Genomic DNA, 111,431 nt, shown 5'->3' with positions numbered 1-111,431 from the left:
TAAAAGAGAGGTTTAAGAATAATCATACCATTCTGCGGGGAGGACCCATAAAAGGATGGAGAGATCCTGCTTTAGACATCTTATATTGGTGTTTAAAACTTCATCAGAATGAGGCAATCATTGCGCCTGGTTCAGGACTCGATCACTTGCAGTTCATTGACGTCAAGGATATAGGTAGGTTTGCGATTATGGCGGCAGAACATAATATGACAGGAGTTTATAATTGTACAGGCCCTAAAGAAAATGACTTGATTTGGAAAGACTTTTTGGAAGGAGCTAAAAAACAATTCAATTCTCAATCTGAACTAATCTGGGCCAGCGAAGAATTTTTAGCTGCCAATCATGTTGCAGCATTTAGTGATCTGCCCTTATGGACACCTTTGTCTGAAGACGCATTTATGCAAATTAGTAATGAGAAGCTGGTGACAACAGGCTTTAAATTTACACCTATTGAATCTACGTTGAACGATTGCATGGATTGGTATCGATCTGATATCAATAAAGAAATAGCCTATGGAACCGAGGCTGTTGGTATGGGTTTGAACAGAGCCAAAGAATTGGAGTTGATTGATAAGTTGAAATAATACTCGCTGAAATTGAATCTAATAAACCTCGTATTTTTCTCAAAAACCAAAAAGTATACAAGATTCGAAAATCTGTGCAAGGCAGAATGATAGCCTGCATCTTACCTTTGTCCTATGATTTTAAATAAGAGAAAATAAGCGATCATGAAGACAAATCAATTCGGAAAAAAAGGATGGACACCTGAGTTAATGAAATCTCAGAAAGGAAAAACGTATGTGATTACCGGGACCACTAGCGGGACAGGATTTGAAGCAGCAAAGATATTTTTGTCTAAGGGAGCAAAAGTTGTGATGTTAAATAGGAATCCTAAAAAATCTACAGACGTCATCGCGACTTTAAAACAAGAACTTGGAAACGATATAGATGCGATGGCTATAAAAATGGATCTGGCAGAACAAGCCTCTGTAAAGAAAGCTGCCGAAGAGGTTGTTAAAACAGTTGCTAAAATAGATGCCTTGATCTGCAATGCAGCCATTGCCCAGGTGCCTAAACAAACCTTAACAGTAAACGGCTGGGAAAGTCAAATGGGAACGAATTACTTCGGAAATTTTAAGCTTCAAGCCTTGCTCTTCCCGCTTATTGAGAAATCAAAAGGACGAATTGTAACCGTTGGCAGTATGGGCTATGATATGGGGATAAAAACCATCAATTTTGATGATATGAATTGGGATAAGGGTTATAATGCCAACACGGCCTATAGCCAGAGTAAATTAGCTCAAATTATGAGCATTTATGAATTACAGCATAGATTGGAACAAGCGGGTAATACAGCTGTCAAAGCCTATGCCTGTCATCCGGGAGCTTCAAGAACGAACTTGATCAATACCAGTGGTGGTTTTATGGTGAAAATCATCTATAAGCTCATGATGCTTTCACCATTAGTACAATCGGCTGAAAAAGGAGCATATCCACAATTAATGTGTGCGACAGAATCAAATTTAGACCAAAGTGGTTTTTATGGCCCAACAGGAAGAAGCAATTGGGTTGGCCCGGTTGGCGCACATAAAATAGAGCCTCATGCCAAAGACAAGGCAGTGTCAGAAAGATTATGGGATCTTTCGGAAAAAGAAACCGGAATTACGTGGAATTTGTAAATTAGCTCATATGCAACATTTTAAAACCTTATCAGCCTATATAGATTATTTGGAGCTTCCGGGTCCGGAGCATCCTATGCTCAGCGTATTTTCTGCCACCGGTGATGGTTTCTTACCCTGTCCCAAAGAGAGTTCACCTCCGATTACCAACGATTGCTATTCTATTAGCTTAAAGAAGGTAGTGAAAGGTGATTTAAACTATGGTCGTACCCAGTATGATTTTACCAATGGCGCCTTGATATTTATTGCGCCAAGGCAAGTCTTGCAATGGGATAGCAGCGTGGTGTTTGAACAAAAAGGCTTTTCGATTAACTTTCATGAAGATTTTATCAAAGGGACCGAACTGGCCCACGAGATCAAGAAGTATGGCTTCTTTTCTTATTCAGTTAATGAAGCGCTCCACCTTTCGCCTAAAGAGGAAAGGCAGATTGAATCTATCGTGCAAGGTATTGACATAGAATACCAAAACAATCAAGATGAATTTAGTAAAGACATCATTATTTCGCAACTAAGTACCCTTTTTAAATATGCCAATCGATTTTACGAAAGGCAATTTTTAAACCGAAAGGAATTGTCGATTGATCTGTTGGAGCAGTTTAACCAAAAGTTAAGGGCAAATTTTGATTCTGGGCAATTAGCCGAAAAAGGGATTCCAAGCATTGAACAGCTTGCAGATCAGTTGTCGGTTTCTCAGCGCTACTTAAGTGATACCCTGAAAAAAGAAACAGGAAAAACTTCTACCGAGCATTTACAATTGTACCTGATCGATGAAGCGAAGAATATTTTACTGAATCCGAATAAATCGATCGCTGAAGTTGCCTATGAATTGGGCTTTGAATACCCGCCTTATTTTTCCAGGTTATTTAAAAAGAAAGAAGGTATCAGCCCAACAGCATATAGAGAAAAATATAAAATGAACTAAACCATGGAAGTATTAAAATTAGCCACAGAATGGGCGAAAGCTGAAGTTTTTTCTACAAGGTTCTTCATCTTATTTGCCATCTTGTTTTTGATAGCAAGTATAGGATTTTGGCAGCTGGGAAAAACCGAAATGGCCAGGGCCTACATCATTCCTTCCCTGGTAGCTGGGGTTTTATTGTTGACCATAGGGCTTGGATTGTTTTATACGAATAAGTCAAGAATAAATCAATTTGAAACTGCCTATCATAAAGATGCCTCTGCATTTGTGGCATCAGAATTTAACCGTATTGAAGGAACTTTAAACGAATATCGAACCATTGTTTTTACAGCCATTCCACTTATTATTACTGCTTGTGCTTTGGTCATTATATTCGTTAAATCACCTGTTTGGCGCGCAAGTATGATTACTACCATTGCGATGATGATTGTTATTTTATTGGTAGACGGCACTGCACATGCACGAATTGAAACCTATAAAAAGCAATTAGAACAGGTAGATAAGGGTCAGATAAAATGAGTAAATTCATAGCATCGAACTTTCAGGTTTATTAAAACAATACTGTCAGATGGTATATAGAAACTATTTTGCTAAAAAGGCAATTATCCTAAAACAGGTTCAGAAGAATGAGCTCCCGGAAAAAAATGCTGCAGAAGTTAGGGCATACAAGGAGCTAGACCAACAAGGGATGCTCACTTTGGTGATGGAGATGAAATTTAACTAACTTTAAATTCTGGCTTTCGGTAGGTGCGAAGCGTGTGAAATACCTGGACTAAACTTAATTAAAAAAGATGAAAAAAACTGACGAGCAATTGGGAATGAGTAAGGCAATTGCTCGAAGGGATTTTATACAGGCAACAGGCCTGGCTTCATTGGCTTTTATGCTCCCGTCAGGATGTGTTTCTAAAGATAAAGATTCTGTGCCTCCTCTACAGGAGTATCCACCTATAAAGACCGGAATGCGCGGTTCGCATGACGGCTCTTTTGAAACTGCACATGCCTTGGCTCGAGAAGGGAAACAATTTGACAATCCGGTTGATTTAAATGAATATTATGATCTTGTTGTGGTGGGAGCAGGTATCCGTGGCCTAACAGCTGCCTATGAGTATCGCAAAAAATTTGGTTCGGCCTCAAAGATTCTCATTCTGGATAATCATGATGATTTTGGCGGTCATGCCAAACGAAATGAGTTCAATCAATCTTCTCATACGCGCTTATCATGGGGAGGCACTATGAATTTGGAGTATACAGGTTTTAGTACTTCAGTGCTGGACTTGATTGCTGACTTAGGAATTGATGTAAATAGCTTGCACAAAAAGCTTGATTTTCATTACGGAAATGACAAACCAGCTATTTGGTTTGATGAAGAGACCTTTGGTAAAAATATACTGATTCCAGGGTTTTCGGTTTTTAGCAGAAATGAAGATGCACTCGATAAAATAGATCAGTTCCCTTTGAGTGATGCGGGAATTAAAGCCTTGAAGGATTTTTATGCGAATGACAGCAATGTACTTGAAGGACTGACGGAGGCAGAGATTGATGAAGTACTCTATAAAACGAGCTATACTGATTTTTTAGATACATATTGTAAACTGCCCCAAGAAGTAATCGAATTATTTATTAAATCTACAGACGGTTATTGGGGGGTTCAGACGCATAGTTTGTCGGTTGCCGAAACTTTAAGTGCATGGCTTCCGGGAGCTCATAGGCTGGGTGATTCGGCTGAAAAAGTTATTGGCAATGAAGAATCGGAAGATGTTGCCATGTTTCCGGACGGAAATGCAACCATTGCACGCCTTTTAGTGTGCTCGTTAATACCAGAGGTCTGCCCTGAAGCTACTGCGAAAACCATTGCCATGGACAAGCTTGATTATTCGAAGCTTGATGCATCTGGTAAGGCCATCAATATTCGTTTGTCATCCACGGTGGTTCGGGTGAAAAATAAAGATGACAAGGTCGAGGTAAGTTATGTTCAGGAAGGAAAAACATGGCGCATAAAATCTAAACACAGCGTTTTAGCTTGTTATCATTCCATTATTCCTCATATCTGCCCTGAGCTTCCTTCTCATCAGAAAAAAGCGCAGCAGTACCAGGTAAAACATCCGATGCTTCTTACAAATGTACTGATCAAAAATAGCAAAGCACTTGACCAACTCGGGATTTCCGGAGCCTATTGTCCGGGACGTATGCATGCCAAGATGTTTATGACAAAAGGTGTGGAAACTGCTGGTTATGCACCTGATTTCGAAAAGGATGAAGCGGTGGCTTTGATGTTTTGGGGTATGATGGAACCTCCTGAACGTGATGTTCATATTCACGATCAGCTTCGGAAAGCAAGAATGTCACTTTTTGAAAAGAAGTTTGAAGACTTTGAAAGAGAAGTGCGAGAGGTGCTGGACGGTTTGCTGGGACCTGCAGGATTTGATGTGAACAGCGATATTTTGGCCATTACTGTAAACAGATGGTCCCACGGCTATTCCTATGGATACCTCGATCTTTGGGATGAAGAATATAAAGCTGGTGAAGCTCCTCATGAGATCGCCCGTCAACCGATAGGAAATATAAGTATTGCGAACTGCGATGCGGCTGCTTCAGCGTATACGCAATCCGCCATCGAAGAGGCTTTTCGAGCTGTCGATGAACTGGGATAAACACCTTATTTCCCTGGGTCGAAAAACAATAGTTCAATAGCTTCATTCAACATGTTTGAAGAAGAAATCGGAATGCATATTCTTTAACAGTCAAAAATCGGTTGTCTTATCATTAAACTATTTCAATTAGATGAATTAAAATTGTAACAAATAACTGATTCGACAGACTTATCCCTCATCAATCAAAGAATTATAAAATGAGTATATCATTTAGAGGAATCATATGTGCTTTCTTAATTTTTACAACTGCAGGCTCTTTTGCTCAAAATGCAGGAAAAGAGTTCAGCAGTGATTCTGTATTAATTGAAAAAATTGACCAGTATCTGTATGCGAGTGAGGTCAATGGTTTTTCGGGAGCTGTTTTGGTTTCTAAAAAAGGCGAAATACTGTTATCTAAAGGTTACGGGTGGGCTGATCGAAAAAACAAAATACCTGCTCATCCATCTACCGTGTTTAATATTGGTTCTGTAACCAAACAATTCACTGCGTCGGCGATTTTAAAATTGGTGGAACAAGGAAAAATTAAAACATCGGATAAAATAAGCACGTATTTTGATCAGACTCCCATAGATAAAAAGGACATTACTATTCATCAATTATTAACGCATACATCTGGAATTTCCAAAAGAACGGGTGGTTTTAGATATGATGAAGCAAGTAAGGAAAAGTTTTTAACTGAGTTTTTTGAATCAGAATTACAGTCAAAACCCGGAACAATGCATCAATACGCCAATGCAAACTACATCATGCTCACTGCGCTGTTGGAATCGGTTTCAGGTCAAAGCTATGGTACTTTTCTACAGGACTATTTTTTTGAACCTTCCCAAATGAAAAGTACAGGATATAAGAGTATCAGTTTTAGTACGGAAAGACTGGCACATGGATACTACTATCATGTAAATGATGAGAAATGGGCGGACTGGGGAACCACCCAGCAGCATTTGCCATACAACGAAAATCATTGGTATAGCATTGGGAAGGGAGATATTCATTCAAGCGTGGAAGATTTATATAAATGGCATGTTGCTTTACAAAATAATGTGGTGCTAACACCCCATTCCAGAATGATTCAGGAAACTTCACATGTAGCCGAAAATGATAATTCAACATCATATTATGGCTATGGCTGGGCCATATCTACAAGCAACAGGGGAACTAAAGTAGTTGCTCATAATGGTAGTAACGGATTGTATTTTGCGGATTTCGTGAGATATATGGATGAGGATGTAGTGGTTATTTATATTACAAATTCTTTTTTGGGACATGAATCGGAAAACGTCGCCAGAGAAATAGGCAGAATGATGTTTGATGTCAGCTATAAGGCTGCGCCACTTGCTAAAAACAGTTATCAATTAATTCATGAATTTATGCACGTAAATTCTTTTGAAAATGCTGAAGAATTACCTGGTTTTTTAGAGAAACAACTGAATGCCGAATTTAACGACCACGCAGTACTTAATCGTATCGCTTATGGTCGGTTAAAGAAAGAAGAGGCACCTGGCTGGGCCTTAGAACTGTTTAAACTTAATGTGACATTATTTCCTGAAGATGGTAATTTATGGGATTCATTGGGTGAAGCATACCTCAAGTATGATCAAAAAGAAGCAGCCATAGAATGTTATACCAAGGCAGTAGCACTTGGGAGTGAAGGTTCAAAGAAAACGTTGAAGGAATTATTAGAAAAGAACGATTGAAAGGTCAGTTGCCTGAAGGATTGCCTTATCTTGAATCCACATAAAAAAATGAAGTATCTTGTAGCTTGAAAAGCAGTTGTTAAAATATGCTATGGCATTTAATAAGGACTGCACAGAACAAATGTAACTCATATGGGCAAAATTATTCGAACACCTGAAAACAGCTTTGAAAACTTAGAAAATTATGATTTCCAAAGTCATTATATAGACATAGCAGAGGGTCTAAGAATGCACTATCTTGACGAAGGAAACAAGAACAGCCCTGTTGTGTTATTGCTGCATGGAGAACCAAGCTGGTCCTATTTGTATCGCAACATGATTCCAGTTCTCGCAGATAAATTTCGAGTGATCGCTCCTGATTTGATCGGATTTGGAAAGTCTGATAAATTTGTGGATAAAAAGGATTATTCGTATCAAAAGCATCTGGACTGGATTTCTGCATTTATAACGAAGATAGATCTGAAGAATATTCTTCTTTTTTGTCAGGATTGGGGAGGTTTGATTGGATTGAGAATTATTACGGAATTGAGTGATAGATTTGATATGGTTGTTGCCTCCAATACCACCTTGCCGACGGGCATGGTTGCGATGCCGGAAAGTTTTTTAAAATGGCGGGAATATTCGCAGTATTCACCTGGGTTTGATATTGGAAAAGTAATTGATATGGGCACTGTACAGGCGCTTTCTGAAGAGGTCTATAAAGCATATAATGCTCCTTTCCCTTCTGAAGAATTTAAAGCAGGAGCAAGAATTTTTCCAACTTTGGTGCCTGTAGAAGCGGATGACCCGGAATCTATTAAAAACAGGAAGGCCTGGGACAAATTGAAATCATGGCAGAAACCATTTCTGACTATTTTTGGAGAAAAGGACACGATTATGATCGGCGCTGAAAAAGCTTTTCAGAAATTAATACCTGGAGCAAGTGGGCAGCAACATGAAATTCTACATGCGGGACATTTTATACAAGAAGAGAAGGGGGAGGAACTGGCAGCCTTGATCATCCAATTCTATGATAAAAATACCAATAATAGCACAAGCTAACCAGAAAATAAATTCAGGGTATTACATGATCTTTCAGTACCTTTCAATCGGAATCTTAGAGCTATGAGGATTAAAAATCTATTTACGTTTGCTGTCATTACTTTAGTGTCAATTCATTTAATGGCACAGAAAGATCCTGTAAAAATAGGTGTCATCGGTCTAACTCATACGCATGTGCATTGGATTCTTGGTAGAGAAGATCGTGGCGATATTGAAATAGTTGGAATTGTTGAACCGAATCGTGAGCTGGCAGCGCGTTATTCTAAACAACATGGTTATGCCATGAGCCTTGTCTATGAATCCATGGAGGAAATGCTCGCAGCTGTTTCTCCGGATGCAGTAACTGCTTTTGGAACTATTTATGAACATCTTGAAGTGGTCGAAACTTGTGCTCCTCGAGGAATTCATGTGATGGTAGAAAAGCCACTGGCAGTGAGTATGGAACATGCCAAAAAAATGGAATTACTGGCCAAAAAACACAACATCCATTTGCTTACTAATTATGAGACAACCTGGTATCCTACAAATCATAGAGCTTATGAGCTGATCGAATCAGGAGCTGTCGGAGATGTGCGAAAAATTGTAATTCGAGACGGACATAGGGGGCCAAAAAAAATAGGAGTTAATACAGAATTTTTAGAATGGTTGACGGACCCTGTTCAAAACGGTGGTGGCGCCCTCATGGATTTTGGATGTTATGGTGCAAATTTAATGACCTGGCTGCAGCATGGACAAAGGCCAATTACGGTAACTGCGGTCACACAACAGCTACAAAACGAGAACAATCCCAAAGTTGATGACGAAGCAACTATTATTTTAACCTATGAGGCTTCAAATGCACTCATTCAGGCATCATGGAATTGGCCTATAGGAAGAAAAGACATGGAGGTATATGGGCTGAAAGGTGCAATTTATGCCGATAATCGCAACAGTCTTCGAGTAAGAATAGCGGAGGGCTACGATGAATATGAGGAGAAATCTTATATTCTTGAGGAACGCCAAAAACCAATGGACGATCCTTTTTCTCTCTTTGCGGCGGTGATCAACAAAGAAATTGAATTAAGGGACTATGATCTTTCTTCTTTGGAAAATAATATGATTGTGATGGAAATACTAGAAGCTGCTCGGGAAAGTGCTAAGCTGAAAAAGACCATAACACTTAAAAAGAAATAAAACGTCATCTATGAGAATCTTCTTGTTTTTCTATTTATGCTGTTTTGTGAGTTACATCAGTACAGCACAAGTTAATGGTTCGCAGATTATTGTTGGTACCCAGCATACAATTCAATCTTCAGTTTTAGATCAGGAAAGAACCATTCAAATCTATATCCCTGATGGATACACCGAGTCAGAGAAAGAATATCCGGTGCTTTATATATTGGATGGGCAGTGGTATTTTCTGAGTGGTGTCGCTGTTCAAAAGGCCTTACGAACTCCAGGAGCTATTCCTGAAATGATTGTTGTAGGTATTCACAATAGTAATCCCTTAAGAAGAACCTTGTTTGATGAAGAAAATGAAAAGTTCACAGATTTTCTAGAGAATGAGGTCATTGCATATATTGATTCAAATTACAGAACCAACAAAGAGCGTGTTATTTTTGGTTGGGAAGCAGCTGCTTATTATCTAAGTGAATTGATTTTTAAACGGAGTGACCTGCTTAATGGGATCCTTATTTCCGATGGAGGGTATGCCACAGAAGACGTAGTTAAATCCTTTGATTCGAAGCAAGATAAATACCTGTTTATGGCCAATTCAAAAAAGGATATCTACTATATTGGTTCAACGGAGGCATTTAATGAAATATTGCAAAAGAACGAGCCCGAGAATCTCATTTGGAAATATGAGTTGTTTAATGATGAAGTGCATGAAACTTTGGCACATCTGGCCATTTATAAAGGTTTGAAATACTATTATTACAATTATGATTCCCCTGTTTTTGAAAGTATTCAGCAGTATATTGATTTAGGAGGCATGGATTATCTGAATGCTTATTTTGAAAACCGGGCGCAGCGATTTGGAGGTGATGGAAATATTGATGAAAGCACCAAGAACGGGTTAATCTGGTTGGCCTGGAATCGAAATGATTTTGAATATTTTTCTATTTTTATGAATGAGTTTAAAGATGTTTTGAGCACTAAAAGATACGCCTCGGCCTATTGGCAAAATCGTTTCGGGCAATTTTATTTGAAACATAAAGACTTCAAAAATGCCCTTCTTTATTTTGATAAGGGCCTTAAAAATTACCCGGATTCAAATTTTGAGCAAGACATGAGACAGGGATTGGAAGAGGCAAAAAAGGGAATGAACTAGGCATCGTAAAATACCAGTTTTAATTGAGCATGAACATCAATAAATACCTCGAAAGAATTAAGTATAAAGGAGACTTAGAACCTGGATTTAATGTTTTAAAAAGTTTGCAGAGAACCCATCTGTTACATATTCCATTTGAGAATTTGGACATTCATTATGATGTGACCATAGAACTATCAATTGACAGGATTTTTGAAAAAATAGTGAACCAAGGCCGTGGTGGGTTTTGTTATGAATTAAATGGCCTGTTCTTTGAGTTACTGATATCCTTAGGTTTTGATGCAAAAAGAGTGGCAGCTCGTGTTTACAGCCAAGAAAAGGGGTTTGGTAAACAATATGATCATTTGGCAATAGTTGTTAAGATTAATGAAGTTGAATATCTAACGGATGTAGGATTTGGTGATTTTACATTTGAACCATTAGAGATCAATGAGGGACTGGTTCAATATGATCAAAAAGGAACTTTTAAAATTGATAATTTCGAAAACGATTATCTGCAGGTCAGTAAAATTGAAGAAGGAAGTGCAACGCCAGCTTATATTTTTAAAAATATAGCCCGGGCGTTTAAAGAATTTCAGGCGATGTGTACTTATCATCAAACAAGTTCTGAATCCCATTTTACGCATAAAAAAATGATCAGCATACCAACTGAGGATGGACGAATCACTCTTTCAGGCAATTCTCTGAAAATAACGACCAATGGAGCCGAGAAAAGTATTGAATTTCCTCAGGAAATGTTTGGAGAGAAATTACTTGATTTTTTTCAGATAGATGAATCCAGGATAAAGAAATAAATGACCTTTTACTCATTTTAAATGACTTCACCAGGACATATTTTCTTGGACTTTGAAAAAGGTTATTCTAGTTGCGTACACATACTTTGTAGTTTTATCTCCCGCATAATTGAAAATTGATACGTTCGCTTTTAGCAATAAATTAAAGTTGGAATCGGTATATAAGGGAGAATATTGATAAATTAGTGCTTACATCAGGAACAGAACTAGATTTTAAATGAAAAAAATATCAATTTTAGCCCTCCTTATTTGTTTGCTTCCGATTACTCAAGGATGTGAAGATACTAAAAGAGACCTTAGTGCATCGGAAAGAAAAGTTGTCATAGAAGACGCTAAAAAGACAGTACAAAAAGTGTTTGAATCTTCTAATAACCATCAGTTTTTAGAGGGATTACATTATTATTCCGGAGATTCAGATGCCTATTATACCAGTAATGGAGAAGTGTTTACCTTGGAAGAATTGAAAAAATCATATCGAGAGATCGCTCCATCTGTTGAAGTTTTAGAAAATTCAATTGATACATGGAATGCAACATTTTTATCTGCAAATACGATTGCTTTTACGCTTCCGCTACACTTAAAAATGAAACTGGTAGGAGTGCCGGAATATAACGGGCAACTTGTCTGGACTGGCATTGTTCAAAAAAGAGATAAACAATGGAAGATTGTGCAAAGTCATGAATCCTGGTTAAATTGTGTAGAGGTTGCTGCCGCTTTTACTCCAATACCTTCAGAGAATGAATAGAATTAGCACAGGACGAATTAACAAATCAAACGAGTCATGAAAACAAAGTTACTTTTAGTACTGGTAATTATTATTTGCTATTCAGTGTCGGGGCAATCCGCCGACCATACTTATGCTGAGGATGTTAAAACCATAGATGCAATTATTGAAGCCTATTATGAAGTGGTTTCGGGCTCAAGTCAGGATCCCTGGCAATTTGAAAGAGATAAGTATATTCATTCAAGTACTGCAGTTATCAATAGGTTAGATAATAGCGGCGCAATAGAATCGCACTCGCTGGAAGCGGAATATATTCCGATGGGATTAGCCCCAAAAAAAGATTTCTATGAGAAGGAATTAAAAAGGAGTGTTAGTCATTTTGGGCATATGGCGCAGGTATGGAGCGCCTTTGAAATAAGAAATGAACCAACAAAAGGAAGCAATGTAAGGGGACTGAACAGTATTCAACTTCATTACGAGAATGGAAGGTGGTGGATAGACAGTTGGACCTGCGAAATGGAAACTGAAAAGAATCCTATTGTAACTGAATTTTTAAATGAAGAGTAGTACTTACAAGAGAAATATGTTGACAGCGATACATCCTAAATTACCCATGCGTGATAAGCAAGTCACCAGAGATTTTTATTATAATAAGTTGGGGTTCAAGGAGTTTGGTGATGTTGATTACGATTCTTATTTAATGTTGGAAAAAGGTCATATTCAAATTCATTTCTTTGAATTTAAAGGGCTGAACCCCGCAGAAAACTATGGGCAGGTTTATATCAGAACTGATGATATTGAGGTGTTTTATGAGTCATTGGTAAATCGGAAAACCGTTATTCATCCAAATGGACACTTAGAAACTAAACCCTGGGGTCAAAAGGAATTTTCAATATTAGATCCAGACAATAACCTTTTAACATTTGGACAAGGTATTGCTGATTAATTCATTATATAATTTTTGTTTGCAGGGCCATGGAAGCTAGGATTGAATATGCATTTATAGGTGTCATTTGGAGACATGATGCTCCAGGAGGCTGGTATTTTGTATCGCTGCCAAAAGATATCTCGAGAGAGATTAAAGAGAATCTTGGCTGGCAGGAAGAGGGTTGGGGAAGAATGAAGGCACGAGCAAGAATTGGAATACTTTCCTGGGAAACTGCCATATGGTTTGACAGTAAAAAGAAGACCTATATTATTCCCATGAAGGCCGAAATAAGAAAAAAGGCCAGTCTCGAGGTCGATATGAAAATTGACATTAGTATTATGATATGAATTGCCTGGGCCTGGATTTTTCAGGGGGATGGTATTATTGACAAACCAGTTTATGATGTTTAATTTAAAGAAAATAAAACCATGAAATTTAGCGGATCTGTTGAAATCAATAAACCACAGCATATAGTAGCTCAACTATTTGCAGATCCGAAATACCTAAAGGAATATCAAGATGGCTTTCAGAAAAAAGAACTGATTAGTGGAGAAAAAGGGCAGGTTGGGGCAATTTCGAAAATGTATTACAAGGATGCCAAAAGGGAAATGGAATTGACCGAAACCATCACCTCTAATATTCTTCCTGATTCTTTTGCTGCAACATATCATCACAAGTTTATGGACAATACCATGAAGTGCCGTTTTGTGCCACTTGCTGAAAATAAAACACGGTATGAATATGAATTTGAATATACGCGTATTGACTGGGTGCTGCCAAAATTGATGGCGATCCTGTTTCCAAGTGTTTATAGAAAACAAGGCGAAAAGTGGATGAGGCAATTTAAGGAGTTCGTAGAAAAACAAAACATTGTCATTGACTAAAAGAATAATTATCTTTAAAAGATTAAAAAAAATAAAATTTACTATAGAATGAAGACTATATTTTACACCTTGCTTCTAGCCATTTTCTTGATTAGTTGTGGGCAATCAAAAGAAAAAGAAGCCAATAAAAAACAGCACACATCAAAGCCGAAAATGAATGTATTGCTTTTGGTAGGAGATGATATCGCGTTTGGAGACCTGGGTGTTTATGGCTCAGAAATTGAAACACCCAACTTTCAAAGACTGGCCGATGCAGGAGTTCGATTCTCAAATTTCCATGCTTCACCGGTATGCTCTGTAACACGATCCATGTTGCTTACAGGTTGCAATAATATAGAAGTGGGCTTAGGATCTTTTGATTACTCTTTTTATCCACCTTCAAAAGGGAAGCCAGGTTACGAAGGTTATTTAACGGAGAATGCCGTTGCCTTGAGCCAGTTATTTAACGACGCTGGGTACGAAGTTTATAAAGTAGGTAAATGGCATTTAGGTGGAGAAGCCGCTGGAGGTCATGGACCCTTGCATTGGGGCTTCACCAAAGAATTTGGTATTCTTTCAGGTGGATCCAATCATTGGAATAATTTAAGAATGACGCCGGATTTTTCAGCGCCGGATTGGATGAATAGAAAGTTTGAAGAAGAATGGACTTTAAACGGAGAAAAATACGAACGACCAGAAGGTGTTTATTCTGGAGAATTGTATACCAATCAAATGTTGGATTTTATAAAGGAAGGAAGGGCAAACGGGAAGCCTTGGTTTGCCTATATGGCTTTTACAACGGCTCATTTCCCGATTCAGGCTCCACCGGAATTAGTTGACAAGCATTATGAATTTTATCTTGAAAAAGGATACGAAGGATTAAAACAATTTCGTTATGAGCGACTAAAAGCCAATGGATTAATCAGTGAAGTTTCGGATCCTGCAAAGGAGAATGATTTGGTCAAAAAATGGGATGAACTAAGCCAGAAAGAAAAGGAATATCAGGCAAAAGTATTTGCTACCTATGCGGCTGAAATTGAGGACCAGGATAATAGAATTGGACAGGTTCTGGACTACCTGAAAGAATCAGGTCAAATGGACAACACACTTATTGTGTATCTATCCGACAATGGGCCTGAAGGCATGGAAGCTGAAAATCCTAAAACCGGTAACAAAGAGTTTGGTGAGTGGATTGCTACAAATTATGACACGAGTTTTGAGGCTATCGGAACCGCCAATTCAAGCAATTATATTGGTACCTCATGGGCCAATGCTGCGACAGGGGGGCTTTCTTGGTGGAAGTGGTTTATTGGAGAAGGAGGTACACGTGTTCCAATGATTATTGTACCACCGGGTGCTGCCAATGAAAATTACAAAAGAGCCGGTGAAATTTCTAATGTGGTGATGTCTGTTAAGGACCTGCCGATGACAATTTTGGATTATGCAGGCATTGAGCATCCAGGGGCTTCCTATAAAGGAAAAGAAATTGTGCAGCCAACTGGAATAAGTGCACGATCATTTTTAGAAAGCAAATCAGATCAGGTACGTACTGAAAAAGACTGGTATGCTTTTGAACTATTTGGGAATGCATATCTAATGCAGGGCAATTATAAGTTGATGAAAGTGCGTCCCGGTATGTTTGGTGATGGAGAATGGCACTTATATGATGTGGTGTTAGATCCTTCAGAAAGTAAAGCGCTGGAGAACGAAATGCCGGAAAAATTTGAAACAATGCTGGCGCTGTATAAAGGCTACGAGAAAGAACATAATTTAGTTCAAGTGGATAGCGAATGGAATGCTTTTCAGGCGGCGAGTGAGGGGAATTAAGGATCGTAGAATTTATGAGAAATCTCAGAATACTTTTCCACCAAATGTTTGGCTGAACTCTATTCCTTATGTATTAAATTACTAATCCGAATTTGTTAATCCCTTAATTTAACTGTGATTCGCCATATATCTAATTTATAACCCCCGATTATGAACTCAACAATTAAGAATATTTCAGCCCTGGAAATTTTAGATTCCAGAGGGAATCCTACAGTCAGAACCTATGTAATATTAGAGGACGGAACCAAATCTTTCGCATCAGTTCCTTCAGGAGCTTCAACTGGTCAGAATGAAGCCGTTGAACTTCGTGATGGCGAAAAACGTTATAATGGTACAGGCGTTCAAAATGCTGTTAATAATGTAAATACAGAAATTGCCAGTGCCTTGGTTGGGAAGGATGCTTCAAACCAAAAGGATATTGATTATACAATGATAGAATTGGATGGCACCAATAACAAGTCTCGACTTGGTGCAAATGCGATATTGGGCGTTTCTATGGCTGTAGCGAAGGCTGCTGCGAGTTCTTCGAAATTACCATTATATGCCTATTTAGGCGGTGCAAATGCCGTGCGCATTCCGGTTCCATGTATGAATATATTGAACGGAGGGGAACATGCTGACAACAGTGTGGATTTTCAAGAATTTATGTTGGTGCCCCATGGAGCACCCTCGTTTAAAGAAGGTTTGAGATATGTTGCTGAAACATTTCATATTCTCAAAGGAATTTTAAAAAGCAAAGGAATGGCTACCAGTGTGGGTGACGAAGGAGGTTTTGCGCCAAACTGCGCCAGTAATGAGGAGGCAATTGAATTAATAATAGAAGCAATAAAAAAAGCCAATTACAAACCTGGAATTGATATGTCCATAGCCATTGATAGTGCAGCTAATTCATTTTCGCCAAATCTTGACGGTAACTATGACTTAATATGGTCGGGACTGGGTAAAATGAAGACTGCAGATCTAATTGAAAAAAGTGCAGAATGGTTGGAGAAGTATCCAATAATTCTCTGGGAAGATCCTGTTTCAGAAGGAGACTGGGAAGGATATATCACGTTTACCAAACGGTTTGGCGATAAGATTGAAGTGGTAGGAGATGATAATTTTGTTACAAATACAAAGTATATTAAAAAAGGAATCGAGATGGGTGCATGCAATTCGGCGTTGATTAAGTTAAATCAAATAGGTTCAGTTACAGAGACCATTGAGGCTGTAAGAATGTGTAGAGAAGCAGGTTGGAGATATTTTCTGTCACATCGCTCAGGAGAGACTGAAGATACCTTCTTGGCTGATTTTGCTGTGGCCATGGATGGGGGGCATTTAAAAACGGGATCTGCCTGTCGTGGTGAAAGAATTGCAAAATACAATCGATTGTTGGAAATTGAACATGAATTAAAAGGACGATCTGAATACCGCTGGAAGTAATTGTAGCAATGAACATATCTAATAATTCAAATTAATAAATGCATAGCTTTAATTTTAATCATATAGCGCTTTCTGTAAAAGATGTCACTGAATCTATCGCTTTTTACCAAAAAGTATTTCAATTGAAAGAAATTGAGAATACGGCCTCTGACTCAAAAACTCGATGGCTAATTTTTAATGATGGCAGACAACTTCATCTGATTCCTCGACCGGATGCAGTAATTAAAATCAATAAGGCCGTACACTTTGCTTTGGCTACCAGTGATATAGATGCATTTATGCAGGAGCTTGAAGCACTTGATATTACTTATTCAGATTGGAAAGACAGCCCCAAAAAAGATTATATTCGAATGGATGGCATCAAGCAGGTTTATTTTCAAGATCCCAATGGATATTGGATTGAAGTCAATAATGATGTTTAGAAAAGGACCTTCTTGTTAGATACGAATTGACATGCTGTAAAAAATTTCCTGCTTTTATTTTTAGTAAATTAGTCACAACCAAATAAAGAACCATCAAGTTTTTATGGAAAAGAAAAAATCAAAACGAATTGTTAGAATTTTATTACTGGTCGGAACCATTGTTTCCTTGTATTTCGTGCCCTGGCTCCTTGTGAAGGCCTGGATATTGCCGCTGCCTGACACAGTACAGGAACAGGCAGATCAGGCTATTGATCATGGTTTTGAAGGCCTCATAGTCTATATTGATCAAGGAGGTTATGAACCTCAGTTTATTGCTTCAGGATGGCATGACCGGGAGTTAAAAATACCAGCAGATCCGCATGCCTTATTTAAGATTGCCAGTGTGAGTAAGCTTTATGATGCGGTGGCTGTTACAAAATTGGTAGGTGACGGAAGGCTTTCTCTTGATAAAACAGTGGCAGATTATTTACCAGAATTGGAAAACAGGATCGAAAACGCTGATAAAATTACCTTACGGTTAATGATTCAGCATAGAAGTGGTATGCCTAATTTTACCGATGCGCCAAGGTTTTGGGAAGCTCCAACAGAGACCTATGAAGAGAGTCTTGCCTTGATTGACGGGTTGCCGGCCAACTTTGAACCGGGTGAAGATTACGAATATTGCAACACGAATTATCTACTAATTAATAAGATCATGGATGATGTTCTGGGTTATGATAACTTTCAGTTTATTCGGGAAGAAATTCTGACGCCTTTGAACCTTAGCAACACCTATAATTCACTCAAAGAGGTGGATATAGATCGGGTGATGGGCGGATATCATGTGGGTTATCCATTAAATCTGAAGGAAGGTGGTGAACGCGGAATGCTAGCGACCGCTCAGGATGTAGGGACTTTTTTAAGAGCCTTAAACGACGGTACTGTTTTCAAACCTGGAGAAAAGGAAATTTACGCTTCCATTTATGAATATGAGCATGGAGGTTGGATACCCGGATATCAGAGTTTTACAGAATACCACAAAGACCTGGATGCTGTTATTATAGAATTTTACAGTACAACAGACGCTAAATTATTGTATTGGAATTTGTCAGAGATCATCAATAACAGAATTGTTAAAATTCTGAAAAAGCAACAGTCTAAATAAATAGTTATCGATTATCAAAGAATATAACCATGAGACTACACTTTCTTATTCTCTTTTCTATGATGATATGTATCCTTTTAGGATTCAATAACTATCGAACAAAGAACTCATATTTTCTTCTCAAATCGAAGGAAATTAGTTTTTATACTCAAGACAGCGTTGAAATTTTTGGTGATTTATATGAAATAGATAAAAAAGGGAAAACCATTCTACTGTTTCATCAGGGAGGGTCAAATGCCAGGGGAGAATACTCACCCATCATTCCAAGGTTAATTGAGCAGGGTTATAATGTTTTAGCGATTGATCAACGATCAGGAGGACAATATTATGGAAGTTATAATCGGACGCTGGCTAAAATTCCTACGAATATATATGGTGATGGTTATGAGTATTGTGATGCCTATAACAACTTAGAAGGTGCCTTGGATTTTATGATTGATAATGGATTCTCTGGGGTTAAAATTGTTTGGGGAAGCAGCTATAGCGCCTCACTGGCCATACAACTGGCTAATCATAGACAGGGAGATGTTGATGGGGTCTTGGCATTTTCACCTGCATCTGGAGGCTCCATGAAAGAATGCCTTCCAGATCCGTATTTCGAAACTTTAAAGCAGCCTTTGCTATTGCTGAGACCTCCGGGTGAAATGCAGAATGAAAAATCTAAATTGCAATTTGAATTGGCGGAAAAATTCAAGCACCAAACCTATGTGCCAAAAAGCGGGGTCCATGGTTCATCCATGCTGGTTGAAAACAGGGTAGGAGATGATGTTCAAGATACCTGGAAAGTGGTTATTTCTTTTTTAGAAAACGTAAAATAAAAAGAAGATTGATTCTTACATTTTAATCAAACAACTGTGATATCATATGAATAACATACAATTACTCATCTGCTTCCTCCTGTCAGTTATGATCATGGGATGTGATTCAAAAAGCAATGGAAAAGTGCCATCAGAATTATCGCCCCAAACGATGAATCATGCCTTGATTTTAGGAGTATACCATTTTAATAATCCTGGTAAGGATACATATAATCTGAAAATTGATGACTATTTTTCTGAGATCAGGCAAGAGGAGATCCAAGAACTTGTTGATTTACTGGCAGTCTATGAACCCACTAAAATATTTGTTGAATTCTTACCGGAACAACAGCATAAACTGGATAGCTTGTTCGGGCTTTATATCAATGATCAGCTGTCTTTAAAGGATATCAATGGCGGGCGGAATGAAGTATATCAAATTGGATTTCGATTGGCAAAACAATTAGGTATTAAAGAGGTCATTGCCGCAGATCATCAGGGAGCATATTTGGCACCCTATGTTGATTTCATTGCAGACACTTTATCACTTAGTAGTTATCAAGCATATAATGCAACTTATAAGAATCAAATGGAAGAAAGGCAGGAACGCTTCAATAGAAGTACTGTCAGAGAAAATTTAGTCTTCCTGAACAACTGGCAGCAAATTTTAGATAACCATAATTATTACAATAATATCGCGATCAAGGTAAAGGATACGGCTGATATTATGTTTACCTATCAGGAGAAAGCAATGGATTTTGACGGATTGCCTTATCAAATGCGTTCTTTTGATTTTAATAATATAGGTGTGGACATGGCGGCTGAATGGTATAAACGAAATTTATTTATTTACCGCAACATCTTGGAACACACAGGTGAAAATGACAAGGCTTTGATCATTTTTGGCAGCGGTCATGTAAGGCATCTGGTTGGTTTTTTTTCAGATCACCCTAATTTTATTACTGTGGATCCAAATTCCTTTTTGAAAGTTAAACAATAACAAGCGGACTGAATTAGTTATATATATAAGCTCAAAATAGAAAAAATGGAAAAGAACTCATTAAAATCAGGTATCATTAGTAATTTTAAAAAAGCCATGCTGATCGGCTTGCTATGCTCAGTATTTTTGATTGGGAATCTCGGACATGCTCAGAGTAAGAGTAAAGAAGCACTCGGGAATACCCTGGTGGAGAGTATTGTAAACAATGATGGAATCCGGTTTAAATCGACCCTATTGCCAAAGGCAGAGGCGCTGAAATTGCATGAAGCAAATAACCTGCAGGATATAGATAGTAAGGATAAAGATTCTTTAATGGCTCAATACGAAACTGTATATGATCAAAAGACCATTCCTCGATTTGAAAAGAACTTACAGGAAATGGTGCATCTGAGCGAAACCAATAACATAGACTGGTCGAAGGTAGCGTTTATGATTTTATATAAATATGCTTCAAATGATGATGCATACCTTCCTTTTTTGATTCATACAGAATTGAAGAATTCCGCCTATAAGCATTTTTATTTCGAAGCTGTTAGGTATAAGGGAGTGTGGTATCTGGAAGGAAAAATGGAACTGACCAAAGGAGAGAAATATGCTCCTAAGTGATGCTCTGAGCTTGTTGGTTTTCTAATTTGCAGGAGGCAGCGTAATTATTTTGTAACTTCATCATATAAAAATAATCGCAACCTTAGAAACCAATTATGAAATTAGGAGCCTTTTCAATTAGTCTGACAGTGAAAGATATCAGCGTATCAAAAGAGTTTTATGAATATCTTGGATTTACGGTATTTGCCGGTGATATAGAAAAGAAGTACCTGATCATGAAAAATGGAAATTCATTAATCGGCTTATTTCAGGGAATGTTTGAGAAAAACATTATGACTTTTAATCCGGGTTGGGACGAGAATGCTAATGCCATCGAATCATATGACGATATTAGAAAAATACAGTCTCACTTAAAATCAAAAAATATGACCCTGGATTCTGAGGTAGATGAGACATCAAAGGGACCTGCAAGTATAATGTTTACGGATCCGGATGGAAATACCATTTTGATTGATCAGCACGTGTAATTTTATTTTAGCTGTTCACGTTACCATTTTCAACGGAGATGGTCATAGTTTCTTTCGATGGACATCTTTATGATGGGTCCATTCAACTACTTCTGAGAATTATAGATTTTGAGATTTAATACAATGGTTTATTGGTTTTTCGAGCCTAATTCAAGTGAATTAATTATTTTAGTACGGTGGTTAAAAAAATCATCGTTTATTTCTCCTTGATCGTCTTCCATTTTGCTGATAGAAACTGCATATTTTAGATTGCATTGAAGAATATAAGGTGTTTTACCACTGCTATTTATACATTTTTTTGACATTAGAACAACATGAAAAATAACAAGCTACACGGAAAAAACGTGTTGATTACGGCCGGGGCTCAAGGCATTGGAGAGTCTATAACTAAACATTTTATTGATAATGGTGCAAACGTTGCCATTCACTATTTTTCCAGTGCTGAAACTGCAAATAAATTGACAGCATACGCCCTTGGAAAAGGACAAAATGCGATTGCTGTGAGTGCTGACTTAACAAAAGAAGCTGAGGCCAATGCCATGGTCGAAAAAACAGTAACAACCTTTGGTGGTTTAGACATTTTGATCAATAATGCAGGCTCTTTGGTTGCGCGTAAATTATTGAACGATATGGAAGCCGATTTTTGGCATAAGGTAATGGATATTAACCTGACGTCTATGATGTTTGTGACCAGAGCAGCGGCTCCTTACCTGGCAAAAAATGAGAACAGCAGTATTGTGAACCTGGCATCTCTTGCCGGAAGAAAAGGGGGGCATCCGGGTTCATTGGTCTATTCCACGAGCAAAGGAGCCATCCTGACCTTCACCAGAGCACTTGCTTCTGAATTAGGACCTGAAGGAATCAGGGTCAATGCGGTGGCACCAGGCCTGATCCTTGGTACGTCATTTCATAACACGCATACAACAAAAGAGTCGGCCGCTGAGACAACGGCTGGTATTCCTATTCAGCGGGCAGGAAATGCAGATGATGTTGCGAGAGCAGTCTTGTATCTAGCATCTGAATACGATGGTTTTATCACTGGTGCTACTCTCGATATAAATGGAGGCGTTTTTAATATGTAGCTTCTGTTGGATGATTTGTTGCTAAAGGAAGATTATTTACAATATCATATTATACAGAAAGAAACATACACTTATGGCAGACAATTATTATAAAACAGAAGCGTCAGTTAAGGAGTATATCGAATTAGCAAAAGATGTTAATGGAAGAAATTTAATTGAGAAGCTCAGGAAAGTGCTCCATCAGCACTCAAGCTTGCTGGAAATTGGCTCCGGTCCCGGTACCGATTGGAAAATTCTAAACGAGACATACAAGGTTACAGGTTCTGATAATTCTCAAGAGTTTCTAAAATACCTTAAAGCTGACAATCCTCAAGGTGACTTTCTTGAATTGGATGCCCTAAGTCTGGCCACAGATAAAAAATTTGATGGAATTTATTCCAACAAGGTACTACATCATTTAAAAGATCATGAATTGGTCGAATCTATCGGAAATCAGCAGCGTGTTTTAAATCCGGGTGGGATCATTTGTCATTCTTTCTGGAGCGGTGAAGGTTCGGAAATATTTAAAGGTCTTTTTGTAAATTATCACAACGAAATGACGCTCAGAAAAGTCTATGAAAACTTTTTTGAAGTTCTGTCCGTCGAGACGTATAAAGAATTTGATGCCCATGATTCTCTTTATATTATCGGAAAGAAAAAGTAATTTATTCTCCTGGGATCTTTAAGAACCAAAGATTTTTACCATCTTGTTTTTTCAATTATGTGTATCTTGTAGGGTATGTCATAGGTCTGTTAAAGGCAGACCTCACATACATCTACTTTAAACCAATTTGAACTGATATGAGTGCATCGCAACAATACGTTAAAAATGGAGGAGGTGAAAATTATAACTACTCTCAGGATCATTGCTTTATAAAATTGTCATCAAAAGATACGAATGGCGAATTATGTATCATTGAAGACACCTTAAAGCCTGGATTTCGTCTAAAGCGGCATCATCATAAATTAATGACGGAGATTTTCTATATGCTGGAAGGGGTGATGGAATTGGTTTTTGATGATGAAACCATTATGCTTGAACCAGGTGATACGATTACTGTTCCACCAAATGTTTGGCATGAAGCCCTCTGCAAGGAGGGAGGGAAAATGCTTACCGTATTTAAGGATGGAGAATTTGATATTTTCTTAGAAACCCTTTCGCAATTGACTGACAAAGATTTTTCTGATCCTGAATTGATGACATCTATCTCTGAAAAATTTGATATCTACGAAGCTTGATATGATTGTTAAAAAGAATTTTGGTAAATAAAAAATTAGCAGCATTCATAATTACAGGCAAGAATCCATGCAGGTTGCCGAAAAAGAAATTATCTATAGTGCTGTTTAGAATGATAGTAAATGTTTTAGAATTCTAAAAAAAATAATTATGAAGAAATGTATCTTTTTGCTGATTTGTTTTTCAATGGTTGTATCATATGGTCAACAGTCATCTGCGGATGTTGTAATTAGAAACGGAACCATTATTGACGGTCTTGGGAATCCAGCATTGAAAGCTGATTTATTGATTCGAAACGGATTGATGGAATTGCTAAAACCCGGAGAGCAAGTACAAACACAAGAGACTATTGACGCAACGGGTCTTATCATCGCTCCTGGTTTTATTGATGTGCACAATCATTCGGATTGGTCTTTGCAAGGAGAGGAGAAAAAACTAAATGAAGGCTTTATACGTCAGGGAGTTACTACCATCGTCGGAGGACCTGATGGATATTGGGCACCGTCAATTATTAAGGAGTTAATTGAAGTCTATGATGATGAGGGAATTGGAACCAATGTAGCCTTCTATGTTGGGCATAACGGGATTCGGAAAGCAGTGATGAAAAAGGATCAAAACAGAACACCGACAGCTGATGAATTAAAGAAAATGAAAATGTTAGTGAGAGAGGGCATGGAACTGGGAGCTGTAGGTCTTTCAACAGGTTTGATGTACGAACCCGGCATTTACAGCAACACGGATGAACTGATTGCTTTGTCTGAAGAAGTGGCTTTGTACAATGGGATTTATGATTCTCATGTCCGTAATCCGGTGCACGCTTTTGTTAAATCACATCGTGAAGTAATTGAGATATCAACCAGTGCAAAAATACCCGGAAAATTAGGACATCTGAAGGCAGTTGGTTTGCATAATGAAGGAGCTATCGATGAAATTATTTTGATGGTAGATAAATACAGAAACGATGGCTTTACCATTGTATCTGATCAGTACCCTTATGATGGTGCTCAAACTGAAAAGTTGGAACAAATTATTCGTTTTCCTTCTGATATGGAGGAGGGCAGAGCCATTAATAAACAATGGAATAGTGGAAATGATGCTGAAGCCTTAGGTCTTTTAAAATTAGTATTAACTGATGAAGTTAAAAAGGCAGAAATTAAGAAGGTAAGTGAAGAAGGTGAAAACGGAGGATTTGCCTGGTTAAAAGCGACGGGATATAGTAGTATGAGAATTACCAGTAGCAAGGATTACCCTGAACTTGTAGGAAAGTACCTTTCTGAAGTAGCTGAAGAGAAGCATATGGATCCCTTTGATGCTCTCTGTGATCTGATCTTGCAAGCAACTGAAAGTAGTTTTATAACCTTAGGAGGCATTAACGAGAAAGATGTGCAAAAACTTCTGCTGCAACCCTGGAATATGATTGCCAGTGACGGTTCCTATATAAAACAATCAAATAAATCTTCAGGACATCCACGAAGTACCGGAACATTTCCCAGAGTATTAGGCCATTATTCCCGTGATCTAAAACTGCTCACCTTAGAGGAAGCGGTGCGCAAAATGACTTCCTTACCGGCGGATGTTATAGGATTCAAAAACAGGGGAAGAATTCAAAATGGATTGCCGGCAGATATCGTGATATTCAACCCCGAAACGATTATAGATAATTCCACGTTCGAACAACCAAATTTATATGCCAGTGGTGTTATCCATGTATTTGTCAATGGTGTTGCCATATTGCAAAATGAAGAAATGACAGGCAATGCTTCAGGAAGGTATTTAAGCCTGATCGAAGAGTCTAAAACTAATTAGAATTATTATCTTGCTCCTACAAAAGCGGGTCTTTTTTAAATATTTTTTAAATTTTTACTATCAGGCCTTAGCCAAAGAACCATCTATACGATTTTTATGAAAAAATATATGTTAGTGCTCCTTGCAATAGTACTTTTTTCCTGTCAGGAAGGAAAGGTATTGAGTGATGAGGATGTTAAAGAAGCGCTTATAGCGGTAGTGGAAGGTGAAACTCTTGCTTATATGGAAAAGGATTATCAGAAATGGGCCTCTTATTGGGATCATAGTGAAGAAGTTTTACGGTTGGATGTATCTGCAGCTGGGTTTGCTCAGATTAGAGGTTGGGAAAAAAGCGGCGGAAGTTTGGAGACGTTTTTTAAAGAAAACCCTGAGCCGATCAAATCAACTTTCGAAAATTCCAACTATCTTATTTTTCACGATATGAATTTGGCCTGGGTTGCTTTCGATCAAAGCTGGACCAGTGAGTCTGGTGAAGAAACTGTAGCAAAAGCGACCATCACCTTGGTCAAAAAAGAAAATACCTGGAAGATTATTTCATATACTGCCATTCAGTATGAAGAGGAAGGTCTGGATATAGATACCTTGGCTAGGGATTAAATTTGTTTCGGATGTTTAATTATGTGATTCTTCCAATACTGATCAGTGCATTGGCCATTGCGACGTTACTGCGAAATAGGAAAAAAATACCCAGAAGCTCCTTCTTATTTAGTTTTTGGGTAAGTGGATTGGTTTTTTTTAGCACGTATATACTTTTAATCCTAATTGCGCGTGGGTTGGATGCTTATTATTGGTCCGAATATATGTCCTTTGATATGAATAATGACGGTTATATTGAGGAATCTGAAAGAACAGCAGGTTACAGTACGGCACATGAAAATGCAGTGAATGACACAGCCAGAAATATGGTATTTATGACCGGAGCTATTATTTCTTTGCTTGTATCAACGACTGTGTTGTTCGTAGGTGTGATTGGAAACTTCTTGATACAGAGAAGAAATACCTTGAAAAAAAATTAAGTAATTAATTGACCCTACATGATGCTGTGGTCATTGTTTTGAATATCGAAGGAAATACACTTCAAAATAGTATTTAAAGGTCGGGTTTCTATAAACTTAATGCATAACTTCGTACAGCAGTCATTATCAACCAGCAATTCTATGATGTATTTATTCTTTCAGGCCGCCGCCATCATTTTAGTACTCCTAACTCTCCTATGGGTATGGAGTGTGTTGATTCAAAACGTTAGTATTGTTGATATTTTTTGGGGTTTTGGTTTTGTGGTACTAAATACCTTTTATGTATTTATGTCCGGGGAGCTGACCGATAGAAAAATAGTTATTCTGGCCTTGGTGACTATCTGGGGCTTGAGACTTACGCTGTATTTGGCATTTAGAAATATTGGGAAAGGAGAGGATTTCAGATACCAGGAATTCCGCAGAAAATATGGTCCGGAACGCTATTGGTGGTTCAGCTTTTTTCAAACCTTTTTATTGCAGGGCGTATTGATGATGATTATTTCTGTAACTCTTTTAGGAGTAAGTAGTGGTGACAGTTCCGGAGATCTGACGTTGTTAGATGTGATAGCCATAGGAGTTTGGCTCATTGGATTTGCATTTGAAGCGGGAGGAGATTATCAGTTATCACGTTTTAAAAGTAACCCGGAAAACAAAGGAAAAGTGTTGGATACCGGATTCTGGAAATTTACGCGTCATCCGAATTATTTTGGCGATGCCGCTGTATGGTGGGCTTTTGCTCTATTCAGTATCGCGGCGGGAAGTTACTGGCAGGTTGTTGGTGCGGTCGTGATGACGCTACTTATTATAAAAGTGTCTGGGGTGAGCCTGCTGGAAAAATCCTTAAAAGATTCTAAGCCATTGTACAAAGACTATATTCAGAGAACGAACGCCTTTTTTCCATGGTTTCCCAAAAATAAATGAAGATGGATTTTATCTCTAAAAACATATGGTTTATTCTTTTTCTGGTATGGGGCCTGCCTTTGGGATATTACAGAAGTAAATTCCGTAAAATCGTCTATCAAACAGATAGTTGGCTGATAAATATAAAACCTGTGTTTTGGAAAGAGATCCAAGGCCTTTTTGGAAATATTTATCCTGAAAACGCAGCCTATAAAAAATTCAGAAATTTTTACCTGTTCTATCTCATCATCTATTTATTGTTGTTTATCGTGTACGTTTATTTTGATAAGCGTGTTTGAGATTTGTCATTAAATAAAAATTGAATAAACAGCCATCAATAGACAAGTTTACGTTTTTAAATACCTACATTTAATCTATAAAAGAGTTTTCCGGTACTTTCATTTGCATACGTAGTGTTGGGAAGTAAGTATACAGGGGTCAGCATCGGAATGAAAGAATTAAAATGAAACACCTAAGGATTCACGATATTTCAAACAACTATTTTGCGGAAGCCTGGACCTTATATGAAAATGCCTTTCCAGAAGAAGAGCGCAGATCTATTGATTCTCAAGTGAAGCTATTCACAAATACAAATTTCCATGTAGATGTTATTGTTGAAAAAGATTTATTTATTGGATTGTTTTTTTGGTGGGAATTTGATGATGTGAGATTTGTCGAGCATTTTGCTATTGCTGAAGGCGCTAGAAATAAGGGGTTTGGAAAACTAATTTTAGAACAGTTTATAGATAAAAGCCAAAAACCAATCATTTTAGAAGTAGAGTTGCCTAACTCGGATTTAGAACAGCGCAGAATAAGGTTTTACCAAAAAACAGGGTTTCATTTGAACTCTCATGAGTACAAGATTCCACCTATGGAAGAAGGAGGGGAATCATTGCAATTACTGATCATGTCTTATCCCGATCCCATTTCTAAAAGTGATGTTGACGATTTTACGAAACAGTATCACCCCATACTATTTGAAGCATGAAAAAATGGATCTTTTTTACTTCTGTGCTTGGATTTTCGGCATATTGGGCATCGAATCTGCTGTTGTGGTTTCCATGGAGTTATAGCCCCAGTTTGGGCATTACACTCATGCTGACATTAACACCTGTCTTGTGGGCCTATGTGACCTATTTGGCTTTAGTCACCTATCCTAAAATGAAAATAATGAGGGGTGCTGTGCTCATAGGGCTCATATTTCTTATCCTGGCGGCCGGCATGGATTATGTTTTCTTTGGTCTGATCAGAAATGCCATGGAGGATCTGTACCATCCTACTACATTTTACGGATATGGTTTTTTAGTGTTCTGGCCATTTATTTTAGCCCTTATGTTTAAGCATAGAATTGCAGCTGAGAAAAAAGAAACAAGCAATAAGGTCATCTTCAATGCCGGGATAAGTGGTTTGATTTGTTTTGGGATATTGACCTTAATTATTTTATTTGGAATTGAAATATAGAGTGAATTGAAATGGGACCAAACCGTAAGGGTGAAGTTTATTTGATTATTATATTGGATTATGAAGAGTTTATTTAGAGTTATACAGAATAACATACAAGGCAAGAAGGTATTCGGTCTTTTTATGTTGACCAATGCGGTTTATTTATTAATGCTAGGCCTTACAATCCCTCAAACAATGAGTTTTTCAAATGGTATGAACTTGTTGGATATGATGCCTACGGGATATGATTTGAATTATGTTAATGAATTATTCAGTTCCCTAGGAGAAAAGGGGCGTCAGGTGTATCTTACCCAACAGATACCTGTGGATATGGTATATCCGTTACTTTTCGGTATTTCCTACTGTTTGATTCTAGGATTTTTCTTAGAAAAATTAAATAAGTTGCAGCGACCTTATGTGTATGCCTGTCTGCTTCCTTTGTTGGCCGGTTTTTTTGATTATTTAGAAAATATAAGTATTATCAACATGTTGGGTCAATACCCGGAACTGACTGAGAGCATGGTTAATACTTCAAACACATTTACAATTGCCAAAAGCGTATTGACAAGTGTTTATTTTGTTATCTTACTATTGGTCTTGATTATGTGGGGCATTGTTTATATGAAAAATAGCAAATTTAAGGTCTAAGCTATTGCCACAGAGATTGTTCGATTCATGCAGTTAGGCAGACCTCACCTTCGAGGATCTTCTATGTGACTAAACTCAAAGATAATTTTAAAGTATGAAACTCTTTCTTAAAACATATAACAAGCGTATTACCATTGTATTATTTGTTGCAGTTGTTTTGAATATTGCCGTCATGCGAATTTTTGATACTCCGCTGCATAATGACATCTGCACAAATGGAATTGTTTCATACGAACTGGCGAGAGATGTAACAGCCTCTGAGGCCATTTTGAATTCCTGGGATTCCAATGCAAGAGCCAGTGCAGGTTTAAGCTTGGGTTTTGATTTTCTCTTTTTGTTGATTTACTCAAGTTTTATCGCCATATTGCTGTATAAAGCTAATAATCATATTGGCCATGGAAGATGGTATAACAGGGTGCATACCCTATTTATATGGATGATTTTTGTAGCAGCATTTTTTGATGTTATTGAAAACATTGCCTTGATTCGGCTTTTATTAGGAGATTTAAAACAGATCTGGTCATTGATGGCCTTCTATTTTGCGACATTAAAATTTGTTATTATTTTTATGTGCATTAGTTATCTGTTGATAAATTGGCTGATTCTATTAATAGCCAGAGGTAAAAAAGTGTAATCAGACTTTAAGGAATTATTGAACGGTTTGTATTGCTGTGACGGAATTAGAAGTTGGTATCAATAAGAACTACGACCTTGATTAAACAGTTAAAAAAAAATGAAACGAATTAATTCAATCTGTATGAAAGTAAAAATGATCCTATTTATTGTTGCCATATTTTTAGTATCGGCTATAGAGGCACAGGAAAAACCGAATGTTGTGATTGTATTTATGGATAATTTTGGCTGGGGTGAACCTGGCTTTAATGGAGGCGGAATTATACGCGGTGCTGCCACCCCCAGAATGGACAGACTTGCCGATGAAGGTCTACGGTTTACAAACTTTAATGTTGAGGTACAATGTACTCCCTCGCGATCGGCTCTGATGACAGGTCGGTATGCGATTAGAAGCGGAAATGGAAAAGTTCCTTTGGGAGAGGGAGTATATGGTCTTGTGGATTGGGAAGTAACCCTGGCTGAAATGCTTTCTGATAATGGATATGTCACGGGAATGTTTGGTAAATGGCATTTGGGCAGAACCAAAGGCAGGTATCCAACTGACCAGGGTTTTGATGAATGGTATGGGATTCCCAACTCTACAGATGAATCGGCCTATTCTTCCCTGGCAGGGTTTGAAAAAAGTGGTGTTCCTGAATCCTATGTGATGCGTTCTAAAAAAGGTGCAGAACCTGAAAAAGTGAGGCCTTATCAATTGGATTACAGACCCTTGATAGATCGTGATCTTACAGACAAAGCAAAAGATTTTATGGAAAGAAGTGTGGAAAATAAGCAACCGTTTTTCCTGTATCTTCCCTATACGGCTACTCACTTTCCACCCATGCCTCATCCTAATTTTAAAGGGAAATCCGGCAATGGAAACTGGGCTGATATTCTTTTACAGATCGATAGTTATCTAGGTGAATTACAAGATAAAATTGATGACCTGGGAGTTGCAGATAACACCTTGTTTATTTTCACAGCAGATAACGGTCCGGAAGCAGGAAGTTACAATGGTACGAACATTACTGTAGAAACATCCGTGCATGGCTCTTCGGGCCCATGGAGAGGCACTTTGTTTACGGGATTCGAAGGCGCTTTAAGGGTGCCATTTGTGGTGAAATGGCCACGTAAAATTAAAGCGGGAGTATCTAGTGATGAGATTGTTCATGCTATGGATCTTTTCCCGACTCTTGCTGCCATTACGGGGAGTAAGTTGCCTCAAGACAGGATTATAGATGGTATTGATATGAGTAATTTTTTCTTGGGAAAATCGAAAGAATCCGGCCGTGACGGTTTTATTGTTTATATGGGTGATGAAATTTTTGGCGTTAAATGGAAAAACTGGAAACTGCATTTTGAAGAACAAGAAGGGTGGAACACAATAAAAAACACATATACCATGCCACGTGTGTATAACCTTTATGATGATCCCCAGGAAAGAGACAATGTGCTATTTCCTCATACATGGGTCCCCAAGGCAGCACTGAAACAATTGGAAGAACACATTGTATCACTAAAACAACATCCCCCAATTCCAATGGGTCAGAAGGATCCTTATCAACCTTAATGAATAGCTGCATATGCAGTATGAGCTTATGAAATACGCGCTTGTAACCGGTGCCTCCTCTGGAATTGGATGGTATATTTCCAAAGAACTGGCTGAGAAGGGGTATTCCCTTGTTGCGGTAAGTAATCAGGAAGCGTTGTTGAAAAAATTAAAAGCTGAATTCGAAGAGAATTATAAGGTCAAGGTGCAGACTTTGGAGTGTGACCTTTCAAGCAATGATGCCGCAAATTTGGTTTTTGATTATTGTCAAAGAGAAAATATTCACGTTGAAGTCCTTGTTAATAATGCAGGTATTTTGATCTATGGTGAAGTCATTGACATAGAAACGAAACAAACAGAAAAAATTCTAAACCTTCATATGAATACACCTGTGCTCTTATGCAGATTGTTTGGAAAGATCATGGTTGATCATAAGTGCGGATACATTCTCAATGTTTCTTCCATTTCGGCAGTTATGGCCTATCCTATGATTTCATTGTATGGCCCGACCAAAACATTTCTTCGTTATTTTTCAAAGGCTTTACATATAGAACTGAAAAGGAATCATGTGAATGTTACTTGTCTGCTTCCGGGAGCAACCAGCACTCCATTGTATGATATTGATGAAGACAAGCATTCTCTGGCATTAAATCTTGGCGTAATGAAACAACCAGCTGAGGTGGCTAAAGCAGGTGTTAAAGCCCTTTTTAAAAATAAAAAAGAGAGCCTGCCGGGCTTCGTCAATAAGCTGACTGTGCTGCTCCTTCCTTTCATTCCAACAACTGTGATTCAGTTCCTTTTCAAAAGATACAATCATAATAAAGCTTCTAAATGAGTATGTTTTTCTAAATTCGTCATGGAAGAAAGCCTGATTTAATTCGAATAGATACTTTATTTTAAAAACCATGAAAGCTTATACAATTGAACGATATGGAAAGCCTGGTGAGGTGCTTCAACTTATGGATGTTGAAAAACCAAAACCGCACGGATCTGAAGTGTTGGTAAAAGTTTGTGCTACTGCTATTAATGATTATGACTGGTGTATTAGTACTGGTAAACCGCGGTCATACCGTTTAATATTTGGTTTGTTCAATCCCAAAAAGAAGATGAGAATACCAGGGATGGAGCTGGCCGGGATCGTGGAAAAGGTAGGAGAAACTGCTACAAAGTTTAATATTGGTGATGCCGTATATGGTGATATTTCAAATTATGGATTTGGGAGTTTTTCAGAGTTTGTCTGTATTCATGAAAAGGCACTAACCCTAAAACCTAAAGAAATGAGTTTTGAAGAGGCTACCTGCATTCCACATGCGGCCATGCTTGCACTTCAAGGATTGAGAGATGTTGGAGCGCTTAAAGAAAAACAACATATCCTGATCAATGGCGGAGGAGGAGGCGTTGGCGCTTTCGGACTTCAACTGGCAAAATTGCAAGGTGTACATGTAACAGGTGTTGATACCGGTGAGAAGTTAAGCACGATGAAAATGCAAGGCTTTGATCGGGTTATTGATTATAAAACGGAGGATTTTACGAAAAGTAAACGAAAATATGATTTGATTCTGGATTGTAAAACGAATCGCTCTTTGTGGAAATTTTTGAAAGTACTTACTCCGCAAGGGAAGTATATTTCAATAGGTGGTAAATCGGGAAAACTATTGCAAATGATTTATATGGGACCTTTGGTTAAACTTGTTAGCCAGAAGCGTCTGCATATGGTGATGTTAAAAGCCAACGATGATTTGGAATTTATCAATAAACTGTATGCCGAGAAAAAGATAGATTGTGTAGTGGATGGACCATATTCTTTTGATCAGCTACCATGGGCTGTTCAGCGCTTTGGGGATGGTCTGCACCATGGGAAAATTGTCATATCCGTAAATGAACCATAAACAACCGGATCAGGGATCTTGAATGAAAATCTATTTTAAAAGTGGTGTTAGAAGAAAAAAACATTTTTAATTATTTTCCTTTTCGTACAGTAAATTGTAGGTTTACGAATTGCAATTCTGAGCGAGAGAAGTTATAAAATTGCATGGATTAAACTAAATTGAACCTATTAAAACAAGTCTGTTTATGAAACGATTACCCTTATTAGTTGTTGGTCTTTTACTGCTTATTTCCTGGAGTCAGAGTGCTTCAGATTTTTATATTATTGAAGGTCAGTATGACGGATATGAAGGAGATATTTTTTTAATAAGAGCACTGCATTCAGATTATTATCTGGACGCTTTTGAAGAAGAACAGGCAATCGTATCCAATGGAAAATTTCAATTTAGCCTAAGTAAAGAAAATAAATATCCGTTGCCATTTTTTATAAGGTCAGGAAACTCTATGAGCTCAGGATTTATTATGGAATCCAGAGATCAGGAATTATTTTTAAAGGAGGTGAATAGAATGTCTAAACCAAGAATTGAATGTGTGAATTCTACTGTTCATAAAGAAGACTTGTTGTTATATGAAAGAAGGAAGGCTTCTATAGACAGTATTACTTCTTCCATAGATCGAATTCATAGTTCAGGTTTTTCAAATGATTCAATACAGAAATTAATTGAAATTGAAAGAGCTATTTACAACGAAAGGACGGAATTGATCATAAAATCTTTTGCCGAAGATTATCCTGCTTCTTATGTGTCATTCTGGTATCTTGTATTTAGTATTGAACATCAAGGATATAGCCCTGGCATTGATGAAGCCTATCAAAACCTTTCACCCGAGATACGGGCGTCGGAAGTGGCAGCCGTTTTTGAGCAGCGAATGCTGGTAGCTAAAATGTCCCAAACTGGAAATTATTTCCCTGAATTTGAAACAAAATAATTTCCAGATACTGAACTAATAAAGATCCATCAATAAGAACAAATGATGGAACCACAGAGGCCTAAAAGAACACTTATTCCGTCTCTGCCAATACCTGATCCAGTATTTTAATTAATGCTTCCCTGTCGTATTTATAGGCTTGATTTTCATTTAACTGAGCCATTTCACGCATGATTTGTGTGATGGTCCATTGTCCTTCCTCTTCTCTTGGGACAACCATATAACGTCGTTTAGGATTTTCTGAGAACAAGGCTTTTTCTACAGCAGCAGCAACTTCATCCGGATTTTTGTACCGGCTTCTGTCGGGTGTAAAACCAGCCATTAGTCCTTCCCATTCTTTTTTATATAGCGAGTTGTCATACTTGAAACCTTGTGCTTTCAACCTATTATAGAATGTTTCAGAAATCTTAGAATTATAATTTCCTGGCTCAATGGCGCTGACTGAAACGCCGAACTTTTTCATTTCATCCGCAAGGGCATCCGTAAAAGCTTCCATGGCATGCTTACTCATACTATAGGGACCAAAAAAGCTGCCAGATAATATACCTGAAATTGAGCTTATGGTAGCTATCCTACCTTTGGATTCTATAATAAGCGGAGCAAAAGCTTTTGTAATCCTGTAAGGGCCATAAATGTTTACGTTAAAGATATAGTCCAGTTCGTCTTCCTCTACTTCAATAAGCGGAGCAAGAATCGCAACACCGGCGTTGTTTACAAGTCCGTACAAACCTCGATTACCAGTTTTTACTGTTTCAACTGCGGCGTTGATTTCATCCCAATTGTTTACATCCAGTTGTATGGATTGTACATTTTTCATGGCATTGAGCCTGTCTAAATCTTCCTGCTTTCTGGCTCCTGCATAGACGAAGTATCCTTTGGAAGAGAGAACTTCAGTAATTTTCAATCCGATACCACTGCTAGCACCAGTCACTAATATTGCTTTCTGATTTGTGGATGTCTGAGCATAAAACTCAAATATGATGGCCATAGAAAATAGGACAAAAACGTACATGTTGCGGGTGTGGGTTTTCATAATTAATTGATATTTAAGGTTTTTAATTAGTTGAAAATTGACAATCGTCTTAGTAAAAATAAAGAATGATTTTCAGAAACGGGAAATTTATTTACTTGTTTGATGTTTCACTGGTAATTTTTTTCACTGTTTTTAGCACTTCTTTTAGTGGAATGATTTCTACTTTGATTGGCTTTGTTCCGCCTTTAGCAGTTTCGTGGATATTTAAAAATCACAACTATATTCGAAGTTTAAAATTGAAATAATAGTTTTACCTTTAAAAATAAACCATTTATAAAAATGAGAAAAGAATACTCAAACGGAGAGTTGACCATTGTTTGGCAACCTAAAAAATGTATACATGCGGGAGTTTGTGTAAAGACCTTACCTGAGGTATACGACCCAAAAGAGACACCTTGGATTCAGCAGGGAAATGCAAAGACGGAGGAGTTGGTTCGTCAAATCGATGATTGTCCCTCAAAGGCATTGTCTTATTTCTTTAATGCCTCAGAATCATCGGGGATTTTTAGTGATAACAGGGAGAAAAAAAGATATGAACTGAAGTATAAAGGACATATAGCATTTATTGATTATATCCTTGCGAAAGGGAACATCTATTTGACACATACGGATGTTCCTACGGAGCTTGAAGGGCAGGGGGTTGGCTCAAGAATGGTACTTCAGGCCCTGGTTGATATTAAGAAAAAGGAATTGATTCTAATCCCCTTATGTCCATTTGTTGCGGGCTATCTTAAAAAGCATCCATACTGGAAAGAATTGGTGTTAAAAGGAATTAATATCGCTTAGCGTCTATATCGAAATCTGGAATGCAGGTTTTATTTATCCGGATCTTGTGAATCAGACTGGTCGAAAAAACCTTAAAAATTAGCCGTATCTTTAGAATGATAGCTGGCGCTCGTTACAAGTATCTTTTGATCATCCTGTTCTTTGTTCAGTTTAGCTGCACCTATGCGTTTTAATACTTCTTTATATGAATAATTCAAATCTTCCGTATCTCGCCTATAATTCATGGACGAATTCCAGAACGTATGTTCACCTGTTGCTGCAAATCATTGGCAAGACGCGTTTGGGCCTTACCGTAAGAAAGAATCATTGGTGGTATATTACGATTTATATTTCTTCAAAAGGGTTTAGTACCTTTACTATACCTGTAGATAATGGGCTTTCTAGTCTTGAAATAGAATTGGATGTGTTACAGCAAGCAGTTGTACTAACTCATAGCAGTAAAGGTAGCATTCAAATTGATCTCAGTCAGGGCCCTTCCATATCTGAATTTTACAAAAAATTTATGAGTGAATTAGATAGACTTGAACTATCACCCAGGTTTATCCAAAGACCTTTTGATATGGGGATTGATAAACCATTTGATCAGCTGGACAATTATAACTCAGTGAACTGGACAGCTATTGAGAAATTCTGGCAAATGATGCAATGGAACAATTCCATCTTTAAGGAGTTTAGCGGGCGCTTTTATGGAAAAACCTGCCCTGTGCAGATTTATTGGCATCATATGGATTTGGCAGTGACCAGATTCTCTGGTAAAAAACTGGCTCCTATGGATACGTCTGTACGTATTTCAGACCGTGATTCTTATTCTCATGAACAGATAAGTTTTGGTTTCTGGGTGGGAGATGAAAATGTACAAGAACCGGCCTATTATTCCTATGCATACCCTTCTCCTGATGGAATTGATAAAAAACCACTTATGCCTTCAACGGCAAATTGGGTTGATAGCAACGGCAGCCCTATGGCTTTTTTGCGCTATGAGGATGTCATAAAAACGGCCGATCCCAGGCAATCTGTTCTTGACTTTTTAGAAAGTGCGTATCAGTCAGGGGCTGAACTCGCAGGTTGGAATATAGAGGAGCTTACAACCCCTCCTTTAGAGCAATTATGATTGTTCCATCGTGCACAGATAAAGGGCTTAGAAGTCAATTAGAATCGATATAGAAATAATAATCAATGCTGTGACATCGCTAGATACACCTAGCAAGATGATGAGGCATCAAATGGACGTATTTGTTTGCAAGCGCAGGCTGTGAGTTCTTGTAAATTTATTTTAGTTGTCATTAAACTTTTACCAAAACTCAAAGTCTAAAAGCATAGAATATATATGTACGAAATAATTGAAAAAGTCCAATGAAAAAGAAAACATCCAAATTGAGGGTATTCGTTGATTTATTCTTTTTTGCATTGATGATCTTAGTGCTCATCCCCCAAACTACAGGAATCGCAATTCATGAATGGGCGAGTTTTATTATTCTTGCCCCCTTCGTTTTGCATGTTTTGATCAATTGGAAATGGATTGCCAGTAATTCCAGAAAAATTTTCAAAAAACAATCGGAAAAATCGCGTTTCGATTATGCTTTTAACTGGCTTCTGTATCTTTTAATGATCCTTGTAACTGTATCCGGAATTGTTATTTCAGAATCCGTTCTGCCCATCTTTGGAATTCATGTTGAACCTGACAGTTTTTGGTCAAAAATTCATGATGTGAGCGCAACACTATTTATGGCTTTTTTAGGAGTTCATTTGGCCTTGCATTGGAAATGGATCATAAATTCCCTGCGAAAATTACGATGGAAGACGGATCTGCATCATTTGACAAAAATTCGAGGCATCATTTTAGATCGATCGGCTCAACTTTTTATTTTTATTGGAATTAGTGTCCTGTTATCAATGGCTTTTTGGATGTTTGAATACAGTGATTGGGCACAAGAAATGAGATTAGGAGCGGGAAATAATGAAGTTGAAAGATCCAAGGAAATGCCAAAAAAATGGATGCTGTTCGTTTTACCCTTGCTAAAAGTTACTATATTGATGACTATTCCGGCCCTCCTTGCGGGCGGAGTAATCAGACTCAAAGATTATTTGAAAGTGCTGAAATCCAAGTCACGATAAGAATTGAACGTACTATGAAAAAAGCTTCTCAATCAAAAAATGCTGCTGGCGGTATCATTCTTTTAACAGCATTTGCTTCGATTGGTTATGCCATATTGCGTTATCATCTTCTTGGTCCGGTTCCCTGGAAGGACCTGGCTTTTTTCACCTTAAATAAAGGCGTTGCACTGTGTGCCTTTATATTGCTGACATTTAATTTCAGTTTTGGGCCTTTATATAATCTTGGAATGAAGATTCCTGATAGCTATCTAAATGCTCGAAAAGCTTTGGGTATGAGTGGATTTTTACTAGCATTGATCCATGTTCTGATGAGTTTTCTTTTGTTTAAACCTGAAGTGTATACCCAGTTTTTTGGCGGGGATGAAACGTTGAGCCTGGTGGGAGGATTAAGTATGCTGGGAGGCGTAATTGCCTTTGTCGTCTTATGGGGCTATAATTTAAGTTTTCAAACCCATCTCCGTGATGATGAAAAATTTATTCAATTTATTACCTCGAGAAACTTCCTTTTAACGGCAATGCTTTTTAGTTTGATACATGTTTTCTTTATGGGCTATAGCGGTTGGTTAAGACCCAATGACTGGCATGGCGGATTGCCACCCATTAGTTTGATTAGTTTTGTATTCTTTTTATGTATGTATGTGATTAATCTATTTGGTAGAAAGTAAAGCGAGGTCTTATGGTGCAAACAATGCCGGTGAAAATAGAAAGATTTGTTTTTGATTGCCTTGTGGCAGGCAAAGAACATGATCCATTGGTACTGTTTTTACATGGCTGGCCAGAATCATCATATATGTGGAAACGGCTGCTGTTGGAGTTTTCCGAAATGGGCTTTTATTGTGTGGCTCCTGATTTAAGGGGTTTTAGTAAAAATGCCTGCCCGAAAGGTAGAAAACATTATGCCTTAAATTACTTGGTTCAGGATGTCTTGGATATTGCAGATTCTTTTGGAAAGCCTAAATTCCATTTGGTAGGTCATGACTGGGGAGCAGCAATAGGCTGGAAACTTGTGCATGATTATAAGGATCGGATCCAGAGTTGGACAGGGATTTCCGTACCGCATCTTCAGGCCTTTGGAAAAGCCATCGTTCTTGATCCGGAGCAACAAAAAATGAGCCAGTATATAAGAAATTTTCAATGGCCCTTTTTACCAGAACGCCGCCTTCGAAAAGACGATTTTAAAATCTTAAGGAAGCTTTGGAAACATGCTGATTCGGAGGAGTTTCATTATAATTTATCGATTTTTAAAAATCCAAAACAACTTTCTGCCTCAATCAATTATTACCGAGGAAATTATAAGGATTTAAAGGTAGCTGCGGAAAGGCCAGTATTGGGTAATATTGATGTACCCACTTTATTTATTTGGGGAAACAAAGACCTTGCCATTGGGCGATACGCGGTTGATGAAAGTCATGTGTATATGAAAAATGACTATGATTTCATTGAACTTGATGCAGGTCATTGGTTAATTCAAACAGAATACGATCATTTAAAGAAAGCAATTACTGAGCATATCTTGAAGTACAAAAGTACCTGACCTGATTTTATCTCATCCATATTCATACATTTTTTTTTGGATAGAATAAGTATATTGCTTAGGTAAAAAGAGGTATAAGTTCATTGAGTACTTGTAACGCTGAACCATCATGCCTGCTTTAGAAAAGGAGCCTGAATAAAGTATCAAACAATTCTAAAAGAGTGAGCCAGGAAATTCACAGAACTACAAAAGGATTTTTTAATAAAGTCAATTCAGACAAGTATTTTTCCATACTTCTGGGTCTTATTTCGGGTTTTGCTGTTTTTTATATTTTATATTTTTTTGAAGCATATGGCATTCAAAAGGGCCTGTCTTATTCCGGGCATACCCATCTATTTAGAAGCGTCAGTTTTGGTATCTTGACAGGTGTTTATCTTATGTTTTTTGAATCAATACTTAAACCAAAATTGAATATAAATAAAATTAAGCAATTGATATTGTGGTATTTGTTTTTAATTTTTTTAGGAGTTAATTTAATTTTTTTACTCTTTAATTATTTTTGGAACTGGCAGGAATGGAATGTTGAAGCCTATGTACTTATCCTAAAGGAGTTTCCTTTGATTATGCTGTTGCCTTTGACTTTTTATCTTATTTTAAAAAAGATTCCCAAACAAAAAGAGGTGCAAGATGCACTGTTGGTTTTTCAATCTTCAAATGGGAAAGACCAGCTGCAGATTCCTTTGCAGGACTTTCTATTCGCAAATTCTTCGGAAAACTATATTACGATTTATTATACCCGTTATGATGCATCCAGGCAACATCTTATTCGAAAGCCTTTAAAAGTGTTGGAACAAGAATTAAAGAATCATACGTCTATTATGAGAAGCCATCGAAGTTTCCTTGTAAATAAAATTAATATTCAATCTGTCCAACAGGTTAAAGGCAAGGTTTTTATTGAAATGCAGCAAAAGAACATTCCAGTTTCCAAGGCGTATCAGGACAAATTTCTAAACTAAGTAATTATTCGTCACTTATATATGTTTTTAGTCCCAAAACCTCGAGTTTGTTGGGGATTTCAATTTTCGATTTTCATATTTGTCTAAAATATAAAGCAATGTTTGCCACAATATTGAGACTTTTAATATTCCTTATGCTCATTCAGATTAGTGGATGTCAGACAAAAGGCAGGAATGAATATTCAAGAGATACTTCTGATTCTATTGGGAAAATTGATTCACTCATTCAGAAACATTATGACCAGGATGATTTTCATGGCCAAGTGGTCATTAGTCATAACAGTGAAATTATTTATCAAAATAATGTGGGGCTTGCAAACAGGACCTGGAACATTCCAGTCGATGATGAAGTAAGATTCGATATTGCATCACTCAATAAATCAATGATTGCGGCTTTGACATTAAAAGCTGTGGAGGAGGAGCTTTTGAGCCTGGATGATCGCCTGGTAGATTTAATAGCTAATTTCTCTTATAAAGGGCAGTTTCACTCCGATATAACGTTACATCAATTACTCTCTCATACCGCCGGGTTACCGGATTATGATGCCATCCCGGCAGATTTAAAATTGAACAACTTTCGAAATTTTAAACGTCTGTATTTTTCAAATGAGGACTATGTGAATTTTATCAGTCAATTAGATCCGATCAACGATCCGGACCAACAGTTTTATTACAGTAATTTCTCTTACCATTTAATAGCGATTATAATCGAAAATACATATGGTAGACCCTTTTCGGAAATCTTAAAGGAAAAGCTTAGCCATCCTTTGGGCCTGAATAATACCTGTTCTGAATTAAACAACAGGAAAATCTCTTCTAAATTAGCGGAAGCATATACCTATGACAAAGAAACGAAGCAGTGGTCTAAAAATCCGTTTATAGATTTGAGTCTTGGAAGGCGTATCTTTTCTACAGCATCGGACCTGAATCGGTGGGCTCAGGTAATGGATAATCCAGGATATTTGAGCGCCCATTCCTTGGCATTGATGCAACAGAATCACCTGGAACATTTGAATGAAAAAACAAGTTACGGTTATGGATGGGTGGTGATTGATGCAGAAAACAAGAGTGTAATGGGAGATATAGGTATTGACAAACCTTATATTATTCATGGAGGAAGCACTGACGGATATAAAGCCATGCTTGTCAATATTAACAAAGGAGAATATGTACTAAGTTTTTTGAGTAATGTTGGAAACAGAACTCAGGAGGTGCAACTAACAAAAAAAATAATAAATATTTTAATTGACTAAATGATGAATAAACAATTCAAGCTCAAATTTGCAATAGTGTTGCTACTGGCAACGATTTCTGTCAGGGCTCAAAAAGAAAAACTTATCGGTTTCTGGGAGATCGAAAAGGTAGAAATAGGTGAAGAAAATATGACACCGGTTGCCAAATGGACCAAGATCAATACAGACGGCACCTATCAATCTGGAAATGGCTGGTTACAGAACTCCATGGGTACATGGAATTATAATCAGGAAGACAACACCTATTCGGCGAAGGATTCTCTGGATATTTTTGATGAATACGGAGGGTTTAAGGTTTCGTTTGATGAACAAAAGATGATTTGGGAACGTCAGGAAGATGGGATGAAGGTAAAAGTAAGCCTGAAAGCGATCGATAAACTGCCGATGTCACCCGCGGATTATCTGGAAGGCATGTGGAGGTTGCAGGACATTACAGATAATGCAATATCAGTTTTGGATGACTTTGATAAAGAACGGAGACACAAGTTATTTATTCGTTGGGACAGAATCTATTTGAATTTTAATCCAGCAGGAAAAAAGTTGTCAGGCTATTGGCATATAAACGGACATAAACCAGTCATCACATTGTTGCCTCACCAGGATGAGGAAAAGGCGGAAAGCTGGACTATAAAAGTGGATGAAAGAGAATTAATTATGACCGGAAGTTCAGATAGCAACAGAACAATTGTGAAAAGATATAAGAGGCAGAATCATTTTTAATGCCTATTCCGTCATTTCAGTAGTTCGGCAAATATATTGTGTTTCATCAATGAGACCCTTGATGCCCTTCTTGATCTTATCTATAAGGAAATCACTTCCTCCGATAAATGAAGGGGGCATGTTGTGGATGTAATTCAAGGTGTAATTGAAGGCCAGAGTTTGCCCATCATTCAAGGCATAATACCTGGAAATGGAGATTGACATTTTGCTGGTTTCCTGAAACATGACCTTTCCGTAATGATAATTATGTTGCACTACAATCAGACCGGGCGATTCGGTCATGCCGTCGTATTGTTTAAAATAGTGCTGTAATTCGGGATATTGTTCCTCTAATTCCTGATCAGAATAGAAATGCAAGGCGTAGTCAATTTCCGGAGCTCCGAAACCAACAGAAATATGATAAATACTATCAACCCTATTAATTTTTGCTGACGGCATCGTCAGCGCAATATAGCGAGGATCAGACAATCTATCTTCTGTGAAAAAATCAATGGACTTGTCTAAAACGTAGGCCACTTTGGTCAATAGAACATCATACTGTTCATCTCCTTTTCGATCCCAATAATGGTATAAGTCTAAAGGCTTTGCATGTTTTTGGAAAGAAAAAGAGCTGCCTTCAGAAGGTTGTTCGTCGCTTGCGGATCTTTTGAGCAGGGCATGGTAGAAAAAGATACTATCACTCGAATACTCTTCTTTGGAGAAGTCAAATTCAAGAGATTCAATAGGCTTCCAATTTAACTTTTGTCGCTGCTGGGCCACAGAAGTCAAGGCACTTAAAAAAAACATACACAACAATGAATATCTAATCATAGCTCGTAAAATATATAATAAATTCTGCGTTGCTCAGTCAGTAGTAGCTGTTTTGATTTAATGCAAAAGTAGCATTTTCGATGTAAATATTCCAAAAGAATTATGTTTCAATTTAATTCGATGGATTCTGGCCCGTTTTCAGTTTGAAAATAGACTCAATATTGAATATCAACCTTTCATTCGTACTCTTGTTTTTTGGTGCTATTAATTTATGAAGCATGGCTTAAAACCATCTTTTCAAATTTTTATCGATGGATTACGGGTTTTAGCAGGGATATAACCTTGTGTAAACCAGTTTAAAATTTGATTTTTGAAACCATCATTAAAACTTAAAAACATGCAAAATTTAGAATGGCTATTGTTACTGATCTCTATAATTTATATCGGGTTTAACCGGCCAATTAACCTTCAACTCAAAAAGAATTATGTAATTGGCTTATTGGTTGGAGTACTCCTTATTCATTTCCTGTTTAATGGGTATCGATGGCAAATGATTCCGGCTTATTTCTTGTGGGTTATTGCCTTGATCACAGCTATTAAACAATCAGACAGGAAGCCATCCATGGCCCTCAAGGTCCTTAAGATTATTGGTTTGACGATTGTGATAATTCTGGCCGTAGCTCTTCCTTCTTTGTTGCCAGTATTTGATTTACCAGAACCCAGAGGAGAATTTACAGTGGGAACCAAGGATATTTTATTGGAATTGGATCGAGATGAGCTGATCACTGCCGATAAAAATGATAAAAGAAGTTTTATGATCAAGGTTTGGTATCCTTCAAAAAGTATGGACGGTGAAAAAGACCTATATGTTGATCAAGCCGGAAGAAATGGGTTCGCGGTTAAGTATGGTTTAACTCCCTCCATGTTAAATTATCTCGATAAAGTGGATACCCATGTCTTTAGAGATATTGAAATAGCTGATGGGACCTTCCCAGTGCTTATTTTTTCTCATGGCTACAATTCTAAGGCTAATAGTTATTATGCCTTATTATCAGAATTGGCCAGTCGGGGCTATGTAATATTTGCCTTGAACCATACCTATGAGAGTACAGGTGCTACATTTCCCAATGGAGATTTAAAGTACTTTGACTATGAGTTCGCAAGTCAGATTGAATCTAATACCTGGCATATCATGGAGCCGGTAGTTGAGGCGTTTAAAAGTGATCTGAGCTACGAAGAAAGGCACCCCATCATTAAGACAGGTTTAACAACATACTTTGTGAGAGGTATGGTGGAGCGCTGGGCAGAAGATATTGTAGATGTTGTTGATGAATTGAATCAGTGGAATCAGGAAGGTTTTTTCCAGGGAAAACTGGATACCTCAAAAGTGGGTGTGTTTGGACATTCAAGAGGAGGAGGGGCTGCTGGAGAATCTTTGTTGATAGATGACAGGATTAAAGCAGGTGCAAATGTGGATGGCGTGCAGTGGGGACGCATCGTGGATACTGCCTTTGACAAGCCCTTTCTCTTTATATCAGCCGATTGGCCGGAAGAAAAAGACGATTTGAATTCTCACGCTTATATCAATAAAAGTACTGCTGTTTTTTATGATACCAGAATTTTAGAAACAGGGCACAGCAGTTTTATGGATATTCCTTTTATGATTCCTTTAGAAGCTTTGAGCCAGGCAGGAAGCATTGATCCGACACTCGGCATGGAAATAACTTCTAATATGGTTGCTTCTTTTTTTGACAAACACCTAAAAAGTGAACCCATTGATATGAAAAATCTTGATAAGAAATATGATATGCTTCGAATGAATATCTATTCGGGAGATTCTATTCCTTAAATCAGAAATAGGACAGTTTTTATTTATGGGTTTAATGTGCTGTTGGTTAAATATTTAGCTAACAGCACTTTATCTATTTATTGTTTTGAAGGATGCAATAGACACCATTCATTGCAATCAAAATCATCAATGTTTTCATTGATTATGTTGTTTGATCCTGCCGGGTATTAGCTTAAAAAATGTATTTTTATTTTTTAAATATGATAGCAATGCGTTTTTATAATTCTACCCTCGGTCTGCAGTCCTTATTACTTTGTGCTTTCTTACTTTTTAGTTGTTCGAAATCCGTGAAAAAAGAGAAAAAGGAGCAGACACAAACTGTCAAATACCCTAGTGAGGTCATACCATTTATGGATCAATGGAGCATATTGCTGGGAGATGGTACTCGTACGGATCAATTGATCGATTTTGAAAAAAAGAATTTTTTCTATGTGAGGAATGACGGAAGTTCTAATTGGGTTGTTTATAAAACACCAAATTCAGGAATAACCTCCAGAACTTCGAGCAATACCAGATCGGAATTAGGACAAACAAAACACTGGATTCCTGAAACAGGAGGTAAATTGACAGGGACATTAAAAGTGATGCATGTTTCGACTTCAGGTGATGCAAGAGTAGCGGCTGCCTATTCTGTGGTGGTGGGTCAAATTCACAGCGATGAGGGACATGAAAATGAACCTTTAAAGATTTTTTACAAGAAATTTCCTGGCCATGAAAAAGGATCTGTATTTTGGAACTATGAAATAAATACCGAAGGAGATAATTCAATGAGGTGGGACTATTCTTCGGCAGTATGGGGTTATGATATGTCGGTAGTCGGTTCAGATCCTGGAACCTATCCTGAAGAACCAGAAGATGGTGTTGCCTTAGGCGAAGAATTTAGCTATGAGGTAAACGTATACCAGGGTGTCATGTATTTAACTTTTTCCAGTGAGGGTCATAAGACGGTTAAGTTTACAAAGAACTTATTGAAATCTGATTTCGCGACCAAAGAAGATATTCCTGAACAGATTTTAACCTTATATGCCTCTATTGGCCGTGACGGTGTTGAGCGAGATACTGCCTATGCGGGTGAAATACAGTATTTTAAACAAGGTGCCTATAACCAAACCAACGGTAAGGATCCTGAAAAGAATATTGTTTCGAATTCAGGATCAGAAACCTATGACGGTGATATCGCCAAGCAATATGCAAATGGTTGTTATGCCGAGGTTTGGTTTAAAGATGCGACCCTAGGTGAAGGATCGGATCCGGAAAAGTAATAGACGGACCGACAGCAAGAAGACCGATAAGGATGAACTAAGGAATAATCACTAAATTGGCTTTGATAATTTGCAAAAAGATTATGGTATCCATGACTCAAAATCTTTAATCAATAACAAGCCCATGAAATCTATTCAATTTGCAGGCTTCCTGCTATTGCTCATCTCATTAAATTCCTATGCTCAATTTAGTTTTGATACCTATGCCTTGCATCAGTTGAATATTATTGATGTAAATGAAAAGATTATTTTAAAGGATTATTCGATTGTCATTCATCAGGATGAAATTTTGAACATACTCCCTAGTCAAAACTATGTCGCGAATGACAGTACCCATTCCATTTATTTAAAAAACAAATATGTGGTGCCCGGATTGATTGATGCCCATGTACATTTTGCAACAGATCCAACCCGAGAAAGAAGAGACCATGCAGAAATGGTGCTCAAGGAAATGCTTTTGACAGGTATTACCTCCGTGAGGGATATGGCTGGTGATGCTCGTGCCTTGTCGAGTCTGGCTCGAAACACCTTGGTGGGGGATGTCGACGGTCCCAATATTTACTATTCGGCCTTAATGGCGGGACCTGAATTTTTCACTGATCCCAGAACGGTTGCCTCCGCTCAGGGAGGAGTGAGTGGAAGGATGTCCTATATGAAGCAGATAGACAGTACTTCTAATCTAATGATTGAAGTGGCACAAGCCAAAGGAACCGGAGCATCAGGTATAAAATTATATGCCAACCTATCAGCTACGGAGATTAAGAATATTGTAACAGAGGCCAAGAAGCAAGACATCGTTGTCTGGTCTCATGCTGCCTTAAATCCAACCAAGCCATCAGATGTAATTGCTTCGGGGGTTGTTTCAGTTTCTCATGCAAATATGTTGCTATATGAAGACTATCTTTCTGACAAAAATTTAAAGGAACGCTGGGAACGTCATGCTGAGGTTGAAAATGACTCCCTATTTTGGGATAAGGAATTTAAAAAGTTAGATTTTACAGTCTTGTATAAGGCCATGGTGAACAATGACGTTGTTTTAGATGCTACTACCACAGTGCTGGAAAAATATGCGGAAAGACCGAAATATACGTGGGTATATGAAATAGGGAAACGAATCATTGCTCAAGCGGCGGAAAATAATGTAATGATTGCGGCAGGCAGTGATTCAGACCAAAAGACTTTTGTTCAATATGAAATGAAATTATTGGTGGAGCAATGCCATATGAGTCCTATGGAGGCTTTGGTGGCCGCAACAAAGCATTCTGCAAAAGCGACGGGCATTTTGGCGTCCGAGGGCACAATTGAGAAAGGTAAAAAGGCCAACTTGTTATTTTTGAATGCTGATCCTACTAAGGATATTGATCAAATTGAGGATGTTTTTATGGTGGTCAAAAATGGTAAGTTATACAAGCCATAGCTAATGATTTTAATGTCGGTTTGACAAAGAATGATTTTTAAATCATTATTCATTTGATAGCGGGAAGTTTTGATGTTACAGATTTTAAGGAATTATGGAAAAACAATATCATGTATTAAACGGAGATGCTCTGAAAGAGGTATTTCCCGAAGATATTGAAGGGAGCATCATAGTGATGAGGGAGTGCTTGATTGACGGAGATTTGAATGGTGCAACGCCTGAAGCTTTTTTTGAAACCAGAGCAACATTTCTCAGTGAAAATTACGGAGGTAGTAAACAAGATTATTTTGATAAGGTAGTAACAGAATTTGATAAAATTAGAAGCATATCGGAAGAGAGTGAAGTGAACCTTTGGTTTGAGGATGATCTTTTTTGTCAGGTAAATTTTTGGTTTATCGCCCACCTCCTTGTTCAGTATCGAATAAAAAACAGCGTCTATTTGATAAGGCCTGAGGGGCATCATCAATATGGATTTGGAGGTCTGTCTGAAACAGCACTTCTCAATGTCCATAAGCAAAGGGTTCAATTGAATCACCTGGAAGCTATTGCTGATCTCTGGGGCTTTTATCGGGACGAGAATTCTCAAGAATTACTGAAAGCAGCGATAGAACTTGAAGCTGTTTATCCATATATCTTAAAGGCGGTTAGGGCGCATATAGATCGGATCCCAAAAGAAGGTGATGAAGGAAGGCCGACAAGGTCCTTAAGGGCTATCATGAAAGAGCTAAATACCCGGGATTTTGGTCAGATTTTTACCGAATTCAATAAGCGTGAGCCTATTTATGGTTTTGGGGATCTACAGGTGAGAAGACTGCTGGAGCGAATTATAAATGCTTAAATTATTAAAAATAAATAGTATTTAATGTGTTGTTTTTCAGCACGATAATATTATTTTTTAAAATATTTAGTTAAACCTGTAATAATTTTGAGTTTCAACCACTCATTGAAATAAATACTATTGAGTACCGATTTTTATACCACATACATTTTTCCTCATTCTGGAATCATCATAAAGCTATGCCGGGCCTATACCAACTCCCAGGAGGATTTTGAAGATTATTACCAGGAAGTATGTTTGCAGATATTTAGAAGCAGAGAGAGTTTTCGGGAGGAATCCAAATGGAGTACCTGGGTGTATCGTGTTTCTTTAAATGTTTGCCTCACCTTGCTTAAGAAAAAGAAGAATAGCAAACAGTATTTTGTTTCTGATGCCTTACCTGTTCAGGAAACGGAAGATAATTATGCTTTTTCAGATGAATCTCTGAATTTGCTCTATGATGCGATTCGAAAATTATCAGAAATAGACAGGGCCGTTATCACGCTTTATTTAGAAGAGAGGCCTTACAAAGAGATTGCTGCTGTTATTGGTACCAGTCCGAATAATATCGGGGTACGTGTTACCCGAATAAAAACAAGATTAAAAAAAATACTGGATGGAAAGATCAATTGAAAATATTTGGAAAGAGGGTTTTCTCAAAAGTGATGCACTTGTGGCTCCAAAAGTAGTAGACCTTTACAATAAAAAGTCAATACATATTATTGACAAATTCAAACGAATGTTTCGAATTAACCTGATCGCTATTGTGGTGTTTTCCTTTGTCGCTTTAGTGATGTCATTTTATATAGGAATTCCAATTATGGGCTCCATCTTTTTTATCACGCTAACAGCGCTTGTTATTGTCAATAAGAAGCTGTTGAATGGATTGGAAGAAATTGATAAAGGCGAAAATAGTTATGAATATTTAAAAGACTTTAATAATTGGGTGGATAAGCAGGTATCTGTCAATAAAAGAATATCTCGATTTTTATACCCTGTGATCTTTATGTCCATGGTTTTGGGTTTCTATTTTAAAGATGCAGAAGGAATGTATCTGGGGGAACGACTTATCATTCATCAATTGAATCATTTTCCGGATATGATACTCATTTTCGGAATCCCATTGGTTGGAGTCATCGGGGTTGTTGTTGTGATCGGTTTGCTTGCTTTTTTTGGAACGCGAATCTATGAATGGGATTTAAATTTAGTGTATGGCAGAATATTTAAAAAACTTCATGAATTGCTAAAGGATGTTGAAGAATTGAGAGACTGATAAGGGCTGGGAACTCCTTGTTTCCATCTTTTCTGAAAAAAAAATTGAGCTACCTGTAATAATTCGTAGTCTCGGAATACCTATTAAGAAAAACAATAATTATGACACTAACAGAAGCACGAAATTATTTTGAAAATTTAATTTCAGAAAATCCGAAAAAAGCAAAACTGAAGATCTACAAAGTTTATACGCATATTATCTCTGAACTTGAAAAAAGAGAATTTTCGACAGATCAATTAGAACTGATCACTACAGAACTTGAAAAAATCGTTAAAGAAGCCGGGCAGAATGACAGAAACCGTTCCCTTAAAAAAAGACAGGAGTCTTTTAAAGCATTTTTAAACGATAAATTTTCTCTCACCCTAAAGGACCATTATACAAATAAAGGAATAGCATTAGGAATGACTTTTGGAATGGTATTCGGGATCATATTTTTACGTGATATGGAAAGATCTTTAGGGCTGGCGATGGGGCTCTCTTTCGGAATGATGATTGGCTATGGTGTAGGAAAGTACCTGGATCAAAAAGCCAGCAAAGAATCAAAAGTGATCTAAGAAGTTCCTATGAAAATGAGGTGTAACATAGATCGGTTTGGGTCGTCTCATAAGAAGTAAACTCAATTGTTACCTTCTAAATGGTAAGAATTTAAATAGGACGCTTTAAACAGAATTGATGAAAATAGTGGTTGTAGGTGCCAGTGGTGCTACCGGAATGAAATTGGTCGAAGAATTACTCGAGTTAAAGCACGAAGTACATATTGTAGTTCGTTCGATTGAAAAGTTGCCTGAGTCGTGGAAAAATAATGCAGCAATATCATTGCGGGAGGCTAACTTGTTAGATCTTGACAATGAATCCCTTATGGATCTTGTTAGAAACTGTGATGCTGTAGCCTCCTGTTTAGGTCATAATCTTAACTTTAAAGGCATTTATGGAGCACCAAGAAAATTGGTGACTGAGGCCACGAGTCGATTATGTAAAGCTATAGAAGCTTTACAAGCTGAAAAAAAGGTAAAATTCGTCCTGATGAATACGACTGGCAATCGGAATCCCAGTGCAGGTGAACAAATTTCATTGGGTCAACAATTGGTAATTGGTCTCTTACGCCTGCTATTGCCACCTCATGTTGATAATGAACAGGCTGCTGCGTATTTGTTGAATGAAATAGGAGCGGCGTCTCCATCTGTAGAATGGGTTGTCGTAAGACCTGACAATTTGATAGATGAGGAAGAGGTGTCTTCCTATGATACCTATGCGTCTCCAATCCGAAGCGCTATTTTTGATCCGGGTAAAACCAGTCGGATTAATGTAGCCCATTTTATGTCCCAATTAATTGATAATACTGATTTATGGCAGCAATGGAAAGGACAAATGCCTGTGATATATAATTCATCAGGCAATAGTTGAGTGAAATGATCTTTAATTGGCAGGTTCAGGTAACTTCTTTGTCTTAATGACGTCTCATTTTAGAACAAGACCCCAGATTTAATTATGAATAATAAGTATTTGTTTCGATGCCTGCTGTTTTTATTCACGGCGCTACCTGCTAATGCGCAAGTAACGACTGTTTTAAATGATGTGAGATTTTACGAATCGGTGGATGAAACGAAGCATAAAGTGGATGCTATTGCCGAAAGCACACAATTGTTTTCATTTTCTTCGCCTAATTTCCCTATAGCGGCGCAACTTGAGACACATTTGGTTGCAAAGCAGGTCATTGTTGGAAGCGATACGCTGGATAAGGTTGTTTTTACATTTGCTGATAATCGCTTAACATATATTCAAGCCGAGGGTGAGGTGATCAATGGCTTAGGAAATAAAACCAAATCAGAACAACAGACCTATATGCACTATCAAATCTATGCATCAGATTTGTTGTTTATTGACCTTGACAAAGATATGGCCTGGCTTCTGACTGAAGAGGCAACGCATCCTAATTTGTTTACCTGGAACAATCCATATTTATCTGCATCGGAAAACAAGCAAGTGGTCTATAATCCCTCTGTCAAACTTCCTGAAATTGTGAAAATGGGCCGCAGTGTGGAAGAATTATTGCCTTTGATTCAAGAGCAAGGTTCTCTGGTTCAGGTGGAAAAATTAAAAGAAACTCCAAGCTATTCGCAAACACAGGTGAATGGATTTGGAATCGAGTATGCCGGTTTTCCTAGGAAGTTTGAATTTCGATTTGAGAACGGAAAATTACAGAAGGTGTGGATTTTAACGGGAAAGGAGGAGGAGAAAAGGCTCTATCAGGATTTAATCCAAGAATTTGGCGGCGCCATTTTTAGGAATGAAGATTGGGATGTTTTTAAAGATTGGACCGTCCTTCTCAGAAAGGACAAACCTGAGATACTGTTATTATCTGATGAACTTGCGCAGCGATTTAAGAGGAGGTATGTTGATGAAGAATAAATTACATAGAATTCAATTGATTTATACGATCTGACTTTTTGAATATGGTCAGCATCAATTATCTTAGCAACTCTAAACTGATTAATTAAAAAATATGAGTACGAGCCCTGAACACGACGAAAGGATTGCAAAAATGACATTTGCATCTGTTTATCCACATTATGTGACGAGAATTGAAAAGAATGGAAGAACAAAGGATGAATTGCATGAGGTCATCGAATGGCTTACTGGTTTTAACGCTGATGACATACAAAACTGGATCGATAAGAAGGCTACTTTTAAGGAACTTTTTGAGGCGGCAGAGATCAATGAAAATGCGGCATTGATCAAAGGCGTGATCTGTGGGTATCGTATCGAAGAAATTGAAACTCCCTTAACCAAAGAAGTGAGGTATCTGGATAAGTTGATAGATGAATTAGCCAAAGGTAGAAAAATGGAAAAAATTCTTCGTTCTTAAAGTTAAATTGATAGGGGAAGTATTAGTACATTATTTTTCCAAATAAAAACGATAAAGACTAATTGTTATGAAATATCTAAAGAGGGGAATAGTAGTATGTTGTGTTGTGTTATTGACACTAGCATCTCTAACTGCTCAGACAACACCAATTGCGTCAAATGCCTTTGAATTTATGATTCATTCAAAAGTGCTCAATGAGGACCGCAGTTGTCTTATTCAATTGCCCGAGAATTATTATGCATCTGAAAATGATGAGGCATATCCAGTTTTAATATTATTGGATGGGGCTGTATTTTTTAAGACAACCGCTGGAGTGGTTCACTTTATGAGTTCCGCTCGGAATCGAAATTATTTCATGCCGGAAACCATCATTGTGGCGATAGAGAATGTTGATCGTGAACGCGATTTTACTGTGACGAAGATTAAGACCAAACGAAAGAATACCATGGGAGGTGGTTGGAGTTTTTTAGAATTTATTGAAAAGGAATTGGTTCCATATGTAGATGAAAATTACAGAACCATTGATGAAAGAACGCTGGTAGGTCATTCGTTGGGAGGCCTGCTTGCCGTCAATGCCTATATCGATGAAAACAGTATTTTTAATAGTTTTCTGGCCATTGATCCAAGTATTTGGTGGGATGAGCAAATGATGAATGATAAGGTCGCTGCTGTTACACCTGCATCATTTCGAAAGAAATTATATATCGCATCAGCGAATCGCGGAGAAGGGAATAATGGCAAAAATAAAGGGCGACATGATACCTTCTATGCCTTGTTAAATCGAAAGTCGGTAGAACCGCTACAGGCTGAGATTGACTATTTTGAAAGTGAGGATCACAGATCTGTTCCCTTGGTAGCCTTGTATGAAGGATTACGCTTTTTAAACAATGATGCGAATTAATAATACTTCTTATATCTTATGAATCCCCCAATCAAAAATCTAAAAAAGATCTGCCTGTATGTGCTCGTTAGTCTGTCTATGTTATTGTATGTAGATGCGAAGGGGCAGGAAACAATTCTTACGGGTACTGTCATTGATGCAGAAACACTTGAAATACTTCCCTATGTCAATATCGGCATAAAGAAAAAAGGGATCGGAACTGTGTCGGATGTTAAGGGTAAATTTAAATTAAAATTGGATCCTTCTCAGTATCAAAATGACACTCTCATATTTTCTCACATTGGTTTTGAGACTCAGAAAGTGCCTTTGAAAGAATTTGATGGACTGGTGGAAATAAGAATGAGATCTGTGATCAATGATCTGCAGGAAGTTGTAGTCTTGGGAAAGGCACCTAAAGAAAAGAAAATAGGGAGACATTCCAAGGGCCTTGGATTGACCCATGCTAATTTTTATACCTACTATGAGAAGGGGGTAGATGACAGGTTAAGTAAAGAAAAAGGCATGAAATTCAGAATTAAAAAGAATTGCTTTCTCAAAAGTCTGAATTTTAATGTTTCTTCCAATGAATTTGAATCCTTGAAATTCCGAATCAATTTTTACAAACTTGAAGATGGTATTCCAACCGAATTAATTGTGAAAAAAAATATCATTTTTGAAATTAACAATGCCTTCTTAGGATGGTTTAGTGTGGATTTGCAGCCCTATGAGATATATCTGGAAAAAGAGTTGGAAGATGTAGTGGTCAGTATACAATGGGTCGAAAGTGTGAAGCTGAATGAAAAAAGTAAGTATTTTTCCTTGTCTACAGCAACATCAGCTACAGAGAAGGCTTACTCCAGAGATAAGGCCATGGATTCATGGACCTCCCATGGCCAAAGTATGAGTTTTTACCTTGATGCTTTGTGCAATTGATACGTGAATTAACAATGGAAGCAGAAAAAATTAATCGAATCGTTTTTAAAGAGAATTAATTGACTAATGGAAAAGTTAAAAACCTATTTTAATTGGAGTTCGGGAAAAGATGCTGCTTTGGCCTTGTATCATTTGAAAAAGAACCATGCGTATCAAATTGATGGGTTGCTTACCACAATCAATGGATATCACAACAGGGTTAGCATGCATGGTCTAAGAAGGGAACTACTCGAAAGGCAAGTGCAAGAGCTTGAACTGCCTTTGCGTATCATTGAACTTCCCGAAGAACCAAGCATGGAGGTGTACAATCAAGCCATGGAGCAAACGGTGAAACTGTTAAACGTGGAAGGGTATTCACATGCTGCTTTTGGAGATATATTTCTGGAAGATCTGCGTGCATATCGTGAAGAGCAATTGAAAAAGTATGATATCAGCTGTTGCTTTCCCTTGTGGAAAAGAAATACAAAAGAACTTATTGCAGAGTTTTTGAGTCTTGGGTTTAAAGCGGTTGTTATTTGTGTGAAAGACGAATTCCTGGATGCTTCTTTTGCTGGTCGTGAACTTGATGCTGACTTTGTCAAGGATTTACCATCTACTGTTGATCCCTGTGGAGAGTATGGGGAATTTCATACTTTTTGCTATGACGGTCCCATATTTAATAACCCTGTTGACTTTTCAATTGGGGAAAAGGTATTTAGATCGTATAAAAATCCGGATAAGGAGGCTGATATTAAGGCAACAGAAATGGGTTTTTGGTTCTGTGATCTTATCCCAAAATAAATGATAGCTCTTGAATTTCTGACTGGCACTGCAAAGTTTTGATTATATTTGCACCTTTGAAAAATTCATTCAGAAAGAAGAAGAAATTTGAATTAAAATACTCATAAACAGATTTTTATGACGTTTTTATTTCAATGATATAATAAAATAAAAATAACACAGAAACAACTAATAGTATCACTAATGGAGAAGAAAACACTTGAGCAGGAGGGGCTTAAAAAGATAAGAACAGATTTTGCCTATTTGATTGCCACCTTCAAGGAAATGCTTGAATCCTTAGGAGAAGCCGATTTAGCAGCAATGATTCCTTTGGATCATGATGATTCACCAATTCCTAATGGCAAAGTTTCAGATGAAAAGCTGGCACAGGCCATTGGTATCTCATTTGAGCTGTTGAATGCAGTTGAAGAGAATGCAGCGACCCAGTTCAGGAGAAAAACGGAAACCAGATTGGGCTTGGAAACGACCAGAGGCTCTTGGGCAGAAACCTTGAATTTATGGAAATCATCCGGGGTATCAGAACAAGAAATGCTGAACCTGTTTCCAAAAATCAAAGTGGTACCTGTATTAACAGCTCACCCGACCGAGGCAAAACGGCTTACAGTCTTAGATATTCACAGGGAACTGTATATGTTGTTGGTCAAAAACGAAAACCCCTTATGGTCGACTTCTGAAAAAGCAGCGATTCGGCAAGAGATAAAAAGTTTGTTAGAGCGTTGGTGGCGAACTGGAGAAATCTATCTCGAGAAACCGAGCTTGGCGGATGAACGCAGCAATGTGATGCATTATTTTGTGAATGTGTTTCCAGAAGCGCTGCGATTGACAGATCAGCGATTGCTCAATGCATGGAAGGATGCAGGTTTCGATGCCAAGAAACTTGATCAACCCCATACATATCCAAACATAGAATTTGGAAGCTGGGTTGGTGGTGACAGAGATGGGCATCCTTTTGTGACTCCTGAGTTTACAGGAGAAACCTTAGAATTACATCGCAAGGCTGCCTTAAAGATCTTAAGAAAGGAGCTGGTTCAATTGGCACAGAAACTGAGTTTTTCTATGTATCAGAATGAATTTTCATCTGTGTTTTTAAAGAATATCGAAGAAATAGCAGCTGATTTGGGAGAAGCTGGTAAATGGGCATTGGAGCGCAACCCTTCTGAACCCGTTCGTCAATTTATCAACCTTATGATCGTCAGACTTGATAATACCCTGAAGGCCAAAGGCGCATTGGATGCAAAACAGCATTTCCAGAGGCCTGATGATTTCGCCAATGAATTGAGCAAGCTGCGAGGAGTACTGGATGAATTAGAGGCTGGTGAAATTGCCAGAGAGTATTTGTTTCCACTGGAGAGAGAACTCAGTAGTTTCGGGTTTCATTTGGCTAAGCTGGATATCAGACAGAACAGTGAATACCATGAAAAAGCCATCAGTCAGATATTAAAAGCTTCTGGTTTTCAAGACGCTGATTATGCGAGTTGGTCAGAAGCAAAAAGACTTTCTTTTATCAACGAGGAATTAAAAAGTAAACGCCCTTTTTTAGTGGCGAATTCTACCTGTGGAACAGAGGCTGACAACGTACTGGGTTATTTTAATGAAGTAAAAAAGTACGTCGATAAATATGGTGAGGACGGACTGGGTTCAATTATTGTCAGTATGACAAGAAGTTTAAGTGACTTGCTGGTTGTATTCTTGTTTTTACGTGAAGTGGGACTTCAGGAATCAAGCCTTCCGGTAGTACCTCTTTTAGAAACCATTGATGATCTGCATGCAGGTCCGGAAATATTGACCTCATTTTTAGAACACCCGGTGGTTAAGGCAAAAATAAAAGATAAAGATTCTTTTGTTCAAGGTGTGATGCTCGGTTATAGTGACAGTAATAAAGATGGAGGTATCTGGACAAGCAGGTGGACAATTTACAAGGCAGAAGAAGCACTAACCAAGGTGGGAGATGACCTAGGGATTCAACTTCGATTCTTCCATGGAAGAGGTGGAACTATTAGCAGGGGTGGTGGAAAAATTCATCGATTTTTGGAAAGTATGCCTGCAGGATCTTTGAGCGGTCATATCAAAATGACTGTACAAGGTGAAACCATCGCGAATCAGTTTGCTAACAGGTTAAATGCCTGCTATAATTTAGAGATGATGATTTCGGGAACTGCCCGACAAGCAATGATACCGGTTCAAAAAGATAATGATCAAAAAATAATTGGTATCATGGACCGGCTTGTACATATGTCTCGAGTGCAATACAGGCAACTTCTGGACCATCCTAAATTTATAGAATTCTATAGTCAGGCGACGCCAATAGATGTTTTAGAACATAGTAAAATTGGATCCAGACCAGCAAGAAGAACAGGGCAACGATCCTTAAATGATTTACGTTCTATTCCTTGGGTATTCAGTTGGAATCAATCGAGGTTTAATTTGACAGGTTGGTTTGGAACTGGCACGGCCTTGGGTAAATTTAAGGAAGAATTCCCTGAAGATTTTGAATATATGAAGGGGGTTGCACAGGACTGGCCATTTTTAAAATTTGGTTTGATTCAGATAGAAACAAACCTTCTGAATTCGGACACCGGTATCATGAAAGAATTTGCAGATTTGGTAATTGACCCTGCTGTAAAAAATGAATTGATGGCACTTATTTTGGGAGACTATACGATGTGTTTGGAACAAATTGAAGATCTGATGGGAACCTCGGTAGAAGACAGAAGGTTGTCTAGATTGGAGAATAATAAGCTGAGAAGAGAAGCCTTGGCAACCCTTCACGAGCTCCAAATAAAAACACTCACAAATTGGCGAATGAATGTAGAAAGTGATTCCGAAGAGGAACATCAGTTGCTTTTAATGTTACTGTTATTGGTAAACGCTTTGTCCGGTGGTTTAAAAGGAACGGGATAGTGTAGAGGAAACCAGGATTACCATTAGTCGATACATAGGAAAATAAACAAGGTGGAGAATCTGTTTTAAGACTTAAAAGAAAAATGAATTATAGAAAAGTAGCAATCAAGGATCTGAACGAATTGTCTGGTTTGTTTGATCAGTATAGGGTGTTTTATAGAAAGAAAACTGACATCGCAGGTGCCAAGGCTTTTTTAGCCGAAAGACTAACCGCACAGGATTCTGAAATTTTTGTTGCTGATACAGACAATGGTCTGGCTGGTTTTGTTCAGTTATATCCCTTGTTTTCGTCCACACGAATGAAAAAATTATGGCTGTTGAATGATCTTTTTGTCAGTCCTGCATACAGAAGCCAAGGGGTCTCCATCGGACTCATTGAACAGGCAAAAAAGCTTGTAAGAGAAAGTGCTGCCTGTGGCATGTTTTTAGAAACTGAAAAATCAAATTTAGTAGGTAACAATTTGTATCCGAAGACGGGCTTTAGCTTAAATGAAGGATCGAACTTTTATGAATGGAACCATGACTAAATTAATGCAGAGGTCGTTATTTAAATCAATAGAAGGAAAGAAAGAGGTTTTGAATCTTTATGATGAAAAATTAAAGGCCCTCAACCTTGAGGTTACGAGCATATCTGTAAATACTTCTTTTGGTGAAACGAATATTTTAATAAGCGGAGCAGAAAATGCTCCTCCCATTATTGTGGTGCACGGATCGAATGGATGCGCACCGATTGCCCTTGAAACATATCATAAGTTGCCTTCAAAATTTAGAGTCTATGCCGTTGATGTCCTCGCACAACCGAACAAAAGTGCAGAGGTCAGACTGAGTATGAAGGATGCATCCTATGGCAAGTGGATGAATGAAATCATGCAGTCTTTGGATGTATCAAATGTAACTTTAGCTGGCTTTTCCTTTGGAGGACTGGTTATCTTAAAGACCCTTGAATATGATGAAAGCAGGGTTAAAGAGGTGTTTTTATCTGCACCTGCCTATATTGTAAACGGGAATCCATTGAAGGCTTTGTTCAAGATTTTTATACCTATGAAGAGGTTTATCAAAACAAAGAATACCAGGTATATAGAAAAGTTTCTGGCGCAGCTGTTTACGGATCGTGATGAATTCGCTTTAAGATTTCTGTCAAGCGTGTTTTTGAATTTTACCATGGATTTTAGCCCGGTACCTCTGATAAAAAAAGAACGAGCACAACTGATTAAAACACCAATCTCTATTTTTGCTGCCAAGCATGACCTTATTTTTCCCGGAGAGAAAATGATAAAAAGAGCCAGAACTATATTTCCTTCCTTAAAGGAAGCTGAATTATTACTGAATTCCAAGCATGTGCAAAACAGTGAGGACAATCAGTATATTGAGGATAAAATACTGGCGACTCTTAAGCAGTAAGCATTTATTCTGCCGAAGGATGGAGCTTTTTCAGGACTTTTTTTTACATTAGATAGCTCATTTAAAGTCCACTTCATGGTATTAATTGAATTCGTAAAAAGGACCTTTTTGGTTGTGATAATCTGTTCGGTTTTCTTTGGTCAAGCTGCCTGCAATGAAAATGTCAAACCTGCAGAAAAGAAAAAGGTTGTTGATAATGAATCTTTTGAAGGCAATGATTTTCAAGAGTTTACAAAAGAAGATTTGCATGGTTTTGTATGGATGCATGAACCGGCTTCTTTCAATATACAAGACAATGTCCTGCAGATAGAGGTAGGGGCTAAAACAGATTTTTTCAATGATCCCGGTACAGGAGCTATTACAGGAACAGCTCCTTTTTTATATAAAGAACAAAGCGGTGATTTTGTTGCTACAGCATTGGTAAAGCCGGATTTCAAAGACATGTGGAATGCGGTATCTATCATGATTTATTTGAATGAAAAGAATTGGATAAAATTTGCCTTTGAAAATTCAGATGCTACCGGGAAAGGAATTGTTACGGTGGTCACCAGGGATGTATCTGACGATGCCAATGGTGTTATTTTGACCAATGAAGACATGATCTGGCTTAAAATTGCAAGAAAAGACAATTTGTATGCCATGCATTGGTCAACAGATGGAGTTGATTATAAAATGGCTCGTTTAGCGGCCATGGCACCTGTTGATACTGTTAAAGTGGGCATAGAAGCTCAGTGTCCTGCAGGAGAAGAGGCCCTGCATGAAGTATTGTATTTTTCTCTTGAGAAAGAAAGCGTTGCAGATCTTAGAAAACTACAAAGTAATTAGATTTTTGTAACTTTAAATCATATCCATACATTAGTTTAACCACTTAACTATACTAAAATGAATATTGTAGAAAATAATAAACGAGGGATTTTTATCGTCTGTTCTTTTGGTTTGTTGTTGATGATACCTGTGTTAGCCATGCAACTTACAGATGAGGTAAACTGGACTATTGGTGATTTTATAGTTGCCGGGTTACTACTTATGAGTACTGGTTTTTTTCTTGAAATTATTTTAAGAAAGGTTAAAAATAAAAAGCAACGCATCCTTTTGGGCTTTGTTCTGTTCTTAGCGCTTGTGCTCTTGTGGGCAGAACTGGCAGTTGGAATTTTTGACTCTCCTCTGAGCGGCAGTTGATTTGGAACTGCTGTTGTAATGCCAAGAGTTTTAATTTCCTTTTTCGGATTTGATGCTTTTTTCCCGCCACCAGGTGGCCAGGGATGAGCCTGAGATATTCATCCAGGGACCAAAAATGGCAGGAGCCAGGCCAACGGTAGCGACTTTGCCCATTTCCAGGGCAATCCCTGATGCGAGCCCTCCATTTTGCATACCCACTTCAAGTGCAATCGTTCTACAGTCCTGCTCTGGCAATCTAAAAAGTCGGCAGGCCCAATACCCAAGCAGGTACCCAAGAGAATTATGAATGATGGCTGCAGCTACCAAGGCCAGACCGATGGCAAGGATGCTGTCTCTTCCTGCTGCCGTAATAATGGTAATGATAAAGGCGATTCCTGCCATGGATACTAATGGCATGGATTTATCGAGCCATTTGGCCTTGCCATGGAAGAAATGATTGAAAATCAATCCCGCAATAATTGGAAGAATTACAATTTTTGTAATACTCCATACCATGGCCCAGAAATCAATGGGTACAAATTCACCCGCAAGCAGTTCCATCAATAATGGAGTCATCAATGGGGCGAGTAAGGTTGCGCAGGCAGTTAAGGTGACCGACAAAGCTAAATTTGCTTTGGCGATATACGACATCACGTTGGATGCAAGTCCGCTGGGAGAGGCACCCACCAAAATAATCCCCGCAGCAATTTCCGGAGGAAAACCAAATGCATAGGCTATTGAAGTTCCAACAAGTGGCATAATAGTAAACTGGCAAACAATGCCGATACCTACTGCTTTGGGCATTTTAATGACACCAACAAAATCTTTTAAATGCATGGCTGTTCCCATGCCAAACATAATGAGCTGCAGCAATGGAACAATGAGGTCTTTTAGTTCAAACGTCCCCCATTGGATAAACAAGACAGGATAAAAAAGAGAAGCCGCTACTGAAGCCAGTATCAAAACTGTAAAACTGAAGCCTTTGAAAAAAGCATGGCCACGAATACCAATGGCCAAAAAGACCAAGGTCAGAATTATCAGTGGGCCTGTTAAGAATTCATAACCAATTATAAAATTCAGCAGTGTTGTCAGCGCCAAAAAGCCGGTGATGTACAAAAGATAAGAATAGATGAGCTTCAAGCTATAAAAGGATTGGTTATTGTAGTATGCAAAATATAAAAAAATATCAGCATAAAAACATCAATGGAATAAGTTCTTTTGCGATGGATTGATACCTAGCCTTAGAAAGGATTGTGAAATTAAAATGAAAAGAATATGAATGGAATCTTCGTCATATCTAAGTATTTAAATTTCGTTTATTCGAAATAGTGGGTATGATAAAAATTTGACTATATTTGGTTGACCAAACTGGTAAACCAATTTATATGAAGAGCTTAATTAGTGTATGTTTTATGTTATCTGTTCTGGCAGTTCTAGGGCAAACCCATCTTGATGCGGATGGACCTGGAGAAACCTATGAGTTGATCAGCAATGTTTTGGCGCCGGGACATAATCCGGTAGAAGTTCCTGATTGCAGTCATGCAGACTTTGATCGACATATAGATGAGTTGTTTGATGAGGAACTAGGTAGCCATGTTTTTAGATTTTTTATGCACGTGAGTCCGGACAATGATCGTTGTAAGAATTTTGATCGTCAGCGAAATGAAATCAAGACCTATGATAAATCACCAGATGAGCTGCTAGGAGTGGCGGGTGAAACTGTATTGTATCAATGGAAATTTAAACTAGACGAAGATTTTCAGGCCTCACCAAACTTTTCTCATATTCATCAGCTTAAATCTGTGGGAGGGTCTTTGGAAAGCATGCCTATGTATACATTAACAGCAAGGAAAGGCAGCCCAGATCAACTTGAGCTTCGATATGCAGAAACAGACAAACAGATCACACTTCTGAAAACTGATTTAACGCCGTTTAAAGGGGCATGGGTAGAAGTTTCAGAGACCATTGCTTACGGAGTATCAGGAAGCTATGAAATTGAGATACGTCGGATTAGCGACGATCAATTATTATTGAACTATTCTAATGGCGCCATTGTCAATTGGCGTCCTGAGGCTGAATTTGTGAGACCGAAGTGGGGGCTTTACAGGAGTCTGATTAATGCTCAGGACCTGCGAGATGAAGAAGTGCTGTTTGCAAATTTTCTCATTGAAGAATTAGTGACCTTATCCGTATTTAATAGTGATGCTGACTATAAGGGAGTCAAGATTTTTCCGAACCCCGCTGCGGGCGTTTTGCAAATAAAAAATGTACCGGACGAGGCGGAGATTTTAAAAATATTCAGCATGGACGGAACCATGGTACTCCATCGAAGCATAGGGTTTGAAAACGATCTGGATCTCGATGTGTCATCCCTTTCAAAAGGGACCTACTATGTATATATTTCCGGGAGCAATGTCAATCAAGCAAAACTGATTTTTATACTTTAGATCTCTATCTATTTTATGATCAACAGGATTGAGTTTCGAACTATTGTCAGTGAAAATGGATCAGAATCTATGGAATAAAACAATGACCTTTATGTTTCGGTGCATACACTTTATCAGGTAGTTAGTTCGCTCAGCCGTTAGGAAAACTTCATGTGACCTGAGTCACACTGCAAAAGAAGATTTTAAAATAACTTAGTGCATATGATAATTTAAAAACGAGCACCATGGAAGAAAACACATTAGATACCGTGATAAGTATGCCTAGAATTGGTGATGCAGCACCTGAATTTACAGCAGTAACGACACAGGGAACTATAAATTTCCCTGAAGATTATGCAGGAAATTGGGTGATTCTATTTAGCCATCCGGCAGATTTTACACCAGTTTGTACGTCTGAATTTATGACCTTCGCTACGATGGAAGATAAGTTTGCCAAAGCAAATTGTAAACTGGTTGGTTTGTCAATTGACGGTTTATACAGTCATATCGCCTGGTTGAGAAATATCAAGGAAAAAATTGAATACAAAGGCATGAAAGACGTCGAGGTTAATTTTCCTTTGATCGAGGACATTAAAATGACAGTAGCGAAAAAGTATGGAATGATTCAACCCAATGAAGATTCAACCAAAGCGGTACGGGCTGTTTTCTTTATTGATCCTGCAGGAATTATAAGAGCCATTATTTACTACCCTCTTAGCCTGGGTAGAAATTTTGATGAATTATATCGTGTTATTATTGCCTTGCAGGCTGCGGATAAATTTGAGGTTGCTACCCCTGCAGATTGGAATCCAGGAGACGATGTGATTATCGGTCCTGCTGGATCCTGTGGAACAGCAAAAGATAGAATGGAAGATAGTGACATTGACTGTAAAGACTGGTTTTTCTGCACTAAAAAGCTTGATAAAGAGGCTGTATTCGATGCAGTGCTGAACAATTAAGAAATCGCTACAATGAAGCATCGTTTAGGAACAGCGGGTATGTGAGATGAAAATTTCGCAGCCCGCCTTTTTTTTGAAAATTATGGATCAATGACGGTTTCTAACGATGTACTTCGTTCATTTTCAATCTTCAGATCACTATTTATCTATATTTCGAATATTTGTTATCTTAGATCAATTTTCAATCCCATCCAATTTAACAATCGCCCATCATATGAAATCAAGCCAAAATCATCTAGAGTTCGAACAATTAGATGAGGAACAACTTCCGATACCAAAGAACAAACTTCATGATTGGACTCATTTTGCGGGCCTGTATGCTGCTGAGCATGTTGCGGCAACAGAATTTGTGATCGGAGCAACTTTTGTTGCCTTAGGTGCCAAAACCATGGACATTTTATTGGGTTTGTTAATTGGCAATATTTTAGCAGTACTTAGTTGGACCCTCATTACGTCTCCTATAGCTGTCGAAACAAGACTCAGTCTGTATACCTATCTGAATAAAATTGCCGGAGATTCAATGACCAAACTCTATAATTGGGCAAATGTTGTTATCTTCTCTGTTATTTCAGCGGCTATGGTTACTGTTTCTGCGACTGCCGTCAGATTTGCTTTTGATATTCCTGCCCAATTGAACTGGTACCCAACAAACCTATGGTTTATTCTGATTGTATTGGCTGTTGGCCTCGTAGTAGTTTCAATTGCTATTTATGGGTTTAATGCGGTTACAGAGTTTTCAGGGATTTGTGCTCCCTGGTTATTTGTAATGTTCAGCAGCGGAGCTATGGTACTTTTACCTGCTTTGTCAATAGATGTCTTGGGAAAAACAATACCAGCAGGATGGGATGACTTCATCAGATTGGGAGATCAATCAATTTGGACAGGTATGGATAGTAATGGAGATCCTGGAATTGGATTGATAGAAGTTATTGGTTTTGCCTGGGCGGCCAATACAATTACTCATTTTGGTTTAATTGATATGGCGTTACTTCGTTTTGCTAAAAAGAAAATTTATGGGCTGGCTACAAGCACAGGAATGATGTTTGGACACTATGTGGCTTGGATCGCAGCCGGTATTATGGGTGCAGGAGCCGCTGTAATTCTCGGGAAATCCATAGTTGAACTGGATCCGGGAGATGTGGCATATTACGCCCTTGGCTGGTCGGGTTTTGTCATCGTAATTGTAGCCGGTTGGACCACAGCAGTAGCTAATTTATACAGGGCAGGATTAGCGGCACAAGCGATTTTTTACAGACATTCAAGAAGAAGTACAACACTGGTTGTAGGTTTGATTACAATAATTATCGCCTGTTTCCCCTTTGTTTTTTCACAGATATTACCTCTTTTGACCTATGCAGGATTAATTGTTGTTCCAGTGGGAGCGATTGTATTTACCGAGCATCAGATCTTTCCTAAAATCGGCTATACACGATATTGGTCAACGTATAAACAACTTTCTTTTAGTACCCCGGCAATTGCTTCATGGGCCCTCGGCTTGTTATTTGGTTTTGGATTGAACGCATTGGATGTGATGTCATTCTTTTATCTTTTTATCCCAACGTGGATTTTCACTATTTTAATGTATACCTTATTGGCCGGCTTTTATGGTGCAAAAAAAAGCTACCCAGAAGCAGAAAGAAACCAGGACTTATACGATCAGCGGATTGAAGCGTTTCAAGAAGAAAAAGCGAACGCTGTCCCTGTGTCAATTAAGGATAAATCCTTACTGTCAAAAACCTTAAGGACCCTATCAATTATTACACTTTTGATCACCCTTGCACTTGCGATTATGGTGCTTTTTGGAAGCTCTAATGAAGGCGAATATCAGGTGAACAGAGCAATTTTTTACCGAATCTCTTTTGTTTGTACGCTGATTTACTTTAGTACTTCTTATTGGGCTCTGAAACGAGGGAAACAAAAAAAATCGAAGTAAAATGGATAAAAATGTTGAAATCAACACCAAGAATTTAGCTCAAATAAATCAAATAATTCCAGGGCCCTCCTATGACAGAGAAAAGCTACCTAGGGGAATCGTTCATATAGGAGTTGGAGGCTTTCATCGCGCTCACCAGGCCTATTATGTGAACCAATTAAATGAAAAGCATTCAGAGAGCAAATGGCGTATAATAGGGGTAGGACTGCGGCAAGCTGATGTCAAAATCGGTCAGGTGATGCAGGAGCAGAATGGGTTGTATACCTTACTTATTAAACATCCTGACGGAAAGATTCAACCTCAGATAATTGGTTCTATTATAGATTTTAAGCTTTCACTGGATCAGTCAAAAGAAATCATAGATGCGATGGCGGCACTTTCGACAGAAATTGTTTCGCTAACCATTACTGAAGGTGGATATAATTTTGATCCGTCTACCGGAAACTTTGATTTTGAGAATGAAGCAATTCAGTATGAGCTAGAGCATCCTGATGATCCTAAGACAGTATACGGATATTTAACAGCAGCATTGAATAAAAGACGTTTGGCTCAGATTCCTGCATTTACAGTGATTTCATGTGATAATATTCAACACAATGGTGACCTGGCTCGAAACATGCTTTTGGCGTTTGCCAAAAAACAAAATGCTGTTTTGGCAACCTGGATAGAAAAAGAAGTGCGGTTCCCAAATAGTATGGTGGACAGAATTACGCCTGTTACTTCGCAAACGGATATAGATTATTTAGCGGCAAATTACGGTATAAAAGATGCATGGCCTGTGACCTGTGAACCTTTTATTCAATGGGTTGTTGAGGATCGTTTTTCTATGGGTAGACCAAGCTTAGAGAAAGTGGGTGTGCAATTTGTGAAGGATGTTAAACCTTATGAGAAAATGAAATTAAGATTGCTCAATGCTGGTCATTCTGTTTTAGGGATTTTAGGTGCGATTCACGGTCATCAAACCATTAATGCCTGCATGGATGATAAAACTTTTGTCTTGTTCCTAAAGTCTTTTTTGGATACAGAGGCCAGTGCAGTTCTGGGCGAATTAAAAGGAATTAATCTTTCAGATTATAAGAACAGTTTACTTGAGCGTTTTTCTAATCCTAATATCAAGGATAGTGTAAGTCGAATTTGCTCTGAGAGCTCAGCCAAACTGCCAAAGTTTTTGATAGCAACCCTGCAGGAAAACTTGCAGCAAGGAGGAGGTATTCAACTCGCCACTTTAGTAGTGGCAGCTTGGTGCTATTATAGCGATAAGGGAATAGATGAAAAGGGGCAAGAAATAGAGGTTATCGATGCGTTGAAAAAAGAGTTGCACCTAGCGGCTTCTGATACTGAAAAAGATGTCTTTAGTTTTATACGTCAAAAATCTATTTTTGGGAAACTTCATGAAAACGAAAAATTTAGATCTGTGTATCAGGAGTTAATTAAAAGGATCTACGAGGAACAAAATATCAGGGAGATAATGCAAGGCATGATTTCGAGTTAATTTGTATTATTTAAAAAACTGATTTATGAGAGAATTCATCTTTTTCATTTGTGTATGTGTCGGTTTTATCGCCTGTAAAGGCCAGGATTTTCACTATAATTTGGAATCTCCTGATCAGCAGTTAAAACTCAATAAAAAACTAAATGAAGTATCTGGTTTGGTGAGTATTTCAGATAGTTCCATTGCTGCCGTGCAAGATGAAAAGGCTGTCATTTATTTTCTCAATCCAGCGTCAGGTGAGATCATGGATTCCTTTGATTTTGGGAAAGATGCCGACTTTGAGGGACTGACATTTTATGAGAATCGGTTTTATGCACTTAGAAGTGATGGGAGTATTTACAGTGTCAGTGAAACACATGAGAAGCAAAAATTCAAATTTAAGAAGGAGGGTGATTTTGAATTTGAAGGAATTTGTCTGGATAAAGAAAACAAGCGCTTGTTGGTAGCTTGCAAAGCCCACGCGAAGAAATCGAAACGAGATTATATCTATATATATACCTTTTCATTGGACAAGCATGCATTTGATGAAAAACCTTTATTTAAAATAAAACAAGACCGGGTCCATAGAAAATTTAAGCCTTCTGCGATAGGAGTTGATCCTGATGGGTTCATTTATGTGCTCAGTTCATTTTCAAAAACGCTGTTGGTTTTGTCAGATAGCGGCAATATCCTTCAAAATATTCAACTGACCAAATCTCTTTTTCCACAGGCTGAAGGTCTGACTTTTAATGATCAGGGAGATCTTTTTATCTCGAATGAGAAAAGTGAAAAGCCTGCAAATGTCTTGGTTTTCAAAAGGAAGAAAAGTAACTCAGATTGAAATTTCTGTTTCTGGTAAATTATTAAAATTAAGTTTAATTTGTATATTTGATAGTCTTGATTCTTAGGTGTCAGATTGAAAGGATTCTTAAGGAACTGTTACCTTTATATTTTCATTAGATAAACTAAATCCAAAACTATGAAACAAAGCATTTCACAATCCAAATACCTTGTCTACGCTCTTTTTATTGCAGCCTTTTTGACAGCTCTCATTGGTGTATTAATCATGACGGATATAGGCCAGATTGTTGGGGTTGAGAAAAAATGGGTGGTATGGTATTTTAAGAACAGTGTAACCATTCAACTACTATCTCTGGTCTTTATTATTGCAGGGATTGTACTGGCAAATAAACACAAATTTCAGACCAAAAAGTGGGCCGTTCTTTTAGGCGTTGCCTGGTTGTTGTGCATCGGAATGTCTAAATATTTAACCCCTTATTTTTTGTTTAGAAGTCAACAGTATAAGTCAGAATATATTTCTATCTCTGAGTCTGAGAAAAGGCAGTATTTATCGGGTGATGATCGGGTGTTGGTTGTAAATCACAATGGGGTGCAAAAAGCTTATCCGCCGGAATTTATCTGGCAAGCACATATTTTTGACGGAGATTTTGGAGATGATAATGTTGTTTTGGCCTATTGTGTAATGACAAACCTGGCAACGCCTTATGTAAACAACAAGGATGGAGAGGGCTATGATTTCAAAGTGTTGGCTCAGACAAACAATAACCTCTTGATCTGGGATACGAATAGTGATGAAATCATACAGCAAATTACTCAGGAATGCGAGTTTTCAAAGCAGAAACTGGAGCCTATTCCGGTACTTGAAATGACCTTTAGAGGGTATAAAAAATTATTTCCGAAAGGAGAAGTGCTCTATAATGTCTGGGACTCACCGATTGAGAAAGTCGTAAGTATGTTATTCGATACAGAAGAGACTTGGCATGGAGAAGAATGGATGTTTAAAACGTCTAACTTTGATGACACCAGATTGCCTTCGAAGGAAAATATTATTGGTATCAGAGATGATGTGAATCATGAGCAAATAGCCTTTACCAAGGAATTTATTAAGAAACAGGGTATTTATAATTTCGAGGTAGGAGATAAAAAACTTGTCATGGTTTACTTTCCTGAATATGAAACAATCGCCTGTTATAACCGGGAAAAGGATGGACAGGTGTTCGATGTGTCGGCTATTAAAATTGATGGAAACACCGAATACGGGACTTTGCAACAGGAGTATATTTATAACAGTGTTTTATGGGCTGTTTGGGCTTATTATTATCCTGAATCTCAGGTGGTAAATGGCGTATAAGCTAATGGATTTCTCCTATGGTCTTTTTTTGCAGTCTGTATGAATAGCCAGCACTGATTAAATGGCTAGGATATTCTTGATTCATGTCTTTTTTGAAGCAAAGACCTTTTCTTATATAATTTAATCATCATGAAATTGATCAATAATTATATTAATTATGTTGAATTAAAGGCGAATGATTTACATAAAATCAAATCCTTTTATTCAGGCGTATTTAACTGGAAATTCACAGATTACGGACCGGACTACACAGCATTTTCTGAAAGTGGCATTGCAGGTGGTTTTGAGAAAACTGCGACTCCAGTGGTTAAGGGTGCATTGATTGTGCTATATCATGAAGATTTAAACCTGATTCAACATAAAATTATTGGATCTGGTGGTAGGATTACGAAAGAGATTTTTTCCTTTCCCGGTGGCCAAAGATTTCATTTTGAGGATCCTTCTGGTAACGAATTAGCAATATGGTCCGAGAATTAGAAATGCCAGTTTTTAAGAGGTGTCAACGAGATGCCAGCATCAAATACAATAAAAATATAATCGTACTAACATGAAAAGTGTATCAAGAAGGTCATTTGTAAAGAATGCAGGTCTGGGGATTGGAACTGTGGCAATGAGTCCGGCGTTTTTCTCTTTAGAAGAGATGTTCTCTTCCATGAATGGCAGGTATCAAGGTGAAAAATTGAATGTGGCTCTTTGTGGATTAGGTCGCTATGCCAATATACTGGCAAAGGGTTTGCAGGCATCTGAATTTTGTCAACTAACAGGAATCATTACTGGCTCCCCGGAAAAAGAAGTGAGTTGGAAAGAAAAATATGGCATACCGTCAAAGAATATTTATAACTATGAGAACTTTGATGAAATAAGGGATAATAAAGATATTGATCTGGTTTATGTGGTCCTGCCCAATGGTATGCATAAGGAGTTTACCATAAGAGCGGCAACGGCATCCAAACATGTGATCGTTGAAAAGCCCATGGCAAATACAGCTGAGGAATGTCGTGAAATGATTGCGGCATGCAAGGACGCCGGAGTGCAGCTTGCCTTGGGGTATCGTTTGCATTATGAGCCTAATCATCTTGAGATTATGAGGTTAGGGCAGGAGAAGGTATTTGGTCAGGTTCGCCTGATTGAAGCTTCTCTTGGTTTTAATATGACTGGCATTGATCCCGGTGACTGGCATCTGAATAAGAAATTGTCCGGAGGAGGTCCGTTAATGAATCTGGGCGTATATTGTATTCAAAGCAATCGGTATGTTTTGGGTGAAGAACCGGTCTCAGTTACAGCGCAATTCCTACCTAAAATTCGACCAGATTTATTTGTAGAGGTTGAAGAAGGTATCACCTGGCAATTGAATTTCCCGAATGGTGCAGTAGGTACGTCAACAACAACGTCAACAAGCAGTGTTGATCGATTTTATGCGGCCGCGGATCATGGATTTTTTGAAATGAGCCCTGCCATAAGCTATGGTCCTTTTATCGGCAGATCGAGTTCAGGACCCTTTGATTTCCCTGTGATCAACCAACAGGCAGCACAACTGGATGGTATAGGGAAATACATACTTGAGAATAAAAAACTTCCCATTCATATAGCGGGAGAAGAAGGGTTGAAAGATATGATCGTTATCGAAGCGATTTACAAGGCCGCTGAAACAGGTAGAAAAATAGTGATCAAATAGCATGCTGCATCCTTTGAATTAATATCAGAATAATACAAGCTTATAAAAAATGACAGACAAACAAAAAATAGAATTAATAAAGGAAAGTTGGAATATGCATGCTCAGGTTGAAGCGGCCTATCTTGATCATAGCTCGAAAAAAGGAGAGAGTGACTGGCTGGAAAAACAACGTTTACTCTTGGCAGATATGGCACTACACTTATTGCAAACCTGTATGAAACCAGATGTGATTGAACTGGAAAAGTTGAAAAATAATCTACATGCTATTTTGACTATATCTGATCAATTTATACCATATGCTGACCTCATAAAGGCAACTGACAGGATATACAATGATTAATTAGCTTACCTTAGTCTAGATCAATCTAATATATACCTTATGTCTTTTAAAAAAATTACCACTGCCTTACTGTTATTGTCTTTTTGCACAGTTTTTTCACAAACGTATATCACGAATGTTTCTGTAGGAGACGTTAAAAATCAAAAGATGGTAGCTAATCAAACTGTTCAGATTTCTGGTGACCGAATTATTGAAATAAATCGCTCAAAAAAGATAAAAATTCCCGAGGGTGCTAATGTCATTGACGGAAAAGACAAGTACTTATTCCCGGGGATGACAGATGCGCATATTCATTTTTTTCAAAGTGGCGGTTTATATGCAAGGCCAGATGCTATTGATTTAAGGATGGAAATGCCACATTATAAGGAGCTAGCTTTAGCTCATGAGTCTATGGAGACTACTTTAAAGAGGTATTTGCAGGTAGGGGTTACCAATGTAATCGATGTAGGAGCCTCAGTTAGTTTTCTTCAACAAAGGAATGATTTTATTGAGGATGATCAGCTGCCTTCAGTTTATATGACAGGTCCATTGCTTACAACATATGAACCCTCAGTTTATGCCGATCTAGGAGATGAAAAACCATTCAATTTGGTTCAATCTGTTGAAGATGGCATTCAAATGGTTCAGGCACAATTAGCCTACAAACCGGATTTTATTAAAATCTGGTATATCACCTCGAGGGAACCTTCCGAAGTGGAAGCAAGTGCCAGAAAAAATCTGCCGATCGTGCAAGCTATTATCAAGGAGGCTCATGAGCATAATCTGAAAGTAGCTGTTCATGCAACCCAGAGAATCACTGCCCAATTGGCGGTTGAAAACGGATGTGACTATTTAGTGCATAGTGTAGATGATGAAGTTGTAAAAGAAGATTTTGTTGCCTTGCTCAAAGAACGGAAAACAATTTTATGTCCAACGCTTGTAGTTCATGGTGGTTATGTGAATACTTTTAGTCAGGCATTGAAAATTAATAATTATGATTTGTTAAGGTCAGACCCTGTTCAGTTAGGTACTTTGATGGATCTCAGACATATCGCTGATACCGCAATGGTCAACGCATATAAAACATCTTCAGGTTCTCAAAAACAACAGAACAGATTGAAGAAAGGTGATTCAATAAGCATGACTAATCTAAAAATTCTGGCAGATGCAGGTGTTATAATTGCCACAGGAACCGATGCTGGTAATATTGGAACATTACATGCTTCCTCTTATTTGAATGAGTTGCTTGCCATGAAAAAAAGTGGTTTGTCCAATTGGCAGATCATGCAGGCTTCAACTTTAAACGGAGCAAAGGTTGTAGGCAAAGAGACTGAGTTTGGATCAATTGAAGTCAATAAGAAGGCAAACCTAATATTGTTGAATGCCAATCCTATTGAAGATATCAACAATATCACTTCGATCCAGACTGTTTTTAATAATGGCCTGGTTATGGAGCCTAATGAGATTTTAAAGGCAACACCGGCAGACCTGGCACAAAGACAATTAAATGCCTATAATTTAAGAAATATTGATGCATTTTTAGAGCCCTATGCCGAAGATGTTGAAGTGTATAATTATCCGGATGAGTTACGATTCAAAGGAAAGGGAACCATGCGAGAGGGCTATTCGAAGATGTTTGAAAACACTCCTAATTTGCACTGTGAGTTATTGGGTAGAATTGTACAGGGAAATGTCGTTATTGATAAAGAACGTGTAAGATTTGGGGATAAAATAATGGAAGCCGTGGCAATTTACCATATTGAAGGTGATAAGATTAAAAGGGTGTATTTTATTCAATAATCCATTTTTAAGCATGAATCAAGGCTCAATTAAGCTGAAGTCAATGAGAAATTATGGAGAATAGATTATATTTATATTGAAATTATATTAGATTGAATCATGGAAAAAAGGCATCAAAAAAATGGGATAAATCGCAGGAGTTTTTTACAAAGAAGTTCAACCTTTTCGGCCGGAATACTGATGGTTCCCATGGGTGTTTCAACTACTTTTGGCTTTCAACAGCCAACTTTATTTCAAAAAAACATTCCTGTGAGTGTGTTAAATAACGGTGTGGAAATGCCAATGCTGGGATTTGGCACCAATACCTTGAGAGGGGAATTAGGTGTTTCATCTGTTCAGACAGCAATTTCTGTGGGGTATCGTTTAATTGATACGGCTAAGATTTATGGAAATGAGGAAAGTGTTGGAATGGGAATCAAAAATAGTGGTGTCAACCGAGAAGCGTTATTTGTGACCTCAAAATTATGGGTAGATGACACTGGTTATGAAAATACTTTAGAGGCATTTGAATTGTCACTGAATAAATTAGGACTGGATTATCTGGACCTTTATTTGATCCATCGTCCAAGAGGTGATTTGAAAGGGTCCTGGAAGGCCATGGAGGAACTACATAAAAAAGGTAAAATTAAGGCTATTGGCGTCAGTAATTTTGATAAAAAGCAAATGACCGAATTAATGAGTATTGGAACGGTAAAACCTGCTGTGAATCAGATTGAGACACATGTTTTTTTTCAACAGCATGAAGCACATACCTTCATGAAGAGGTCCGGAATACAAATGGAAGCCTGGTCGCCATTTGCAGCTGGTCGAAATGGAATCTTTACCAATGGAACCATTGCTGACATTGGAAAAAAATATAATAAACGAAATGCCCAAGTATGCTTACGATGGTTGTTTCAAAGAGGTATTGTATCAATTCCAAGATCAAGCAATAAGGCACATATGATAGAGAATCTGGATATTTTCGATTTTGAATTATCTGAAGACGATATGAAATTGTTGGCTACTTTGGATTTAAACAAAACACAGTTTCCTGAATGGGAGTAGAAATACATTTGGAGATTGAAAATTGCGAATAAAAGGCTTGTTGCCCAGCGAATAAAATTGCTAAAATGAAAATTCATATTGAAACTGCAAGATTGCTATTGCGAGACCTCGAAGAAGATGATGTACATGGCATGTTTGAGTTGGATTCAGATAAAGAGGTCCATAGGTATTTAGGAAACAAACCAGTTAAAACACTTGAAGAGGCGAAAAAGAACATCGATTTTATCAGAATTCAATACCGGGAGAATGGTATTGGAAGGTGGGCCGTTGAGGAGAAAGCCACTGGAGATTTTGTAGGCTGGAGCGGTTTTAAATTGATCACTGAGCCAATCAATGGCAGGGAGATGTACTATGATTTGGGCTACCGATTTATAAAAAGGGTCTGGGGACAAGGCTATGCTACTGAAACTGCATTGGCTTCATTGGAGTGCGGTTTCACTCGGCTGGGACAATCGAATATTTATGGTATGGCTGATATTGAACATGCTTCTTCCAACAGAATTTTACAAAAAATAGGAATGATGAAAGTAAATGAATTTACGTATGAAGATATTGTGCATAATTTCTACCAAATCTCGAAAGATGCTTGGGAAAAGCAAAAATCCTTTTGATGAATAGCAACAGGTATCGATGATAAAAGAATACATTTTTTTGGCCCTCTTGATAAAATAGCGAGAAATATAAAACATCTTTAAATGAAGAATCAATTAATATTAATTACCGGAGGGTCAAGTGGCATCGGCAAGGCTGCGGCTGCGTTGCTATATGATCAAGGCGCAAGAATTATATTGCAGGCTCGGGATCCCAAGAAACTGGAAACAGTTGCCAGAGAAATAGATCCCACAAGTAAAAAAGTCAGTTATTATTCAACTGATTTGACAGAGCAGGAGGCTGTTGAGAACACCGCCAATGAAATACTGGTCAATGAAGGCTTGCCTGATGTTATCATCAACAGTGCCGGGGCGGGTGAGTGGCTGTCTTTAAAGGAATCAGATGCATCTTATTACAAATCATCTATGGATTCTCCTTATCTGGCTACAGCCTATACCTGTAAAATATTTTTTGATAAGATGCAGGAACGTGGAACCGGACAGTTTATTATCATTAATTCTGCAGCCAGTTATTTCGCATTTCCAGGCGCTACCGGATATACACCTGCAAGATGGGCCATGTTAGGTTTTGCCAAATCCTTGCAAGCCGATCTGTATGACACAAAGTTTAAGGTCTCTCTGATCGTGTTAGGCAAAGTAGATTCACCTTATTTTAAAAACAATCCGGTAAGTGAAGAGCGAATTCCTAAAATTGCAAACTGGCTCACACCAACAATGTCTGTAGAAAGTGCGGCCAGGATTATTTCCAGCTCCATAAAATCAAAACCGAATGTTGTGGTAAGACCATTTATGATGTCAATTTTTGTTTTCTTAAATAGATTTATCCCTGGTGTTTTTTCCTGGCTAATGCGCATCACCAGCTATAAAAAATAAAGAATTCAAGGTGTGAATAGTTTGAATTAATCATCAATTTTTATGGGTCTTTTTTTGTATTTTTAAAGAACTTAAAAACATGATTACGAATCCTTTTAACTAAATAAATGATATCCAGATTGATTCTATTTTTACTGCTTAATTTTGGCGCTTTGGCGCTTGGTAGTTTGTTTACTGGTAAAGGTGTGCCCTCAGAATGGTATATGAACCTGGCCAAAGCACCCTGGACACCTCCTGGTTGGGTTTTTGGTGCCGCCTGGACTACCATCATGATTTGTTTTACGGTCTATATGGCCTATTTATGGCCCTTGGCAGAGAACAAAACGCTGCTAGTCGGCTTGTATGTGCTGCAGTTGATTCTGAACATTTCATGGAATCCGGCTTTTTTTCATTTCCAAAATGTATTAGGTGGGCTCTTTATTATTTCAGGTCTGACGATTTTAGTGGGAATATTTCTTTTTTATTATGCACCTCAGCTTAAAATCAAATCACTATTAATAGTGCCTTATTTTGCATGGTTGCTAATTGCCACCTCTCTAAATGCCTATATTCTGCTTCATAATTAAGATAAGTTTTTTATTTTAGAACTATATTTTTTTTACCAGTTTCATTAATTTTTAATTCTGTTTTATGAATAAATTTGTTTGTGCCTTTTTTATAATATCATACTCGTTTGTCTATAGTCAGGATACGATCTACTTGGGCGAGTTCGGCAGTAAGGTTTTACAAAAGAAAGAAATGGCGACCAAATATAGATTTGTAACTGAGGATCCTCTACAGAAAGAAGTGTACAAGTTGTCGACCTTTCATATGGATGGTTCGATTCATTCGAAGAGTACATATCAAGCTGTTAATTTAGTCTTGAATATGCCGAAATGGTCTCCTGCCATGCAAGATGGACATCCGGTAAAAGTTAAAATGACCTTGCCAATCCGATTACAATAATCTGCTCGTACTCTTAAAAGATAGATATCCTTCAAGGATTTGTAACATATAAATCGCATGTAGTGTTTACTTAAAAAGCTGATATGATGACTTAGTGCCATGATACGGATTGGGTGTTGGAACGATTCTGGTACCCTTTTGGTTTGGGTTTCAGGCTGTAATGGTATAAATAAATGTCTAAATTATACTTACCTTGTAGTTCCTAACCAACCAGTTCCAAATGAGAAAAATTAAACTTTATATCGCTGCAAGTTTAAACGGAAAAATAGCCAAGCCAGACGGTAGTGTTGACTGGCTTGAATCCATTCCCAATCCTGAACTGACAGATCATGGCTATGCCGACTTTTATAGATCAATTGACACGACCATTCAAGGGTACGCAACCTATGATCAGATTATCTCATGGGGTATTGATTTTCCTTATGCTGACAAAAAGAATTATGTGGTGACCAGAAAGAAGCAACTGGAAAACACAGAATTTGTGGAATTTATATCAAAAGACCATGTTGAATTTATCCAAAAACTGAAAGAGGAAGAAGGGAAGGATATCTGGTTAATTGGCGGTGGTCAGTTGAATCGAATGCTGCTGAATGAGGGGCTGTTGGATGAGATTCAAGTCTTTGTAATGCCGATAATCCTGCAGGATGGGAAGAATTTATTTGGAGATTTACCCAATGAAACAAAGTTAAGCTTCGTGAACAGTCGTTCATTTTCTACCGGTGCAGTTGAAATTTCTTATACAATCGGCTGATGCAAAAATCCGGATTTTATTTAAGATCAGAAGAACCAAATAAAAGTTGTCTGCTGGCCTTACGCGATATCATTTTAGGACAGGATGAGGAAATCACAGAGACTGTAAAATACGGCATGCCCTGTTTTTGTTATCGTCAAAAGATGTTTTGTTATTTATGGGTGGATAAAAAATCAAAACGACCTTATATCCTTTTTGTGGAAGGGAAGCGCTTGAACCATCCTGAATTGAAATCAGAAGGCAGGGCAAGAATGAAGGTGCTTCAGATAGATCCGGAAATTGATATGCCCATTGAATTAATTGTCTTATTATTGAACAACGCTTTGGATCTGTACAGAAAGGGAATCATCTCTGTATCCTAATTAGTAAGTATGAACCAGAGTACTGTCGTAAATATCTGAAATTTAGAAGTATAATATTTGAGTATGAATTGGATTCTTGGCCTCCTATCTGTATTGATCATCATTTTTTTAGCAACGAATTTCTCTCGTAAAAAACGATTGAAAAGGTTAAAAGAAAGGTTGATAGATCAATGGGGAAGAAAAAGTGAAGAGACCCATTACCATTTTTTTTCGATTGCTAGGTATTTTGAGAACAACAGGCATAAGAAAAGTGCCTATCATATCGTATCAAATAAAACATCCCTGGATCTGGACCTTGATGAAGTTTTTAAATTTATTGACAGGACAACTTCAAAAGTAGGGCAGCAATACCTGTATTTTAAGTTGAGAACCATTGGGACGGTTGATCGATTAAAGGAGTTTAGCTCTTTGGTCAATTTGTTTAAAAAAGAATCAGAGCTGCGATTGCGTTGCCAGGTCTATTTATCGAGACTTAATTCTAATGATGCCTATGCCCTGGAAGAGCTCATCAATGGTCAGCAAATACAGAAGCCGAAAATTTACTGGTTGCTTCAATCACTAACAGTCGCGGCAATCATTGCCATTATAATGGCCTTTTTCTACCCGGTCTTTATATTACTGCTCATACCTATTTTGGCCGTAAACTCATTTTTTCATTATCGTAATAAAGACAATGTGAATTATTATGTAAGCGGTGTGAAACAGTTGTCGATTGCGTTGTCTGTGAGCAAAAGGCTTTCTGGCATAGACGAACTTTCATCCTTCTTCAAAGATTTTTCCTTTGTTAAGAAAATAGATGCCATCAGGCTGAAAACTGAATTCATAGCGTTTGAAAAAAAGCTGGACAATGAATTCGCTGCCATTTCATGGTTCTTAATTGAGTTGGTTAAAATTCAATTCAATATTGAGTATATCATATTTTTCAGTTTTATTGACGCGGTGAACCGAGAAAAAGACAGTATTGATGCTATGTTTCGCTTTATAGGTGAAGTGGATAGTGCCATTTCAATTGCATCGGTGCAGTCCGGTCAAGAAATTATTTGTCATCCAAAGTTTTCAAAGGGTAAAGAAATTATTGTAAAAGAAATATCCCATCCACTTATTGTGAATTGTGTTCCGAATGATTTTCAGTTGATTGATCAGAGCTTATTGCTAACGGGATCAAATATGTCAGGGAAAACTACCTTTATAAGGACCGTTGCAATCAACAGTATTTTGGCCCAGACCTTTTATATGTGTTTTGCTAAAGAATTCAAGGCGCCATTTTTTAAAGTGTTTTCATCGATTCGAATTGCTGATGATATTACGGAGAATACGAGTTATTATTTGGAAGAAGTAGTAAGTATTAAAGAAGCAGTTGATGCTTCAAATGAAAAGGAACCTTACTTATTCATCTTGGATGAGATCTTTAAAGGAACAAATACCATAGAAAGAGTGTCCGGTGGAAAGGCGATTTTATCCTATTTAAGTAAAGGGCCTCATGTTGTGCTGGTTTCAACCCATGATATTGAATTAACAGATCTGTTGACTGAGAAGGAGTATCAATTATTTCATTTTACGGAACAGATAGACAAGGAGGAATTACGATTCGATCATAAATTAAAGAAAGGGAAATTAAAGACTCGTAATGCGATTCGAATTTTAGAAATGTATGATTATCCGAAAGAAATAATAATGGATGCGAAGGATGTTAAATACTCTAAATTTGAATCCGAATCCATACAAGAATAAATAATTAAATTTTTGAAGAATGCCACATTTTGTAATTGATTGCTCAAAGAATGTTTTAGAAGTCGCGAAACCGAAGGAGTTAATGAAGAAAGTATATCAGACCGCTACGGAAAGCGAGTTGTTTGATCCTGGAGATATTAAGGTTAGAATCAATCCTTTTGACCAGTATGTGCTTGGTGCGTCTAAGAATGCCTTTATTCATATATTCGCAAACATAATGGAGGGTAGAACGGATCTTCAGAAGCAGCAACTTTCAACTGCGATCGTTGCTGAATTAAAAGCGATGTTACCCGATGTTCCGATCATATCGATGAATGTTCGGGATTTTGACAAGGCGGGCTATTGTAATAAATCCATGCTTTCATAAAAGATTTTTAGAGAATGACCAACAAGGAGAAACCAATGCAGCATCAGCCAAACAATCCCTTACACGGGGTGAAATTGGTCACTATTGTTGAAACCTTGGTGGAACATTACGGCTGGGAGCAACTGTCCCTGAGAATCAATATCAATTGCTTTAAGTCTAACCCAAGCGTTAAATCCAGCCTAAAGTTTTTAAGAAGAACTCCATGGGCAAGGGAAAAAGTGGAAGAACTATATCTTTCAATTCAACCGTACCTATAGCATAAATGCTTTTTTTCATTTTAAGAGTTATACCAGACCCAGCATGTCCAATTAGATTTTCCTTATCTTTCAATCCTTAATCTTTCCAACAATTCTATGGCTGATAAAAAGAAAAAACATCCTGATAAAAAACCAAGATTACATGCCAGGAACAAGCATCGAGATCGCTATAATTTTAAGGAATTGATCGACACCTGTCCTGATCTGGCACAATTTGTGGTTAAGAATAAATTTGGGGATGAATCTATTGATTTTTTTAATGCTGATGCTGTTAAAATGTTGAACAAGGCCTTGTTAATTCATTATTATGGGCTGACGGATTGGGATATTCCCAAAGGGTATTTGTGCCCGCCGATTCCGGGAAGAGCTGATTATATTCATCATATGGCTGATCATTTAAAAGGAAGTAATTTTGGGAGATTACCAGAAGGTGAGAAAATAAGATGTCTTGACATTGGTGTTGGGGCGAATTGCGTTTATCCAATTATTGGTGTACATGAGTATGGATGGTCTTTTATAGGTTCGGATATAGACCCTGTAGCGATCGATTCAGCAAACAGCATAATCAACTCTAATGAAATGCTTCAAGGTAAGGTGGAGTGCAGGTTGCAATCCAAATCATCTGATATTTTTTATGGTGTAATTCTGAGATCAGAACCTATTGATCTAACCATTTGCAACCCACCATTTCATGCATCAAGGGCGGAGGCAACCGCTGGGACCCTGAGAAAATTGACCAATCTTAAAAAAAAGAAGGTTACAAAGGCTGACTTGAATTTTGGAGGAAAGGAAGGTGAGCTTTGGACCGATGGAGGCGAAAAACGGTTTATTCGACGCATGATTAAAGAGAGTAAGAAGTTCGGGAAATCATGTTGCTGGTTTTCTACGCTGGTGTCTAAACAATCAAATTTAAATGAAATTTATAAGCTGCTTGATGAATTGGAGGTAGAGGAATACAAAACGATTCAAATGGGTCAAGGTAATAAATCGAGTAGGATCGTCACCTGGACTTTTTTAACTCATGAGGAAGAGGCTCATTGGGTGAAAGAAAGATGGACAAAAAAATAAGGAACAAAATAAATCAAATTCAAACAATGTATATTAAAATGTCATGTGTATTGCTAGTGCTCTTAATGCTGAGCTGCACTACAAAAGTTAAGAAGCCTGAAAAACCTTCGGAGCAAAACCTCGATATTGTAGCTATGCTCGATACAGTATTTACAACCGAGCAGCAACCAATTAGTCGGAGAGACGCCTATATCGACTCTTTTGGAGTTGATTCTAAGAAGGCTCAGGAGCAGCAGGAAATTTATGAAAGAAATCATGCAATTAACGAAAAGAAAGTGAGACACTTACTGGATACTCAGGGGTGGCCGGACGTAGAACTCATTGGAGAACGAGGGAACAGAACCATTTGTAATGTTATTCAACATGCTGATAATGAGGTAAGAATTTTATACCTGCCTATGATGCGAAAGGCTGTTGCTGATGGAGATTTAAGCGCTCAATATCTGGTCAGAGCCGAGGATAGAATTGCTACCGAACGAGGCGACTTACAGGTCTATGGAGGTCAGATGAAGTACTATCCCGAAACAAAGAGCTTTAATGTATGGCCGGTTTACGATCCTGAGAATATTGATAAAAGAAGGGCCGCTATAGGCTTAGGTCCCATTTCCGAATTCTTAAAGATGCGGTTTGATTTTGAATGGGATTTAGAGGAACAGATCAAAAGAACAGCCGCTTTTGAAGCTGAAAAGAAAAAGAAGTTGGAAAGCGAATAAGGTGTTATGACATATGATGAGGTAATTACTTGTTTATATGATTTGCAGGATCCTGATAAGGTAGTGTTCAAGGAAAAGAAATTTGGTGTTGTTTCTCATAATTCATTAGGGATTTATCATAAGGAGCTTAAAATAATTGCCAAAGAGATTGGAAGAGATAATGAACTTGCTTTACAACTTTTTGAAAGTGGGATTTATGAAGCGCGCTTATTATGCAGTAAAATTTATGATCCGAAAGAGCTCACTTCAGACTTGATGGAGTATTGGGTCGTCACTTTTGAAAACTGGGAGATTTGTGACAGTTTTTGCATGGGCTTGTTTGCCAAAAGTAGTTTAGCCCTGGAGAAAATTCACGAATGGACGTCCAGAAGGGCGGAGTTTGAAAAAAGAGCCGGTTTCGCTACAATGGCCGCCTATTGCATGGCTGACAAAAAATCTGATAATGACTTGTTCGAGAAATTTCTGCCGCTATTAATCAGAGAGGCCAACGATGAAAGATTGTATGTGAAGAAAGCAGTGAATTGGGCCTTGCGAAGTATTGGTAAGCGCAATGTTGATTTAAATCAACGCGCTTTAGATACAGCTCATAAAATATTGACCTTTGACACGAAGGCAGCAAATTGGATTGCCAAAGATGCCATTCGTAAACTGGAGGCTGAAAATGTAAACATATTAGATTATCCCAGGGCTTTATATAGATAGAGGAATAGGGGTGTTTTTAAATAAGAAATCTATTTGGAGAATTTACTGGGAGATATTAGAAATTGTACGATTTGTTTGCCTCATTTGGTTCATGGGGTGAATCCGGTTTTGACGGCACATCGTAAAAGTAAAGTTGCAATTGTAGGTCAGGCGCCCGGTTCTGTAGTTCACAATTCTGGAATTCCCTGGGATGACAAAAGCGGTGAGCGGTTGAGACAATGGCTGGGTCTTCATGTCACGGATTTTTATAATGAAGAAAAGTTGGCTTTAATACCCATGGGTTTTTGTTATCCGGGTAAAGGAAAAAGTGGTGACCTGCCACCAAGAAAAGAATGTGCTCCCCAATGGCATCAAACCTTGTTTTCTGAAATGAATGAGTTGCAATTAGTTGTGTTGATCGGGACCTATGCTCAATCGTATTACTTAGGGGATAAAAGAAAAAAGACATTGACGGAAACAGTAAGAAATTATACAGAGTATTTGCCTAAATACTTCCCCCTTCCTCATCCTTCTCCCAGAAATAATATTTGGTTGCGTAAAAATGACTGGTTCGAGAATGAAGTGATTCCAGTTCTTAGGCAGCGAATCGGTCAAGTACTTCTTCCATGAGTTTTCATATGTTTTAAGTGACGTAAATAGGCTGCTTTTGGTATATTTGAACGGAAAATATAATCTGTACATATGTCAAAAGAAATTGTTTTAGAAAATGATAGGGCCCTGCTTCGACCTCTGGAATCAAAGGATTTTGAGCAACTAGCTTATTTCTCGTTGAAAGAACCTGATCTTTGGACCTATTCCTTGACTCCTGCCAGTGGAATTGAGAATTTGAAAACATATCTAAGTAAGGCACTTGATGAGAAGGCTGCCGGTACCTCATATCCTTTTTTAGTGATTGATAAATCAAATAATGAGATTGCCGGATCAACGCGATTTTATGATATAAACATGGGGTATCGTACCACTCAATTGGGTTATACCTGGTATGGTAAGAGATTCCAAGGCACCGGTTTGAATAAGAACTGTAAATACCTGATGCTATATTATGCTTTTGAAAACTGGGGGATGGAGCGTGTAGAGTTTAGAGCAGATCATACCAATAAAAGGTCAATAGCCGCGATGAAAAGTATCGGATGTGTTGAAGAAGGGGTATTACGAAGCAATTGTTCTAGCCCCTCAGGCAGGAGGGATAGTATTATTTTAAGTATTTTAAGAGATGAGTGGTATACTACAGTGAAGAAGAACCTCGAAGAAAAAATAAAAATATGAGAACATTTTCAATTGTGTTGACTTTTTTGGGGCTTCTGTTGTTTTTCTCTTGCAAAGAAAAGAAGAAAGAATCGGAAGAAGATGGGTTCCGTGGATTGTGGACGTTGGTCAGTATGGAGCAATTGAACTCTGAGACTGATCAATGGGAAGAATGGAGAAGTGGTATGCAGGGTTATATCTTATATGACGGTACGAATAATATGTCTCTTCATTTGACGACCAGGGGGTATGAAAAAACAGCGATTCGCTTTCCGAACTTTACGGATACGATCCCGGAAGATGCATTAAAGCACCTGACCAATTCGTATGTTTATGTTGCAAAGTATAAAGTTGATACAGAGCAAGGAACGGTTGAGCATGCCAGGATATCTCACTCCAATCCTGGTGACTGGAATAAAGTTGTGAAAAGAAATTATACCTTCAAAGGTGATACGCTGATATTAAAACCCGTTGAAAGTGCCAATTCAAATCTGAGACTCACCTGGATAAAAGATAAAAGATAGAAACAGTATGGAAATGGAGTTGTATACACTGGCCCGAGTGATTCATGTGATCGCAGTTATTTTATGGATAGGTGGGGTTAGTATGGTGACAACGGTTTTGATCCCTGCCATCAAAAAATTAAAATCCAAAGAAGAACAGATCAGCACTTTCGAACAAATAGAAGGAAGGTTTGCTGTGCAAGCCAAAATAACGACCCTGTTAACGGGTATATCAGGATTTTACATGCTTTATGCTATGGATAGCTGGGACCGCTATCTGGATCTGAAATTTTGGTGGATTCACGCCATGACACTTGTTTGGATATTGTTTACCTTGGTCTTATATGTTTTAGAGCCTTTGGTACTGCATAAGTTATTTCGAAAATATGCCGAGAAGAATCCTGGTAAAACGTTTTCGATTATGCATAGAGCACATTGGTTTTTGTTAGTATTGAGTTTGATCACCACCGCTGGTGTAGTCGCAGGAAGCCATGGGTGGTTTATATTTTAATTAAAAAAACAGAAATGAAAAAATCGATTTTAAAGACCTTACTATGTGGTTTTGTTGTTTTACTGGCTTCAGATCTGGAGGCCCAGCAAGTATACAAAGATAAATTTGCCCATACATTTTCTATCGTAGCCAGAGACGAGAAAACAGGAGAAATGGCTGTGGGTGTCCAAAGTCATTGGTTTTCGGTAGGGACCATTGTTTCATGGGGTCAATCAGGAGTTGGCGTTGTAGCGACCCAATCCTTTGTAAATCCCGCTTTAGGACCTGAAGGATTGGCTTTGATGGAGCAAGGAATTTCCGCACCGCTGGTATTGGATCGGCTGATCTCAGAGGATAATGGGAGAGATGTGAGGCAGGTAGCTATGCTTGACGCTGCTGGGAAAGTGAAAGCTTACACAGGAAAAAAATGTATCGTGTCTGCTGATCATTACGTGGGAGAAAACTTTTCGGTTCAGGCAAATATGATGCTCAATGATAAGGTGGTTCCAGCGATGGTCAAGGCATTTGAAAAGCATCATGATCTTCCGCTTGGTGATCGGGTGTTGAAAGTGTTGATGGCAGCTCAGGAGGCCGGAGGGGATATTCGAGGACAGCAATCTGCCGCTTTGCTAGTTGTAAACGCAGAAAAAGTTGCTGAGCCATGGTTGGATAAAAAAATTGATTTACGGGTTGATGACCATAAGGCTCCTTTGCAAGAAATAGAGCGCTTGCTGAAAGTACAAAAAGCATATGCCCATTTAAATCGCGGAGATCTTGCCATGGAAGAAGGGGATATGAAACTGGCATTGGATGAATACAGTGCCGCCGAACAGATGTTTCCTGATAATCTGGAAATGAAATACTGGAAGGCTGTTACACTTTCAAACAACGGTCGTTTAGAGGAAGCCTTACCCATATTTAAGGCTGTTTTTGCCAAGGATGAGAATTGGCGTGAATTGACCAGAAGACTTCCGGCTTCGGATTTACTTAGTCTATCCGATGCTGATATTCAATCCATTCTTAGCTTGTAAAGACGGAAATGCCAAAAAGGTGTGTAAAATTGATTTTCTCGAAAAAACCCTATCTTGAAGCAAGATAAATGAGACATGGAAAATGAATTGAAACGCAATAAGGAAAATGCCATCGCTTTTTATAAAATGGCTTATGAAGGGAGACCGACAGAAGCCGTAGCTATCTATGTGGGAGATGAATATATACAACACAATCCATTGGTGGGGAATGGAAAACAGCCCTTTATCGATTACTTCAATAGAATGTTCAATGAATACCCTGAGAAATCTATAGAATTTGTACGATCAGTTGCTGAAGGTGATTTAGTCGCTTTGCATACTCATCAGATCTGGCCCGGTAACGATCAGTATGTTACTATGGATTTTTTCAGATTTGATTCGAACGGAAAGATTGTTGAACATTGGGATTCCATGCAGCAAATTCCTGATAAGTCAGCTCATAATAATACCATGTACTAAATGCAATATTTTAAAATCAGATTTTTATTAGCCCTTATGTTGTGCCTTCCGATGATTGCCTTGGCACAGGATGATTGCACCTGTTGCACGGAGCATCACGCTCAATTTGATTTCTGGTTAGGGGAATGGGTCGTTAAAAACGATCAGGGGCAACGGGTTGGTGAGAATTCAATTTCGAAAATTGAAGATAATTGTATCATGCTGGAGAAATGGAAGGGTGCAAAAGGAACTACTGGAACAAGTCATAATTATTATGACAGCTCAGACCAGACCTGGAATCAGTTGTGGATTGATAATAGTGGAAAGGTCTTAAAATTAAAAGGAGGCTTGCAAGGAGACAGTATGGTTATGAAAGGTGATGTAATTAAAGGGGGAAAAGGAGATTTGTTTTATAACCAGATCAGTTGGATTCCTGAATCGGATGGTACCGTACTTCAGCTATGGGAAATTTTTGATTCAAAAGGGCAACTCTTGCAAACGGTATTTAAAGGCTATTATTTTAAAAGAGATGAAGATTAAAAATAGAATTGTAATAACTGTAGTATTTGCTCTATTTGTTCAGGTGTTCCTGGGACAGGAAAAACAAGCTGTCATTGATATGCATGTACATTCTTATCTATTTGAGCCGGAAACGATTGAGAAGTTGAGAGCAAGTGGTAACAAAGATTTTTACGGGATAGAAGGTTCTTTTTCTAAAGAAGAACATTTTAAGCAAACGTATGAACGTTTTAAGAAGTTTAATATTACAAAAGCTGTTGTCAGCGGATCGCTTGAAAGTGTTTCTTATTGGAAGGATAACGATATAGATAATCGCATCATTCGGGGTGTTTTTATGAAAGAATCTACCGACGAAGACTTGACTTCCGAACGATTTGAAGCCCTCGTAAAGGATGGGACCATTCAGGTTTTTGGCGAGATCGCCCCTTATTATGGTGGAGGTACCATAAGCGACAAGGAATGGGCTCCTTATTTGAAAATTTGTGAGGAATATGATATTCCAGTAGGTATTCACACCGGTGGGGGAGATCCTGGCGGTAATTCGTCCTGGGCACCAAAATCAAGGCTGAGGTATGGTGACCCTTATTTGATTGAAGATATTTTAGTAGAATATCCAAAGTTAAGGGTTTACATGATGCATGCAGGAGGCGAAGACTGGCCTGAAAGAGCCATCCGATTAATGGACTATTATCCTAATTTATATACTGATATTGCGGTGATGCTCTGGGTAAATGAAAATACCAAGCGCTATATAAAACAGTTTCTTCAAGATGTAAAACAAGCTGGCTATCTGGATCGTGTCTTATTTGGTTCAGATCAAATGTATTGGCCTGATGCGATTGACAGATCAATTGATTATTTGAATAGTATGGAGTTCCTAACGGAAAATGATAAGCAGGATATTTTATACAATAATGCTTTCGAATTTTTGAAATTAGATGCTACTCAATAGTCTTTAAAATACAATGGAGTGATAATTTTAATTTATATAACAAATGATTCATCTTATAGTCGGTAATACTGGTTCTGGAAAAACAACCTATTCAAATTCTTTAAAGAAAGAAAGTGGCGGGCTGATTTTTAGTATTGATCAATGGAACAATACCTTGTTCATTCCTGATAAGGAAGCAACGGATGGTTTAGAATGGTTTTTAGAAAGAATTGAAAGAGTAGAAAGCCTAATGATGGAATTGGTAAAACAATTGGAATCGTCTGGAATTGACTCTATCCTTGATTTGGGTCTTTCGAAGTTTGAACATCGAGAAAAATTTAGAAGATTTGCGGCTGAACATCATTTCCAGATAAGATTGCATTATCTTGACATCGCTAAAAAAACAAGATATGAGCGGGTTCGGCAACGGAATCTTCAAAAAGGTGATACTTTTGAATTTGAGGTAAGCGATGAGAATTTTGAGTTTATGGAAGGTTGGTTTGAGACTCCAAGGGAATCGGAATTAGAAGATGCCCTAATCATTGAGCAATAACATGATCGTCCGGATTAAATTTTAAAATTTGATTTTTCATAATATCAACTATTGACATTGATGGATAAGAGAGTCCAAACAGTAAATTTTATCGAATTGAATCTTGCGATTCTTTTCATCAGTACTTCCGGGGCTTTAGGTCGTTTTATAGATTTACCTATCCCAATTACCATTGGTCTGAGGTCGTTATTGGGGGGGATTGCACTATACCTTTTTTGCAGATGGAAAAAAATCAGTTTTCGTATTGAAGGTAAGGACCGAAAAACAGTTGTTATTGGAGGTATTTTGCTCGGCCTGCATTGGATTACCTACTTTTATTCGCTTCGATTGTCCAACGTCGCTATTGGCATGCTGTCTTTATTTACATATCCTGCTATCACGGCGATTTTGGAACCGATTTTTCTTAAAACTAAAATTTTAAAAATACATTTGTTGTTGAGTTTGTTGGTTTTGGTCGGTATCTATTTTTTAGTACCTGATTTTGATCTTCAAAATGATGACTTTAAGGCAGTAGGCTTTGGAGTGTTATCGGCCTTTTGTTATGCGACAAGAAATATTATTTTAAAAACCAAGATCAATCAATACGACGGTACCTTACTGATGGCATATCAATTATTGGTCATCACACTGGTTTTAAGTCCCTTTGCATTTTATTTAGATACTTCGCAGGTCGTGGCCTATTTGCCGGCTACCCTCTTGTTGGCCATATTGACAACGGCTATTGGACATAGTTTATTTCTTCGAAGTTTAAGACATTTTTCTACTGTTACAGCCAGTATTGTTAGTTGTAGTCAACCCGTTTACGGAATTATTATAGGCATGATTTTTTTAAATGAATATCCTGAAGTGAGTACCATTATTGGTGGAGCTATCATTATACTAACTGTGATCATAGAGAGTTTACGTGTATTCAGAATTTCTAAACCATTAGCCAATGATCAAAATTAATAAAGTACACCATATGGCCATTATTTGTAGTGATTATAACAGATCAAAGATGTTTTATACGCAGGTACTGGGGTTTGATATGGTACAGGAAACCTTTCGGGAAGAACGGGCATCTTATAAATGTGATCTATCCCTTCATGGAGCATATACCATTGAGTTGTTCTCTTTTCCAAATCCTCCAAAAAGATTAACAAGGCCCGAGGGCACCGGCTTGAGACATGTGGCTTTTGAAGTGGACGATGTGGAGGAAAGTGCAGCAATTTTGGCCAAGGCAGGAATAGCAACAGAAAACATTCGGGTGGATGAAATTACAAATAAGAAGTTTATATTTTTTTCTGACCCTGATGGGTTGCCTATAGAATTGTACGAAAAATGATACAAATTGATACTTTTGTTAAGGGATTTTCCGGTAGAATTGGTCAAGCCCATGGCGAACCCTGGGAGTTAATGCAAGGCTTAAACGACCTTTTGACGGAAATGATGCAAAATTTAGGCGATGATTTTTTAATAGAAAATCAGATCGCTATTCATAAAACGGCTGTAATCGAAGCGAACGTCACGCTGAAAGCACCTGTAATTATTGGTGCAAATTGTTTTATCGGGGCCAATGCCTATTTGAGAAACGGGGTTTTTTTAGGGAATGGAGTGAAGATAGGAACTGGATGTGAAATCAAATCTTCTGTCGTATTTGATAAAAGTAGTATTGCTCATTTTAATTTTATTGGAGATAGTATTATTGGTAGCTCGGTGAATTTTGAGGCAGGTTCGATTACTGCAAATCACTTTAATGAAAGAAGAGATAAAGATGTGTATGTTGTTTATCAAGGGAATGTGATCAATACGGGGGTCCATAAATTTGGAGCCTTGGTAGGCGATGGATCAAAAATTGGTGCGAACGCGGTTTTATCTCCGGGTACCTTGCTTAAAAGGGATACGGTTGTTCAAAGACTGGAATTAATAGATCAACTGAATCAAGTTAGATCCTGAGTTTACCTTTTTTTTAATTTTTCTTCAGTAACTTTAGATGAATTGTATTGATTCTGTCATGAAGAAATTACTTTCTATGTTGATTTTTTTTGTCTTGGCGTCCTGTGTGGTTGGTGGAGCAGGTCAGAAGGAAATAATTACAAACAACCCTGAATTGTTAGGTGATTGGGAAGGTGTTGGTGGTTTTTTAGATATCAAAACGGCTAAACAGATGGGTGATATCTCGCTAAAGATTCACATTGACGAGAATAATCAAATTACCGGAAGCATTGGGGATGCAAAGATCAATGGGATGAAATTGACTGAAGCAAATTATGGCTATGAGATCAGAGGAGTTTTAGATGCTAAGGTCAAAGAGGGAGTTGATTTTGAAAAGGACCACCTCATTATATTATTGGTTTTGCCTAAAGAACAAGACAGATTTACGGAGACAATCGACGCTAATTTTCATTTGAAAAGTAATTTTGTATTTGATTTCGGGATGAGAGTTGGTGGGGTATATTTAACAAAAATGGAGTAGTAATAATAAGTATAATGATGAAAAAGGTTGCAGTGGCACAGGTTTCACCTGTTTTTTTAGATAAGAATAAAACGATAGATAAAGCCTGTGAAATAATCACCGAGGCAGGAAAAGAAGGGGCAGAACTAATTGTGTTTCCTGAAGCTTTTATTTCCGGGTATCCCGATTGGGTATGGCTTATTCCGAACAGTAAAGGTGCGGAACTTAATGAGCTTTTTATAAAGTTAGTCGAAAATGCAGTTTCAGTCCCGGACATGAGTACAGAGAAATTATGTAAGGCGGCCAAAGCAGCGGGAATTAATGTTGTAATGGGGATGCATGAGCGAAATATTGAGACCAGTAATGCAAGTCTCTTTAATAGTTTGTTATTCATTGATCATACCGGTAAGGTACTTGGAAAGCATAGAAAATTGATTCCCACAGGAGGTGAACGATTGATATGGGCACAGGGTGATGGTACAACTTTACAATCTTACCATACGTCTATAGGAAAAATTGCGGGACTTATCTGCTGGGAGAATTATATGCCTTTGGCCCGGAATGCAGTCTATGAAAGTGGTGCACAGATTTTAGCAGCGCCTACCTGGGATAAAAGCCCGAATTGGCAGATCAGTATGCAACATATTGCAAGAGAAGGTGGTGTGTTCGTTTTATCGGCTTGTATGGCACTCAAAATGACGGATATCCCGGATCATTTTGATTTCAAAAAATTATATCCTGAAGGGAGGGAGTGGATCAATACAGGAAATAGCTGTATTGTAGCGCCCAACGGCAAAATACTTGCTGGCCCTATGGAAGCTGAGGAAGGAATTTTATATGCTGAGATCGATCTTAAAGATATTATTGCTGCCAAAAGAATGTTTGATGTGGTTGGGCATTACAGCAGGCCTGATGTTTTTAAATTTAGTCGATAATTAATTTGAATCAAATTAGAAAACAATAAAATAGTTTATGAAGCAGGTAGTATTGATAACACTTTTTTTAAGTAGTCTGATGCTCGCTGCACAGAAGCAACGTGCAAGAGATTTGGGAGTGCCATTTACGGGAACAACGGGCACATATAATGCGATTACAGATGTTCCAGGAGTTGAAGTTGGATACAGTACAATAATTTCTGGAAATGGAGAACATGTTATCGGTGAAGGACCAGTGAGAACTGGAGTCACGGCAATATTTCCAAGAGGAAAAGCAAAGAAGTTTAGTCCGGTGTATGCGAATTGGTACAGTCTGAACGGGAATGGTGAAATGACAGGAACTACCTGGGTCACCGAATCAGGGTTTTTGGAAACTCCTATAATGATCACAAATACCAATAGTGTTGGGGTTGTGAGAGATGCTGTACTGAAGTGGTATGTTGACACAGATTGGTATAAAGGAGAGGACTGGTGGTATACCTACCCTGTTGTTGGTGAGACGTATGATGGATTTTTAAATGATATTTATGGTTTTCATGTGAAGGAAGAGCATGTTTTAGAGGCTATTGAAAATGCGTCATCCGGTCCCATTGAAGAAGGAAATGTTGGTGGGGGAACAGGGATGATGTGTCTCGGTTTTAAGGGAGGTACCGGAACAGCATCAAGAGTGATGACAGTTGATAAGAAAATATATACCGTAGGTGCTATCGTACAATCTAATTTTGGCGCGAAAAGAAATTTAAATATTGCCGGTGTTCCTGTGGGGATAGCTTTAAAAGATACTTTGAGCTATGAGTACAATGCACCACCGCAATCACGGCGGCAAGAAGGGGATGGATCTATTATCGTAATTGTTGCAACGGATGCGCCCTTATTACCTCATCAGTTAAAAAGAATTGCCCAAAGAATTCCTTTAGGAGTTGGAATCGTAGGAGGCCGTGGAAGCAATGGTTCGGGAGACATTTTTTTAGCCTTTTCAACTGCGAATGAAAATGCGTTTAACAGAGACGAAACTGTGACCGTTGAAGTATTTTCAAATGATCGATTAATGCCATTTTTTGAAGCCACCGTTCAGGTTGTTGAAGAAGCAATTATCAATGCGATGATCGCTGCTGAAACTATGGAAGGAATTCACGGTAATAAAGCCTATGCCTTACCTCATGATTTATTGAAAGAAACTTTAAAGGATTATAATCGACTCGAAGAATAATAAGAAGAATTTTTGAAGGTTTGTTTATTGTTTACTTGGAGTTTTGGTGAATATTATTATATTTAATCACCTAATTTACTGTTGTTTAACTTTTTTGCGGAAATTAACAGTCAATTCTTAAACAAATAAGGAAATGAACCATGATATTACAAAAATGATGTGTTTGGATGTTTATTTATCATCCCTCAATCAACAGGAATATGATAAAATAAAACACTTACTTAAACCATCAGTAACTGAAAAATCACCTTTGATGAGTTGGGATGTTTTTGGCAGCTATTACCAGAACACCTCTGATAAGTTAAAACGAGAAGCTGATATAAAAGAACTAAGAAAATTGGCTTTAAAATTACATTGGAAGAACAATCTTGATGAAATTTTCGAAAATGAATCTTTTGAAGCCCTGGTGGTAACTGATATGACGAGAAAAATCATATGGGTGAATGATGGCTTTGCGGATATGACAGGCTACAGTAAAAGATTTGCGTTGCATCAAACTCCAAAGTTTTTGCAAGGTGAGGCCACGACAGTGAAGCAAAAAAATGAAATAAGACAGCAACTTGTCTTGGATGAACCCTTTACGAAGGTCATCACCAATTATAAAAAAGACAATACACCCTATGAATGTGAGTTAAAGATTTTTCCGCTGTACGGTTCTGAAACTACTCATTATTTAGCATTGGAAAAGCAGGTGAGCTAATTTTTGTATACCTTTACGAAGATGAGCTTGCGAACGACTGCCATACTTCTAATCTGCACTTTATTTTATCTGAACATTTATGGTCAGGAACTTCGCAGGGGTTTCAATGAGCTGATCGATCAAAAGGTTTTCCTGGTGGTTCTTGGGACCGTTCAGGATGCAGGATCCCCACATATTGCATGTAAAAAGGAATGTTGTTTGAAATTATTCGAAGAAAGGAATTACAACAGAAAGGTTGTCTCTCTTGGTTTGGTGGATCAGATTAATTTTTCAAAGTATATATTTGAAGCAACACCTGACCTGCCAACTCAAATGAAAGCCTTGAAGGAAATAGGACTTGTAGATAATAACGAAACTCCAGATGGTTTTTTTCTGACTCATGCGCATATTGGTCATTATTCAGGATTGATGTATCTTGGAAAAGAAGCTATGAATGCTGATGAATTGTCCGTTTTTGCCATGCCAAAAATGATCGATTTTCTCCAATCTAACGGACCATGGGATCAATTGGTGAGAAATCGAAACATCAACCTTAGCAGCCTTGCTCATGATGTGGAGTTTCAGCTTACACCAGACCTTAATGTAAGACCTTTACTGGTTCCGCATCGGGATGAGTATTCAGAAACGGTAGGGTTTATTATAAAAGGCCCCAATAAAACAGCGCTTTTTTTACCTGATATTGATAAGTGGGAGAAATGGGAAGTTGATATTAATGAATTAATTAAAGAAGTGGATTATGCCTTTATTGATGCGACTTTTTACGATGGAAAAGAGATTAATAACAGAGATATATCCGAAATTCCTCACCCGTTTATCATTGAGAGTATGGAGAAATTCCGATGGCTTCCATCAGAAGAAAAGTCTAAGATTTTGTTTATTCATTTTAACCATACCAACCCTGTATTAGATGAAAATAGTGAAGCAACTCAAACTGTCTTGAAAAAGGGGTTTAACATTGCCCGAAAGAATGATGTGTTTGAGCTTTAACTCAAAGAGGTCTTTCCAAAATTAATAGGTTCATGCTATGGATGAAAACCAAATGACATTTGATGCCTGGAATAATGTTGCAGCAGTTTATGAATCTCAATTTATGAATCTTAAGCTGTACGATGAGACTTATGATTTATTCTTGCATGTTTTAAGGGGAGTGAGTGCTGAGGTGTTGGAAATTGGATGCGGTCCGGGGAATATTTCAAAATATTTGATAGAAAAAAGACCGGGCTTGGGCTTGCTGGGAATTGATTCGTCTGTTAAGATGCTTGAAAGGGCCCGGTTAAATGTGCCTGAAGCAAGTTTTGAGGAACTGGACTGTCGTACTGTTTTATCTCTTAAAAGTCAATTTGCCGGCATTGTTTGTGGATTTATCATTCCTTACTTATCGAAAACAGAAAGAAAAAAATTAATAGCGGACTGTTCCAGACTTTTGGTCAAGCACGGAATTCTTTACCTTAGTTTTGTCCATACTGAAATGGAAGAATCACAGCTTCTAAAAGATCAAAAAGGGAATTGTATGCGATTTTATGGCCATAATCATCTCAAGGTGACTGAAGAGCTAAGATCGAATTCATTTGAGTTGCTTTATGAGTTGTCAATACCCTTCCGGCGAAAAGATGGTTCTAGTGAAGATCATTTTGTTGTGATTGCCAAAAGGGGCTCCTGATTCAAGTAGTGCCTCGGATGGTGAATTGTTAGATGTACTTTATTATGGTCTATAATCAAGTGAAAAATTGAATGAGAATATATGAAACAGACAGTTAAAGAATTTCTGGATGCACTGGCTTTGTCAGCTGCGGATAAATATGCCTTAGTTCTGGCTATCAGAGAAAAAGTTAAGAAGCAAAACGATGAAATAAATGAACGGATGATGTATGGAGGGATTATGCTTTCTGTTCAGGAAGACCTGGGAGGCATTTTTGTTTATAGCCATCATGTTTCTTTTGAGTTTGGTCAGGGTTTTTTATTTAATGATCCAGATCACCTTCTGGAAGGCAAGGGGAAATTTAGAAGGCATCTTAAAATTAGAAGCCTCGAGGACAGTAGTTTTGTTAGCTTAGAATTTTATCTAAAGCAAATGTTACAAAAATAATATTATTAAGAAATATAACAATAAATATATTTAAAGTGTTGATATTAAATGAATTAATATTTACATATTAATGTGATACATTAATATAGAGCAATAGGATGTTTGAAGTAAGAAGTTGGCAATCACTCATTAAGAATGAATAAAGAAAATGGTCATTTGGTACGATTCAGAAAGGCAGTTGCTGCTGATATCGAAGCACTCAATTTAGTTTGTTTGGCATCCAAGAGGTATTGGAATTATCCGGAAGAATGGATTTCTATGTGGAAGGATGATTTAACACTTACCGAACAAGATCTTACGGAAGCATCTGTCCTTGTGTTGGAAGTTGAAGGACATGTAAAAGGTTTTTGCTCCATTAAAACGCATGAAGATTCTTATGAAGTGTTGCATCTTTGGTTGTTGCCGGCCTTCATAGGTAAGGGTTTGGGTAAAGATTTATTGGAAAATGCCTTGGACAGGGTTTTTGATGCTGATTTGCCAATTTTAGTTGAGGCAGATCCGCATGCAGAAGCGTTTTATAAAAAACAGGGATTTAGGACCTATGGTAAAAAAGAGAGTTTTCCAAAAGGGCGGTTTTTACCACTAATGAAAAAGGAGCGTTTGGAATAATTTTACTTATTTTTTCTTTCCGAGTAAAGATTCAATTACTTTTATAGTTCGGTAAAAAAATCGACAGTCCTTTCACAGAGGATTGAATATTAAAAACATATTTTATGCAAAAGCAATTCATTCAAATTGTGGTATTATTTTCAATTTTTTTAGCTCCAGCGATGCTGACTTCGCAAATGCGGGAGATCAGGTCTTTTGAAAATGGGTGGAAATTTTTTCAAGGAAAAAATGATAATGCCTTTCAGGAAAACTTTGTCGATAAGCATTGGGAAGATGTAGTTGTGCCGCATGACTGGGCCATTAAAGGTCCCTTTGATAAGGAAATTGATAAGCAGCTTGTAAAAATAGTGCAAAACGGGGAAGAGGAAGCTACGGAAAAAACCGGTAGAACAGGCTCTTTGCCGCATATTGGAGAGGCATGGTATCGAAATCAGTTCGAGCTTACGGAATTGGAGTCTGCTAAAAAAATCATCATCGCTTTTGACGGTGCTATGAGCAATGCAACTGTTTATATTAACGGAATTAAAGTAGGTGAGAATAATTACGGTTACGGTTACTTTTATTTTGATATCAGTGAGTTTATACGACAAGGCAGTAATAGCTTGGCAGTTCATCTAAATAATAAGCCTTTGTCTTCCCGATGGTATCCGGGTGCAGGTTTGTACAGGAAGGTTCAACTGATCATTAAAGAAAAGGAAAGTATAGCGCATTGGGGCGCATTTATAACAACTCCTGTTGTTTCTCATGAGAAGGCAAAAGTAAATCTTAAATTGAAGGTGTCTCAAAATGAAGGAAGGATAGAAGTTAAGTTAAAAGACAAAAATGGAAATCTCATAGCTGCCGGGAGCACCGATCTTATGTTTAAAAATGAATTTGATCTGAATATGGCTGTGGATAAGCCGCGTTTATGGAGCCCGGAATCACCTGATTTATACACGGCTGAAATTGCTTACAGCATCGACGGTATTGTAAAGGATGAGATTTCACAACGATTTGGCATCCGAAGTATTAATTATAGTTCAGAAACTGGCTTTAGTTTAAACGGGAAGCGCAGGAAATTTAAAGGAGTTTGTTTGCATCATGATTTAGGGCCATTAGGTGCAGCTTTGAATAAGGCGGCACTGAGAAGGCAATTAACTATTTTAAAGGATATGGGGGTGGATGCCATAAGGAGTTCGCATAATATGCCTTCAATGGAGCAATTAGAGCTTTGTGACGAAATGGGTTTTATGTTTCTGGCTGAAAGTTTTGATGAATGGGCGAAGCCAAAAGTTAAAAATGGGTATAATTTATATTTTCAGCAAGATGCGGAAAAGGATGTGGTTAATTTGGTTCATGCGACTAGAAATCATCCTTGTATTGTGATGTGGAGTTCTGGAAATGAAGTGCCTGACCAATGGGGGTCAGAAGGTGTTAAAAGAGCAAAATGGCTGCAGGATATCTTTCATCGGGAAGATCCCACAAGGCCGGTAACGGTGGGTATGGATCAGGTGGAAAGCACTATGGAATCTGGGTTTGGAGCCATATTAGATGTTCCTGGTTTAAATTACAGACTTCATTTATATGAAGAAGCTTATGAAAAATTCCCGCAAGGATTCTTGCTGGGATCTGAAACAGCTTCCACGGTGAGTTCCAGAGGAATATATAAGTTTCCGGTCGAGAAGGCTGCAATGAAGCAATATGCCGATTTTCAATCTTCATCCTATGATCTGGAATATTGTGATTGGTCTAATGTGCCAGATGATGATTTCGCCCTGCAGGATGATAAGCCATGGGTTATAGGAGAGTTTGTATGGACTGGTTTTGACTATTTAGGTGAACCAACACCATATGATGAGAAATGGCCCTCCAGAAGCTCTTATTTTGGTATTTGTGATTTGGCGGGAATACCTAAGGATAGATATTATTTGTATCGAAGCAGGTGGAATACGCAGGATGAAACACTGCATATTCTGCCTCATTGGAATTGGAAAGGGAGAGAAGGGCAGGTAACGCCGGTTTTTGTCTATACCAATTATCCGAGTGCTGAGCTCTTTATCAATGGGAAAAGCATGGGCGTTCAGAAAAAACATAAGGGCAGCAATCAAACAAGGTATAGATTGATGTGGATGGATGTTGTATATGAACCGGGAACAGTCAAGGTCGTAGCTTATGATCAAAATGGGGTTGAGAAGGCTTCAAGAAAAATGCAGACCGCTGGAGATCCTTATCAAATACATTTGGATTCAGATAGAATTGAGTTGAATTCAGATGGTAAGGATTTGGCATTTATAACAGTATCTGTGAAAGACAAAGCTGGTAATAGTTGTCCGACTGCTAGCAATGAATTAAAATTTAAAGTAAAAGGACAAGGTGATTTTAAAGCGGTTTGCAACGGAGATCCAACTTCTTTGGAATTATTTCACATTCCTGAAATGAAATTATTCAGTGGTAAATTAGTGCTAATTGTTCAGTCAAAAACAGAGGTTGGTAAAATTTCAGTAGAAGTCAGCGGCAAGGGATTGAAATCAACCAGTTTGGAATTAGAGGGAGTAAAAGGCATGTAATTCATAGTTATAAGTTGTAAAGTAAATTATAAATTAAAGGTTATTAAAAATTTATGAATCAAGTGATTAGATTTTTTATATTATTTATTTTACTGATCTCGTTGGGCTTTAGTCAATTGGGAGTAACTACAACCAATGATACGCTAAATTATAAGAACTATCATCTAAAGGTGCTTGAGGCTGAGACCTTGATTGCAAATGAAAAATATCAAAGCGCTTTAGATATTTATCACAATTTGTTTGCTACTTACAGTTTTGTTTTTCTCAGGGAGTATAAAGTCGCTAGTCAGTTGGCGGTTCTTTTAAATCATCAGGCGGTGGCATTTGACATACTGGAAAAAGGCATTCTGGGGGGATGGAGCAAGAAATCTATAAATAAGAATCAGTTTTTATCAGAATTTTTAAAAGAAGAAAAGTCGAAAGATATTATGTCAAGCTATGAAAAATTGAATCTCACTTTTAAGAGCCGATTGAATGACTCGCTTAGAAATCAAGTTCACGATATGTTCAAAAGGGATCAAAAACTAGCCATTAAAGCACTTTTTAAGTTGAGTTCAACATCACAGGACAAATATGCAGAGAGAAAATTTGCCCCTAACAGTGAAAATCAAATGCAGAAGTTAGATTTGATGCTTAGAGAAACTGGCTATCCTGGTCAAAAAATTATCGGTAATGACATTTGGATGTCGACAATTTTAAGTCATCACAATTCGATTTCTCAGGCCTATGCTGAGAAAGATAGTTTGTATCCTAATGTAAGACCAAGGCTTCTATTGGCGATTGATCAAGGAGAATTGTCCCCATTTGAATTTGCTATGATTGATGAGTGGCGTTTGGCAACCCTAACGAATCCAACAGAAGTGAGTTATGGTTTTTTAAAAGCTCCGAAAAAAAATCAATTACGAAGGTCAGATTCATTAAGAAAGGCAATTGGAATAAGATCTGTTTTGCTCAGAAACAAACTTGTTGATATTGAGGAAAAAACGGGTATGGATTTATATTTATTTGGGAGCCCTTGGGTCAAGGGAAAAATTGAACTGCAATGAATTTAATAAGGCTTAAAGAGGTTTGTTTGGTATTCTTGAGGCTTGGATGTATCGCTTTTGGAGGTCCAGCGGCTCATATTGCCATGATGCAGGAGGAACTTGTTGAGAAAAGAAAATGGATGAGTGAAGAGAATTTTCTTGATATGGTGGGAGCAACGAACCTGGTTCCCGGACCTAATTCAACGCAAATGACCATGCATTGCGGGCATGTGAGGGCTGGTGTACCTGGCCTAATCGTTGCAGGTCTGTCATTTATTCTTCCCGCGGTATTCTTTACATTGCTTCTTGCAATTTTATATGTTGAATACGGAGAAGTTCCTTCAATTGCACCCTTTTTCTATGGTATTAAACCGGCGGTTATTGGAATCATTTTAAACGCCACTTTTAAGTTGGGAAAGAAAGCCTTTAAAGGCTGGCAACTTTGGGTTTTAGGCTTGACTGTAGCGATTATGTCTTTTGTTGGCTGGAATGAGTTTTTGCTGATTATTGGAGGAGGGCTTGTTGGTATGATCTGGTTGGGATTGGATAAAAAGAATGTGAAAATAATTGGTATTGCTCCGATGATGCTTCTCTTGAAATCAGTAAGTGTGGGCATCACAAACACCTCTATTTTTTTTTCATTCCTTAAAATAGCCCTTGTTTTATTTGGAAGCGGCTATGTATTAATTGCTTATGTGGATGCTGAATTGGTAACAAAACTAGGCTGGCTCAGTAAGCAGGAATTATTGGATGCCATTGCGATGGGGCAGTTTACACCAGGTCCCGTATTAACAACGGCCACTTTTATTGGTTATCAGTTAAAGGGTATTAGCGGTGCTTTATGGGCATCATTAGGAATGTTTCTTCCTTCTTTTTTTCTGGTTGGTTTATTGGTAAAGTTGATTCCACTACTGCGTAAATCTAAACTACTGTCTAGTTTTTTAGATGCTGTAAATGCCTGTGCTGTGGGTATTATGATCGCGGTTACAATCCAATTGGGCTATGACATAGGTGGGCAATGGCAAAGCCTTTTATTGATGGCAGTAAGTGTTTTTATCGTATTGAAATTTCCACGACTCAGTCCTATATGGATCATCCTTGGAGGTGGTTTACTGGGGTATATTCTGCTATTGTTTTGAAATGCCTGGTATGTATAAAATTCGGTAAGATGTATGAATTTTTATCCATCTTGATTATCTTTATAGAAAATTAATACGATGAATACTAAAAACTACCCAAGCCTAACCTTGATTTTAATAGCCCTTTTATTTTCTACTGGATTTATAGCCACCTCAGAATGGGTGCTCGTGAAGAATGAAGCTCAGGGCTACCAGATTGAATTTCCAAAAGAACCAAAAAAACGGGTTCAAACTGTCAATACGGAAGCAGGTCCCATTGATATGCATATCAATATGCTGGATCTGTCTGCCAAAGAAAATGACAGTAATCTGATTTATTTAAGCAGCTATGCTCAGTACCCTGACAGCATTATTCATTCGGATCAAAGAGAACAATTGAAAGGATTTTTCAGAGAAACGATTGAAGGTTTGGTCGGTTCCATTGATGGAAAAATGCTCAATGAAAGAGAAATTACCATTGATGGATTTAAGGGGAAAGAAGTAAAGATTAATTTTCAGGATGGAATGGCCATCATTCGAATTCGTGTGTATTTGGTAAAGAATCAAGTATATATGCTCCAGGTGGTTACAAAAACGGAAAATGATTCGAATGAATCAATTGCCAGATTTATGAACTCTTTTGATCTTATCAATCAATAAGGGAGCTTATTTTATCAAATGAAAGAGAAGTACTTCAAAGAAAAAGAATTTAAAAATTTACATTTTTTAAAGGGCTCTTTTGAGTCGGCGGATTATGAAAGCTGTGTGTTTAGGTCCTGTGATTTTTCGCAGGCTGATTTCTCTCAGATTGATTTTGTCGATTGTGAATTTCATGAATGTAACCTAAGTATGGCTGTATTGAATGGAACACTTTTTCAGGATTGCCGGTTTTATCAATGTAAAATGCTTGGCCTGAAATTTGAAAACTGTAATGAATTTGGTCTCTCAGTTCATTTTGAATCCTGCTTTTTAAACCAGAGTTCTTTTTATGGCACAAAATTGAAAAGAACGAAGTTTTTAGCTTGTCATTTAAAGTCGGTAGATTTTACAGAAGCAGATATGAGTGAAGCTGTTTTTGATAAAAGTGATTTGCAGGGAGCGGTGTTTCATAGAGTGAATTTAGAAGGAGCTGATTTAAGAGCGGCCAAAAACTTTCGTATTGACCCTGAGTCCAACAAATTGGATAAAAGTAGATTCTCTAATACGAATCTGGCAGGTCTGCTTCGCAAATACAAGCTATTGATAGATTTTTAATACAGGAATGGAAGTAAAGGTATAATGTGAAGAATCATTCATGATGAAATTAGAACATATTGGTATTTGGACAAAGGATCTTGAGGTCATGAAACAATTTTACACAACCTACTTTGGGATGCAAAGCAATGAAAAGTACGTAAATAGCAAAAAAGGATTTTCTTCCTACTTTCTTTCTTTTGAATCTGGAGCCAGAATAGAGTTAATGCATCGGGCAGATATTGTTTCAAACGGAGGAGGAGTTCAACAATTAGGTATAGCGCATCTGGCTATTTCTTTGGGGTCTGAATCTAAAGTAACGGACTTGACAGAGAGGTTGCGGGCAATGAACTTTCGGATTATTGGTGAACCGAGAACCACCGGTGATGGATACTTTGAAAGTGTCATAGAAGATCCGGAAGGAAACTGGATAGAGTTAACTGCGTAAGGTCTGGCTGGTTATCTTTGAAAGATCTCAACACTCAAATCAACATAAAATTATCAAAATAAATCAATCAAATGCATTTTCATATGGCATCATCAACCTATTTTAGACTCAGTCTTCTTTTATTTTTGCAATTCACCTTTATTACTGCGCAAAATACAGATACTTCTCAGATTCTGGACATCAATCGAATTTATGCTGGGGAATTTACACCTGAATTTGAACGTAAAATACAATGGATAGATGATGGAGATGCTTATGTAATTATAGAAAAATCTGCGGCGATTGACGGAGCGGATGAATTGGTGCGTTATGAAAGTAAAAATCAGGAGAAAAGTGTCTATGTGGCAGCGGATAATTTAGTTTCGGATAAAGGCTCCTTAGACATTGAAAGCTTTACCTTAAGTCCTGATGGTACCAAAGTCCTGATCTTTACCAATTCAAGCAGGGTTTGGCGCAGCAATACGAAAGGAGATTATTGGGTATATGATTTGCCTACCAGGAAATTAACACAAGTTGGTGCCAGTTTTAAAGCATCTTCCTTGCTATTTGCCAAATTTTCATCAGATAATAAGTTCCTGTTTTACGTACATGAATTTAATGTCTATAGGGAAAACGCTGAAACTCATGAGGTGGAACAACTTACTTTTGATGGTAATGGCGATATCATTAATGGTACCTTTGATTGGGTCTATGAAGAAGAGTTTGGAAAAAGAGATGGGTTTTCTGTAAGTCCTGCGAATACTAATTTGGCGTTCTGGCATTTAGATGCATCTGATACAGGCGTTTTTTACATGATTAATAACACAGATTCTATTTATTCGAAACCAATTCCTGTTCAATACCCGAAAGTTGGAGAACAACCTTCTGCGGCTAAAATAGGCGTGATTGATCTTGTATCTAAAAAGACAACCTGGATTCCATTGGAAGGGGGAGAGCGGGATAATTATATTCCAGGCATGCAATGGGTGAACGATGACCTGTTGCTTATTCAACAAATGAACAGACATCAGAATACCTTGATGGTCTGGACCTACAGGCCCTCAACTGCTGCATTGAAAAAGGTGTATACCGAGAAAGAAAAAACATATATAGAATTGAATTATCCGGATATATCATCAGATAGCTGGGGGAGCAATGATCTTCCCATTGTAGATGATGGAACTGCATTTATCCGTATGACTGAAAACGATGCCTGGAGGCATATTTACAAAGTAGATATCAGCACAGGTATTCAAACGCTGGTTACTCCTTTTGACTATGATATCGCTTCCATGAAGGTGCCAACTGAAAAGAATGTTTACTATATGGCCTCGCCTGATAACAGTATGCAACGCTATCTCTATCAGACAGATTTAAGGGGTAAAGGGAAGGAGAAAAGAGTAACACCGGTTCAGTATTCCGGGGTAAATAATTACAATGTTTCACCAAACGGAGCCTTTGCCATACATACGCATCAGAGCGCTGCCGAGCTCAGAACTGTTCGCTTTATAAGCCTGCCGGATCATACATTGATAAAAACCTTGGTAGACAATAAGAATTACCAAGAACAGCTGTCAAAACTTTCATTGCCGGAGGTGATCTTTAAAGAGGTGACAACTGAAGAGGGCATCGTGATGGATGCAAAAATAGTGTTGCCCTTGAATTTTGACAAAAGTAAAAAATATCCTGTGCTGTTTTATGTCTATGGAGAGCCTTGGGGGCAAGTAGCGACTGATACATATAATAGCCTATGGACCATAATGATGGCTCAAAAGGGGTATGTTGTGATTGCCATGGACAATCGAGGAACACCTTGTTTAAAAGGTAGTCAATGGAGAAAAAGTATTTATAGACAAATTGGTCGGATCAATGCCAGTGATCAGGCCCTGGCTGCCAAAGAAATTCTAAAGTTGGATTATCTGGATGAAGACAGGACGGCAGTTTGGGGCTGGAGTGGAGGAGGTACGATGACCTTGAATTTACTTTTTAAGTATCCGGAAATTTATAAAACAGGCGTAGCTGTGGCATCTGTTTCAAATCAATTGGTTTATGACAATATATATCAGGAACGCTATATGGGGCTACCTCAGGAAAATATGCAGGATTTTATAGATGGTTCACCTGTTACCTATGCGAAAAACCTGAAGGGGAATTTACTTTTGATTCATGGAACTGCAGATGATAATGTTCATTACCAAAGTGCCGAGATTTTGATCAATGAATTGATTAAACAAAACAAGCCGTTTCAAATGATGTCTTATCCAAACCGTTCTCATAGTATCAGGGAAGGAGAAAATACAACGAAGCATTTGTTTTCGTTGATTACAAGCTATATTCTTGAGCATACTCCGGTAAATCCTGCTGAATAGGTTCGGTGAAGTTTTAATTTGTTTGTAAATAGTGTTGTTGAGTGAAATTCATTATTGAACCCTTAAGCGATTAAAAGCAGTATGTTTGAATTGTTTTTATATAATCAGTATCTTTAAAAGAGCTATTGAATTAGAAGAATTAGTTCAACTTATTTAAAAATTAAAAACCGTTTTTTATGGATTTTGTTGATTATTACAAAACCTTGGGAATTGACAAAAAGGCCAGTGAAGCTGACATAAAAAAAGCCTATCGAAAACTGGCACGTAAGTACCATCCTGATTTAAATCCAAACGATACCGAAGCAGAGAAGAGATTTAAAGAGATCAATGAGGCGAATGAAGTGCTCAGTAATGCCGAAAATAGAAAGAAGTACGATTCCTATGGGAAAGATTGGAAACATGCTGAAGAATTCGAGAAAGCCAAGCAGCAACAGAAATCTCAGGGAGGCTATCAGCGTTCAGGTTCACAACAATTTTCAGAGGATGATTTTTCAGATTTCTTTGGTTCCATGTTCGGTGGGGCTGGAGGAAGGAGGGGTAATGTTCAATTCAGAGGACAAGATTATCAGGCATCGTTGCATTTGAACCTGAAGGATGTTTATCATACCCATAAGCGGACCCTAACAGTGAATGGAAAGAATATCAGGTTAACGATACCCGCTGGAGTTAAAAATGGTCAAACCATACGCATAAAAGGTCATGGTGGGGAAGGTGTTAATGATGGTCCTAAAGGAGATTTACTCATCACTTTTGAAATTGATAATGATACTCAATTCAAGAGAGACGGGGATAATCTCTATGCTACAGTGGACTTGGATATGTATAAAGCGATTTTAGGCGGTAAGTTGGTGGTTGATAGTTTCGATGGGAAGGTCAAACTGACCATTAAACCTGAGACCCAGAATGGTGACCAGGTTAAATTAAAAAAGAAAGGCTTCCCTAAGTATAAAAAAGAGGGTGAATTTGGGGATCTTATAGTTACATTTAATGTAAAAACACCAACTAATTTGACAGAGAAAGAAAAAGAATTGTTCAATGAATTATCTAAAATGAGATAGGTATGGCTACTGAAAAATATATACCGGTAATACATCTTTGCAATTTATATCAGATTGAGATCACTTTTTTTCATGAATTGAATGACTTGGGTCTGGTAGAGCTGATTTCAAAGGATAATGACATGTTTTTACATGAAGATAAATTATATAAGGTAGAACGAATCATTCGGATTCATCAGGAATTAAATGTGAATATGGAAGGAATAGATGTAGTTCTGAACTTGCTGGACAAAGTAGATAAATTGCAAAATGAAGTTCAGGTCATTCAAAGCAGGTTGCGGCTTTATGAAGATGATCTTTGATTTTAAAATTTAATAGCAGTTCTATGAAAGATCTAATAAAAATTACAATTTTCAGTTTTTTATTTCTTATGATGCAATCCTGTAACGAAAATGTTCCTAAATCAGATCCATCAAGTACCAAATCAGATAAAGCAAAAGGATTGTGGTTGTCATATACGAAAGAAGCCACCGTCTTTAAACTCTGGTCACCTAAAGCAGACAAGGTACGATTGAATATGTATGAAAAAGGAATTGGGGGTGAAGCTATGGAAGTATGCGATTTAGAAATTGCCTCAGAAGTCGGTTATTGGGAAAAGAAAATTGAGAAAGACCTGAATGGAGTGTATTATACCTATCAGGTGATGATGGATGGTCGATGGCTTGATGAAACACCTGGAATATATGCCAAGGCAGTAGGTGTAAATGGTAAAAGGGCCATGGTTCTTGATTTTGCTTCAACCAATCCTGTGGGTTGGGAAGATGATAAAGGACCTGGACTGAATTATCCCAACGAGGCCATTATTTATGAATTACACATTCGGGATATGACCATTCATCCTCAATCCGGATCCAGTATGCCTGGCACTTATTTAGGATTGGTAGAAGAAGGTACCAGGGGGCCAGAGGGTGTTGCAACTGGGATGGATCATTTAAAAGACTTAGGAATTAACTATGTGCATTTGCTTCCGACATTTGATCATTACGCCATTAATGAAAGTCGCTTGGACAGCGCTCAGTTTAATTGGGGTTATGATCCTCAAAATTACAATGTGCCTGAGGGTTCATTTTCATCAGACCCCTTTAATGCGGCCGTCAGGATCAAAGAATTTAAAAAAATGGTGCAAGCCTTTCACGCTAATGGTATCGGGGTAATTCTTGATGTGGTATATAACCATACGGGCCGAACCGAGAATTCTAATTTTAATTTGGAAAACCCGGGATACTATTACCGATTTAGAGAAGACGGCTCTTATTCAGATGCTGCGGCTTGTGGTAATGAGACAGCTTCTGAAAAAGAAATGATGCGAGAATTTATTTTAGCATCAGTCAGTTATTGGGCAAGTGAATATCATTTGGATGGATTTCGATTTGATTTAATGGGGATTCATGACATCACCACAATGAATGAAGTGGCGCGCACTCTGAAAAAGATCAATCCACATATTTTTGTATATGGGGAAGGGTGGACAGCTGGTGATTCACCATTGGCAGAAAAAGACAGGGCCTTAAAAAAGCATGTACAACAAATGCCGGAAATAACGGCTTTTAGTGATGATATTCGCGATGGGTTGAAAGGATCTGTTTTTGAAGATGAAAGCAGGGGGTTTGTAAGTGGGGCAGATAATACAGAGGAATCTGTAAAGTTTGGAATTGTAGGTTCTATTGAGCACTCAGAAATTGATTATTCAATGGTTAATTATTCTAAAGCGTCATGGGCCAATGATCCCTGGCAGGCGATTTCTTATGTTTCCTGTCATGATAATCATACACTATTTGATAAACTTCAAGTGTCGGTGCCTGATGCTGATTATAACACTTTGGTGGCTATGGATAAACTGGCCAATGCCGTAGTTTTAACCTCTCAGGGTGTTTCCTTTTTACATGCCGGTTCTGAAATGTTGAGGACAAAAAATGAAGAGCACAATTCTTATAACTTACCTGACTCTATCAACCAAATTGATTGGAATTGGAAATTGCAACATCTCGATGTGACCAATTATTATAAGAACCTGATTCAGTTAAGGAAGGAACATCCGGCATTTAGAATGACTTCCGGTGACCAGGTCAGGAAACATTTAAATTTTGAATTGGTAGAAGATGGTTTGATCAGTTATGTGCTGAAGGGTCACGCGAACGGAGATCGCTGGAAAAATATCTTAGTGGTCTACAATGCAAGAAATGAGTCAGTATCATACAAACTGAAAGGGGACTGGAATACTGCCCTTGTGGGAGATAACTTTGAAATAAAGGAAAAATCCAAGGTGAACGGTTCAATAGATATACCGGCAATTTCAATGTTGGTTTTATACCAAAACTAGAGCATACTTTGATCTATTAAATAGTTTCGATGCATCTTAACTGGCTGGAAACTAATTATTATTTTCACTAGCTTTCGTACGTAAATGAAATCATTTCTTATCTTAGTTTTATGACAAGCAACAAATCAGCCCCAACCTCTTACCCCATATTTTCCTTATTAGCTTTTTTAGTAATTATCATTGCTGGAATTTTATATGCACAATCCTTTATAAACCCTATGCTGTTGGCTATCTTTCTAAGCATTGTTTGTGCCCAGCCGATTATTTGGATGAAAAAGCGAAAAGTACCCTCTATGGTTGCTATCCTGATCGTCTTATTAGGTATTGTAGCCATCTTTATGGGTTTTGCTGATATTATTGGTACCTCGGTTTCGTCTTTTTCCAGTGTGGCTCCCTTTTATGAGCAAAGACTTGAGGAGATTTGGATGACAGTGATCAAATTCTTTAATGATAGAGGCATTGAAGTCACCGGAGAGAAATTAACTGAAATAATTGCACCGGGAAAAGTAATGGGTTATACTGCCGGAGCATTAGGACAACTTGGCGGTGTTATGAGTAATACCTTGACGATTTTTTTTCTATTGCTTTTTATGTTGATGGAGTTAGATGGTTTTTCTATTAAAACAAGAGCGGTGGCGGCGAAAACCAATGTGTCCGTTTCCTATTTGAATACCATTGGTAAAAGCATCCGTCATTATCTTTCTATTAAAACTGTTATGAGTTTATTGACGGGCTTTGTCATTTGGATTGGCTTGCTGATCGTTGGTATCGATTATGCCATTATCTGGGCCTTAATCGCCTTTTTATTGAATTATATTCCCAATATTGGCTCAATTATAGCGGCATTTCCCGCGGTTTTATTTGCATTGATTCAATTGGGTGCAGGTGGTGCCTTCTGGACCATTGTGATTTTTGTAAGTGTTAATATGATCGTAGGTAATTTAGTAGAACCAAAGATGATGGGGCAGGGCCTTGGGTTGTCAACTCTTGTTGTTTTTGTTGCCCTTATTTTTTGGGGATTTGTTTTAGGAACAGTAGGAATGTTTTTATCAGTACCATTAACCATGTCGATTAAAATCATGTTGGAACAGAAAGAAAGCACCCGATGGATTGCCGTATTTTTGGGAACTGAAGAGGATGCCAAGGATATGTTGGAAGGACCGAAAAAGAAAGAGTAGTTCACTATGTACAATAAAAATTTCTTACTTAAAGATTTTTATTGTTGTATGTAAAAGGATTGATATGGAAAATCATTACCAATTATCAGACATAGAATTTGAAACCAGTTTTGAGAATTGTGGTTTTGAAGTCTCGATGTTTAGTCATGAGGCGCACTTGAGGCTTGCCTGGATTCATATCAGGAGGTATGGACCTGCCATTGCTGAAAAGAATGTATCCGATCAATTACGGGCCTATACAAAACATGTGGGAGCTGCTGACAAGTTTAATCTGACTTTAACCATAGCAGCCGTAAAAGCAGTGTATCATTTTTATCTTCGTTATCAAGGAATTGATTTCAAAGATTTTATACATAATTCTCCTTTATTAATGGATGATTTTAAGGGTTTAATGGATCGCCACTACCGTATGGATATTTTCAGTTCTGAATTGGCAAGACAACGATACTTAGTGCCAGATCTTGCCCCGTTTGACTGATCTCTTATGATAAAAAAGTCCCTTAGAGCGAAAATATATGTATAAAACGTCCCTCATTTTTATAATCTGTTCAACATGTTTATTAATCAGCTTTGTTCAATATTATGGACCACAAGAAGAATCCTTCAATCAGAATAGAGATTTTTTACATTTAAGTTACTTACTTGATTTAAAGCAGGATGTTGCAGGCAACTATTGGCCTGATTTCGCATCTCAGGAATTGTATTCACCATTGCTGTATTTTACCAAAGAAGGAACATATGTGATCAATCCAAACGAACATATAGTGACCAATATAAAGCATGAGACAGTATCGATTGAGACTTCTAAACTTCCTGTTATTAAGTTGGAAGAGAAATACCTGGATACCATAAACTTTCAATTTTCGAACAATTACAGCACAAACAAAAACGATATATACTATCATGAGAATGTGCTTTACTTTGATAGTTTTGAACTCATTAGAAAATTCATCCCTGATCTGGTAGATATTCAAGATTGGTCCATTATGGTAATCCATGAATTATTTCATTCCTACCAAAGATCCGTCCCAGCCCATCGAGCTTATTTTGAAGCTTTAGAAATTCCTGGCGGCCCTGATGAGTATTTAGGGGCTTATTATGAAAATTTGGCTTGGTTTAAAGAGAGTGTGGATCGAGAAAATGAAATTTTGAAAAGTATTTGGAAAGAAGACTCAGATGTGGCAACAAGTATATATAGCTACGATTCTTTAAGAACTCAAAGATTGATGAGAATAGAGGAAGAGTATCATGT

Annotated in this window: 125 protein-coding genes; 122 read left to right on the top strand and 3 right to left on the bottom strand. The window is 37.8% G+C overall.

Annotated elements, in window-relative coordinates; all coding sequences use genetic code 11:
- From ACR2MV_RS02860 to ACR2MV_RS02665, 40 genes are all read left to right on the top strand, one after another.
- On the top strand, window positions 1–584 hold a 584-nt coding region (locus ACR2MV_RS02860), incomplete at its 5' end, for a hypothetical protein (protein ID WP_434020387.1).
- Between the two features lie 144 nt (window positions 585–728).
- Window positions 729–1,679 carry an SDR family oxidoreductase gene (locus ACR2MV_RS02855; RefSeq protein ID WP_434020386.1) on the top strand — a complete coding sequence of 317 codons (951 nt, stop codon included), beginning with the start codon at window positions 729–731 and terminating at the stop codon, window positions 1,677–1,679.
- 10 nt (window positions 1,680–1,689) lie between these two features.
- The gene (locus ACR2MV_RS02850; protein WP_434020385.1) at window positions 1,690–2,601 is read left to right on the top strand and encodes a helix-turn-helix domain-containing protein; all 912 of its coding nucleotides are present in this window, start codon (window positions 1,690–1,692) and stop codon (window positions 2,599–2,601) included.
- A gap of 3 nt (window positions 2,602–2,604) precedes the next feature.
- Window positions 2,605–3,117, top strand: coding sequence for a hypothetical protein (locus ACR2MV_RS02845; protein WP_434020384.1), 513 nt, complete (start codon window positions 2,605–2,607; stop codon window positions 3,115–3,117).
- A 49-nt stretch (window positions 3,118–3,166) separates the two neighbouring features.
- A complete protein-coding gene (locus tag ACR2MV_RS02840) occupies window positions 3,167–3,322 on the top strand; it encodes a hypothetical protein (RefSeq protein ID WP_434020383.1) in 156 nt (51 codons plus the stop codon).
- Between the two features lie 67 nt (window positions 3,323–3,389).
- Window positions 3,390–5,249: an NAD(P)-binding protein gene (locus ACR2MV_RS02835; protein WP_434020382.1), complete on the top strand. Its 1,860-nt coding sequence runs from the start codon at window positions 3,390–3,392 to the stop codon at window positions 5,247–5,249.
- A gap of 197 nt (window positions 5,250–5,446) precedes the next feature.
- Window positions 5,447–6,943 carry a serine hydrolase gene (locus tag ACR2MV_RS02830; RefSeq protein ID WP_434020381.1) on the top strand — a complete coding sequence of 499 codons (1,497 nt, stop codon included), beginning with the start codon at window positions 5,447–5,449 and terminating at the stop codon, window positions 6,941–6,943.
- A 132-nt stretch (window positions 6,944–7,075) separates the two neighbouring features.
- Window positions 7,076–7,984 (top strand): haloalkane dehalogenase, encoded by a 909-nt coding sequence (locus ACR2MV_RS02825; RefSeq protein WP_434020380.1) that lies wholly within the window; start codon window positions 7,076–7,078, stop codon window positions 7,982–7,984.
- Window positions 7,985–8,047: 63 nt separating this feature from the next.
- Complete coding sequence (locus tag ACR2MV_RS02820; RefSeq protein WP_434020379.1) at window positions 8,048–9,157, top strand: Gfo/Idh/MocA family protein; 1,110 nt, start codon at window positions 8,048–8,050, stop codon at window positions 9,155–9,157.
- 10 nt (window positions 9,158–9,167) lie between these two features.
- Window positions 9,168–10,295: an alpha/beta hydrolase gene (locus ACR2MV_RS02815; RefSeq protein ID WP_434020378.1), complete on the top strand. Its 1,128-nt coding sequence runs from the start codon at window positions 9,168–9,170 to the stop codon at window positions 10,293–10,295.
- Window positions 10,296–10,324: 29 nt separating this feature from the next.
- Window positions 10,325–11,089 carry an arylamine N-acetyltransferase family protein gene (locus tag ACR2MV_RS02810; protein WP_434020377.1) on the top strand — a complete coding sequence of 255 codons (765 nt, stop codon included), beginning with the start codon at window positions 10,325–10,327 and terminating at the stop codon, window positions 11,087–11,089.
- Between the two features lie 217 nt (window positions 11,090–11,306).
- Entirely contained in the window at window positions 11,307–11,834 is a 528-nt protein-coding gene (locus tag ACR2MV_RS02805) for a nuclear transport factor 2 family protein (protein ID WP_434020376.1), read from the top strand.
- Between the two features lie 36 nt (window positions 11,835–11,870).
- Window positions 11,871–12,380 (top strand): hypothetical protein, encoded by a 510-nt coding sequence (locus ACR2MV_RS02800; protein WP_434020375.1) that lies wholly within the window; start codon window positions 11,871–11,873, stop codon window positions 12,378–12,380.
- A complete protein-coding gene (locus ACR2MV_RS02795; RefSeq protein ID WP_434020374.1) occupies window positions 12,370–12,759 on the top strand; it encodes a bleomycin resistance protein in 390 nt (129 codons plus the stop codon). The genes ACR2MV_RS02800 and ACR2MV_RS02795 overlap by 11 nt, the downstream gene beginning before the upstream one ends.
- Window positions 12,760–12,788: 29 nt before the next feature.
- On the top strand, window positions 12,789–13,088 hold the full coding sequence (locus ACR2MV_RS02790) for a DUF1905 domain-containing protein (RefSeq protein ID WP_434020373.1): 300 nt from the start codon (window positions 12,789–12,791) through the stop codon (window positions 13,086–13,088).
- Between the two features lie 81 nt (window positions 13,089–13,169).
- Window positions 13,170–13,625 (top strand): SRPBCC family protein, encoded by a 456-nt coding sequence (locus ACR2MV_RS02785; protein ID WP_434020372.1) that lies wholly within the window; start codon window positions 13,170–13,172, stop codon window positions 13,623–13,625.
- Window positions 13,626–13,673: 48 nt separating this feature from the next.
- A complete protein-coding gene (locus ACR2MV_RS02780) occupies window positions 13,674–15,431 on the top strand; it encodes an arylsulfatase (RefSeq protein ID WP_434020371.1) in 1,758 nt (585 codons plus the stop codon).
- 150 nt (window positions 15,432–15,581) lie between these two features.
- Window positions 15,582–16,853, top strand: coding sequence for a phosphopyruvate hydratase (gene eno / locus ACR2MV_RS02775; RefSeq protein WP_434020370.1), 1,272 nt, complete (start codon window positions 15,582–15,584; stop codon window positions 16,851–16,853).
- A 38-nt stretch (window positions 16,854–16,891) separates the two neighbouring features.
- Window positions 16,892–17,275, top strand: a complete 384-nt coding sequence (locus ACR2MV_RS02770) for a VOC family protein (protein WP_434020369.1) — start codon at window positions 16,892–16,894, stop codon at window positions 17,273–17,275.
- Between the two features lie 103 nt (window positions 17,276–17,378).
- The gene (locus tag ACR2MV_RS02765) at window positions 17,379–18,419 is read left to right on the top strand and encodes a serine hydrolase domain-containing protein (protein ID WP_434020368.1); all 1,041 of its coding nucleotides are present in this window, start codon (window positions 17,379–17,381) and stop codon (window positions 18,417–18,419) included.
- Window positions 18,420–18,448: 29 nt separating this feature from the next.
- Window positions 18,449–19,237, top strand: coding sequence for a hypothetical protein (locus ACR2MV_RS02760; protein WP_434020367.1), 789 nt, complete (start codon window positions 18,449–18,451; stop codon window positions 19,235–19,237).
- A gap of 46 nt (window positions 19,238–19,283) precedes the next feature.
- Complete coding sequence (locus ACR2MV_RS02755; RefSeq protein ID WP_434020366.1) at window positions 19,284–20,216, top strand: DUF5694 domain-containing protein; 933 nt, start codon at window positions 19,284–19,286, stop codon at window positions 20,214–20,216.
- Window positions 20,217–20,261: 45 nt separating this feature from the next.
- Complete coding sequence (locus ACR2MV_RS02750) at window positions 20,262–20,822, top strand: hypothetical protein (RefSeq protein WP_434020365.1); 561 nt, start codon at window positions 20,262–20,264, stop codon at window positions 20,820–20,822.
- 95 nt (window positions 20,823–20,917) lie between these two features.
- Entirely contained in the window at window positions 20,918–21,289 is a 372-nt protein-coding gene (locus ACR2MV_RS02745; RefSeq protein ID WP_434020364.1) for a VOC family protein, read from the top strand.
- Window positions 21,290–21,603: 314 nt separating this feature from the next.
- A complete protein-coding gene (locus ACR2MV_RS02740; RefSeq protein ID WP_434020363.1) occupies window positions 21,604–22,371 on the top strand; it encodes an SDR family NAD(P)-dependent oxidoreductase in 768 nt (255 codons plus the stop codon).
- A gap of 73 nt (window positions 22,372–22,444) precedes the next feature.
- Window positions 22,445–23,014: a class I SAM-dependent methyltransferase gene (locus ACR2MV_RS02735; RefSeq protein WP_434020362.1), complete on the top strand. Its 570-nt coding sequence runs from the start codon at window positions 22,445–22,447 to the stop codon at window positions 23,012–23,014.
- Window positions 23,015–23,151: 137 nt separating this feature from the next.
- Entirely contained in the window at window positions 23,152–23,589 is a 438-nt protein-coding gene (locus ACR2MV_RS02730) for a cupin domain-containing protein (protein ID WP_434020361.1), read from the top strand.
- 148 nt (window positions 23,590–23,737) lie between these two features.
- On the top strand, window positions 23,738–25,393 hold the full coding sequence (locus ACR2MV_RS02725; RefSeq protein WP_434020360.1) for an N-acyl-D-amino-acid deacylase family protein: 1,656 nt from the start codon (window positions 23,738–23,740) through the stop codon (window positions 25,391–25,393).
- Window positions 25,394–25,489: 96 nt separating this feature from the next.
- Window positions 25,490–25,990, top strand: a complete 501-nt coding sequence (locus ACR2MV_RS02720) for a hypothetical protein (protein ID WP_434020359.1) — start codon at window positions 25,490–25,492, stop codon at window positions 25,988–25,990.
- 11 nt (window positions 25,991–26,001) lie between these two features.
- Window positions 26,002–26,409, top strand: coding sequence for a hypothetical protein (locus tag ACR2MV_RS02715; RefSeq protein WP_434020358.1), 408 nt, complete (start codon window positions 26,002–26,004; stop codon window positions 26,407–26,409).
- 141 nt (window positions 26,410–26,550) lie between these two features.
- Window positions 26,551–27,330: a DUF1295 domain-containing protein gene (locus ACR2MV_RS02710; protein WP_434020357.1), complete on the top strand. Its 780-nt coding sequence runs from the start codon at window positions 26,551–26,553 to the stop codon at window positions 27,328–27,330.
- Window positions 27,331–27,332: 2 nt separating this feature from the next.
- On the top strand, window positions 27,333–27,608 hold the full coding sequence (locus ACR2MV_RS02705; RefSeq protein WP_434020356.1) for a hypothetical protein: 276 nt from the start codon (window positions 27,333–27,335) through the stop codon (window positions 27,606–27,608).
- 164 nt (window positions 27,609–27,772) lie between these two features.
- Window positions 27,773–28,297 (top strand): GNAT family N-acetyltransferase, encoded by a 525-nt coding sequence (locus tag ACR2MV_RS02700; RefSeq protein ID WP_434020355.1) that lies wholly within the window; start codon window positions 27,773–27,775, stop codon window positions 28,295–28,297.
- A complete protein-coding gene (locus ACR2MV_RS02695) occupies window positions 28,294–28,770 on the top strand; it encodes a hypothetical protein (RefSeq protein ID WP_434020354.1) in 477 nt (158 codons plus the stop codon). Before ACR2MV_RS02700 ends, ACR2MV_RS02695 begins: the two co-directional genes overlap by 4 nt.
- Window positions 28,771–28,830: 60 nt before the next feature.
- Window positions 28,831–29,400 (top strand): hypothetical protein, encoded by a 570-nt coding sequence (locus tag ACR2MV_RS02690; protein WP_434020353.1) that lies wholly within the window; start codon window positions 28,831–28,833, stop codon window positions 29,398–29,400.
- A gap of 94 nt (window positions 29,401–29,494) precedes the next feature.
- Entirely contained in the window at window positions 29,495–30,034 is a 540-nt protein-coding gene (locus ACR2MV_RS02685; protein ID WP_434020352.1) for a hypothetical protein, read from the top strand.
- Between the two features lie 123 nt (window positions 30,035–30,157).
- On the top strand, window positions 30,158–31,582 hold the full coding sequence (locus tag ACR2MV_RS02680) for an arylsulfatase (RefSeq protein WP_434020351.1): 1,425 nt from the start codon (window positions 30,158–30,160) through the stop codon (window positions 31,580–31,582).
- 13 nt (window positions 31,583–31,595) lie between these two features.
- Window positions 31,596–32,396 (top strand): SDR family NAD(P)-dependent oxidoreductase, encoded by an 801-nt coding sequence (locus ACR2MV_RS02675; RefSeq protein WP_434020350.1) that lies wholly within the window; start codon window positions 31,596–31,598, stop codon window positions 32,394–32,396.
- Window positions 32,397–32,466: 70 nt separating this feature from the next.
- The gene (locus ACR2MV_RS02670; RefSeq protein ID WP_434020349.1) at window positions 32,467–33,450 is read left to right on the top strand and encodes an NAD(P)-dependent alcohol dehydrogenase; all 984 of its coding nucleotides are present in this window, start codon (window positions 32,467–32,469) and stop codon (window positions 33,448–33,450) included.
- A 184-nt stretch (window positions 33,451–33,634) separates the two neighbouring features.
- On the top strand, window positions 33,635–34,375 hold the full coding sequence (locus ACR2MV_RS02665) for a hypothetical protein (protein ID WP_434020348.1): 741 nt from the start codon (window positions 33,635–33,637) through the stop codon (window positions 34,373–34,375).
- A gap of 73 nt (window positions 34,376–34,448) precedes the next feature.
- Here the strand turns inward: ACR2MV_RS02665 and ACR2MV_RS02660 are convergent, their stop codons facing one another.
- On the bottom strand, window positions 34,449–35,408 hold the full coding sequence (locus ACR2MV_RS02660) for an SDR family NAD(P)-dependent oxidoreductase (protein WP_434020347.1): 960 nt from the start codon (window positions 35,406–35,408) through the stop codon (window positions 34,449–34,451).
- A 279-nt stretch (window positions 35,409–35,687) separates the two neighbouring features.
- Here ACR2MV_RS02660 and ACR2MV_RS02655 point away from each other — a divergent pair, with 279 nt between their 5' ends.
- From ACR2MV_RS02655 to ACR2MV_RS02620, 8 genes are all read left to right on the top strand, one after another.
- Window positions 35,688–36,194, top strand: coding sequence for an N-acetyltransferase (locus ACR2MV_RS02655; RefSeq protein ID WP_434020346.1), 507 nt, complete (start codon window positions 35,688–35,690; stop codon window positions 36,192–36,194).
- Between the two features lie 184 nt (window positions 36,195–36,378).
- Window positions 36,379–37,305, top strand: a complete 927-nt coding sequence (locus tag ACR2MV_RS02650) for a DUF5996 family protein (RefSeq protein WP_434020345.1) — start codon at window positions 36,379–36,381, stop codon at window positions 37,303–37,305.
- Between the two features lie 242 nt (window positions 37,306–37,547).
- Window positions 37,548–38,309 (top strand): DUF4405 domain-containing protein, encoded by a 762-nt coding sequence (locus tag ACR2MV_RS02645; protein WP_434020344.1) that lies wholly within the window; start codon window positions 37,548–37,550, stop codon window positions 38,307–38,309.
- A 14-nt stretch (window positions 38,310–38,323) separates the two neighbouring features.
- Window positions 38,324–38,974 carry a hypothetical protein gene (locus ACR2MV_RS02640; RefSeq protein ID WP_434020343.1) on the top strand — a complete coding sequence of 217 codons (651 nt, stop codon included), beginning with the start codon at window positions 38,324–38,326 and terminating at the stop codon, window positions 38,972–38,974.
- Between the two features lie 11 nt (window positions 38,975–38,985).
- On the top strand, window positions 38,986–39,843 hold the full coding sequence (locus ACR2MV_RS02635; protein WP_434020342.1) for an alpha/beta fold hydrolase: 858 nt from the start codon (window positions 38,986–38,988) through the stop codon (window positions 39,841–39,843).
- A gap of 161 nt (window positions 39,844–40,004) precedes the next feature.
- Entirely contained in the window at window positions 40,005–40,799 is a 795-nt protein-coding gene (locus tag ACR2MV_RS02630) for a LytTR family transcriptional regulator DNA-binding domain-containing protein (RefSeq protein ID WP_434020341.1), read from the top strand.
- A 98-nt stretch (window positions 40,800–40,897) separates the two neighbouring features.
- Entirely contained in the window at window positions 40,898–42,052 is a 1,155-nt protein-coding gene (locus ACR2MV_RS02625; protein ID WP_434020340.1) for a serine hydrolase domain-containing protein, read from the top strand.
- A gap of 3 nt (window positions 42,053–42,055) precedes the next feature.
- Entirely contained in the window at window positions 42,056–42,772 is a 717-nt protein-coding gene (locus ACR2MV_RS02620) for a hypothetical protein (protein ID WP_434020339.1), read from the top strand.
- A 3-nt stretch (window positions 42,773–42,775) separates the two neighbouring features.
- On the opposite strand, the gene ACR2MV_RS02615 is transcribed toward ACR2MV_RS02620, so the two are convergent.
- Window positions 42,776–43,558 carry a hypothetical protein gene (locus ACR2MV_RS02615; RefSeq protein ID WP_434020338.1) on the bottom strand — a complete coding sequence of 261 codons (783 nt, stop codon included), beginning with the start codon at window positions 43,556–43,558 and terminating at the stop codon, window positions 42,776–42,778.
- Between the two features lie 361 nt (window positions 43,559–43,919).
- Between ACR2MV_RS02615 and ACR2MV_RS02610 the strand changes: the two genes are divergently transcribed.
- The 18 genes from ACR2MV_RS02610 (at window position 43,920) to ACR2MV_RS02525 (ending at window position 61,080) form a co-directional block, all read left to right on the top strand.
- A complete protein-coding gene (locus ACR2MV_RS02610; protein ID WP_434020337.1) occupies window positions 43,920–45,371 on the top strand; it encodes a hypothetical protein in 1,452 nt (483 codons plus the stop codon).
- Between the two features lie 209 nt (window positions 45,372–45,580).
- The gene (locus tag ACR2MV_RS02605) at window positions 45,581–46,633 is read left to right on the top strand and encodes a polysaccharide lyase family 7 protein (protein WP_434020336.1); all 1,053 of its coding nucleotides are present in this window, start codon (window positions 45,581–45,583) and stop codon (window positions 46,631–46,633) included.
- A gap of 124 nt (window positions 46,634–46,757) precedes the next feature.
- The gene (locus ACR2MV_RS02600) at window positions 46,758–48,050 is read left to right on the top strand and encodes an amidohydrolase family protein (RefSeq protein WP_434020335.1); all 1,293 of its coding nucleotides are present in this window, start codon (window positions 46,758–46,760) and stop codon (window positions 48,048–48,050) included.
- Window positions 48,051–48,144: 94 nt separating this feature from the next.
- Window positions 48,145–48,888 carry a DUF1835 domain-containing protein gene (locus ACR2MV_RS02595; protein ID WP_434020334.1) on the top strand — a complete coding sequence of 248 codons (744 nt, stop codon included), beginning with the start codon at window positions 48,145–48,147 and terminating at the stop codon, window positions 48,886–48,888.
- Between the two features lie 120 nt (window positions 48,889–49,008).
- Window positions 49,009–49,500 (top strand): RNA polymerase sigma factor, encoded by a 492-nt coding sequence (locus tag ACR2MV_RS02590; protein ID WP_434020333.1) that lies wholly within the window; start codon window positions 49,009–49,011, stop codon window positions 49,498–49,500.
- Entirely contained in the window at window positions 49,484–50,140 is a 657-nt protein-coding gene (locus ACR2MV_RS02585; RefSeq protein ID WP_434020332.1) for a hypothetical protein, read from the top strand. Before ACR2MV_RS02590 ends, ACR2MV_RS02585 begins: the two co-directional genes overlap by 17 nt.
- Window positions 50,141–50,241: 101 nt before the next feature.
- Window positions 50,242–50,694, top strand: a complete 453-nt coding sequence (locus ACR2MV_RS02580; RefSeq protein ID WP_434020331.1) for a hypothetical protein — start codon at window positions 50,242–50,244, stop codon at window positions 50,692–50,694.
- 118 nt (window positions 50,695–50,812) lie between these two features.
- Window positions 50,813–51,544, top strand: coding sequence for an NAD(P)-dependent oxidoreductase (locus ACR2MV_RS02575; protein WP_434020330.1), 732 nt, complete (start codon window positions 50,813–50,815; stop codon window positions 51,542–51,544).
- An 84-nt stretch (window positions 51,545–51,628) separates the two neighbouring features.
- Window positions 51,629–52,549: a hypothetical protein gene (locus ACR2MV_RS02570; protein ID WP_434020329.1), complete on the top strand. Its 921-nt coding sequence runs from the start codon at window positions 51,629–51,631 to the stop codon at window positions 52,547–52,549.
- Window positions 52,550–52,643: 94 nt separating this feature from the next.
- Complete coding sequence (locus tag ACR2MV_RS02565) at window positions 52,644–53,006, top strand: DUF2200 domain-containing protein (RefSeq protein WP_434020328.1); 363 nt, start codon at window positions 52,644–52,646, stop codon at window positions 53,004–53,006.
- Window positions 53,007–53,073: 67 nt separating this feature from the next.
- On the top strand, window positions 53,074–53,907 hold the full coding sequence (locus tag ACR2MV_RS02560) for an alpha/beta hydrolase (RefSeq protein ID WP_434020327.1): 834 nt from the start codon (window positions 53,074–53,076) through the stop codon (window positions 53,905–53,907).
- A gap of 18 nt (window positions 53,908–53,925) precedes the next feature.
- Entirely contained in the window at window positions 53,926–54,819 is an 894-nt protein-coding gene (locus tag ACR2MV_RS02555; protein WP_434020326.1) for a carboxypeptidase-like regulatory domain-containing protein, read from the top strand.
- Between the two features lie 66 nt (window positions 54,820–54,885).
- Complete coding sequence (locus tag ACR2MV_RS02550) at window positions 54,886–55,599, top strand: ATP-binding protein (RefSeq protein ID WP_434020325.1); 714 nt, start codon at window positions 54,886–54,888, stop codon at window positions 55,597–55,599.
- A 183-nt stretch (window positions 55,600–55,782) separates the two neighbouring features.
- Window positions 55,783–58,500: a phosphoenolpyruvate carboxylase gene (locus tag ACR2MV_RS02545; RefSeq protein ID WP_434020324.1), complete on the top strand. Its 2,718-nt coding sequence runs from the start codon at window positions 55,783–55,785 to the stop codon at window positions 58,498–58,500.
- 83 nt (window positions 58,501–58,583) lie between these two features.
- Entirely contained in the window at window positions 58,584–59,027 is a 444-nt protein-coding gene (locus tag ACR2MV_RS02540) for a GNAT family N-acetyltransferase (protein ID WP_434020323.1), read from the top strand.
- Between the two features lie 4 nt (window positions 59,028–59,031).
- Window positions 59,032–59,901, top strand: a complete 870-nt coding sequence (locus ACR2MV_RS02535; RefSeq protein ID WP_434020322.1) for an alpha/beta fold hydrolase — start codon at window positions 59,032–59,034, stop codon at window positions 59,899–59,901.
- A 75-nt stretch (window positions 59,902–59,976) separates the two neighbouring features.
- Entirely contained in the window at window positions 59,977–60,726 is a 750-nt protein-coding gene (locus ACR2MV_RS02530) for a DUF1349 domain-containing protein (protein WP_434020321.1), read from the top strand.
- Window positions 60,727–60,783: 57 nt separating this feature from the next.
- Window positions 60,784–61,080 carry a hypothetical protein gene (locus ACR2MV_RS02525; RefSeq protein ID WP_434020320.1) on the top strand — a complete coding sequence of 99 codons (297 nt, stop codon included), beginning with the start codon at window positions 60,784–60,786 and terminating at the stop codon, window positions 61,078–61,080.
- Window positions 61,081–61,110: 30 nt separating this feature from the next.
- Here ACR2MV_RS02525 and ACR2MV_RS02520 read toward each other — a convergent pair whose 3' ends face one another.
- The gene (locus ACR2MV_RS02520) at window positions 61,111–62,199 is read right to left on the bottom strand and encodes a bile acid:sodium symporter family protein (protein WP_434020319.1); all 1,089 of its coding nucleotides are present in this window, start codon (window positions 62,197–62,199) and stop codon (window positions 61,111–61,113) included.
- Between the two features lie 245 nt (window positions 62,200–62,444).
- On the opposite strand from ACR2MV_RS02520, the gene ACR2MV_RS02515 reads away from it, so the two are divergent.
- From ACR2MV_RS02515 to ACR2MV_RS02240, 56 genes are all read left to right on the top strand, one after another.
- A complete protein-coding gene (locus ACR2MV_RS02515) occupies window positions 62,445–63,506 on the top strand; it encodes a T9SS type A sorting domain-containing protein (protein ID WP_434020318.1) in 1,062 nt (353 codons plus the stop codon).
- 224 nt (window positions 63,507–63,730) lie between these two features.
- Window positions 63,731–64,444 (top strand): peroxiredoxin, encoded by a 714-nt coding sequence (locus ACR2MV_RS02510; protein ID WP_434020317.1) that lies wholly within the window; start codon window positions 63,731–63,733, stop codon window positions 64,442–64,444.
- A gap of 214 nt (window positions 64,445–64,658) precedes the next feature.
- Complete coding sequence (locus tag ACR2MV_RS02505) at window positions 64,659–66,377, top strand: purine-cytosine permease family protein (RefSeq protein WP_434020316.1); 1,719 nt, start codon at window positions 64,659–64,661, stop codon at window positions 66,375–66,377.
- Window position 66,378: 1 nt separating this feature from the next.
- Window positions 66,379–67,869, top strand: coding sequence for a mannitol dehydrogenase family protein (locus ACR2MV_RS02500; RefSeq protein ID WP_434020315.1), 1,491 nt, complete (start codon window positions 66,379–66,381; stop codon window positions 67,867–67,869).
- Between the two features lie 25 nt (window positions 67,870–67,894).
- Window positions 67,895–68,689, top strand: a complete 795-nt coding sequence (locus tag ACR2MV_RS02495) for an SdiA-regulated domain-containing protein (protein WP_434020314.1) — start codon at window positions 67,895–67,897, stop codon at window positions 68,687–68,689.
- A 138-nt stretch (window positions 68,690–68,827) separates the two neighbouring features.
- Window positions 68,828–70,000: a DUF3179 domain-containing (seleno)protein gene (locus ACR2MV_RS02490; protein ID WP_434020313.1), complete on the top strand. Its 1,173-nt coding sequence runs from the start codon at window positions 68,828–68,830 to the stop codon at window positions 69,998–70,000.
- 129 nt (window positions 70,001–70,129) lie between these two features.
- Window positions 70,130–70,477: a VOC family protein gene (locus ACR2MV_RS02485; protein WP_434020312.1), complete on the top strand. Its 348-nt coding sequence runs from the start codon at window positions 70,130–70,132 to the stop codon at window positions 70,475–70,477.
- Between the two features lie 70 nt (window positions 70,478–70,547).
- Window positions 70,548–71,675, top strand: a complete 1,128-nt coding sequence (locus ACR2MV_RS02480; RefSeq protein ID WP_434020311.1) for a Gfo/Idh/MocA family protein — start codon at window positions 70,548–70,550, stop codon at window positions 71,673–71,675.
- A gap of 49 nt (window positions 71,676–71,724) precedes the next feature.
- On the top strand, window positions 71,725–72,015 hold the full coding sequence (locus tag ACR2MV_RS02475) for a hypothetical protein (protein ID WP_434020310.1): 291 nt from the start codon (window positions 71,725–71,727) through the stop codon (window positions 72,013–72,015).
- 39 nt (window positions 72,016–72,054) lie between these two features.
- Window positions 72,055–73,794 (top strand): amidohydrolase family protein, encoded by a 1,740-nt coding sequence (locus tag ACR2MV_RS02470; protein ID WP_434020309.1) that lies wholly within the window; start codon window positions 72,055–72,057, stop codon window positions 73,792–73,794.
- A 99-nt stretch (window positions 73,795–73,893) separates the two neighbouring features.
- Window positions 73,894–74,841 carry an aldo/keto reductase gene (locus ACR2MV_RS02465; protein ID WP_434020308.1) on the top strand — a complete coding sequence of 316 codons (948 nt, stop codon included), beginning with the start codon at window positions 73,894–73,896 and terminating at the stop codon, window positions 74,839–74,841.
- Window positions 74,842–74,906: 65 nt separating this feature from the next.
- Entirely contained in the window at window positions 74,907–75,452 is a 546-nt protein-coding gene (locus ACR2MV_RS02460) for a GNAT family N-acetyltransferase (protein ID WP_434020307.1), read from the top strand.
- An 84-nt stretch (window positions 75,453–75,536) separates the two neighbouring features.
- The gene (locus ACR2MV_RS02455) at window positions 75,537–76,325 is read left to right on the top strand and encodes an SDR family NAD(P)-dependent oxidoreductase (protein WP_434020306.1); all 789 of its coding nucleotides are present in this window, start codon (window positions 75,537–75,539) and stop codon (window positions 76,323–76,325) included.
- Between the two features lie 107 nt (window positions 76,326–76,432).
- Complete coding sequence (locus tag ACR2MV_RS02450) at window positions 76,433–76,891, top strand: TspO/MBR family protein (protein ID WP_434020305.1); 459 nt, start codon at window positions 76,433–76,435, stop codon at window positions 76,889–76,891.
- Between the two features lie 64 nt (window positions 76,892–76,955).
- A complete protein-coding gene (locus ACR2MV_RS02445) occupies window positions 76,956–77,270 on the top strand; it encodes a hypothetical protein (RefSeq protein WP_434020304.1) in 315 nt (104 codons plus the stop codon).
- A gap of 220 nt (window positions 77,271–77,490) precedes the next feature.
- The gene (locus ACR2MV_RS02440) at window positions 77,491–78,021 is read left to right on the top strand and encodes a dihydrofolate reductase family protein (protein WP_434020303.1); all 531 of its coding nucleotides are present in this window, start codon (window positions 77,491–77,493) and stop codon (window positions 78,019–78,021) included.
- Window positions 78,021–78,383, top strand: coding sequence for a DUF1801 domain-containing protein (locus ACR2MV_RS02435; protein WP_434020302.1), 363 nt, complete (start codon window positions 78,021–78,023; stop codon window positions 78,381–78,383). Before ACR2MV_RS02440 ends, ACR2MV_RS02435 begins: the two co-directional genes overlap by 1 nt.
- Window positions 78,384–78,446: 63 nt before the next feature.
- Window positions 78,447–80,114: a MutS-related protein gene (locus ACR2MV_RS02430; RefSeq protein ID WP_434020301.1), complete on the top strand. Its 1,668-nt coding sequence runs from the start codon at window positions 78,447–78,449 to the stop codon at window positions 80,112–80,114.
- Window positions 80,115–80,133: 19 nt separating this feature from the next.
- The gene (locus ACR2MV_RS02425; RefSeq protein ID WP_434020300.1) at window positions 80,134–80,481 is read left to right on the top strand and encodes a 5-carboxymethyl-2-hydroxymuconate Delta-isomerase; all 348 of its coding nucleotides are present in this window, start codon (window positions 80,134–80,136) and stop codon (window positions 80,479–80,481) included.
- Window positions 80,482–80,516: 35 nt separating this feature from the next.
- Window positions 80,517–80,738: a VF530 family DNA-binding protein gene (locus ACR2MV_RS02420; protein ID WP_434020388.1), complete on the top strand. Its 222-nt coding sequence runs from the start codon at window positions 80,517–80,519 to the stop codon at window positions 80,736–80,738.
- Window positions 80,739–80,834: 96 nt separating this feature from the next.
- Window positions 80,835–81,806, top strand: a complete 972-nt coding sequence (gene rlmF, locus ACR2MV_RS02415; protein ID WP_434020299.1) for a 23S rRNA (adenine(1618)-N(6))-methyltransferase RlmF — start codon at window positions 80,835–80,837, stop codon at window positions 81,804–81,806.
- Window positions 81,807–81,832: 26 nt separating this feature from the next.
- Window positions 81,833–82,519 carry a DUF6624 domain-containing protein gene (locus tag ACR2MV_RS02410; RefSeq protein WP_434020298.1) on the top strand — a complete coding sequence of 229 codons (687 nt, stop codon included), beginning with the start codon at window positions 81,833–81,835 and terminating at the stop codon, window positions 82,517–82,519.
- 6 nt (window positions 82,520–82,525) lie between these two features.
- The gene (locus ACR2MV_RS02405) at window positions 82,526–83,221 is read left to right on the top strand and encodes a DNA alkylation repair protein (RefSeq protein ID WP_434020297.1); all 696 of its coding nucleotides are present in this window, start codon (window positions 82,526–82,528) and stop codon (window positions 83,219–83,221) included.
- A 33-nt stretch (window positions 83,222–83,254) separates the two neighbouring features.
- Entirely contained in the window at window positions 83,255–83,830 is a 576-nt protein-coding gene (locus tag ACR2MV_RS02400) for a uracil-DNA glycosylase family protein (protein ID WP_434020296.1), read from the top strand.
- A gap of 72 nt (window positions 83,831–83,902) precedes the next feature.
- Entirely contained in the window at window positions 83,903–84,487 is a 585-nt protein-coding gene (locus ACR2MV_RS02395; RefSeq protein WP_434020295.1) for a GNAT family N-acetyltransferase, read from the top strand.
- Complete coding sequence (locus tag ACR2MV_RS02390) at window positions 84,484–84,990, top strand: lipocalin-like domain-containing protein (protein ID WP_434020294.1); 507 nt, start codon at window positions 84,484–84,486, stop codon at window positions 84,988–84,990. Before ACR2MV_RS02395 ends, ACR2MV_RS02390 begins: the two co-directional genes overlap by 4 nt.
- Before the next feature lie 13 nt (window positions 84,991–85,003).
- A complete protein-coding gene (locus tag ACR2MV_RS02385) occupies window positions 85,004–85,480 on the top strand; it encodes a hypothetical protein (RefSeq protein WP_434020293.1) in 477 nt (158 codons plus the stop codon).
- Window positions 85,481–85,494: 14 nt separating this feature from the next.
- A complete protein-coding gene (locus ACR2MV_RS02380) occupies window positions 85,495–86,490 on the top strand; it encodes a DUF1028 domain-containing protein (protein ID WP_434020292.1) in 996 nt (331 codons plus the stop codon).
- A 75-nt stretch (window positions 86,491–86,565) separates the two neighbouring features.
- Entirely contained in the window at window positions 86,566–86,949 is a 384-nt protein-coding gene (locus tag ACR2MV_RS02375) for a nuclear transport factor 2 family protein (RefSeq protein ID WP_434020291.1), read from the top strand.
- Window positions 86,950–87,468 (top strand): hypothetical protein, encoded by a 519-nt coding sequence (locus ACR2MV_RS02370; RefSeq protein ID WP_434020290.1) that lies wholly within the window; start codon window positions 86,950–86,952, stop codon window positions 87,466–87,468. It abuts the gene before it with no gap.
- Complete coding sequence (locus ACR2MV_RS02365; protein ID WP_434020289.1) at window positions 87,458–88,399, top strand: amidohydrolase family protein; 942 nt, start codon at window positions 87,458–87,460, stop codon at window positions 88,397–88,399. Before ACR2MV_RS02370 ends, ACR2MV_RS02365 begins: the two co-directional genes overlap by 11 nt.
- 43 nt (window positions 88,400–88,442) lie before the next feature.
- Window positions 88,443–88,931: an AAA family ATPase gene (locus ACR2MV_RS02360; RefSeq protein WP_434020288.1), complete on the top strand. Its 489-nt coding sequence runs from the start codon at window positions 88,443–88,445 to the stop codon at window positions 88,929–88,931.
- Between the two features lie 60 nt (window positions 88,932–88,991).
- A complete protein-coding gene (locus ACR2MV_RS02355) occupies window positions 88,992–89,879 on the top strand; it encodes a DMT family transporter (RefSeq protein WP_434020287.1) in 888 nt (295 codons plus the stop codon).
- The gene (gene gloA2, locus ACR2MV_RS02350) at window positions 89,866–90,255 is read left to right on the top strand and encodes an SMU1112c/YaeR family gloxylase I-like metalloprotein (RefSeq protein WP_434020286.1); all 390 of its coding nucleotides are present in this window, start codon (window positions 89,866–89,868) and stop codon (window positions 90,253–90,255) included. Before ACR2MV_RS02355 ends, gloA2 begins: the two co-directional genes overlap by 14 nt.
- Window positions 90,252–90,866 carry a DapH/DapD/GlmU-related protein gene (locus ACR2MV_RS02345; protein ID WP_434020285.1) on the top strand — a complete coding sequence of 205 codons (615 nt, stop codon included), beginning with the start codon at window positions 90,252–90,254 and terminating at the stop codon, window positions 90,864–90,866. The genes gloA2 and ACR2MV_RS02345 overlap by 4 nt, the downstream gene beginning before the upstream one ends.
- 58 nt (window positions 90,867–90,924) lie before the next feature.
- Window positions 90,925–91,386 (top strand): hypothetical protein, encoded by a 462-nt coding sequence (locus ACR2MV_RS02340; RefSeq protein WP_434020284.1) that lies wholly within the window; start codon window positions 90,925–90,927, stop codon window positions 91,384–91,386.
- Between the two features lie 17 nt (window positions 91,387–91,403).
- Window positions 91,404–92,300, top strand: coding sequence for a carbon-nitrogen hydrolase family protein (locus tag ACR2MV_RS02335; protein WP_434020283.1), 897 nt, complete (start codon window positions 91,404–91,406; stop codon window positions 92,298–92,300).
- A gap of 37 nt (window positions 92,301–92,337) precedes the next feature.
- Complete coding sequence (locus ACR2MV_RS02330; RefSeq protein WP_434020282.1) at window positions 92,338–93,510, top strand: P1 family peptidase; 1,173 nt, start codon at window positions 92,338–92,340, stop codon at window positions 93,508–93,510.
- 133 nt (window positions 93,511–93,643) lie between these two features.
- Complete coding sequence (locus ACR2MV_RS02325; RefSeq protein ID WP_434020281.1) at window positions 93,644–94,210, top strand: PAS domain-containing protein; 567 nt, start codon at window positions 93,644–93,646, stop codon at window positions 94,208–94,210.
- Between the two features lie 21 nt (window positions 94,211–94,231).
- Window positions 94,232–95,197 (top strand): MBL fold metallo-hydrolase, encoded by a 966-nt coding sequence (locus ACR2MV_RS02320; RefSeq protein ID WP_434020280.1) that lies wholly within the window; start codon window positions 94,232–94,234, stop codon window positions 95,195–95,197.
- Between the two features lie 37 nt (window positions 95,198–95,234).
- Window positions 95,235–95,870 carry a class I SAM-dependent methyltransferase gene (locus ACR2MV_RS02315; RefSeq protein WP_434020279.1) on the top strand — a complete coding sequence of 212 codons (636 nt, stop codon included), beginning with the start codon at window positions 95,235–95,237 and terminating at the stop codon, window positions 95,868–95,870.
- Between the two features lie 81 nt (window positions 95,871–95,951).
- Window positions 95,952–96,296, top strand: a complete 345-nt coding sequence (locus ACR2MV_RS02310) for a DUF1801 domain-containing protein (RefSeq protein ID WP_434020278.1) — start codon at window positions 95,952–95,954, stop codon at window positions 96,294–96,296.
- A 135-nt stretch (window positions 96,297–96,431) separates the two neighbouring features.
- Window positions 96,432–96,905 carry a GNAT family N-acetyltransferase gene (locus ACR2MV_RS02305; protein ID WP_434020277.1) on the top strand — a complete coding sequence of 158 codons (474 nt, stop codon included), beginning with the start codon at window positions 96,432–96,434 and terminating at the stop codon, window positions 96,903–96,905.
- Between the two features lie 104 nt (window positions 96,906–97,009).
- The gene (locus tag ACR2MV_RS02300; RefSeq protein ID WP_434020276.1) at window positions 97,010–99,451 is read left to right on the top strand and encodes a DUF4982 domain-containing protein; all 2,442 of its coding nucleotides are present in this window, start codon (window positions 97,010–97,012) and stop codon (window positions 99,449–99,451) included.
- Window positions 99,452–99,504: 53 nt separating this feature from the next.
- Window positions 99,505–100,497, top strand: coding sequence for a hypothetical protein (locus ACR2MV_RS02295; RefSeq protein ID WP_434020275.1), 993 nt, complete (start codon window positions 99,505–99,507; stop codon window positions 100,495–100,497).
- Window positions 100,494–101,615 (top strand): chromate efflux transporter, encoded by a 1,122-nt coding sequence (gene chrA, locus ACR2MV_RS02290; RefSeq protein WP_434020274.1) that lies wholly within the window; start codon window positions 100,494–100,496, stop codon window positions 101,613–101,615. The genes ACR2MV_RS02295 and chrA overlap by 4 nt, the downstream gene beginning before the upstream one ends.
- Before the next feature lie 78 nt (window positions 101,616–101,693).
- Window positions 101,694–102,254, top strand: coding sequence for a hypothetical protein (locus ACR2MV_RS02285; protein WP_434020273.1), 561 nt, complete (start codon window positions 101,694–101,696; stop codon window positions 102,252–102,254).
- An 18-nt stretch (window positions 102,255–102,272) separates the two neighbouring features.
- Entirely contained in the window at window positions 102,273–102,848 is a 576-nt protein-coding gene (locus tag ACR2MV_RS02280) for a pentapeptide repeat-containing protein (RefSeq protein ID WP_434020272.1), read from the top strand.
- A 40-nt stretch (window positions 102,849–102,888) separates the two neighbouring features.
- The gene (locus ACR2MV_RS02275; protein WP_434020271.1) at window positions 102,889–103,275 is read left to right on the top strand and encodes a VOC family protein; all 387 of its coding nucleotides are present in this window, start codon (window positions 102,889–102,891) and stop codon (window positions 103,273–103,275) included.
- A gap of 83 nt (window positions 103,276–103,358) precedes the next feature.
- Window positions 103,359–105,623 carry a DPP IV N-terminal domain-containing protein gene (locus tag ACR2MV_RS02270; protein WP_434020270.1) on the top strand — a complete coding sequence of 755 codons (2,265 nt, stop codon included), beginning with the start codon at window positions 103,359–103,361 and terminating at the stop codon, window positions 105,621–105,623.
- 176 nt (window positions 105,624–105,799) lie between these two features.
- Entirely contained in the window at window positions 105,800–106,681 is an 882-nt protein-coding gene (locus ACR2MV_RS02265) for a DnaJ C-terminal domain-containing protein (protein WP_434020269.1), read from the top strand.
- 2 nt (window positions 106,682–106,683) lie between these two features.
- On the top strand, window positions 106,684–106,983 hold the full coding sequence (locus ACR2MV_RS02260) for a chaperone modulator CbpM (RefSeq protein ID WP_434020268.1): 300 nt from the start codon (window positions 106,684–106,686) through the stop codon (window positions 106,981–106,983).
- 23 nt (window positions 106,984–107,006) lie between these two features.
- The gene (pulA, locus tag ACR2MV_RS02255; RefSeq protein WP_434020267.1) at window positions 107,007–109,001 is read left to right on the top strand and encodes a type I pullulanase; all 1,995 of its coding nucleotides are present in this window, start codon (window positions 107,007–107,009) and stop codon (window positions 108,999–109,001) included.
- A gap of 110 nt (window positions 109,002–109,111) precedes the next feature.
- Window positions 109,112–110,179, top strand: a complete 1,068-nt coding sequence (locus ACR2MV_RS02250) for an AI-2E family transporter (protein ID WP_434020266.1) — start codon at window positions 109,112–109,114, stop codon at window positions 110,177–110,179.
- Between the two features lie 64 nt (window positions 110,180–110,243).
- Window positions 110,244–110,657, top strand: coding sequence for a hypothetical protein (locus ACR2MV_RS02245; protein WP_434020265.1), 414 nt, complete (start codon window positions 110,244–110,246; stop codon window positions 110,655–110,657).
- Between the two features lie 37 nt (window positions 110,658–110,694).
- Window positions 110,695–111,431 (top strand): hypothetical protein (locus ACR2MV_RS02240; protein WP_434020264.1); only part of this gene is annotated, 737 nt, incomplete at its 3' end.

This window comes from Lutimonas sp., from assembly GCF_051011215.1.
Taxonomy (GTDB): domain Bacteria; phylum Bacteroidota; class Bacteroidia; order Flavobacteriales; family Flavobacteriaceae; genus Lutimonas.
Note: the sequence above shows the minus strand (reverse complement) of the source record. Positions and strands in the feature narration are given on the sequence as shown.

Bases quoted from the DNA above. Each gene is read 5' to 3' on its own strand.
- ACR2MV_RS02565 (WP_434020328.1), top strand. From the start codon at position 52,644: ATGAGTACGAGCCCTGAACACGACGAAAGGATTGCAAAAATGACATTT.
- ACR2MV_RS02440 (WP_434020303.1), top strand. From the start codon at position 77,491: ATGAGAAAAATTAAACTTTATATCGCTGCAAGTTTAAACGGAAAAATA.
- ACR2MV_RS02760 (WP_434020367.1), top strand. From the start codon at position 18,449: ATGAGACTACACTTTCTTATTCTCTTTTCTATGATGATATGTATCCTT.
- ACR2MV_RS02450 (WP_434020305.1), top strand. From the start codon at position 76,433: ATGATATCCAGATTGATTCTATTTTTACTGCTTAATTTTGGCGCTTTG.
- ACR2MV_RS02355 (WP_434020287.1), top strand. From the start codon at position 88,992: ATGGATAAGAGAGTCCAAACAGTAAATTTTATCGAATTGAATCTTGCG.
- ACR2MV_RS02300 (WP_434020276.1), top strand. From the start codon at position 97,010: ATGCAAAAGCAATTCATTCAAATTGTGGTATTATTTTCAATTTTTTTA.
- ACR2MV_RS02545 (WP_434020324.1), top strand. From the start codon at position 55,783: ATGGAGAAGAAAACACTTGAGCAGGAGGGGCTTAAAAAGATAAGAACA.
- ACR2MV_RS02825 (WP_434020380.1), top strand. From the start codon at position 7,076: ATGGGCAAAATTATTCGAACACCTGAAAACAGCTTTGAAAACTTAGAA.
- ACR2MV_RS02570 (WP_434020329.1), top strand. From the start codon at position 51,629: ATGAATAATAAGTATTTGTTTCGATGCCTGCTGTTTTTATTCACGGCG.
- ACR2MV_RS02660 (WP_434020347.1), bottom strand. From the start codon at position 35,408: ATGAAAACCCACACCCGCAACATGTACGTTTTTGTCCTATTTTCTATG.
- ACR2MV_RS02420 (WP_434020388.1), top strand. From the start codon at position 80,517: ATGCAGCATCAGCCAAACAATCCCTTACACGGGGTGAAATTGGTCACT.
- ACR2MV_RS02635 (WP_434020342.1), top strand. From the start codon at position 38,986: ATGGTGCAAACAATGCCGGTGAAAATAGAAAGATTTGTTTTTGATTGC.
- ACR2MV_RS02435 (WP_434020302.1), top strand. From the start codon at position 78,021: ATGCAAAAATCCGGATTTTATTTAAGATCAGAAGAACCAAATAAAAGT.
- ACR2MV_RS02615 (WP_434020338.1), bottom strand. From the start codon at position 43,558: ATGTTTTTTTTAAGTGCCTTGACTTCTGTGGCCCAGCAGCGACAAAAG.
- ACR2MV_RS02605 (WP_434020336.1), top strand. From the start codon at position 45,581: ATGCGTTTTTATAATTCTACCCTCGGTCTGCAGTCCTTATTACTTTGT.
- ACR2MV_RS02585 (WP_434020332.1), top strand. From the start codon at position 49,484: ATGGAAAGATCAATTGAAAATATTTGGAAAGAGGGTTTTCTCAAAAGT.
- ACR2MV_RS02260 (WP_434020268.1), top strand. From the start codon at position 106,684: ATGGCTACTGAAAAATATATACCGGTAATACATCTTTGCAATTTATAT.
- ACR2MV_RS02595 (WP_434020334.1), top strand. From the start codon at position 48,145: ATGGAAAAACAATATCATGTATTAAACGGAGATGCTCTGAAAGAGGTA.
- ACR2MV_RS02460 (WP_434020307.1), top strand. From the start codon at position 74,907: ATGAAAATTCATATTGAAACTGCAAGATTGCTATTGCGAGACCTCGAA.
- ACR2MV_RS02735 (WP_434020362.1), top strand. From the start codon at position 22,445: ATGGCAGACAATTATTATAAAACAGAAGCGTCAGTTAAGGAGTATATC.
- ACR2MV_RS02780 (WP_434020371.1), top strand. From the start codon at position 13,674: ATGAAGACTATATTTTACACCTTGCTTCTAGCCATTTTCTTGATTAGT.
- ACR2MV_RS02830 (WP_434020381.1), top strand. From the start codon at position 5,447: ATGAGTATATCATTTAGAGGAATCATATGTGCTTTCTTAATTTTTACA.
- ACR2MV_RS02430 (WP_434020301.1), top strand. From the start codon at position 78,447: ATGAATTGGATTCTTGGCCTCCTATCTGTATTGATCATCATTTTTTTA.
- ACR2MV_RS02810 (WP_434020377.1), top strand. From the start codon at position 10,325: ATGAACATCAATAAATACCTCGAAAGAATTAAGTATAAAGGAGACTTA.
- ACR2MV_RS02295 (WP_434020275.1), top strand. From the start codon at position 99,505: ATGAATCAAGTGATTAGATTTTTTATATTATTTATTTTACTGATCTCG.
- ACR2MV_RS02805 (WP_434020376.1), top strand. From the start codon at position 11,307: ATGAAAAAAATATCAATTTTAGCCCTCCTTATTTGTTTGCTTCCGATT.
- ACR2MV_RS02510 (WP_434020317.1), top strand. From the start codon at position 63,731: ATGGAAGAAAACACATTAGATACCGTGATAAGTATGCCTAGAATTGGT.
- ACR2MV_RS02680 (WP_434020351.1), top strand. From the start codon at position 30,158: ATGAAAGTAAAAATGATCCTATTTATTGTTGCCATATTTTTAGTATCG.
- ACR2MV_RS02360 (WP_434020288.1), top strand. From the start codon at position 88,443: ATGATTCATCTTATAGTCGGTAATACTGGTTCTGGAAAAACAACCTAT.
- ACR2MV_RS02700 (WP_434020355.1), top strand. From the start codon at position 27,773: ATGAAACACCTAAGGATTCACGATATTTCAAACAACTATTTTGCGGAA.
- ACR2MV_RS02770 (WP_434020369.1), top strand. From the start codon at position 16,892: ATGCATAGCTTTAATTTTAATCATATAGCGCTTTCTGTAAAAGATGTC.
- ACR2MV_RS02475 (WP_434020310.1), top strand. From the start codon at position 71,725: ATGACAGACAAACAAAAAATAGAATTAATAAAGGAAAGTTGGAATATG.
- ACR2MV_RS02245 (WP_434020265.1), top strand. From the start codon at position 110,244: ATGGAAAATCATTACCAATTATCAGACATAGAATTTGAAACCAGTTTT.
- ACR2MV_RS02285 (WP_434020273.1), top strand. From the start codon at position 101,694: ATGAATACTAAAAACTACCCAAGCCTAACCTTGATTTTAATAGCCCTT.
- ACR2MV_RS02280 (WP_434020272.1), top strand. From the start codon at position 102,273: ATGAAAGAGAAGTACTTCAAAGAAAAAGAATTTAAAAATTTACATTTT.
- ACR2MV_RS02710 (WP_434020357.1), top strand. From the start codon at position 26,551: ATGATGTATTTATTCTTTCAGGCCGCCGCCATCATTTTAGTACTCCTA.
- ACR2MV_RS02270 (WP_434020270.1), top strand. From the start codon at position 103,359: ATGGCATCATCAACCTATTTTAGACTCAGTCTTCTTTTATTTTTGCAA.
- ACR2MV_RS02655 (WP_434020346.1), top strand. From the start codon at position 35,688: ATGAGAAAAGAATACTCAAACGGAGAGTTGACCATTGTTTGGCAACCT.
- ACR2MV_RS02720 (WP_434020359.1), top strand. From the start codon at position 25,490: ATGAAAAAATATATGTTAGTGCTCCTTGCAATAGTACTTTTTTCCTGT.
- eno (WP_434020370.1), top strand. From the start codon at position 15,582: ATGAACTCAACAATTAAGAATATTTCAGCCCTGGAAATTTTAGATTCC.
- ACR2MV_RS02850 (WP_434020385.1), top strand. From the start codon at position 1,690: ATGCAACATTTTAAAACCTTATCAGCCTATATAGATTATTTGGAGCTT.
- ACR2MV_RS02425 (WP_434020300.1), top strand. From the start codon at position 80,134: ATGCCACATTTTGTAATTGATTGCTCAAAGAATGTTTTAGAAGTCGCG.
- ACR2MV_RS02535 (WP_434020322.1), top strand. From the start codon at position 59,032: ATGCAGAGGTCGTTATTTAAATCAATAGAAGGAAAGAAAGAGGTTTTG.
- ACR2MV_RS02555 (WP_434020326.1), top strand. From the start codon at position 53,926: ATGAATCCCCCAATCAAAAATCTAAAAAAGATCTGCCTGTATGTGCTC.
- ACR2MV_RS02685 (WP_434020352.1), top strand. From the start codon at position 29,495: ATGAAACTCTTTCTTAAAACATATAACAAGCGTATTACCATTGTATTA.
- ACR2MV_RS02705 (WP_434020356.1), top strand. From the start codon at position 27,333: ATGGATTTTATCTCTAAAAACATATGGTTTATTCTTTTTCTGGTATGG.
- ACR2MV_RS02265 (WP_434020269.1), top strand. From the start codon at position 105,800: ATGGATTTTGTTGATTATTACAAAACCTTGGGAATTGACAAAAAGGCC.
- ACR2MV_RS02855 (WP_434020386.1), top strand. From the start codon at position 729: ATGAAGACAAATCAATTCGGAAAAAAAGGATGGACACCTGAGTTAATG.
- ACR2MV_RS02320 (WP_434020280.1), top strand. From the start codon at position 94,232: ATGAGCTTGCGAACGACTGCCATACTTCTAATCTGCACTTTATTTTAT.
- ACR2MV_RS02385 (WP_434020293.1), top strand. From the start codon at position 85,004: ATGGAGTTGTATACACTGGCCCGAGTGATTCATGTGATCGCAGTTATT.
- ACR2MV_RS02525 (WP_434020320.1), top strand. From the start codon at position 60,784: ATGAATATTGTAGAAAATAATAAACGAGGGATTTTTATCGTCTGTTCT.
- ACR2MV_RS02740 (WP_434020363.1), top strand. From the start codon at position 21,604: ATGAAAAATAACAAGCTACACGGAAAAAACGTGTTGATTACGGCCGGG.
- ACR2MV_RS02505 (WP_434020316.1), top strand. From the start codon at position 64,659: ATGAAATCAAGCCAAAATCATCTAGAGTTCGAACAATTAGATGAGGAA.
- ACR2MV_RS02575 (WP_434020330.1), top strand. From the start codon at position 50,813: ATGAAAATAGTGGTTGTAGGTGCCAGTGGTGCTACCGGAATGAAATTG.
- ACR2MV_RS02670 (WP_434020349.1), top strand. From the start codon at position 32,467: ATGAAAGCTTATACAATTGAACGATATGGAAAGCCTGGTGAGGTGCTT.
- ACR2MV_RS02495 (WP_434020314.1), top strand. From the start codon at position 67,895: ATGAGAGAATTCATCTTTTTCATTTGTGTATGTGTCGGTTTTATCGCC.
- pulA (WP_434020267.1), top strand. From the start codon at position 107,007: ATGAAAGATCTAATAAAAATTACAATTTTCAGTTTTTTATTTCTTATG.
- ACR2MV_RS02580 (WP_434020331.1), top strand. From the start codon at position 50,242: ATGACACTAACAGAAGCACGAAATTATTTTGAAAATTTAATTTCAGAA.
- ACR2MV_RS02465 (WP_434020308.1), top strand. From the start codon at position 73,894: ATGGAAAAAAGGCATCAAAAAAATGGGATAAATCGCAGGAGTTTTTTA.
- ACR2MV_RS02335 (WP_434020283.1), top strand. From the start codon at position 91,404: ATGAAAAAGGTTGCAGTGGCACAGGTTTCACCTGTTTTTTTAGATAAG.
- ACR2MV_RS02445 (WP_434020304.1), top strand. From the start codon at position 76,956: ATGAATAAATTTGTTTGTGCCTTTTTTATAATATCATACTCGTTTGTC.
- ACR2MV_RS02745 (WP_434020364.1), top strand. From the start codon at position 20,918: ATGAAATTAGGAGCCTTTTCAATTAGTCTGACAGTGAAAGATATCAGC.
- ACR2MV_RS02540 (WP_434020323.1), top strand. From the start codon at position 58,584: ATGAATTATAGAAAAGTAGCAATCAAGGATCTGAACGAATTGTCTGGT.
- ACR2MV_RS02275 (WP_434020271.1), top strand. From the start codon at position 102,889: ATGATGAAATTAGAACATATTGGTATTTGGACAAAGGATCTTGAGGTC.
- gloA2 (WP_434020286.1), top strand. From the start codon at position 89,866: ATGATCAAAATTAATAAAGTACACCATATGGCCATTATTTGTAGTGAT.
- ACR2MV_RS02840 (WP_434020383.1), top strand. From the start codon at position 3,167: ATGGTATATAGAAACTATTTTGCTAAAAAGGCAATTATCCTAAAACAG.
- chrA (WP_434020274.1), top strand. From the start codon at position 100,494: ATGAATTTAATAAGGCTTAAAGAGGTTTGTTTGGTATTCTTGAGGCTT.
- ACR2MV_RS02800 (WP_434020375.1), top strand. From the start codon at position 11,871: ATGAAAACAAAGTTACTTTTAGTACTGGTAATTATTATTTGCTATTCA.
- ACR2MV_RS02305 (WP_434020277.1), top strand. From the start codon at position 96,432: ATGAATAAAGAAAATGGTCATTTGGTACGATTCAGAAAGGCAGTTGCT.
- ACR2MV_RS02515 (WP_434020318.1), top strand. From the start codon at position 62,445: ATGAAGAGCTTAATTAGTGTATGTTTTATGTTATCTGTTCTGGCAGTT.
- ACR2MV_RS02560 (WP_434020327.1), top strand. From the start codon at position 53,074: ATGAAATATCTAAAGAGGGGAATAGTAGTATGTTGTGTTGTGTTATTG.
- ACR2MV_RS02610 (WP_434020337.1), top strand. From the start codon at position 43,920: ATGCAAAATTTAGAATGGCTATTGTTACTGATCTCTATAATTTATATC.
- ACR2MV_RS02620 (WP_434020339.1), top strand. From the start codon at position 42,056: ATGAATAAACAATTCAAGCTCAAATTTGCAATAGTGTTGCTACTGGCA.
- ACR2MV_RS02345 (WP_434020285.1), top strand. From the start codon at position 90,252: ATGATACAAATTGATACTTTTGTTAAGGGATTTTCCGGTAGAATTGGT.
- ACR2MV_RS02405 (WP_434020297.1), top strand. From the start codon at position 82,526: ATGACATATGATGAGGTAATTACTTGTTTATATGATTTGCAGGATCCT.
- ACR2MV_RS02550 (WP_434020325.1), top strand. From the start codon at position 54,886: ATGGAAAAGTTAAAAACCTATTTTAATTGGAGTTCGGGAAAAGATGCT.
- ACR2MV_RS02695 (WP_434020354.1), top strand. From the start codon at position 28,294: ATGAAAAAATGGATCTTTTTTACTTCTGTGCTTGGATTTTCGGCATAT.
- ACR2MV_RS02750 (WP_434020365.1), top strand. From the start codon at position 20,262: ATGGAAAAGAACTCATTAAAATCAGGTATCATTAGTAATTTTAAAAAA.
- ACR2MV_RS02485 (WP_434020312.1), top strand. From the start codon at position 70,130: ATGAAATTGATCAATAATTATATTAATTATGTTGAATTAAAGGCGAAT.
- ACR2MV_RS02725 (WP_434020360.1), top strand. From the start codon at position 23,738: ATGAAGAAATGTATCTTTTTGCTGATTTGTTTTTCAATGGTTGTATCA.
- ACR2MV_RS02500 (WP_434020315.1), top strand. From the start codon at position 66,379: ATGGATAAAAATGTTGAAATCAACACCAAGAATTTAGCTCAAATAAAT.
- ACR2MV_RS02755 (WP_434020366.1), top strand. From the start codon at position 19,284: ATGAATAACATACAATTACTCATCTGCTTCCTCCTGTCAGTTATGATC.
- ACR2MV_RS02765 (WP_434020368.1), top strand. From the start codon at position 17,379: ATGGAAAAGAAAAAATCAAAACGAATTGTTAGAATTTTATTACTGGTC.
- ACR2MV_RS02785 (WP_434020372.1), top strand. From the start codon at position 13,170: ATGAAATTTAGCGGATCTGTTGAAATCAATAAACCACAGCATATAGTA.
- ACR2MV_RS02470 (WP_434020309.1), top strand. From the start codon at position 72,055: ATGTCTTTTAAAAAAATTACCACTGCCTTACTGTTATTGTCTTTTTGC.
- ACR2MV_RS02395 (WP_434020295.1), top strand. From the start codon at position 83,903: ATGTCAAAAGAAATTGTTTTAGAAAATGATAGGGCCCTGCTTCGACCT.
- ACR2MV_RS02650 (WP_434020345.1), top strand. From the start codon at position 36,379: ATGAATAATTCAAATCTTCCGTATCTCGCCTATAATTCATGGACGAAT.
- ACR2MV_RS02665 (WP_434020348.1), top strand. From the start codon at position 33,635: ATGAAACGATTACCCTTATTAGTTGTTGGTCTTTTACTGCTTATTTCC.
- ACR2MV_RS02315 (WP_434020279.1), top strand. From the start codon at position 95,235: ATGGATGAAAACCAAATGACATTTGATGCCTGGAATAATGTTGCAGCA.
- ACR2MV_RS02365 (WP_434020289.1), top strand. From the start codon at position 87,458: ATGAAGATTAAAAATAGAATTGTAATAACTGTAGTATTTGCTCTATTT.
- ACR2MV_RS02310 (WP_434020278.1), top strand. From the start codon at position 95,952: ATGAAACAGACAGTTAAAGAATTTCTGGATGCACTGGCTTTGTCAGCT.
- ACR2MV_RS02370 (WP_434020290.1), top strand. From the start codon at position 86,950: ATGCAATATTTTAAAATCAGATTTTTATTAGCCCTTATGTTGTGCCTT.
- ACR2MV_RS02410 (WP_434020298.1), top strand. From the start codon at position 81,833: ATGTATATTAAAATGTCATGTGTATTGCTAGTGCTCTTAATGCTGAGC.
- ACR2MV_RS02390 (WP_434020294.1), top strand. From the start codon at position 84,484: ATGAGAACATTTTCAATTGTGTTGACTTTTTTGGGGCTTCTGTTGTTT.
- ACR2MV_RS02645 (WP_434020344.1), top strand. From the start codon at position 37,548: ATGAAAAAGAAAACATCCAAATTGAGGGTATTCGTTGATTTATTCTTT.
- ACR2MV_RS02375 (WP_434020291.1), top strand. From the start codon at position 86,566: ATGGAAAATGAATTGAAACGCAATAAGGAAAATGCCATCGCTTTTTAT.
- ACR2MV_RS02380 (WP_434020292.1), top strand. From the start codon at position 85,495: ATGAAAAAATCGATTTTAAAGACCTTACTATGTGGTTTTGTTGTTTTA.
- ACR2MV_RS02530 (WP_434020321.1), top strand. From the start codon at position 59,977: ATGGTATTAATTGAATTCGTAAAAAGGACCTTTTTGGTTGTGATAATC.
- ACR2MV_RS02815 (WP_434020378.1), top strand. From the start codon at position 9,168: ATGAGAATCTTCTTGTTTTTCTATTTATGCTGTTTTGTGAGTTACATC.
- ACR2MV_RS02820 (WP_434020379.1), top strand. From the start codon at position 8,048: ATGAGGATTAAAAATCTATTTACGTTTGCTGTCATTACTTTAGTGTCA.
- rlmF (WP_434020299.1), top strand. From the start codon at position 80,835: ATGGCTGATAAAAAGAAAAAACATCCTGATAAAAAACCAAGATTACAT.
- ACR2MV_RS02715 (WP_434020358.1), top strand. From the start codon at position 26,002: ATGTTTAATTATGTGATTCTTCCAATACTGATCAGTGCATTGGCCATT.
- ACR2MV_RS02675 (WP_434020350.1), top strand. From the start codon at position 31,596: ATGCAGTATGAGCTTATGAAATACGCGCTTGTAACCGGTGCCTCCTCT.
- ACR2MV_RS02490 (WP_434020313.1), top strand. From the start codon at position 68,828: ATGAAACAAAGCATTTCACAATCCAAATACCTTGTCTACGCTCTTTTT.
- ACR2MV_RS02845 (WP_434020384.1), top strand. From the start codon at position 2,605: ATGGAAGTATTAAAATTAGCCACAGAATGGGCGAAAGCTGAAGTTTTT.
- ACR2MV_RS02690 (WP_434020353.1), top strand. From the start codon at position 28,831: ATGAAGAGTTTATTTAGAGTTATACAGAATAACATACAAGGCAAGAAG.
- ACR2MV_RS02640 (WP_434020343.1), top strand. From the start codon at position 38,324: ATGAAAAAAGCTTCTCAATCAAAAAATGCTGCTGGCGGTATCATTCTT.
- ACR2MV_RS02790 (WP_434020373.1), top strand. From the start codon at position 12,789: ATGGAAGCTAGGATTGAATATGCATTTATAGGTGTCATTTGGAGACAT.
- ACR2MV_RS02340 (WP_434020284.1), top strand. From the start codon at position 90,925: ATGAAGAAATTACTTTCTATGTTGATTTTTTTTGTCTTGGCGTCCTGT.
- ACR2MV_RS02325 (WP_434020281.1), top strand. From the start codon at position 93,644: ATGAACCATGATATTACAAAAATGATGTGTTTGGATGTTTATTTATCA.
- ACR2MV_RS02250 (WP_434020266.1), top strand. From the start codon at position 109,112: ATGACAAGCAACAAATCAGCCCCAACCTCTTACCCCATATTTTCCTTA.
- ACR2MV_RS02600 (WP_434020335.1), top strand. From the start codon at position 46,758: ATGAAATCTATTCAATTTGCAGGCTTCCTGCTATTGCTCATCTCATTA.
- ACR2MV_RS02455 (WP_434020306.1), top strand. From the start codon at position 75,537: ATGAAGAATCAATTAATATTAATTACCGGAGGGTCAAGTGGCATCGGC.
- ACR2MV_RS02330 (WP_434020282.1), top strand. From the start codon at position 92,338: ATGAAGCAGGTAGTATTGATAACACTTTTTTTAAGTAGTCTGATGCTC.
- ACR2MV_RS02835 (WP_434020382.1), top strand. From the start codon at position 3,390: ATGAAAAAAACTGACGAGCAATTGGGAATGAGTAAGGCAATTGCTCGA.
- ACR2MV_RS02625 (WP_434020340.1), top strand. From the start codon at position 40,898: ATGTTTGCCACAATATTGAGACTTTTAATATTCCTTATGCTCATTCAG.
- ACR2MV_RS02480 (WP_434020311.1), top strand. From the start codon at position 70,548: ATGAAAAGTGTATCAAGAAGGTCATTTGTAAAGAATGCAGGTCTGGGG.
- ACR2MV_RS02730 (WP_434020361.1), top strand. From the start codon at position 23,152: ATGAGTGCATCGCAACAATACGTTAAAAATGGAGGAGGTGAAAATTAT.
- ACR2MV_RS02795 (WP_434020374.1), top strand. From the start codon at position 12,370: ATGAAGAGTAGTACTTACAAGAGAAATATGTTGACAGCGATACATCCT.